Below are 115,343 nucleotides of genomic sequence, written 5' to 3' on the forward strand. Positions count from 1 at the left end.
TCGCGCACCACCGGAGCCATACGTGTCCGCAGCACCCCTCTGGGACGACTTCGTAGTACCCGGACACGCCCGCAACGGCCGCATGGCCCTGAACCTGTACGACGAACTGTCGGCGTTCGTGCCTCAGCGCCCCGGCGCCTATCTGCGAATCTCGTCCGACCGCTTCGGCCTCGAAGCCGGCGTCGACCGGCAGCACGAGGACGCCGAGGACACCCGTGCGCGGCTGGGGTGGCGATCGTTCGCCCAGATTTACAAAGAGAACGACACCTCCGCCTTCAAAAAGCGCAAGGTCATCCGCTCTGACGGCACTGTCGACTGGGTAGTTGTCCGCCCGGAGTTCCGTCGGCTCCTCGCCGACCTGGCAGCCGGCGTGATCGACGGCGTTATCTTCTACGACTCGACCGACTCGTGCGCCAGCCTCGCGACCTCGAAGACCTCATCGACGTCATCGAATACGTACAGCGGCCGGTGATCGGCGCCACCGGCATTCGCATGAACCTCATCAACGACAGCGACCGCCACATGGCCCGCATGCTCTGCGTCATGGCCCTCAAGTCCTCCGAGGACACCGGCCGCCGCGTCGCCCGCATGCACCTCTCGACCGCTCAGGACGGGAAGATCCAGGGCCGCATCGCCTACGGATGGGTCCGCAAAGGGCCGAACAAAGGAAAACGAATCCCGGAGGAGTCAGCCCGCGTCGCCTGGATATACGAGCAGTGTCTCTCAGGAGAAAGCGGCCATGCCATCGCCACCACGCTCAACACCAAAGACGTTCCCTCCCCTGCGGGAACCCGGTGGTCATCGGTGATGGTGAACAAGATGCTACGCAACCCGCGCTACGCCGGAATGGTTTCGTACGGCGGCAAACACCGTGTTGGCTCGGCGCACACGTACGACGGCTGGTCGCTTGTCCTGTTCGACGATGACGGTCATCCACTCCTCGGCAACTGGGAGCAGATCGTCACGCCTAAAGACTGGCCCCAGACCCAGTTCGAACTTCAACTCTGCAGCCAGAAGAGCGGCATGCTGGCTGGGCGCCGCACCGGGCCCATAGTCGTGCGCCACGAACTCTCCGGGATCCTCACCTGTGGCCGCTGCTCGCGGGGTCTAGTAGGGAACACAGTAAAGAAGTCAGGGAACCGGTACTACCGATGCCCCGCTCCCGCTAACGGCGGATGCGGAAAAGTGAACATCTCCGCCGAGATCTGCGAACGGGCAATTGCTAAGGCTATGACTACTTACTTGGAGCGGCTCCTAAGGTCAGCCGTCGAACCGGAAGAAGCCTTGGACCCTAATCAGCTGGCCGAGAATCGGGCCCGCCTGCATGCAGCCGTGTCAAGGAAGAAGGACCTTATGCAGCGTTGGAACACCGGCCGGCTGAAGTCTGCTGGCCTGACCGAGGAAGACTTCTATGAACTGCTGGGGACAACCAATCGAGAGATTGAAAAAAAGCGACGCGCGATGACCATGAGTAGCCAAAAGAGTCCCCCCCCGAAACATACCGAACGACCTCGCACACACATGGCGCTCTGGAAGCATCTCTCAACGACGTGCCGTCATGAAGCGATTCCTCCATGGCGTTGAAGTTCGCCCTGGAAAAGCCTCCTCCGAAAATTTCGAAGAAGAGATACTCGCTCGACTGCATCCCGTATGGAAAGCCCCTGAGGAAGTTTCACCTTCGCCAGCGTCTGCATAGCTGATCGAATGCTTCAATCAATCAATGCAACAACCCGGCGCAGAGCTTGCACTGTTCGAAGGGTCTCCGTTTCCCCCACCTGGGGGGCGCCAGAAATGAACTCTTCAACCCAACGACACAGAAGCAGCTCATTCGACCTGCTCACATCCTCGCCATCGTCCTGTACCGCAAGCTTCCCACTGAACAGATCCGCTCGCACGCCATCTCCAAGTTCGGCGAATTTATCAGCAGGAAGTCTTCCTCGCTTTTTCGACTTGGTCGCGCCGGACACTCGCGCTAAGAGCTGGTAACACGATCATGGTCGGGTCTTTTTGAGGCGTCGGTAGCAGATGAGGCTGCAGGCGAGGGAGACGAAGGCGTCGTGGAGTTCGGTGCGGCGTTCCCAGCGGACGGCGAGTCGTTTGAAGTGGTGGAGGAGAGCGAAGGCCTGCTCGACGACGTATCGGAGCTTGCCGATTCCTTTGATGTTCGGTGATCCCTTGCGGGAGATGACGGGGAGGATTCGTCGGCGGCGGAGCTCGTCGCGGTGGGGGTTGGAGTCGTAGCCTTTGTCGCCGAGCAGTGCGTCTGGTCGTCGGCGGGGCCGGCCGGGTCGGCCCGCGACGGGGGGATGCCGTCGATCAGGGCCAGGGTCTGGGTGACGTCGTTGACGTTGGCCGCGGTCGTGATGACCTTGAGCGGGGTGCCGCGTCCGTCGCAGATCAGGTGGTGTTTGCTGCCCGTCTTCCGCCGGTCGACCGGCGACGGACCGGTGTCGACTCCCCCTTTTTCGCGCGGATGTGGGAACCGTCCACACACGCACGTGACCAGTCGAGTTCGCCGGCCGCGTTCAGCTCTGCGAGCAGGACCCGGTGCAACTGGTCGAAGCCCCCTGCCTTCTGCCACAGGTCCAGCCGGCGCCAGCAGGTCTGTCCCGAGCCGAACCCGAGCTCCAGGGGCAGGAGTTGCCAGGCTATGTCGTTGTAGAGGACGAACAGGATGCCCTGGAGGCAGAGCCGATCCGACACCGGCCTCGGCCCCGGCGACCGCTCCGGCCAGGGCGGCAGCAACGGCTCGACCAGAGCCCACAACTCATCGTCCACGATCCACGGTCGGGTACCCACACCCTCACGAACGGCCGAATCATCACACCGGTAACGGCCTACCAGGACGATTCAGAAAGATCGTGTTACGAGCTCTTAGGCTGGAACATCCGCATCATGGACGACCCTGCAGATACGGAAGCACGAAAGACCGCTATGAGAGGAGACTCCATGTTCAAAGAGACACGGCATCACGAGCTTCGAGGGTCCGAGCAGCGCTCGGAAGTGTGTCCCGCGGCCACGGCCGGCTACTGGCAGTCCAGACGAACCTGGTCGGTGTCCACCCCGAACGGGCGCCTACGGAGGAGTGGGCATGACGGGGAATGACGCGTTCGGGGAGGCATGGACGCGGCTTACGGAGTGGCTGGCCGTGATGGCCCCAGGGAGTCTGGCCGCAGTACGGCCAGCTGTTGCCAGAGAGGATCTCCCACAGGAACTGAGCGAGTTGTACGCACATTGTGACGGCACGCTCCCCACCGAGGCAGGCCGGTTCTTGGTATCCGGGTGCGGTCTCCTCGGCGTAGATGAGGCGCTGGCGCCGCGTGCGCGCTTGGTGTCCCTGGTGGACGGACCGGATGTGGAGGCCGACTGGTGGCGTCTGGACTGGATCCCGTGGGCGGCGAACCACGACGGTGCGAGCTGCCTCTTCGTTGACACCGGGCCAGGCCCGGGCCGGGGCAGCGTCGGCTACTTTTTCAAGGAGACAGGCGGGGAGGCGCAGCTTTGGCCCTCGCTCACCGCGTTCCTTGTGGCCTTGGCCGACGCCCTGGAGGAGGGCACGCCGTTCTTCGGCGAGACGCCGGTCGTGCACGGCGACGCACTCGGCTGGGGTTGAGGGTGGGGTCGGCCCCCGGAGAGTGTCTCCGGGGACCGACCCGCTCACTGCGGCCCTGCTATGGCGTCATGGTGCATCGCACCAGCGGCGCCTTGGCGGTGCATCCGTCGAATCCGGGGATGTCGACCCAGTAGGAGTCGGAGTCGAGCAGGCGGAAGTACGAGGCGAAGCCGGCGAAGCGGTTCATGGAACCGCCGTTCTGCCACTGTGACATCGAGGAGCGGCCGCAGACCTCCTTGAAGGTGGGAAGCGGATACCGGTCATCGTCGTACAACTTCCACGTTCCCTGCTGCACCCGGGTGGCGTACGTCTGCACGCAGGCGTCGCCCGACCCGACCGGGTTACGGCCGTTCATCGCACTGGGCATTCCGGCGGACTGGTAGGTCGAGGCGAACGCATACTCGTCGCAGGACTTGACGTCGTCGCCACCCGATCCGACCAGTTCCGGCAGGAGTGTCGTGTCGTCGTGGTACTGGTACGAGCTGGGACAGATAACGTCCCGACTACAGGAACGCCGGGCACGAATGGCAGCGCGCAGGGCAGCCCGTGAAGGTCAAGACGCACGACTTCCCCGGCCAGGCCGAGAAGGCGATTCCGTACGGAATCTACGACATGACGGCGAACACCGGCTGGGTCAGCATCGGCACCGATCACGACACGGCGGCGTTCGCTGTCGCCTCGATCCGCCGCTGGTGGCAGGCGGTCGGCCGGCACGACTACCCCGGCGCCCGCCGGCTGCTGATCACCGCTGACGGTGGCGGCTCCAACGGTTACCGCACCCGCGGCTGGAAGACCCAGCTCGCCGATCTCGCCGCCGAGACCAGACTTGAGATCACGGTGTGTCACCTGCCGCCCGGCATCTCGAAGTGGAACAAGATCGAGCACCGGCTGTTCTCCCGCATCACCATGAACTGGCGAGGCAGGCCCCTGACCAGCCACGAAGTCATGCTCCAGACCATCGCCGCGACCACCAGCCGCACCGGCCTCACCGTCCAGGCCGAACTCGACAGCGGCGAGTACCCCACCGGCATCCGCGTCAGCGACGACGAGATCGCCGCCCTGCCCATCACCCGCCACCGCTTCCACGGCGACTGGAACTACACCCTCCACCCCCAGCGCCCGACGGACACGGCGACCACTACCAGCACACAGGGCGAGGCCCAGGCGGACGGACCGGCCCGCCTCACGCGGCGTTCGCTACAGGACCCGGAACTGACCGGGATGCCCCGCAGGCAGCTCAACGAACTCATCGACGTGCTGACTCCAGCGATGGAGATTCAACGCGAGCAAGTGCTCCGCACCCGCAGAGGCCACGAACGCCTGGTGGCTCCTGACACAGGAGCCAAACCCAAGCTCACCTCAGCCGACCGGGTCCTGGCCACCGTGCTCCACCTGCGAAAACTCGCGACCAAGGACCTCCTGGGCCAGCTCTTCAATACCACCGCCATGACCATCAGCCGCGCAGCGAAAGACGTCCGCCCGCTCCTGGAAGCCCACGGAGTTCACATCTCTGCCTCGACCGCCCGCTTCCGCACACCGACTGACATCGCGAGATTCCTCGAACTCGACAAAAGCAAGATCAAACCGACGTGTTGATTCCCGGCAAGCCCTTATTTTGCTGCACGCCGATCCGCAGGTCCGGGGCATCTCTTCGCAGCCGTTCTGGCTGCGCCGGCATGACTGCGTCGACGCGACGAGTATCTACACCGTCGGCACCATACTCATCAGCTCACCGTGCGCCGCCCGCTCCGGAACGTGGCGGCGGGGGGCGGGCCGTCCCGGGCCGGACGCAAATGTCATCGCTCGTCCTCTCCGCGTGCGCGGAGAGGATCCGCTGCTGATGCCGGTGCTGGTGTCGGCTGCCGGTTCACCACCGCTCAAGCGGAGGTGAACCGTCCACGATCCTGGTGGTGTGCGCGTCCTGGGGCCGTGTTTCAGAACTGGGGCCCGTGGCCCGCGTCGTGCTGTGATGATCTCGGTGTGGGGCGAGGGGACCTTTCGAATGAACAGTGGGCGGTGCTGGGGCCGTTGTTGCCGTTGATTGACGGGATCCGCTGGCGGGCGCGGACCGGGGCCCCGTGGCGGGAGGCGGGCACGGAGGTGCCGGGTGAGCCGCTCTGCCGCGGCCCACAGCCGGGCCGAGACTTGCTTGTCGGACGCGGTGCGCGCGGCCGGCGGATCAGCCTCCCGTCTCGCCGTCCTACGCCGCTTTCCGCCGTACGAGACGCTCGCGCCGGGGCAGCACGGTGTACCGGGGATTCTCGGCGGAGGCGACTCCGGCCGCGAAGATCCCGAAACGGGTACAGGCGGACCCGGCCAGCAGGGCGCAGCCGCCGAGAGCCGCCAGGGGCTTCGCGGCGCGCCCGGGTCGCGCGGAGGCGAGCGCGCCGACGGCGCCGGCGACCGTGAGCGCCCGGGCCGTCCGGAGCAGCATCCCGGCGCCCTGCCCTCCTGCCAGGTCTCCGCGACCGGGCCGAGGCGGCGTTCGGCGGCGGCGCTCGTCGCCAGGTCGGCGGCTGCGGCGAGCACCGTGGCGGCGCGGGCGGGGCCGGTCTCCCGTGTCGGTCCGAGGACGAGGGCCATGCCGGAGGCGGCTGCCGTGGCGGACGCCGCGAACAGGTAGGGCAGTTCGCGGTGCGCCCCGTGCCAGGCCGGTACGGCGGTGTCGGCGGCGAGGACGGCGGTGTACGTGGCCCCCGCGGGTCCGGTCAGTGCGGCGGCGGCCGTGGCGGCGGCTCCGGTACGCGGGCTTCGTTCCACCGCGACCGTCATGCAACGGCAGATTCTCCGACCCCTGCCACTGCGTACCACCGACGCGCTGGTCGACGGCCTGTACGAGCCACTGCAGGAGGACCGGCTCGTGGGAGGGGACGTGTACGACGCCGTCGAGACAGCCTGGGGGACGCGGCTCCTCATCGGCGACGTACAGGGCAAAGGCCTCTCGGGGGTCGGCACCGCCTTCGCCGTCATCGGTTCGTTCCGGGAGGCCGCACACCGGGAGTCCGATCTGACCGCACTCGTCGTGGCCATGGACTCGTCCGTCGCTCTGCACAACCGGTATGCGCTACAAGCCGGCGAACAGGAGCGGTTCGTCACCGCCCTGATCATCTCCATCGACGGCGGTACAGAGGCCCGGGTGGTGAACTGCGGGCACATTCCCCCGCACCTGCTGAAGGACGGCACCGTCTCCGCCCCGGTGCTCGATACCGGCCTCCCCCTCGGCCTCGCCGCCCTGTCCGACGAGCCGGTGGCCGTCGGAAGTTTCCCGTTCCCCGACGACGCGACACTCTTCCTCACCACGGACGGCGTCACGGAGACCCGGGCGAGCGACGGCTCCTTCTACCCGTTGGAGCACCGACTGGCCGATCCGGCTGTCTCGCCCGCCGAAAACGCACCCCGCGTCCTGTACGAGAACACCCGCGCCTTCGCCGGCTCGACGGGGCCGCACGACGACGTCGCGATCCTCACCGTGCGCCGCGAGCCCCGGTAGGCACATCTTCGGCCGAGGCCGGAGCGAGAGGCACCAGGGGTGCTGAACCTGGCGAAGGCGCGTGGTGGGCGGTCAGCGGTCAGCCCGCTCCCCCGCAGTGACGCAGGCGGCGCAAGCACCCTCCGGAGGTTCTGGGGAGACCCGCGCTCAGACCGCCGGCGCCGAAGGGGATCGAGGACCGCTGAGGCTGAACCCGGCTGAACCCGCCACTCCGCACCGTCACGGACCGCCTGTCCGCGCAGGGCGTCCGCCCGCGCCCGGCGAGAGACGGCCCGGGGCGGTGAGATCCCGGATGTCCCAGCCAGCGCCGGTCATCGCATCCGCGTACTTTTTGCTGCGGTCGCGGTGGGCGGCGAGCACCAGAAGGTGAGTGGGGCGTGTCGCCCCGACGAAGACGAGCTGCACGGCGGCCTGGACACTCTTCAGTTCCCGCAGCGGGTCGCTCCCTTCGCCCCGGCCTCTAGGCACTACACGAATGTGCGTGCTCGGTCACCTCCTTCCGCGTTGCCGGTTCACCTCCGCTCGCGCGGAGAGCACGGCACCGATGTCCGCCTGGCCGACCCCACCTACGGTTCACCTCTGCTCGCGCGGAGAGCACCGGCGCTGCGCCGCGATCTGCTCCTCCGCCGCCGGTTCACCTCCGCTCGCGCGGAGAGCACTTCGCGACCTGCTCTTATCTGATGGCTTTGCAATTTCTTTGCCGAGCTTCGTCGCCCATGCCAATCGCCCCCGTTGTCGTCGCGCAGCGAGTGTAAGGCTCAGCCCTCATATCGGTGACCGGTTGGGCTATTTGGGGTGGTTGTCAGTGCGGGGTGCTATCCCTGTGCTCATGCTTAAGCGCGACGGGGCGGGGGCCTCGGGGGACTGTGTGGTGGATGTCCGGCTGTGGGGGAAGGAGCACGGGCTGTCCCGGCCGTACCCGGTGATGTGTCATCTCCTCGACACCGGAGCGGTGTTCCAGGAGCTGTGGGACGTTGTTCTGGGCGAGGAGACCAAGGCTTCCATCGCGGACGCGCTCGGCCTGCCCGTGGCGGAGGCACGCACCGTGGTGTCGTTCTGGGCCGGGTTGCACGACCTCGGCAAGATCACTCCCCCGTTCCAGGCGCAGGTTCCCGCCTGCTACACGCCAGTGCGTGACGACCCCGCGTACGTCAGCGCGCCGGGCGCCGAGGCCGAGAAGAGCTTCCGCCACGAGGTCGCGTCTCACTGGGCGCTGAACGAGCTCTTCCAGGCGGCGAAGTACCCCAGCGAAGCGCGGGTACTCCGCAGGTCGGTGAGTCATCAGATCGCGCAGTTGCTGGGTGGCCATCATGGCCTGTTCGGCGCGGTACTGAAGGCGAAGGAAGCAGCCCGGGCCGAGGCGTACAACCCCGGCCTGGGCAACCAGGGTTGGTCCGACCAGCGACGTGCCCACTTCGACGAACTGCGGCAGGTAATGGGCGCGTTCGCGGTTCCTCAGGGCGAGTTACCCGCAGGACTGGCTGTGGTGGTGTCCGGGCTGGTCGTGGTGGCGGACTGGCTGGCGAGTCAGACGTCCGTGATCGAGCCGCGGATCCCCGCCGTCGGATGGTCGGGCACGCCGGCGGAGGTCGATGCCCACTGGCAGGGTGCGGTGGCGGTGGCTCCTGGGCTGGTGCGGGCGGCGCGACTGGGCCGGGCGCGGTTCTCCGCCGGGGAGTTCGGTGCGATGTTCCCGTTCGCTCCCAACAGCTTGCAGCGGGATCTTGTGGAGCATCTTCCCGCTCTGGTCGGGGAGCACGGTTCCGGTCTGGTGCTGGTGACGGCTCCGACGGGTGACGGGAAGACGGAGGCGGCGTTGTTCGCGGCCTCGTTGCTGGGGCGGGCAGCGGGCGCTCGGGGCGTGTACTTCGCGCTGCCCACGATGGGTACGGCGGACGCGATGCTGCCCCGCGTGGAGGCCTTCGCCTCCCGGGCCTTGTCCGGGGAGCGGGCGCTGATGTTGCTGCACTCCATGGCGTGGCTGAGTTCCCCGGGCGGCGGGGACGGGACGGCCGTGTTCGACACCACGCCCGGTGAGGGGACGGTGAGTGCCGGGCACCGAACGGCGGTTGAGGCCGACGGGTGGCTGCGGGGGCGGAAGCGCGGGCTGCTCGCCCCGTTGGGCGTGGGGACGATCGATCAGGCTCTGAGTGCGGTGCTGCCGTTGCGGTACAACGCGTTGCGGCTGTTCGGGCTGTCGGACAAGGTGTTCGTGGTCGACGAGGCGCATGCGTACGGCCCGTGGATGCATCAGCTCCTCGTCCGCCTGCTGGAGTGGCTGGGGGCGCTGGGTGCGCCGGTCGTCCTGCTGTCGGCCACGCTGACGGGCCGCTCGGCCGGGTCGCTGGTGGACGCCTACCGGCGGGGTGCCGGATTCCGTGAGCCGTCGCGCATGGTGCCGAGGTATCCGGGCTGGCTTTTCGTGAGCGGCACCTCCGGGGTGGTGTCGCCGGCGCGGGGTACCGCGAGCAACCGGGTCCGGACGCTGAAGGTGTCGCACCGGCCGGTGGTGTGGGACACCGCGGAGTCGGCCGGTGCGCCCGTGCGCGAGGGCGGCCGACGGGCGGTGCTGCGAGAGGTGCTGGCGCCGGTCGCCGCCGAGGGTGGTACGGCGCTGGTGTGCTGCACGACGGTGGCCGAGGCGCAGCAGACGTACCGGGATGTGTGCGCGGCGTTCCCGGAGCTTGCCGGGCAGCCGGGTGGGGTGAGGTTGCTGCATTCACGTTACCCGGCGGATGTGCGGGCGGCGATCACCGCGGCCTGTGAGGCGGCGTACGGGAAGCCGGGCGAGGTGACGGTGTCGGTGCGTCCGGGTTCGGTACTGGTGGCGACGCAGGTGGTGGAGCAGTCCCTGGACTTCGATTTCGACCTCGTGGTGAGTGATCTGGCGCCGCTGGCACAGTTGTTGCAGCGTGCCGGGCGCGCACGAAGGCACCGGCGCGGGCTCCTCGGCCGGCCGGCGTGGGCGGCTGCGGAGGACGAGCCCGAGTTGGTGGTGCTCGATCCGCCGGTCGTGTCCGAGATGGCCCCGCCCCGCTCGTGGGGGTCGGTCTACGACACCGGGTTACTCGTGCGCACGTCACGGATCCTGGAGAAGCGCGCCTCGGCCGGTATTGCGGTACCGGGCGACGTGCAGCGGCTGGTGGACGAGGTGTACGAGGAGGACTTCGTCGACGAGTTCCAGAAGGCGGTTCGTGCGGAGTTGGCGCGTCTGGATGACGATCGGCTTGCGGACGAGGCAGCCGAGCGGCATCTGGCGACGTGGGCGAGTATCTGTGCCCCGGCGGACGTGAAGGGTGATCTCAGCAAGCTGTCGGTGCGGGAGGCGGGGGTGACGGAGGAGTTGCTGACCACACGCCTCGGTGCCGACACCGGCCGGGTGCTCTGCCTGTACGAGCAGGCGGACGGAACAGCCACTCTCGACCCCGAGGGCACGGTGCCGGTCCCCGCCGGCGGCCATTTCGGTCTCGCGGCCGCGGAGTTGGCGGCTGTCGCGCGGCGAGTGGCGCCGGTTCCGGGGCGGTGGCTGCGGGGCGGCGAGCCCGAGGCGACGGTTCCGAAGAAGTGGGGGACGCACCCCTCGCTCCGCGACCTCGCCGTACTGCGTATGAGCCCCACCGGAGACGGGGCGTGGGCATGCCGCCATGGGCGCTTCACCCTCTCGATATCCGAGGTCGGCCTCGAAGCCGAGTGATCTTCACGTTCTGCTCACTCCACTCTCACACCTCCGCTACTTTTCAAGTGCGCCGTCCCCGGGCCGGGTTGGTGACCTCTTGCTGCCGTCGCGCAAGCCGAGGCCCTCCCGCCGGCTCCTCTCTCCAGCGTTGCCCGAATGACGACAGGACATCTCCATGCCGACCGGCACGTTCGACCTGATCGACCAACCCTGCGTCCCCGTACGCTGGAAACCCGAGGCCAGATCCAGCGGCACGGCCGCCCTCCGGGACCTGGTGGGGCTGCGTGAACTCCTGCTGCGCAGCCACGACATCGAGTCCCTTGCCGTCCCGGACGCGCCCGCGCACGCCGCGTTGCTGCGCATCCTCTACGCGCTCACCGCGCGGGTCGCCGGTCTGACCGAGCAGGGTGCCGGGGGCGACTGGGACGAACGCCGCTTGGACGTCCTCGACTGCGGCCGGCTCCCGTCCGGCGGAATCGACGCGTACTTCGAGGAGTTCAAGGACCGGTTCTTCCTGTTCGCGCCGGGCGGGCGTCCCTGGATGCAGGATCCTCGTCTGGCGGAGCAGTGCGACGCCTCGAACACCGCCGGGGTCAACAAGCTGATCGTCACTCGCCCCTCGGGCAACAACCACTCCTGGTTCCGGCACGACACCGATACCGCCCCCGAACCGCCCTCCGCACCCGAGGCCTTCCTCAGCCTGCTGGTGTGGCACTACTACGGGCCGTCCGGGCGCTGTTCGTCCCGCGAGGTGAACGGGTTGAAGACCGCGAGCGCCACCGCCGGTCCGCTGCGGACCGCCCTGTCCTACCACCCCGAAGGCACCTCGCTCTTCGAGACGCTGCTCGCCGGCCTCGTACCGCCGGAGGACACCGTGAACGGCGCGGAGGACCTGTGCCCGTGGGAGCAGGACGACCTGCCGGACCCGGACCACCCGGTGCGGGAATCGCGAGGGCCACGCTCGCGGCACACCGGCCGCTCGCAGCACGCCCTGCTCCTGCTACCGGACGGGGACAGCACCCATGTGCGGGACGCGTTCATCACCTGGGCGTACCGGGGTGAGCGGTTGCCGCGCGAGGACGACTACCTGATCTGGCAGACCAGCCAGCAGGGCAACCGCTACCCGCGCCCGGCCGACGCGGCGCGGGCTCTGTGGCGTGACCTGGACGCGCTGCTGCTCCAGCATCCACCGGCCGGCAGCGCGCACCCGCAGCAGCCCCGGGTCTTCCGTTCGGCGGTCGAAGTCTCCGAGGACCTTCGGGTGCGGGCGCTCGGCTTCGACCAGGAGGGGCAGGCCAAGGACACCCAGTTCGTCGACGCCAGCACCCCGGCCGTCCTCGGATACGCCGAGGACAACGACCCCAGCACCGTCCCCGCCGTCGGCCGCCTGCGCCAGTTCGGCGAGCTGTACGGGCGCCGTCTCGACCGGGCGGTCAAGCGCGCCTGGGCCGCCTACGTCAGGGACGCCAAGGCCGACGGCGGGGCGTGGGGGGCGGAGGCCGCGGCCCGGTACTGGCCGCGCGCCGAGGCGGAGTTCTGGGCGCGCTTCCGCCTCCTGGACCGCACCGGCGAGGTAGCCGACGGCGGTTTCGATCCGGCGGCGACCCGCCGGGCGTTCCTGCGCCTGGCCGAGGACGCCTACGACACCGTGACCCGGCCCGTCACCCGTACCCTGCGCGGCGCGAAGGCCGTCTCGGAGGCCCGCATCGACCTCTACGGCGGCACCCCGAAGAAGGCGGCGGCCGTGCCCGGCCCCCGGACGAACCTCAAGGAGCCCACCCCATGACCACCACTCCCCCGCCCCCCGCACAGGACGCCGTCAGCCCGCCGTCAGCGGCAGGCGGCTTCCCGCAGCAGAAGAGCACGTCGCGGGCGCGTAGCCCGCGTGCGTTCACCGACTGGGTGTCCCAGGTCAGCCGTGACGACCCCGGTGCGCGCAGCGCTCTGCGCAGCGGGCTGCGGAAGGACCTCGACTCTGTGCGGCGCATGCACCGCCTGGTGGCACCGTGGCTGCCGGAGGGACGCTCGGAGGACGTGGAGCGGGCATACTACGCGGTCGCCGCGATGATCGCCTCCCAGTCCCGCAGCGCCCTCGCGGCACCGGACACGGAGAAGAGCACGGACGACGACCCGGCACACACCGACGGCGAGCAGACGCCCGCCACAAGCGTGCGGCGGCGTCGGGTCAGTCTCGGAACGGCGTTCGCGACCGCGGTCACCGAGGGGCCGGGCAGGGAGAAGGAGATGCGAGCGGGGACAGCGGAGAGCCGCCTCAACCTCCTCACCCGCCAAAGCGTCAACGGCCTGCACCGGCACCTGCCCGCCTCCGTCGGATACCTGCGCTCGCTCGATGTCGACGTCGACTGGGCACAGCTCCTCGACGACCTCTCCCACTGGCGCAGGAACTCGGGGCGGAGCTCGCGCACCTGGCTCCAGGACTTCTACCGCCTGCGGGCCAGGGACGCCGCGCAACGGGCCGACGAAGCGGACGAGAAGGAACTCGCAGCGAATGCGGGGCCGGCTACGGCCCCCGCGTCCCTCTGACCTCGAACCAGCACCCATCCCACGCACGTAACCGTACGAAGGAGTCACACCCTCATGGCCATGGCCTCCCGCTTCATCGACATCCACATCGTCCAGAGCGTCCCGTTCGCCAACCTGAACCGGGACGACACGAATTCCGTGAAGACGGTCCAGTACGGGAACGTGCTGCGGACCCGGGTCAGCAGCCAGTCCTGGAAGCGGGCCACCCGGGGTGAGTTCGAGGCCCACGTCGGCCAGGTAGCGCTGCGTACCCGGCGGATCGGCGAGCGCGTCACCCGCCTCCTCGCCGAGGGCCGGGGATGGCCGGAGCCGCTCGCGGAGAAGGCGGGCGCGCACGCGGCGGCAGCCAGCAGCATCAAGTTCGAACTCGCCAAGGACCCGAAGGACCTCAAGCAGACCGTCCCCAACAAGGTCCTCACCAACGCGATGGTGTACGTCCCCGAGACCGCGGTGGCCGAACTCGCCGACCTGGCCGAGGAGTACCGCGAGGTGCTGGAAGCGGCGAAGGACATAAAGAAGCCCGCCGACAAGAGCGCCCTGCCCGCCGACCGGGTCGAGGCCATCCTGCGTTCCCGCAACGGGGTCATCAACCTCTTCGGCCGGATGCTCGCCGAGGTCGACAACGCCGGGGTCGACGGCGCCGTCCAGGTCGCCCACGCGCTGACCACGCACGAGACCGATGTCGAACTCGACTACTTCTCCGCCGTCGACGACGTCACCTCGACCTGGGGCGACCAGACCGGCAGCGGCCACATGGGCCACACCGAGTTCAGCGCCGGCACCTTCTACCGGTACGCCACCATCGACCTGCGCGACCTCGCCCGCAACATCGGCGACGACCCCACCGAACTCCGCGAACTCACCGCCGCGTTCCTCAGCGCGTTCATCCTCTCCCTGCCCCAGGCGAAGAAGAACTCCACCGCGCCCCACACCATCCCCGACCTCGTCCACATCTCCGTACGTACCGACCGGCCACTGTCCTACGCCGCCGCGTTCGAGAGCCCCGTCGCCGCAGCCGGGCAGGGCGGCTTCTCCGCCCCCTCCCGCACCACCCTGTCCGACTACGCCGCAGCCGCGAACCGGCTCATCGGCACCATCGGCATCCTCACCTCCGGCTGGGCCGGCGTCGACGCCAAGGACCTCGACGCTCTCGGCACCCACCACACCGGCTTCGACGCCCTCATCGAAGCCACTCTCGACAGCGCGCTGGCCGCACCCGCCGGAGACGCGGCATGACCACCACCCCGCTCCCCGACGCGGAGCCGGGTTTGCTGCTCCGTCTGACCGGGCCCCTGCAGTCCTGGGGCCTGCACTCCCACTTCAACGAACGCGACACCGCCGCATTTCCCACCCGGTCCGGCGTCCTCGGTATGCTCGCCTCCGCCCTCGGCCGCCACCGCGACCACCCCCTCGACGACCTCACCGCGCTCAACCTGACGGTGCGCACCGACCGGCCCGGGGTGCTGCTGCGCGATCTGCACACCGTCGGCGGCGGCCTGCCCGCGAAGGAGACGGTGACCACCGCCGAGGGCAAGAAGCGCCCCGGGGACACGGGCACGCTCCTCACCCACCGCTCCTACCTGGCCGACGCCGCGTTCACCGTCGCCCTCACCACCCCTCAGGCAACCGCCAAGAACCACGCGCTCCTCGACCGGTGCGCGCAGGCCCTGCGTTCTCCCCGGTGGTCGCTGCACCTCGGCCGCCGCTCCTGCCCACCCGAGGGCCCCGTGCTCGTCGGGCAGAGCGACGACGCCCTGCACCACCTCATCCACCTGCCGCTCGCCGCCCGCCCCAACCGGAACCGGGATGACGAACAGGAGGGCCAGGCAGTGGAGTTCCTCGCCGACCAACCCTTGACCCACCTGCCCTCCCCCACCTACATGGTCAGTACCACTCACGAAGACGGCACCCGCCCCTCCAGCGAGCTCAACGACCAGCCCGTCAGCTACCACCCGAGTCGCCGCTCCTACCGTGCCCGTCCGCTCTACCGGCGCACCCTGCTCCTGCCGCACTCCCAGTTCGCCGGACTCGGAGCACGCCAGCTCGATGCCCTGCGCGACTACCTCGACACCCGGCTCCACACCCCCGAAGGGAGCCGGCGATGACGCTCTGGCTCACCCGCCTCGTCCCCGACACCCGCTCCCCGGAGGCCCGGCGCGACCTCGGCGACCCCGTCGGCATGCACCGCCGCTTCATGAGCCTCTTCCCCTCCGACGCCGGCCCCGACCCCCGCGCCCGGTTCGGCGTCCTCTTCCGCACCGAGGACACCCCCGCCGGGCCGCACCTGCTCCTCCAGTCCACCCACGAGCCCGACACCGACCGTCTCCCCGACGGCTACGGCACCACTCTCAGCCGCCCCCTCGACGCACTGATCGACGCGATCCGCCCCGGACTCACCGTCCGTTACCGGTGCGTCGCCAGTCCTGTCCGCAAACCCGGCGCCACCACCCGAGCCCTCTACAACCTCCCGCCCGTCGTCCCCCTCACCGGTACGGCGGCAGACGAGTGGTGGCTGCGCCAGGCCGACCAGAGCGGCCTCAAACCTCTCACCCACCACGCCCAGCCCCTGGACGCCGTCCGGGGCGAACGCCGCCCCGCCGGGGCTGCCCCGCAGCGCATTCGCCACGCCCGTACCCAGTTCGACGGCACCGCCGCCATCATCGACACCGACCTGCTCCGTGCCGCGATCCTGGGCGGCATCGGGCGCGGCAAGTCGTACGGCTGCGGACTTCTGAGCATCGCCCCCGCGAGGCAGCCCCAGTGACCCCACGCCCCGCTTCCAAGCCGCTCACGGGGGCCAACGCCCGGCGCAAACTCGCCGCGCCCACGGTCGCGATGCTCCCGCGCGTCGCCGACTCGCTGTCCTTCCTCTACCTCGACATCGTCCGCATCCACCAGGACGACACCGGAGTCTGCGCCGAAGTCACCAGCGAACAGCACGGCACCGACACCGTCTACCTCCCCACCGCAGCCCTCTCCTGTGTGCTGCTCGGACCGGGCACCTCCATCACCGCACGCGCCCTGGCCACCTTCGCCCGCAACGGCACCACCGTCGTCACCACCGGATCAGGAGGCGTGCGCTGCTACTCCGCGGCCGTCCCCGAATCCCTCACCACCCTCTGGCTCGAACGCCAGACCCGCGCCTGGACCGACGACACCCGCCGCCTCGCCATCGCCCAGGCCATGTATGAACTCCGCTTCGGCGACGGCACCGCGACCGAAGGCACCAACCTCGACAAACTCCGCGGCATGGAAGGCCAACGCGTCAAGACCCTCTACCAGCTCCTCGCCCGCCAGTACAAGATCGGCCGCTTCCGCCGCTCCTACGACCCCGACTCCTGGGACAGCCAGGACCCCGTCAACCTCGCCCTGTCCTCCGCCAACAGATGCCTCTACGGCATCGTCCACGCAGCCATCACAGCCCTCGGCTGCTCCCCCGCCCTCGGCTTCGTCCACAACGGCAACCAACAGGCCTTCGTCTACGACATCGCCGACCTCTACAAAGCCGAACTCACCATCCCCCTCGCCTTCTCCCTCCACGCCTCCACCAACCCCGAGGCCGAAGCACGCCGCTCCTTCCGCCACGAACTACGCCTCTTCCAGCTCCTCCCCCGCATTGTCACCGACATCCAGCAACTCCTAGACCCCACCCACACCTACGAATGCCCCGACCCCGAAGAACAGCTCGTCGACCTCTGGGACCCCGTCGTCGGCTCCGTCCCCGCCGGTATCAACCACGGGAAAACACCATGACCCGGACCCGCGCCAGCACACCGGAAAGGCGCGGCCGCCGATGTCCTCGATGATCGTCATCACGGCCACCGCAGTCCCCGACCACCTGCGCGGCGCCCTCACCCGCTGGCTCCTCGAAGTCACCCCCGAGCTCTACGTAGGCACCGTCTCCGCCAAGGTCCGCGACGAACTCTGGGCCGCCGTCGCCGCCAGCATCGACGACGGCATCGCCACCCTCGCCCACCCCGCCGACAACGAACAAGGCTTCACACTCAAGACAGCAGGAACCCGCCGCCGCGAACCCGTCGACTTCGACGGACTCACCCTCATCGCCTTCCGCAGAGAAGGTCAAGAAATGGCAAACCCCCTCTAACGCCCCAGGTCAGAAAGGGTCCTCTCCGCGCGAGCGGAGGTGAGCCGTCGTGGGTTCGGGCCTGCTTACTCATGCTGCTGTCCTCTCCGCGCGAGCGGAGGTGAGCCGTGGCAGGAGCGCCTGGAGGACGGAAACTCGGAGTCCTCTCCGCGCGAGCGGAGGTGAGCCGTTCTGCGTCTCCTCCGGGGATGACGCCATCGAGTCCTCTCCGCGCGAGCGGAGGTGAGCCGCCCGGTCGTGTCCTGCCCCTGAAGGGTGAGCAGTCCTCTCCGCGCGAGCGGAGGTGAGCCGTTCGCCTGCCCGTTGGCGCGCGAGCCGGAGGAGTCCTCTCCGCGCGAGCGGAGGTGAGCCAGCAATCCTCGTAGTGGGCGGTGGTGCCGCCCTGTCCTCTCCGCGCGAGCGGAGGTGAGCCGGTGCCCACGGTCATGATGTTCTGCGTCAGCCGGTCCTCTCCGCGCGAGCGGAGGTGAGCCGTGCCCCTCAGGGGCGACGGCCCACCCTTCGACGTCCTCTCCGCGCGAGCGGAGGTGAGCCGTCGGTGGCGTTCGGCTGCGTCCACGCGTCGAGGTCCTCTCCGCGCGAGCGGAGGTGAGCCGTTGTCGGGGGGTTTCGTCATGCCCTGGTACGCGTCCTCTCCGCGCGAGCGGAGGTGAGCCGCTTGCGCCGGCCGCCATCGCCAACGTGATCAAGTCCTCTCCGCGCGAGCGGAGGTGAGCCAGACGAGGCCGCGTGGCTGCGCGCTCAGATGACTGTCCTCTCCGCGCGAGCGGAGGTGAGCCGTTGGGGAGGGGATCACCCTCGCCCAACCCGAGGTCCTCTCCGCGCGAGCGGAGGTGAGCCGTCGTACGCGCACGTACAAATCCCGCCCTCGTAGTCCTCTCCGCGCGAGCGGAGGTGAGCCGTGCTCGTGGCTCACGCACCAGTCGGTCACGGCGTCCTCTCCGCGCGAGCGGAGGTGAGCCGCTTGCGCCGGCCGCCATCGCCAACGTGATCAAGTCCTCTCCGCGCGAGCGGAGGTGAGCCGAAGTACAGGCGCATCAAGGAGTGGCCGCCGCCGTCCTCTCCGCGCGAGCGGAGGTGAGCCGTCCGGCTGAGCCGATCTACCTGTGCGGCATCTGTCCTCTCCGCGCGAGCGGAGGTGAGCCGCAGCCGTAGACGAAGCAGCGAACGGCACGGCTGTCCTCTCCGCGCGAGCGGAGGTGAGCCGCCAGCCATCGCGGCCAGGATGAAGACGGCTCTGTCCTCTCCGCGCGAGCGGAGGTGAGCCGGCCCGCGAGGAGGCCGCGGAGCACGACCGGATGTCCTCTCCGCGCGAGCGGAGGTGAGCCGATGCACGACGCGGGCCCAGCGCTAGCCGCGGTGTCCTCTCCGCGCGAGCGGAGGTGAGCCGGGCGTGGGGCGGCTGCGTCGCCGCCGCCGGCAGTCCTCTCCGCGCGAGCGGAGGTGAGCCGTTGATCCGCGAGGTTGTGGCGCAGCTCCCGAAGTCCTCTCCGCGCGAGCGGAGGTGAGCCGTCGCCCGGCTGGATCTTGGACATGTCGGTGCGGTCCTCTCCGCGCGAGCGGAGGTGAGCCGTGGTCCCTCGGAGCCCGCACTTCGGCCACCGCGTCCTCTCCGCGCGAGCGGAGGTGAGCCGCTCGACATCGTTCGCCGGGTGCGGGCATTCCTGTCCTCTCCGCGCGAGCGGAGGTGAGCCGAAGGCTGAGGCGTCCGGGACGTCTACGGAGAAGTCCTCTCCGCGCGAGCGGAGGTGAGCCGCGGACGTCGTTGATGTCGACGTCACCGCGGACGTCCTCTCCGCGCGAGCGGAGGTGAAGTCGACGCGCATGATCATCAGTATCCCGTGCGGGCGGGGGATTCCGGCCTGGGGTCCCGGCCTCGCCACATCGCTCATTCCGCGGAGGGCGTCCGGTGACGGCAGGATCGCGCACCACCGGAGCCATACGTGTCCGCAGCACCCCTCTGGGACGACTTCGTAGTACCCGGACACGCCCGCAACGGCCGCATGGCCCTGAACCGTGGCGTCACCGCAGAGGGGGTACGGGCGGCGAGCTCCGGCGGCCGGTCCCTCCACGACGCGGCCCCGGCCCGGGCGGCCCGGCGCACCGTGGTGGGCTGCTCGCGCAGCTGCTCCAGGCGCACCGTCAGCAGGTGCTGGGCGACGCGGTTCGGACTGCGGTGGAGACTTCCGTCGCGGCGGTGACGGCGACTTCGGCGGTGGGGTCGCGCTGGAACCAACCGTCGAGATCGAGCACTCCGACCGGCCGACGGGCTTGGGCTTCGACGCGGCCCCGCCCGTGATGGGCACCGGCCGCCGGCTGACGGCACGGGCGCCGTCCCGGTGCGTTCCCCGGCCGATGCGGACCTTCGCTACGAGCGAGGTCCACACTTGGGCGAGGCGCAGGCGGAGTTGCCCCGACGGGGCTTTTCCGCCGTGCCCTTCTTCGCCTTCTTGTCCTTGCCCGGCGGTACGTCCGGGGCGTCGGGTGCCGCGCCCCGCTCCGCCTTGGCGACAGGACCGGTCGAACTCGCCGGCTCCGGCCGCGCACTCCCGGAAGTGTCCGGCTGTGCGCCGGAGGCGATGTCCGGGCGCGGGGAGAGCGCTGCCGGGGATGTTCCCCGCGCCCCCGTCTCAGGGGTGGCGGTGCCCGTCCTGCCCGCGTCGGGGTCACCGGCCCGCTTTTCCCCGGGGGTGTGGGACGCGGTGGAGGCGCTGCGGCCCTCGCCGGGCGGGGTCGAGGCGTCGGTGGTGGCGAAGGCGGTCACCGTTATGGCGGCCAGCGCGACGGACGCCCCGGCGAGCAGGAGCCGTCCCCGCGCGGGCAGCGCCCGGCGCGTGGGCACCGCCCCGGCCGGCGCAGGGCTCCGGTGCGTGTGCTCCGTCGTGCGCGGCGCGCCCTGGCCGGGCGCGACGAGGCTCGTGGCGCTCGCCGCCGGCACGAGAGCCGTGCGGTCCTTGTCGGCCAGCGCGGTCAGGACGAGGGCGCACTCGCCGGCCGTGGGCCGGTCCTGCTCGTCCAGGCTGGTCATGTCCCGTATCAGCGAGGCCAGTCGGTCGGGCAGGCCGGGAGGCAGCACGGGTGACCGGTGCAGCCGCGCGATCGCGGCCTCCAGGGGGATTCCGTCGTACTCCAGCCTGCCGGTGAGGCATTCGAGGAGCACCAGGCCGAGCGCGTACACGTCGGCGGCCCGGCCGACGGGGCGGCCGAGTACCTGCTCCGGGGCGAGATAGGCGGCGGTGCCGATGAGGGTGCCGACGGTGGTGCGGGAGGCGTCGTCCAGCATCCGGGAGATGCCGAAGTCGATGAGGTGCGGGCGGCGGGTGGCGTCCAGGACGATGTTGGACGGCTTGACGTCGCGGTGGACGATGCCGACTTCGTGCGCGTGGTCCAGCGCCCGGGCGACGCCCGCGCCGAGGGCGGCGGTCGCGGCGGGGAGCAGCGGCCCTTCGGCGATGCGCTTGAGCAGGTTGTCGCCCTCGATCAACCGCATGACCAGGAAGGAGCGTCCGTCGTGCTGTCCGGTGTCGTAGGCGGTGACGAGGCCTGGGTGGTCCAGTCGGGCCAGCATGACGGCCTCGTTGTGCAGGCTCTCCTCGAAGTCGACGCCGGCATCCTGCCGGAAGACCTTGACCGCCACCGGCCGCCGGAGCCGCAGGTCGAACCCGCGGTGCACGTGCGCCGCGCCGCCCGAGCCGAGGAGTCCGTCCAGGCGGTACCGGCCGCCCACGACCTCGGCGGTACACAGGGACGCGGCGTTCTGCGCGAAGTCCCGAAGCCTCATTCCCTCTCCCACTGTGTCGAGGGCGGGTGCCCTGGCCCAGCCGTTCCCGGCGCGGCCTCGGGACGCGGGTACCCCCCGTGTGGCGGGTGTACCCCTGCGATGATGATCTGCAGCCCCTGATCGGCCCCGGAGACACCGGATCGGTGGGCGTGGTTGGGCATCACTGTCTGCGTTCCAGCGATCGGTGCTGGGTAAGTGCACGTCTCGGTCGCATGTCCTCGCTGTTCCGGCCGCAAGGAGACTCGCCCGCCCTCCGGCCGCATCCACCAGCGGGTACACCCGTCCCGTGGACCCCGGACGCATCGGCATCTGGAGCCTGGCCTTCACCCACGGGTACTCCGGGTCGTCACGTGGACGGGCGCGGGGTGCCGCGTGATCAGGTTCCCGGCCTGGGGTGCGGGTCAGACAGCCCAGGGCGCGGCAAGTTCGGCGAACGTCGCCAGGCTCTCGGCGGACGCGCGGACGGTCTGTTCCACGCCGGGGATGTGTACGCGTGCCGAGGGGCCTTCACCCTCGCGGCTGAGCCATCGTTCGTCGATCGGGCGGGGGGCGGGCGAGGTGTTGATGTGTTCGAGGACCCGGGTGAAGGCGCCGCAGGCGTCGATGCCGCTCTGGAGGGGCGTTCCGTCGTCCAGGTGGGCGAGGAGGTTCACCAGTGGGGAGGTGCGACCGTACTGTTCGGGCCTGCCGTCCAGCACCAGGAGGTCGCGCGTGTAGTGGAGTTCCGCTCTGCCCCGGCTTCCGTGGACGACGACGACCGGTTCCTCGGGGCTCCCGGCGGCGAGAGTGACCGCGACGGTGATCACGGTGTCGTTCCGGGTTCTCAGCCGGAGGCAGGAGGTGTCGTCGACCTGGATGTCACGGACCCGCAGGAGTTCTGTCTCCAGGGTGGTGATGTCGTTCCAGCCGGTGCTGCCGTCCTGGGCCAGGGCCGTGGCCACGGCATGTGCGAACGGGTTGGTGAGCGCGCCGTCCGCCACCGGCACGCCGTCGAGTTCGCGTCGGCCCGCCCACGCCGCCCGCTGGTAGTAGGAGGTGTCGCGGGACCACGCGCCGTAACAGCCGATGCCCCGGATCTCTCCGAGCCCGCCCGCGGCGATGAGTTCGGCGAGCCGGGTGCAGGCCGCGGAGCCGAGACTCTGGAAGCCGACCTGGCAGCTGACCGCGTTGTCCTGGGCGAGCGTCCTGATCGCCCGCCATTCGGCGGCGCTCGGAGCGGGCGGCTTTTCGAGCAGCAGGTGGCAGCCGGCCTCCAGTACCTGCCGGCTCAGGGGCAGGTGGGTGTGGATGGGCGTGGCGACGACGGCCACGTCGGGCCGGGTCGCGGCGAGGAGGCGGTCGAGACGGGTGTCGAAGGGCCGTCCGGCGAAGCGTGCGTCCGCGTCCAGGGGCCGCAGATCGCAAACCCCCACGAGACGGACGAGCCCTCGTCCTTCGAGTTCCTCGATCTCACGCAGGTACGTGGCACCGTACCCCGACGCGCCTGCGAGCACGACGGTCCAGGTCACCTGGGCCTCCTTCCTTCGACGGAGACTGCGGCCAGGACCAGCAGTCCGGGGAGGACCGGTGCGAAAGCCGGCACCTCGAAAACGACGACGCCCAGTATGACGACGCCGGTATCACCATGGCGCCGGCCGGCATCAGGCTGCCCTTCCAGTCGCGCGGCACCGACCCGGCGGCGCTGTCCGGAGCTGTTCGCCGGAGCGAGGCCGGCCGCCACCGCGCCGCGCCGCGCAGCGGATGCCGACGAGCACGCCGCACACCAGGGCGAGAGGGGGCAGGAAGCCGATGGGCCTGCCCCAGGAACCCCGGTCACCCCGCAACCCCGTGGCGCGAGTCCGCTTGACGGAACGGTCGGCCGGGCCGGGTGGGGGTAGACGGATGGGAAAGACCGAAGAAGGGGGAGCAATGACGAAGGACACCTCGCTGCGCGCGATGGGATGGGCTCAGACGTTTCCGGTGTCGCAAGGCGTGCGGGCCGGCCGTCTATGGACGCGGGAGCGCCTTGGGTCCCTGGAGTGGACCAGGAACGCGCCCGAGACGGTGGACGCGATCCTGCTCAGCGTTTCCGAACTGGTGACCAACGCACACGTGCACGCGCACAGTGACGCCCAGCTCGTCCTGACCTGGGACAGCCACTGCCTCCATGTGAGTGTGCACGACTCCGACCCCCTTCCCCCTACGAAGAAGGCAGAAGATCTCACGAGGGCCGGAGGGCGCGGAATGGTACTGGTCGACGCACTCTCCGACGGCTGGGCCACCCATCCGCAGACGTCCGGCAAGACCGTCACCGCGTGCTTCGTACCTCCTGGCGCTCCAAAGCCTCGTCATGGCGGAGAAGTCAGCTGAACGAGGGGAGAAGTCAGCTGGATTCGAGGCACGAGCGGTCCGCCGCCGAGGCGGACCGGCGCCTGTACTCCTGGGCATCACCTCGGCTCCGGCCTCCCCCGTCTCCCTGGGTGTCGTCGCGTGACCTGGACGCGCGAGAGGGACGCGCATGAGCGGGACGCGCGTGGGTACCCGGTGCAGGTGTTTCCGCAGGTGCCCCGCTCCTGCTGACGCCCTCTTCACCGCCACCCGACGGACAAGGACGCCCACTCGATGAGACACCCCCGCTTCAGAGCCCTGCTCGGTGCATCGATCGTTCTGCTGTTATCCGTGGCAGGCGCGGCCACCCCCGCCTCCGCGACTCCGGGAAGCACTGCGGCTCGGGCCTCGGCCCCGCCGGGGCCGAGCTCCACAGTGCTGCCGATCACGTGGCACGCCGACATGGCCGTGGACGCCGTGCACCACAGGCTCTACATCGCCGACATCGTCACCAGTTCGGTGCTGGTCACCGACTTCGACGGCACGGTCCTCAAGACCCTCACCGACAAGCCCGGCGCGGCGGACCTCGCCCTGTCCCCCGACTCCCGCACGCTGTACGTCGCTTTGAGCGGCGGCGACGCGATATCCGCGGTCGACACCGCCACCTACCGGGAGAGGTCCCGCTACGGCACGGGCGCCGGTACCGCTCCCCGGCGCGTGGCTCTCGTCGGCGACACACTGTGGTTCAGCTACGGAGCCGACTGGGACACGAACATCGGCTCCCTCTCCCTGAGCGGCGCCGCACCGGAGGTGCGTCTCGCACAGGTGCCGGAGAGCACCTGGGGCGGCCCGCCCATGCTGCTCTCCTCGCCGTCCGCGCCCGGCATACTCGTCGCCGCCGAGCAGTACATGTCGTCGTCCACGGTGACGGTGTACGACGTCACCTCGGGCAGGGCCGTCGTGAGGACGACCCAGGACAACCCGGGCGGAATCGGCAGCATATGGGACCTGGCGTTCAGCCCGGACGCGGGCACGCTCTTCGTCGTCGGGGGCGCCCCGTACAACCATCTGGCCTTCCGGCTGCGCGACCTCGCCCTGGTGCACGCGTACCCCACGACCACCTACCCGACGGCGGCTTCGGTCTCGGTCACCGGCGAGATCGCCGCGGGCGTCGACAACGCCTACGGCCAGGACATCTACCTCTTCCGGCCCGGCGCCGACACACCGTCCCGGGTCATCGACCTGGACCCGGGCACCGGGTCGGAACTCCGGCCGCACGGTCTCATCTGGTCCCCGGACGGCTCCCGGCTGTTCGCACTGACCCGCGACGACCCCGCGACCCTGGTACTGCACGTGATCCCCACGTGAGCCCGCCGGCGGGCCGGGGCCCCTGCTCGTGCGACCCCGGCCCGCCGTCAGCTCCGCCCCTCCCGGATCGGGTGCGCCTCCGCTCCCCGCGAGGACCGGGCGCACGAACGTCGGGCCGGCGGAGCCGCGGGGCGACGAGCGCCGCCTGCCGGCCAACCCGCGCGGCGAGCGCACCATGCGCTCGGGGTTCATGTGCACGAGGCCGGGGGGTGGGGACCGCGGGAGGGGCAGCGGCGTCGCCGCCCGTGAGCGGCCCAGGACCGAGGTGGGCACCACCCGGTGGGCGGTGCGCTCCAGGTCCGCGGGGCCCGGACCGGCTGTGCGACTTTCGTCCGGCGCCCCCGGAACCGACCGCCCGCCGATCCGGGCACTGTCCGTACGTCCGCCCGCACCCACCCGGCGAGGCGTCGGCTCGGCGGGATGCCAACTTCTCCGCATCCGGCCGGCATTCGTCTCAGTGCGCGCTCGTGGACTCAGGCGGAAACGAGGGCTCCGGTCGTCCCGCTGCTCGCGAGTCGGACACGGGCCGCATCGAGAGCGGACTCGACGTCACGGGTGCCGGTGGAGACGCACAGCGTGTACTCCACGTCCTCCAGGCGCCGGCGCGCCTGCGCGTCCTCCGTGCCTGCGGACCGGAGCGATTCGTATCGGTCGACAAGACCCTTCAGTACCACCGGGTGAGCCATGAGCACAGCAGTTCTCCTTCCGGGGCCAGGGCCTCCATCCGCCCTCTGGCTGCTTCACCCAGTACCCGCGGATGCCGTCCTCATCCGTCCGCTCGCACACCGTTTTCGCATCACCCGCGCACCCCGGCTCCGTGCGCGGACCACCCGCCCGGCGTCCCTTTCGCTGAGGCCCGCGCGGGCGACGGTCGTCCGGGACGTGCCCGTCCGCGGGCTTCGGGCACCGCCGGGCGGGCGGCGATCCCGCTGGTTCGGAGCACCGTTCGCCCCTGCCGGCTCCCCGCCGTGCCCACCAGGGCGTTCAGGCGTTCCGTGCTGCGTCCAGGGTGGGATACAGGTGGAGGAAGGCGTCGGCTCCGACGATCCGGAGGAGCCGGTCCACCGTGGGGGACGGGTTCGCGATGCGAAGGTCGGCACGGTCGTGGGTGGTGAGAATCAGTCGCAGGAACGAGGAGTCGGCGAATGTGATGTCGCCGGCGTCCAGGATGACCGCTCCGTGTGCGTCGACGGCGGCCTCGATCTGAGCTGTCAGCGGGCCGAGGGAATCGAGGTCCAGGTCACCGCGAGGGGCGAGCACCGATGCCGGTGTGGACGCCGAGTGTCGAAGGTCGGGTTTCTCCATGAAGAAAGTATGCCCGGTGCATGTGTGACGAGAGGTCACAAGGTCCGTCCGGCCTCCCCTCCGGCCGGATGAACCACCGCGAGCGGTGGACGGCGAGGAAGTGACTACAGCGTTCCCCGCCGTACTCCCAGGCCTGGCCCGGGCTCCTCGGTCTTCCAGGTCGCCCGGATTCCGTACCGCTCGGCGGGGATCCTCGGTCGTCATGCCGGGGTGTCGATACCGTGCGCTCCGTCCATGTCCGAGCTGGTACATGAGAACCACGTCAGCGGGCCAGCACGCAGTCGCCGCACAGGGGGCCCTTGCGGTCGGGGGCGGCGCGGTAGATGAGGCAGCAGCTGCGGCGCCTGAAGGCTCCGCCGCCGGCCGTGGTCGCGGTGGAGCGCAGCGGCGGGCTTGCGAGGAGGAGCGAGGTCAGGGTGCGGGTGCGGTCGGCGAGTTCCGGGCAGGAGGCCGCGATCATGGTCGCTGCTCCGTTGAGGGCCGAGGCGGTGTTCCCCCACAGGATGTGCCGGGATACGGAGAACTCCGCCATCAGTTCGGCGAGTTCGCGCAGCGGGCCGTCCAGCAGGCGGGTGCTCAGTTCGCCGGCGAGGCGCTCCGGAGGTCCCGCCGGGCTGTCGCCGACGGCCCTGTCGGGCAGCGAGAGGGGGATCGGTCCGCCGATCACGGGCTGCCAGCGCAGCTCGGTGAGGCCGGGGGCGAGGACTCTGTCGTGCAGCACCGCGGCGGCCAGGGCCGGGGAGATCAGCCGGGCGGCCAGCCCCAGATGCGCGACGGAGGCCGCGACGCGCGGTTCCACCGAGCCGGGTGGCCTGCCGCCCGCCGCGGCCAGCCGGTCTCCGACCGCGGCGACCCGCGCTTCGAGCAGCGGGCGGGACATCGGCTGCCAGGGGCCTTCGGGTTCCGTGCCGCGCGGATGGATCCGCAGAGCGAAGAACGGGCCGAGTCCGGTGACCGACTCGCTCAGGGCGGTCGCCGTGGCCATGCCCGTCATGCGGGTCCGAAGACCTGCCCGTTGCTCGTTCACCGGAGGCCCCGGCGACCGGGAGGTTCGAAGGTGTAGAGGTCGAGGATCTCCGGGCGCGGGGCCACGCCCGGTCCTCCGGCACGTACCCAGGAGGCGATGTCCTCGGTCGCGCCGGGATCGTTGACCAGTCCCAGCCAGACGGGCCTGGCCCCGGCGGCGCGGCCCTCGGTGGAGGGCTGCACGACCACGACGTTGGCCTGGTCGCAGACGTCCAGGCAGTCCGATATTCGCACCGGGGCCTCCTCGCGCAGGCGGTCCGTCTGCGCCGCGTGATCGACTCCGGTCACCTTGCGGCTGCCGCAGCAGCAGTCCCGGCACACGACGACCCGGCAGGGCACCGCTCCGGCCGCCGCGCCCCTGCCGGGCACGGTCCTGGTCTTCTGTACGTGAGCCTCTTCGGCCGGCCTTGCGGGCACGCCGAACCACCCCTCTCCGGGGAGATCCGCCCCGGCGTTCGTTGAGGAGGCGACCGCGTGAGTCTCCTGGCTCTCGGGTCGCCGCTCGTCCCGCCCTTCCCGCCCCTCGTCGGAGGCAGGGGTACGCCGGGATTCGCTCACCGATCACAGTGGCGGGACCGCTCCGGTTTCGCACCGGATTCCTCGGACCGCCGTCGCCCTGTCACCGAGCATCATCCCATCCGGCGTGCCCGGCCGGTACGGGCGGGCACACCCGTGCCCAACCCGCCTCTATGATCATGCGCCTGACACATCGTCGCCCCCGGAGGAGTGCCACCGACCATGCGCCTGACCCGTATCGCCACCACCGTCCTCGCCACCGCGGTCGGCTTCGCCGGAGTGGTCGCCACCGCCCCCGGCGCAGCGGCCCGGGCCGGCTGCCAGTACAAGGTCGTGTGGCCGACCGCCGGGGTGTACGAGAACCCGAATCCGGACAGCGCCGTCGTGAAGACCAAGTACGCGGGTGACATCGTCGGTGCGTCGACCTGCGAGGGCGCTTCGTACAACGAGTACGGCTACGTCCTGGTCACCACCGACGCGGCGGCGGACGGCCGGGGATGGATGCGTGAAGGCGCGGTCGTCGCCGTCTGAGTCGTCCCGCCCGGCATTCCTGAGCCGTCGCGCCCGGCGAACGTCCGGGCCCGACGCGGCTCCCTGGCCGGTACGGCTCCCGGCCGGCGCGGCACTGACCGGTGCGGCTCCGGCCCGGCGCAGCCGTCCCCCGCACCCGGCCGGAAGGCGCGCCCTACCCGCCCGGCTCGCCGGCGTCCGCGGCTCCGAGGAGGAGGCCGGCGAGGGCCTGGCCGACGACGGCGGGGGCGAAGTCCTCGGTGAGCTGGTCGGTGAGGTGGGGCAGGAGCAGCCGGATGTAGCAGGCGCCCCAGATGAGGTCCACCAGGAGTCCGGGGTCGGCGTCCTCACGGATCTGTCCGCGGTCCTTGGCCTTCTCCAGCAGGGCGAACGCCTCGCGCCGGCGTGGGCCGAAGTAGTGGTGCTCGAACTGCCCGGCGAGTTCCGCGTCCGTCTGGGCGGCGCCGATGAGCTGGGCGAAGACGGGTCCGGCGGGCCGCTGGGCGGCGAGTCGGATGAACGCGGTGATGAACCGCGTCAGGTCCGCGCGGACGTCTCCGGTGTCGTCGAGCGCGACCTGGTCCCCGACGGCGTGCCGGAAGCCGTCCAGGGCCAGCGCACCGCGTGAGGGCCAGTGCCGGTAGACCGTCGCCGAGCTGACGCCGGAGGCGGCGACGACCTTCTCGACGGTGAAGCCGGCGACCCCGTGTGCCATCAGCACCTGGGCAGCGGCCTCCAGCACGTCGGCGCGCACCTCGGCCATCGGCCTTCTGCCGCGGCCCCGACGCGGCCCGGCCGGAGGAACTGTCATAGGTCTCACCCTCCACCCGGTCGAACCCGCCCTCCATCGCAAACTACTATATGAAGAGTCTGTTCATATAAGCGGCCCGGCCGCGACCCCTCGAAGGAGCACCGTGTCCTCGGCATCCCCATGGCGACGGGCGGCAGCGGCGACCTGGAATTTCTTCGCCCCCCGGTACACCCCCGGTTCGATCGCCCCGAACCTGGTGTCCGCCGCCATCTCCTCGGTGACCGTCCTGACCGCCTGCCTGGCGTTCGGACCGAAGCTGGGAATGATCTCGCTCATGGGCGCCATGACACCGTTCTGGGAGACCGGCCGCCCCCTGTGGGCACGGGTCCGCAACAGCCTCCTGGTGGCCGCCGCGCTGACCGGCGCCATGTCGGCGGGGGTGCTCGTCGCTCCGTACCGCTGGGCGATCGTCCCGGCGAGCGTCGTGATCATCGTGGTGGTCGCCGTCCTCTACTACGCCTTCATGCTGACCCGTGGCCCGAGCCCGGTGATGATGTTCTACGCCGCCGTCCTGGGTACGTACTTCGGCGCCGACCCGGCGGTGGGCCGGCAGATGGTCGGCGTCACCGCCTTCGCGGCCCTGCTCGCCTCGGTCCTGTTGCTGGTCCCCCTGCTCTTCGCCCCGCGCGGTCCCGAGGAGCGCGCGGTCGCCGCCGCCCGCCGGGCCGTGGCCGAGTACCGCCTGACCGAGGCGGGCAGCCAGGCCGCGCGCCTGAGCCGGAACACCGCCTACCAGGCGGTCAACGGGGCGCGGCTGACTCTGCACTCCGCCTGGCCGGCCACGCGCGGGCAGCGTCATCAGGCGCTCGCCTCCGACCTGATGGAGACCAACCGGGCCCTCGCCGAGACCGTTCTGGACCGCCTCGGCGCCGACGCCCCGGCCGCCTCCGACCCTGGCATCGGCGCCGCGCCCGGCAGGCCGGGATGGCGCTACCTGCTCGGTCACGCCCTGCGCGGCAACTCGGTCGAGTGGTTCACCGCCTGGCGGATGGGACTGGCCGCGGGCATCGCCGGCGCCTTCAGCCTGGCCGTCGGCATCGGGCACCCCTACTGGGCCATCCTGACCGCCACCATCGTGATCAACCAGTGGATGGACCGGGTCGCCGCCACCCGGCGCGCCGCCCACCGCACCGTCGGCACCCTCCTCGGCGTCGGAGTCGTCTGGGGCGTCTTCAGCCTGCACCCCGGACCGTGGTGGACGGTCGTGGCGGTGGTCGTCTGCATGAGCGGCCAGTACCTGCTCTTCCCCCTGAACTACGCCCTGGCCCTGGTCGCCATCACGCCCATGGCTCTGCTCGCCGTCGGCCCGGGCGCCGGAGCCGGGGTCGCCGCCATCACCGCCGACCGTTTCACCGACACCTTCATCGGCGCCGCGACCGCCGTAGTGGTCACGTGGGGCACCAGCTGGACGTTCCCCCGCCGCCTCGTCCGCGCCCAGTCCGCACGCGCCGCCACCGCCATCGCCGAGGTCCGGCGCACCACCGCCGAGGGTGCGTCCTTCGCTCCCGAGGGCCGCCGCGCCCGTGTGGAGCTCCAGTACGAACTGATCCACCACCTCAGCGTCCTGGACCGGGCCGTCGCGGACGATCCGCGCCTCGCCGACCTCGCCCCGGCCGAGCACGAACTCGCCGACCAGGGGTACGCGGTGCTCGGCCAGGCCTGGCGGGGCGGCCTGGCGCGGCAGACGGCCTGAACGGGCGGGGTCACGCTCGAGCGAGTCCGTCGGCACGCTGCCGCGTTGCGTAGGCTCCTGCCGCGGTTGCTCACCGCAGAGGGCGACCACCTGCTTGCCCGTTGCCGCCGCGGCTGAGCCGCGGCGGCCAGATCCTTCCGCGGACCCGGCCCGGCCAGGTCAGCGGGCGGGGGCCGCGACCGCCGGGGTGCTCCCGATTCCGTAGGACGACAGCGCCGGCCGCCGGTGTGCCCAGGGACGCGCCCTCTCGTACGCGGCTGCCGCGCGGAGCACGGTTCCGTCCGCCAGATGGCGTCCGATCAGCTGGAGTCCCACGGGCAGGTCGTCGGGGGTGCGGCCCGCCGGGACGCTGGTCGCGGGGGCGCCGGTGAGGGAGGCCGGGTAATTGAAACCGATCCAGGCGGTGTCGCCGACGGTGCGGCCGGCGATGCGTTCGGGGCCGTGCACGCCGACGGGGAAGGGGGGCACGGCCGCCGTGGGGGTGATCAGGAGGTCGTACTCGGACATCAGCGCGGCCATGCGGTTGGTGAGTGCCTTGCGCGCGATGTTGGCGTCGGTGAGTTCCCGCGCCGTCCAGTCGCGCGTCATCCAGGCCACGAGGTGCGGGGACATGGCGGCACCGTACTGACCGACGAGGCGCCGCATGCCGGTCAGGTCGGTCTCGGCGGTGATGACGGCCTGGAATGCCTCGGCGGGGTCGCTCCAGCCGGGGTCGACCTGCTCCACGGTGCAGCCCAGCCCGCGGAAGACGGACACCGCCTCCTCGGCCACCGCGCGTACCGCCGGGTCGACCGCCAGATAGCCGAGATCCGGGCTGTAGGCGATGCGGAGCCCGGCGCATCCTTCCTCACGGCCGCGGCGGGCGGCAGCCGTCCAGTCGACGTCGTGGCAGGGGATGGAGTGCCGGTCGCGTGGATCGGGACCGGCGAGCACGGAGAGCATGAGCGCGGTGTCGGCGACCGTACGGGTCAGGACGCCCAGATGCTCGATGCTCTCCCAGCCCGAGGCGCCCGGCATGCGTTCGTCACGGCAGCCGGGCCAGACGGGCACCCTGCCCATCGACGGTTTGAAGCCGACCAGTTCGCAGAAGGCCCCGGGCACCCGCAGGGAGCATCCGCCGTCGCTGCCCAGCGCCACCGGTCCGAGGCCGGCGGCCACCGCTGCCGCCGATCCGGCGCTCGATCCGCCGGGAGTGAGGTCGGTTCGCCAGGGGTTGCGGCTGGTTGGGAAGAGCGGGTTGTGGCCCGCCGGGCTGTAGCCGAACTCTGTGGTGTTGGTCTTCCCCAGTACGACGGCTCCGGCCCCGGTGGAGCGCTCGACGACGATGTCGTCCTGGTCGGGGACGTGGTCGCGGTAGGCGGGCGATCCGAAGGTGGTGAGCAGCCCCGAGGTCGCGATCAGGTCCTTCACCCCGAGGGGTACGCCCGCCAGTGGGCCGGGGGTTCCGCCACGGGCCAGGCTGTCCGCCAGCAGGACCGCCCGTGCGCGGGCCTGTTCGGGGGCGGGGGTGCAGAACGCCCCGATCAGCGGGTTGATCTCCGCCATGCGGTCCAGCACGGCATCGACCAGTTCGACGGGCGAGAGCCTGCGGGCGGCCACGGCCGCGACGATCTCGGTGGCCGGGAGGAAGCAGAGGTCGTCGCGCTCTTCGCGGGTCACGGGGAGCCTTTCCGTACAGGGGTGAACGGCAGTGGTGGAAGGAGACGGCGGTGGGGTTCAGACGCGGGCGGGACCGGCAGCCTCGGCAACGGCTCCCCTGTCCCCCGCGTCCTCGTCCTTGGCGGCGGCCGCCACCGGGACACGGGCGGCAGTCCCCGTGGCGCGCCCGGCCAGGCGCAGTCGGGCCCCGTACACGAGTGCCGCCACCGCGAACCCGAGCACGGCGTCCACCGATCCCGGATACACCTGGTGGAGGACCCAGGCGGCGATCGCTCCGGCCGCCCAGGCGATCAGCGCGGGAAGGACGAACCCCGGCCCGTCCGCCGGGCGCGCTGCGTCGGCGGCCGTGCCGTCCGGGGCGGGGGCGGTGGCTCCGTCGGCGCCGCTGCCGCGCCGCGACCGCATCCGGTCCGCCGTCTGCCGCACGACCAGAACGGCGCCGATGGGCGGTACCAGAATGCCGAGGAGCTGGAGCCAGCTGACGATCGAGCTCCACACGCCGGTCAGCGCGACGACCGAACCGAGTACGCCGAGGACGACCACGAGCGGGCGCATCCGCAGGGGTGTCGTCCCGGACCATCCCAGCGCGGCGTTGTAGAGGCAGTGCGCCGCGACCGAGCCGAGGTTGGTGAGGGTGAAGAGCACGGCGAGCGCGGTGATCCACGCGCCGTGTCCGGCGAGCAGCCCGAGGTAGGAGCCGCCGTCGGTCTCCGGGGCGGCGGCGCTCCCGGTCGCGACGACCGCGCCGCCGACCAGGTAGGCGATGGTGTTGGTGAGGGGGAAGGCCGAGGCGGTGGCCCACACGGCCGAGCGGCCGTTCCGGCTCCAGCGGGTGAAGTCGGCGGTCATGGTCCCGGAGTCGACGAATCCGGCGACGACGATGCCCACGGCGGACCAGAAGGTGATGCCGTGGCCGTGGCCCTCGAAGGCGAGTGCCTGGGAGACGCTGGCGCCGTCGTCCGCCGCGTACCAGAAGGCGAGCGCAGCCGTGACGAGGAAGAGCGGCACACCCAGCAGGCCGACGGCGGACAGGGCGCGGATTCCGGCCGCGGTCAGGCCGATGTAGACGGCGGCGCCGAGGAGCGCACCCCACAGCGGAGCCCAGCCGAGGACCTGGTGCAGGGTCGTTCCGGTGAGGCCCACCTGGTAGGAGAACCAGCCGATGACCACGGTGGCGAGGAAGCCGGAGACCAGCGCCCGGCCGCGGGGCCCGAAGACCGCGGCGGCCTGCTGGGCGAAGCTGCGCCCGGTCCGTCCCGCGTGGTGGCTCAGGGCCCCCACGTAGGCGAAGAGGAGGAGGTTCCCGGTGAGGATCGCCCAGAAGCCCTGCTGGAGACCGAGGTTGTAGACGATCAGGCCGCCGAAGACGGCGTTGCCCAGGCACATGGGGAAGCCGGCCCACACCCCGGCCACGGAGAGCAGGCTCTTCCTGGCGTGGGCCGGTACGGCCGTGTGCTCGTACTCCTCGCCTGCGGTGCGGTGTTCACGGTCGGTCGCGGCAGCGGTGGCCATGCGGTGTCCCTTCGGGGGGTACGGACGGGGCGGGGGGCCGGGCCTGGGGCGTGGCGGCGGAGGGTGTCGTGCGCGAGGGCCGCAGCGCTCTCACACGGTCACCGGGCCTCCGCGACGGGGGCGCCCGGTGCGGTGGCGGACCGGGCCGTGGAAGCCGGGGCGGTTGGGCGGGCGAGGGTCGCCCAGTTCGCCACGAACGCGTAGACGGGGCCGAGCGCGTTCATCGCGACGACGCTCACCCATGCCGCCCAGACGTTGCCGTGGTCGTAGCCGAAGCCGCCGAAGTAGGTGGCGAAGAACGAGGCGAACCCGAGGAACATGCCCGGGACGAGCGAGATGGGCCTCAGGCGGCCCGCGTACATCAGCGCGGTGTTCAGCACCAGGATGACCGCGCCGAGCAGGGCGTTCTGGGCCATCCGGCCGCCGCCGACGTGCGGGGCGAGGTGCTGGTCGACCAGGACGATGGCCAGGGCGAAGGCCGAACCGACCGGCATGGCGGCCCACAGGCGGGTGGCGTTGGCGAGGCTGGCTCCGCCCATGAGGTGCAGTCCCGCCCAGGAGATGAAGATCGCCCAGGGCGGCAGGTTCAGCGCGGTACCGCCGACGAAGGCTGTGGTCGCGGCGAGAACGGACGCGGTGATCTCGTGCGGAATGCGTTCACTCATGGCGTGCTCCTGACACGATGGAGGGGGACAGGGTGTGGCGCGCGGGATGCGCCCGGGGACGGGCACCCCCGCCGGGGCGGTGGCCGGGAACGGTACGTACGGCCGGGCGCGAGCGGGCGCTCGGCCGCGGCGAGGGACTCAGGCGGCCCGGACCCGCCGGGCGGCGGCCGTACCGCCGAAGGCGCCGGACACGTCGGACACCTCGGGATCGGGTACGTCGAGGAGTTCGGTCGTACGGACGGTACGGGCGACGACGCGGCCGCGCTTGACGACCAGCCGCCGGTCCGGACGGTCGGTCAGCACGTCCGCGTGCCGGCGGGTGCCGAGGACCACCAGGTCCGCACGGGCGCCGGGGTGGATTCCGTAGCCGTCGTGGACTCCGGTGACGCGGGCGGCCTCCGTGGTCGCCATGGAGAGGATCCGCGCGGTGTCGGACGGACTTCCCATGTGGCAGGTCTGCGCGAGCAGCAGGCCGATGTCGAGCATGTCGGCGTTGCCGAAGGGAGTGAAGGCGTTGCGGACGTTGTTGGAGGAGTACGCGGTGACCACCCCGCCGTCCAGCAGTTCGCGCACCGGGGTCACCCCTCGGCGCACGGCACCGGCGTCACCGCGCCCTCCGATGTGCAGGTCGGTCGCGGGCAGCGCGACGACCGCGACCCCCGCCTCCGCGAGCAGGGCGACGACCTCGGCCCGCTCGGCGGGCGGGCAGGCCGCGAGCGAGGTGACATGGCCGAGCGCCACCCGGCCGCCGAGGCCGTGCCTGCGGGTCGCCTCCGCGATCGCCCCGGCCAGGGCGAAGCGCCCGTCGGTGGTGTCGTCGGCGAAGTCCGCGTGCAGGTCCGCCGGCACCCCGAATTCGACGGCGAGGCCGAGCACGGTGTCGATGTGGCGGCGGGAGGCGTCAAGGTCCGCCTCGTTGTATGCACATCCACCGATGACGTCCGCGCCCCGCCGGAGCGACTCCCTCAGCAGGTCGTAGGTGCCCGGCGCCCGCTCGATGCCCTCCTGCGGAAAGGCGACGACCTGGAGGTCCACCAAGTGCCTCTGCGAGTCCCTGAGTTCGAGCATGACGTCGAGGCCGGTCAGGCCGCCGATCGGATCGACGTCCGGATGCGCGCGGATCAGGGTGGTGCCGTTGGCCACGGCCCACCGGAGCACCCGCAGCGCACGGGCACGGACCGACGCGTGGGTGAACTCGCGCTTGAGCCTGCCGGTGACCTCGATGGCCCCGGCCAGCGTCCCCTCCGGATTGGGGGCCACGCCGTCCAACAGGGCTTTGTCCAGGTGCAGATGGGGCTCGATGAAGCCGGGCACCACCATCAGCCCGTCGCAGTCGAAGGTCTCGCGGGCCACGGCCCCCGGGGCGGTCTCGCCCACCAGGGCGATCGTGCCGCCCGCTACGGCGATGTCCACCGGCGGGCGGCCCTCGGCGATCAGTGCGCGGCGCAGTACGAGGTCGTACACGGTTGTCCCCTTCTGACGGCCCGGAGGTCCGGAGCGGAGCCGACGTCATGGCGACGTCCAGAAGGTGTATACAGAGGGCGGGTTACGGCTTCCGACGCGTCACGTGACGCGGCCGTTTCCGACACCTCGCAGCGTCCCGCCGCCCCCGGCTGCGCGACGGGACGGCCGCGAGGGTGCGCGTCAGCGTCTGCCGCGCAGGCGGTATGCGGCCTGAGCACGTCTGATGTGGTCGGCCACCCGCTCACGGGCGGCGACCGGGTCACGCTCGCGCAGGGCCTCGACGATGGCCTCGTGCTCGGCCCAGGAGTCCGGTGCACGCCTGGGGAGTTCCACTGAATACACCCAGGAGATCTTGTAGCCGAGCTGGGCGACGAGGGCCGCCATGGTCGGGCTGCCCGAGGCCTCGGCCAGGACCTGGTGGAAGCGGGTGTTGAGGGCCGCGAGCCCGGACGACGAGCCGGCCTCCAGGATCTGCCGGGCCTCCGCGAGGAGCAGTTCGAGCGTCGCGAGGTGCACCGCGGTGCGGCGGCCGGCCGCGCGCTCGGCGCCGAACGGTTCGATGAGCAGCCGGATGCCCAGCAGGTCCTCGGCCTCCTCGTCGCTCAACTCGGCTACGAACGTGCCTCCGTAGGGGCGCGAATGCACGAACCCCTCGGATTCCAGGGTGCGCAGTGCCTCGCGTACGGGGATGCGCGAGACCCGGTACCGCGTCGCGAGCCGTTCTTCGGTGAGACGGTCCCCGGGCGTGAACACCCGGTTGATCACGTCGTTCCTGAGCGCGTCGCACACCGCCTGTCCCGTGTCCCGCCTCCGCACCGCGCCGACTTCGGCCATCGCTCCGCCTCTCGGGGTCCGGCCGGTGCGCACAGAGGTTAACCGGCCTGTAACGGGTGTATGCAAAGGTCAGCGCCATGAGCGTACTTCAGCCCCACGACGGCACGACCGAAGGTTCTTTCTACCTCGCCTCGGAACTCGGTACGACCGCCTGGGGGTTGCTCCCCAACGCGGCTTCCCGCCCCGTGCTCACCGTTGAGTCCGGCACCGTCGTGTGCCTCGACACGACGAGCCACGAGGGCATCCTTCCGGACCAGGGACGCGACCCGGTGAAGTTCTTCGCCGAAGCGGGCGTCCACGAGCGGGACGTTCTCCGTGACGCCGTCGAACTCGCCTCGTCCGCCGAGCCGTTCGACGCGGAGGTGCAGGGACCCCATGTGGTCACGGGCCCGGTCGCCGTCCGCGGCGCCCGCCCCGGCGACGTGCTGGAGGTCGAGGTGCTCCGGCTGCGGCGCCGCACCGACTACGGCGTGATCAGCAACCGGCACGGACGGGGGGCGCTTCCCGGCGAGTACCCCGTCCCCGCCCCGGGCCACGAGGAGGGCCTGCCGGTGCCGGCGGTCTCCCTGGTCGCCCACGTCGGCCCGGACGGCCGCGGCCGGCTCCCGGTCGGCGACGGACGGGACGTCCGCTTCCCGCTCGCCCCCTTCCTCGGCATCATGGGAGTGGCCCCCGCGACGGACGCGCCCGTCCACTCCGTCCCGCCCGGCGCGCACGGCGGGAACCTCGACATACGTCTCCTGGGCGAGGGGGCGCGCCTCTTCCTGCCGGTCCAGGTGGCGGGTGCGCTGTTCTACGCGGGCGACCCGCACTTCTCCCAGGGCGACGGGGAGGTCGCGCTCACCGCTTTCGAGGCGCCCCTGCGTGCCACGCTCCGGCTGACCCTGCACAGCGACGCGCCTGCCCGGCGGCTCGCGTCGCGGCTCGCGGGACCGTACGCGGAGACCGCGGACCACTACCTGGTCACCGGCCTGGACGAGGACCTCGACGAAGCCGTCCGCAAGGCCACCAGATCGGCCCTCACCTACCTGTCGGAGCGCTGTTCGCTGCCCGGGGCGGTGGCACTGGCGTACCTCAGCGCGGCGGTCGACCTGCGCATATCGCAGGTCGTCGACCGGGTGAAGGGCGTCCACGTCTGCCTGCCGAAGGCCGACCTCCATCCCCTGCTGACCGGCGCCGCCCCGTCCACGGAGCTGACACGATGACGTCCGTCCGCACCTCGCCCGCCACGGATCCCGCCCCGCTGCCGCTCATCGGGCCGTACGTTCCCTGGCTGCCCGCCCCCGACCTGCCCGGACCCGCGGCGGCCCACAGGCTTTCCGGTGCCCGGATCGCCGTCAAGGACGTCATCGACCTCGCGGGCGCCCCCACCGGCAACGGCCATCCCCTGCTGCTCGCCGACGCCGTACCCGCGGCACGTCACGCCGACTGCCTCGGCCGCCTGGTCGACGCCGGAGCCGTACCGGCGGGCAAGGCCCACACCGACGAGCTGGCCTACAGCCTGGGCGGCACCAACGCCCACTACGGCGCACCCGCCAACCCCGCGGCGCCGGGGCACCTGTGCGGCGGCTCCTCCAGCGGGACGGCCGCGGCCGTCGCCGGAGGGCTCGCCGACATCGGACTGGGCACCGACACCGCCGGTTCCATCCGGGTACCCGCCTCCTACTGCGGCCTGTACGGACTCCGCCCCAGCCACGCCCGCGCCGACCGTACGGGCATCAGCCCGTTGGCCCCCTCGTTCGACACCCCGGGAATCCTCACCCGCTCCCTGCCCCTGCTGCGCGACGCCGCGGCGGTCCTGCTGGCGGGCACGGAGGCCGACGACCGCCCGCCGCTCCGGATCCTGGCACCGGCCGACCTCTGGTCCCTGGCGACCGGTGAGGTCCGCGCGGCCCTGGCGCCCGCACTCGACCGGCTGGTCGGCGGACTCGGCCTGCCGGTCGACCGCGCCCCGCTCTTCGACGATCCGGCCCCGGTCCCGCACGCCGACGCCAGGGACGCCTTCAAGACGGTGCAGGCCGCCGAGGTGTGGCGGGCCCACGGCCCGTGGGTGACGCGGGCCCGCCCGGTCTTCGGCCCTCATGTCACCGAGCGGCTGCGCATCGCCGCAGGTGTGGACGCCGCGCGGGAGAAGGCCGCACGGGCGCGCGTGCTGGCCGTCGCGCAGTGGCTCGGCCGCCGCCTGGACGGTGCCGTGCTGGCGATCCCCGCCACCCCGACCCCGGCACCGGCCCACGCCGCCTCGTCCACGGCGGACCGCGACGCCCTCCTCGCGCTGACGTGCCTGGCGGGGCTGGGCGGACTGCCCGCCCTCACCGTCCCCGGCCCCCGCGTCGGAGGGCTGCCGGTGGGGCTCTGTCTGCTGACCGTCCCGGGCGGGGACGAGCGGCTCATCGCGGCGGGCACGGCGATGGAAGCCGGCCGCGCGTAGGGCACTCCGCGCGGATCAGGCCGGACCCTCGGGCGCGCCTCCGCGCCCGAGGGCCTGGGCGCGGAAGGCCGCCGGGGTGGCCCCCGTCCGCAGGCGGAAGAACTTGCTGAAGTCGCTCGCGTCCACGAAACCCAGCCTCCCGGCGACCTCCTTCGCCGGAAGGCGGCTGTGCTGGAGGAGGCGTTTGGCCTCCAGCAGGACCCGGTCGTCCACGAACTGCTTCGCCCCGGCTCCCGTCACCGCGCGCGTCGCCCGGGTCAGGGTGCGGGGGCTGTAGCCGAGCGCCGCGGCGTAGTCCTCGACCCGCCGGGTCGTCGCGTGGTCGCGCTCCACCGCGTCGTGGAACCGCCGGAACACCTCGCTCACCGGGCCGGGCCGGGGCGCCGCGCCCCGTACCGTCGCGAGCCGCAGGACCAGCACGGACACCAGGTGGCGCAGCACCTCGACGTGCGAGTCGAGCGGCAGGGTGGCCATCGCGCCGTACTCGTACGCGAGGTGGTCCAGCCCCCGGCCCAGCGCCTCCGCGTCCGTACCGGTGGGCAGCAGGGGTTCCTGCTGGTACGGGGGGTCCATGTGGGCGGCGGCGACGGTCGCCGGGGGCAGGAAGCCGCGCTGGAACAGGACGACCACGCCGTCCGCCGTCACCAGGTCCGTGCCGAACCGCTGCACCTGGCCGGGGCGGATCCAGATCCAGGAGCCGGGCGGCAGGTCGTGCTCCACGAAGTCCACCGCCATCCGCAGGGGGCGGGCGCGGACCGCGATCAGCTGGTGGAAGGCCGGGCGCAGGGGGGCGTACGGGTCGTTGCCGTGCCGCCGGGACCGGTCGTACAGCCCGCCGAGCTCGACCACCTCGACGCCGGTGGGCGCACCCACCCCGGCCGTGTAGTCGAGGTCCCGGACCTCAGGTTGTCCGTTTCTTCCCATCGTGAGTCCCGAGGGTACCGCCGCCCTCCGCGAAGTGGCTCCTAGCGTGGTTGTCACCGACCGCGCGGACGTTCGTGCAGGTCACCGACGTGCGAGGAGTGAGCGGTGCGGCTGATCGTGGGCATGACCGGAGCGACGGGGGCCGCGATCGGCGTGCGGCTGCTGGAGAATCTGGCGGAGCTGCCGGACGTGGAGACCCATCTCGTCCTGTCCCGTTGGGCGCGGGCCACGATCGAGCTGGAGACCGGCCGGCCGGTGGCCGAGGTGAACGCGCTCGCGGACGTGGTGCACAGCCCCGACGACCAGGGGGCGACCATCTCCTCCGGTTCGTTCCGTACCGACGGCATGGTGCTCGCGCCCTGCTCCATGAAGACCCTGGCGGGCATCCGGGCCGGCTACGCGGAAGGGCTGGTGGCCCGGGCCGCCGACGTCGTCCTCAAGGAGCGGCGCAGGCTGGTCCTGGTGCCGCGCGAGACCCCGCTGAGCGAGATCCACCTGGAGAACATGCTCGCGCTGGCCCGGATGGGCGTGCGGATCGTGCCGCCGATGCCCGCCTTCTACAACCACCCGCGGTCGGTGGACGACATCGTCGACCACATCACCGCCCGGATCCTCGACCAGTTCGACCTGCCCGCCCCGGCCGCCCGCCGCTGGGAGGGCATGCGCGCCGCACGCGCCGCCGCCGTGCGGACCGCGCCCTGAGGTCCCCGCACCGGTCCCCCGCGCCGCATTCCCCTATCCCAACCTCTTTTGGAGCCCCCCCATGGCCTACGACGATCTGCGCAGCTTCCTCGCCACGCTGGAGAAGGAGGGACAACTCCTGCGCATCACCGAGGAGGTGCTGCCGGAGCCGGATCTGGCGGCGGCGGCGAACGCCACGGGGCGCATCGGCGAGAACGCCCCGGCCCTGTACTTCGACAACGTCACCGGCTTCACCGACGCCCGGATCGCGATGAACGTGCACGGTTCCTGGGCCAACCACGCCCTCGCGCTGGGCCTGCCGAAGAACACCCCGGTCAAGGAGCAGGTGGAGACCTTCGCAGCCCGCTGGGACGCCTTCCCGGTCGCCCCGGAACGCCGCGAGGACGCGCCCTGGCGAGACAACACGCAGGAGGGCGCGGACGTCGACCTCTTCTCCGTGCTTCCGCTGTTCCGTCTGAACGACGGCGACGGCGGGTTCTACCTCGACAAGGCGGCCGTGGTCTCCCGCGACCCGGAGGACCCGGACGACTTCGGCAAGCAGAACGTCGGTACGTACCGCATCCAGGTCATCGGCGCCGACCGGCTTGCCTTCCAGCCCGTCCCGATGCACGACATCGCCCAGCACCTGCGCAAGGCGGAGGAGAAGGGTGAGGATCTGCCGATCGCGATCACCCTGGGCAACGACCCGGTGATCACCGTGGTGGCCGGTATGCCGATGGCGTACGACCGGAGCGAGTACGAGATGGCGGGCGCCCTGCGCGGCGCTCCGGCCCCCATCGCCACCGCGCCGCTGACCGGCTTCGACGTGCCCTGGGGCAGCGAGGTCGTCATCGAGGGCGTCATCGAGTCCCGCAAGCGACAGATCGAGGGCCCCTTCGGCGAGTTCACCGGTCATTACTCGGGCGGGCGCCGCATGCCGGTCATCCGCGTGGACCGCGTTTCATACCGCACCGACCCCGTCTTCGAGTCCCTCTACCTGGGCATGCCGTGGACCGAGGTCGACTACCTGGTGGGGCCCAACACCTGCGTCCCGCTGCTGAAGCAGCTGCGTGCCGAGTTCCCCGAGGTGCAGGCCGTCAACGCCATGTACACGCACGGCCTGATGGTCATCATCTCCACGGCCAAGCGGTACGGAGGCTTCGCCAAGGCCGTCGGCATGCGGGCGATGACGACACCGCACGGCCTGGGATACGTGGCCCAGGTGATCCTGGTGGACGAGGATGTCGACCCGTTCAACCTGCCGCAGGTCCTGTGGTCGATGTCGGCGAAGGTCAACCCCAGGGACGATGTGGTCGTCATCCCCAACCTGTCCGTCCTGGAGCTGGCACCCGCCGCCCAGCCGGCCGGCATCACCAGCAAGATGATCATCGACGCGACGACGCCGGTCTCCCCCGACGTACGCGGCAACTTCTCCACCCCGGCCAAGGACCTGCCGGAGACCAAGGAGTGGGCGGCGAAGCTCCAGAAGCTGATCGCGTCCCGCGGCTGACCCGCGCGGCCCCGCCGACCACCGTTCCCCTCCCCCGGAAGGACCTGTCGTGAACTCCCCCGCCATCTGCCCCCGTTGTGCCTTCGAGACGGTCGGCAGGCTCGCCACCTCGCCCGTGCCCGGTGTCTGGGACGTACTCCAGTGCGGCCGGTGCCTCTACACCTGGCGCACCACCGAACCGGCCCGCCGCACTCAACGCGACGCCTACCCGGCGCAGTTCAGGATGACCCTCGCGGACATCGAGAACGCCATCGAGGTCCCGGCGGTCCCGCCGCTGCGCACCACAGGCTGACGCCCCGTCCGGCCACGCGGGACTCGTCGTCCCGGCCGCGCGCGTCGCGCGCCCCGGGGCGCGTCCTGCGGGCGGCACCCCTCAGGCCTGCTCCAGCGCCTCCAGCACCACGCGTTCGCACAGTTCGTGGGTGGCCAGCGCGTCGCGTGCGCTGAGCGTCACGCCGTCGCGCACGGCGTCGAGGAACGAGGTGACGCAGCTCTCGATGCCGCGCTGGCGGGCGACGGACACCCAGTCGCCCCGCCTGCGGAGGCTGGGCCGGCCCTCGTGGTCGATGACGTCCGCGAGGTTGAGGACCTGGCGTTTGCTGTCCTGGCCGGAGACTTCGAGGATCTCCTCGGTGGAACCGCCCCGGCGGTTCATCATGCCCAGGGCGGTGAAGCCGTCGCCGGAGAGCTCGAGGACGACGTGGTGCATCAGCCCGTCGGCGATCCTGGCGCGCACGGAGACCCGGTCGACGGGGCCAGGCACCAGGAAGCGCAGGGTGTCCACGACGTGGATGAAGTCGTCGAGCACCATCGTCCGGGGGTCCTCGGGCAGCCCCACCCGGTTCTTCTGCAGCAGGATCAGCTCACGCGGGTGGTCGGCGCACTGCGCGTACCCGGGGGCGAGGCGGCGGTTGAAGCCCACCGCGAGACTCGTACCGCGTTCCTCGGCGAGCTCCACCAGCCGGGTGGAGTCGGCGAGTTCGTACGCGAGCGGCTTGTCGACGTAGGTGGGGACGCCCGCTTCCAGCAGCCGGGTGGTGATCTCCGGGTGGACGGACGTCGGGGCGTGGACGAACGCGGCGTCGAGATCCTGCTCCAGCAGCGCGTCCAGCGTGGCGTGGCACCGCGCCGCGGGAATCCGGTACGCGGCGGCGACTCCGTCCAGCGTGGCGGGAGTCCGGGTCTGGAGGTGCAGTTCGATCCCCGGCAGAGCGGTGAGCACGGGCAGATAGGCCTTCTGCGCGATGTCGCCGAGTCCGATGCAGCCGACCTTCACGAAAAACTCCCTCACTGTGCGGTGCGCCCGTCCTTGATCCCGGCAGCATACGGGCGCGGCCGGGGCGGCAGTCACGGCGAGGGCCGACCGAGCGCACCGCGGGCTCCGCCGTAGCGCGATGATCGTTCCGCCGTACGAACGGGCGCCGGTCCGCACCGCGCTGACCGGGTCACTCGTGCGGGGCATTTGGCGCGTACGGACTCCCGCTGCGCGCCGACCGCCCGCAGAGTTACCGGGTGCAACGAACCAGAATGACCGTGGCCGCTCTCGTGGGGGTGGCTGTCGCCACCGTGTCCGGCTGTGTGACGGTCAACCCCGGTGGTCCGGGGACGCCGCCGCCACCGCCCCCGTCGAGCGGCTCCGTGCGGGGGGTGGAGCCCCAGATCGGCCAGCCTCCCGCCCGCGAGGCGCTGGACGCCGTGCCCGACGCCTCCCCGTCCGCGCCCGCCCCGGCGGACGCGGCGCCGGCTCCTGTGTCCCGGCCGCACGTGCCACCGCCGGGCGGGGCCCCTCCGGCCGCCCACCCCCCGCCGCGCCCGCCCGTCCGGCTCCCCACCCTGACGGTGTCCGGCCTGCCCCGGGTACCGGCCTCCGGCAAGGGCGTCTGCGCACTCGGTCGCGGCTACGGGGGGTGGTCCGCCGGGAGCCCGCAGTCCCGGATCTGCGACCAGACGTACGGCCACTGAGACGGCCGGTCCGCTCCGCACCGCGCCCACCCACGACGGGCCCGGTGCGTACGGCTCAGCGTGGTCGGCCGAGCCGTGTCTCCAGCCGGTCGATGGCGGTCCGGACGCCGTTGCCCCGGCCCCCGTCGGGGAGCGCGTCCGCCGCCTGCCTGGCGCGGTCCAGGTGGTGGCGGGCGACCTCGGGGCGGCGCAGCTTGAGGTAGTCCGCGGCGAGGCCGAGGTGCAGCGCCGGAGAGAACGCGTGCAGCGCGAGGACGTCCCGGTGCGGGGCCGGCCGCTCGCCGGTCAGCCCTTCGGCCGCCGCGTTCATCGCGCGCAGGTCCCAGGCAAGCTCGTCGGCGGGGTCGTCCTGGGTGTCGGCCATGTAGTGCGCGAGGGTGCAGCGGTGCAGCGCGTCGCCGTCCTCGCCCAGCTCGGACCAGAGAGCGGCGAAGCGGTTGCGGGCCTCTTCACGGTCCCCGCCGTGCAGGAGCATGACCGCCTGGCCGATCCGGGTGCCGACGGCGTCCGTCGACGACTGCTGCTGCTCGGCCACGGCGGCCTCCCTCGTGCGGGTGTGCGGCAACGGGGGCCGCGGTGCGGGAGCGGGCCCTGCACGGGTGCGGGACGGGGCGGGCGCGGACCCGGAGCCTTCCGGCGGGGCGTGCCGGACCGGGCTCCGGTGACGGGACAGACCCTAGCGGCACTGGTGCGCGATCGCGCTCAGGCGCGGCAGGACGGTCCGCCGGGCCTGCCTGCCGTACCCGTGTCCGTACGGGCGGAGGCACGGGTACGGACCCGGGTGCGGGATCAGCCGAGGTCGGGGATGCGCCAGTCGATGGGGTCGTGGCCCTGGGCGGCGACGGCCTCATTGATCTGGCTGAAGGGCCGGGACCCGAAGAACCTCTTCGCGGAGAGCGGCGAGGGGTGCGCGCCCTTCACGACCACGTGGCGCGACTCGTCGATGAGCGGGAGCTTCTTCTGCGCGTAGTTTCCCCAGAGGACGAACACGGCGGGCTCGGGGCGCTCGGCCACCGCGCGGATCACCGCGTCGGTGATCTTCTCCCAGCCCTTGCCCTTGTGCGAGTTGGCCTCGCCGGCCCGCACGGTCAGGACGGCGTTGAGCAGCAGGACGCCCTGTTCGGCCCAGGGCATGAGGTAGCCGTTGTCCGGGACGGGGAGGCCCAGCTCTTCCTGCATCTCCTTGTAGATGTTGCGCAGCGAGGGCGGCGTCCTGACGCCGGGCCGCACGGAGAAGCAGAGCCCGTGGCCCTGGCCCTCGCCGTGGTAGGGGTCCTGGCCGAGGACGAGCACCTTCACCCGGTCGTAGGGCGTGGCATCCAGAGCGGCGAAGACCTGGTCACGCGGCGGGTACACCGGTCCCTTGGCGCGCTCCTCCTCGACGAAGTCCGCAAGCTCCTTCACGTACGGCTTCTGCATCTCGTCGCCGAGGACGCCGCGCCAGGATTCGGGCAGCAGCAGGTCGGTGTCGGTCACGTCCACAACCTCCGGAAAGCAATCGGTTCTTGGGAAAGAACCTACCCGGCCCCTCTGACAGCGGGCCGGGGTGCCCCGTTCGCCCGTCTACCAGCTGGCCTTGCGGTACAGCTCCCACATCTGCATGACCGTCTGCGGGTCGAGCGCGCGCTCGCCGCCGCCTATGTCCTCGCCGGCCGCGATGTAGAGCTTGCCCTGCCAGAGCGGCAGCAACGGGATGTCCTTGACCATGAGCTGCTGGGCCTCGGCGAACTGCTTGCTGACCGCGCCGCGGTCGCTCTCCTTGCGCGAGGAGGGCAGGAGCTGGTCGGTGATCTTCTTGTTGACGTACATGCCGCCGGTGGCGCTCTCCTTGCCGACGAAGGGCGCGATGAAATTGTCGGGGTCCGGGAAGTCGGGGAACCAGCCGCGCCCGAAGACCGGGTACTCGCCCTTGTTGAAGCCCTCCTGGAACTTGGTCCAGGGCGCGCTGCGCAGAGTGATCTTGAAGAGGCCGGACTTCTCCAGCTGCCGCTTGATCTCCTCGAACTCGGGTCCGGTCGAGGAACCGTAGCGGTCCGTGGTGTACCAGAACGTCATCTCGACCGGCTCCGTGATCCCGGCGTCGGTGAGCACCTCCCTGGCCTTCTTCGCGTCGGGGTCCCCGAAGGTGTCGAAGAAGCTGGTGGTGTGGGCGGCGATGCCCTTCGGCACGATGGAGTAGAGGGGCTCGGCGGTGCCCTGGTAGACCTTGGCGACGAGCGCGTCCCGGTCCACGAGACGGGCGATGGCCTCGCGCACGGCCGGCTTGCCGGCGACCGGGTCCTTCGGGTTGAAGACGAGGAAGCGGATGTCGGCGCCCACGGACTCGACGAGCTGGAGGCCCTTGTCCTTCTCCTCCTTGCCGCTCTGCAGGCCGATCACCTCGTCGGCGGTGAGGCCGCGGTAGGTGGCGTCGATCTTGTCGTCCCTCAGCGCCGCGACCATCTCGTCGGACTTCGCGTAGTACCGGATGGTGACGGAGTCGTTCTTGCGGTTCGCGAAGCCCTTGTAACTGTCGTTCTTCTTCAGTTCCGCGACGGTGTGGGGCTCGTAGTGGTCGAGGACGTACGGCCCCGAGCCGGTGACCCCGTTGCCGGTGCGGAGTTTGTCCTTGGGGTACTGCTTCGGCGCGACGATCGACATGGCCGGGGTGGCGAGGACGAAGGGGAAGGTGGCGTCGGACTTCTTCAGGTGGAAGATGACCAGGTCGTCGCCCTTGGTCTCCACCCGGTCGAGCGAGCCCAGCAGGCCGAGCGGGCCGCCCTTGGCCTTGATCGCCACGATCCGGTCGATGGAGTACTTGACCGCCTCGGCGTCGAGCGTCTCGCCGTCCGAGAACTTCAGGCCGCTGTGGAGTGTGCAGCGGTAGGCCATGCTCGTGGAGTCGGTGAAGACGCAGTCGGCCGCGTCGGGCTGGGGCTTCGTGCTTCCGGTGGGGAAGGACACCAGCGTCTGGAAGACGTTGCGCATCAGCTCCCAGGAGTTGTCCCAGGCCGCGGCAGGGTCCAGGGTCGAGGGCGAGCTGGTCGTCCCGACCGAGATGTGCTGGTCGACGTCGGATCCGCCGCTGGAGAACGCGCTGCAGCCGGCGACGAGTGACAGGGATGCTAGGGCTGCAGCAGCCTGCAGACTGGCCCGGTAGAACACGTGCACGCTCCTCGATCAGCCATGGGTCGGCAGACCATACCGCAGTGCCCCACCGGGCCAATCACCAGGCCCGGCGGGGCACTTGCGTCAATCGGGGCGAACCGTGGCAGGCTGTTCAGCCCACTCCGGCATTCAGGAAGATTCCCCCGTCGATCACGAGCGTCTGCCCGGTGATCCAGCCCGCCTGCTCCGAGGTCAGGAAGGCGGCGGCCCCGCCGATGTCCTCCGGAACTCCCAGTCGGGCCATGGGATATGCGGCGATCACCTCGGCCTCGCGGCCCTCGTACAGCGCCTCGGCGAACTTGGTCTTGACGACGGCCGGGGCGATCGCGTTGACCCGGACGACCGGCGCGAACTCGTGGGCCAGCTGGAGCGTCAGGTTGACCATGGCGGCCTTGCTCATCCCGTACGCACCGATGAAGGGCGACGCGGAAATCCCGGCCACCGAAGCGATGTTGACGATCGATCCGCCGTTCTGCGCCTGCCACGCCTTCCAGGTCTGCTGGGCGAACCCGAGCGCCGAGATCACGTTGGTCTCGAAGACCTTGCGCGCGACGTTGAGGTCGAGCTCGGCCATGGGACCGAACACCGGGTTCGTTCCGGCGTTGTTGACGAGGTGGTCGACCCGGCCGAAGGCCTCCATGGTGCGCTCGACGGCCTCCGCCTGGTGCGCCTCGTCGTGCGCCTTGCCGGCGACACCGATCACGCGGTCGGAGCCGAGGCGCTCGACGGCGGCCTTGAGCGCCTCCTCGCCGCGGCCCGTGATGCAGACCCGGTCGCCGCGGGCCACGAGCGCCTCGGCGACGCCGTACCCGATGCCCCGGCTCGCGCCGGTGACGAGCGCGACCTTTCCGCTGTCCTGCACAGTCATGATGTCCCTCGTCCTTCGGGTCAGTTGAGCGGGCCGCCGGCGACGTACAGCACCTGGCCGGAGACGAAGCCCGCGTCGTCGCCGGTGAAGAAGGAGATGGCGTTGGCGATGTCGTCGGGGCGCCCGACGCGCTGCACGGGGATCTGCGTGGCGGCGGCGGCCTGGAACTCCTCGAAGCCCATCCCGACGCGGGCCGCGGTCTGGGCGGTCATCTCCGTCACGATGAAGCCGGGCGCGACGGCGTTGGCGGTGATGCCGAACTTGCCGAGCTCGATGGCGAGGGTCTTGGTGAAGCCCTGGAGACCGGCCTTGACGGCCGAGTAGTTGGCCTGGCCGCGGTTGCCGAGCGCCGAGGAGGAGGAGAGCGAGACGATACGCCCGAACTTGGCGTCCACCATGTGCTTCTGGACGGCCTTGGCCATCAGGAACGCACCCTTGAGGTGGACGTTCATCACGATGTCCCAGTCGGACTCGCTCATCTTGAAGAGCAGGTTGTCGCGGAGCACGCCCGCGTTGTTGACCAGGATCGTCGGCGCACCGAGCTCGGCGACGACGCGCGCGACGGCGGCCTCCACCTGCGCGGCGTCCGACACGTCGCAGCCGACGGCGAGCGCCCGGCCACCGGCGGCGGTGATCTTCCCGACGGTCTCCTTGCAGGCGGCCTCGTCGAGGTCGAGTACGGCCACGGCGCGGCCCTCGGCCGCCAGGCGCACGGCGGTCGCGGCCCCAATGCCTCGCGCCGCTCCCGTCACGATGGCGACACGCTGCTCGGTGGTGGACATGCTGGGTTCTCCTCGCCGTTGGATCGCGGCCCAGCCGACACCGGCAATGCCACCGCACCGGACACTCCGAGTACGGCCCCGTTGACTGAGCAAGCGCTTAGTACTGTTGTGGTTGCGACGCTAGAAGCCCTGGCACTCGGTGTCAACGGCCACGACAGGCAGGGGTGCATGTCACACCCGAAGGAGATGCGGGAGGGGCTGTCCACGAAGGTTCGTGGACAGCCCCTCCCGCACGCGCGGGCGCGGATCGCTCAGCGGACGAGCAGGCCGAGCAGGCGCTCGACCTCGGCCTCCGGGTCCAGCGTCAGGCCGGTGTGCACGGGGCCCGGCTGTACGACGGTGGAGCGGGGGGCGATCAGCCAGCGGAACCGCCGTCCGGCGTCGTCCCCGGCCGCCTGACCGGCCGCGTCGCCGCCGCCGCAGACGTTCTCCACCGCCCGCAGCGCGGCCCGTACGCCGATGATGTCGGCGGCGGGGTCGAGCGCCCTCAGCTTGCTCTCGTCGAGGTGGGTACGGGCGGCGACGAAGGAGTGCGCCCGGCTGTAGACGAGCACCCCGGCGTTGAAGCACTCCCCTCGCTCGACGCGCGGGACGACGCGCAGCAGCGCGTACTCGAAGACCTCGCGCGTGCTCATCGGGTCTCGTCCTTCTCCGTGGGGTGGAGGCTCGTCGCCTGGGTCCTCGGGGCGAGGCGGTCGGCGAGCCAGCCGGGGGCCTTGGACGGGCCGGTCGGCGCCGGGGCGTCCATGACGATGCGCTCGTGGATGGTGGCGGCACGGGCCAGCAGGGGCGCCATGTACGCGCGCCGCAGTTCGTCCGTCGAGTCGAACCCGGGCTCGCCGAGGAGCCACTCGTCGGGCACCTGGGCCGTCACCTCGGTGAGCAGCTCCTCGGTGACCAGCGGGGCGAGCGCGGTGGCGGCCGCCGCGACGTCCGGACCGGTGGGCGCCAGTACGTGGTCGGAGGCGTTGTACGGCTTGGCCGCGGAAGCCTGGGCGCCCGGCCAGTTGTGGTGCCAGATCATCGTGGCACCGTGGTCGATCAGCCAGACGTCACCGTGCCAGACCAGCATGTTGGGGTTGCGCCAGGACCGGTCGACGTTGTTGATCAGCGCGTCGAACCAGACGATCCGCCCGGCTTCCGCCGGGTCGACGTGGTACGCGAGCGGGTCGAAGCCCAGGGAACCGGGAAGGTAGTCCATCCCGAGGTTCAGCCCGCCGCTCGCCTTGAGCAGCTCCTGTACCTCCTGGTCGGGCTCGCCGAGCCCGATGACCGGGTCGAGCTGCATGGTCACGAGCTCCGGCACCCGCAGCCCGAGGCGTCGGCCGAGCTCCCCGCAGATGACCTCCGCGACCAGGGTCTTCCGCCCCTGGCCCGCCCCGGTGAACTTCATGACGTACGTACCGAGGTCGTCGGCCTCGACGATCCCGGGGAGCGATCCGCCCTCACGCAGGGGCGTGACGTAGCGGGTCGCTACTACCTCTTCCAGCACTTTCCCAGGCCACCCATCTTTTCGACCTTGCAATCCCCGGAATCTCTCCGGGGGTGCAGCGGGGAGACCAGCCGACCGACGACGCCGGGGAGGATCTCGGGAGTTTCGGCCGGCACGCCGTCCTCCCCCGCTTCCCGGGCAGTCCGCGGATGGCACCGCGCCCGTTGCTGCCGGCCTCCGGCAATGAAGTGAGCATAGTAACTCAGGGTGATCGATGGGGGTGGGTGTCCAGGCCCTGGCCCGGATCGACCGGAACAGTCTTCCTTCCGGCCGGCGGCGGGCGGCAGGGGCGCGGCGGACGACGCCGGCCGCCGGGATGCTGTCGCACATCCGGCGGCCGGCGGATCGGGCGGGTTACTTCAGCGCGTGCGCGGCGGCCTGGGCAAGGGTGCTCGCCGCTTCGGAACGCTCCGCCTTGGTCGACTTCTTGTCCGCCAGCACCTTGGCGGCCCCGGTGAGGACCTTCTTGCCGGGCCTGCGCGACGACTTGGCCGGAGTCTGGGCCAGGGCACTGCCAGCGGCGCTCTTCTCGGACTTCGTCCGCTTCTTGGCGCCCACGGTCTTGCCCGCGGCGGAGGCCGGTCCGGGTTTGGTCGCCTTCGCTCCTGCCGCGCCCGCCTTGCCGGAGGTCTGCGACAGCGCGCTGGCGGCGGCCGTCCTGCCGCTCTTCGACTTGCCGCCCTTGGCCGCCCGGCCTGCCGCGGAGGCCGCCTTGGGGTGCGTGGTACCGGATGCCTTCGTCTTCGCCATGGGGCTCTCCATGCTCGTCCGTCGGTTTCTGTCCTTCCCGTCGGCTACCCGAACTTCCCCGCATGGAACGGCCGAAGGCGGAACTCCCCGGTCGCGGTCGGGCACCGCCCTCCCGTCGGCGGCCCCGGCAGTCCCGGCGTCCGTACGTACGACTGTCCATCCGTACGACCGTCCGTACGACCGTCCGTCCGTCCGTCCGTACGACCGTCCACGGCGGTTCGCCCCGAAGACGCACCGCGGTGCGCCCGTCCGCATCCTGTACGGTCGCTCGCGGTTCTCCTGGCGAAGGGGGCAACTCTCCGCTGGTCCTCTCCTCCGGGCGAGAGCCGGTCGGCTCCCGGGGCCCTGCTGCCCGGGGCGCGCTCTCGGGGGCCGGACACGTGGCCCGCTCCACGCGTCCGCCCCTCCCGGGCAGCTTGCCGACGCTGACACGGTCCTGCCGCCCGCCACGGGGCCGGTGGTTCAGACGCGGGTCGCGTCGAATGCGAGGAAGTCGTCGATGTCGAGCTTGCGCATGACGAAGCCGACCGACGGGGCCAGGTCGGCTCGGGCCTCCGGGCCGCGCCTGCGGGGCCGGCTGATCGTGTAGCGGTGCCCGCCCCGGCTGATCACTCCTCCCTGTGCGGCAAGGATGTTCAGTGCCCAGTCCGCGTTCGGCGTGTAGGCGAGACCGACGATGAACCCCGTACCGCTCCGGAACGCCTGAACCGGCGTGTCGAAGGGGGTGCCGCTGCGGCGGCCGCGGTGGTGCAGGACGGCGAGCGGCGGGACCCGGCGCGCGAGCGGCCTCAGGACGGGGTTGAAGTACTTCGGGAACCTGGAGAACCGGGTGAGGACGGGCATGTTCTTCCTTCCCTCCCGTGTGGGGAGCACCGACACCCCCGCGCGTCCCGGGCAGGATCAGCGGCACACCGCGCCCGCTTCCACGCTATCGCCGACGCGTCCCGCGCGCTCCGCCGACCGGCGTGCCCCGTACGGCCGGCGCTGCCCCCGGCCGCCGCTCCCGCGACCGGATGCGGTACGAAGTCAGGTGTGAACGAAGAGACCCGACCCGCGACCGTTCGCGTGTTCATCGCCCTCGCCCCGCCCGACCACGCCAAGGAGGAGCTCGCCCGGGAGCTGCGCCCCGCCTACGGCACGTACCCGCGGATGCGGTGGAACCGGGTCGAGGACTGGCACATCACCCTGGCGTTTCTCGGCGAGCTCCCGGCGGAGACGGTTCCGGGGCTGCGCCCGCTCCTCGCGGGCCTCGCGGCGGTCCACCGGGCGCCCCGGCTGGCGCTGCGGGGCAGCGGGAGCTTCGACGACCGGGTGCTGTGGAGCGGGATCGGCGGGGACCTCGACGAGCTGCACGGGCTCGCCGCCGCTGTGCGGACCGCCGTCCGGGAGCACGGTGTCGACTTCGTGGAGCGGACCTTCCGGCCCCATCTGACCCTGGCCCGGGCCCGTCGGGGCGATCTGACCTCTGCGGCTGAGATCGCGGCGGGGCTCGCCGGGTTCAGCGGCGGCGCGTGGCCTGCGGCCCGTCTGCATCTGGTCGGCAGCAACGCGGGCCGCAGCAGCGGGCCGATCCACTACCGCGACATCGAGGCGTGGCCCCTGGGCGGCCGGCGGGCGACGGCGCCGGACACGGGGACCGTCTGACGCACACCTCCGACGCACACCTCCGACGCACACCTCCGACGCACGCCCCGGCCCCGGCGCCCCCGTGCGCCGGGGTCACCTTCGCCACTTCGAAAGCGGCGCCCGGGCCGGTCCCGTAGACTTCGAACGCTCGCCGGTGGGCTGGTCAAAGCCACCTGTGACAAGGATTGTTGATGATGCGTCAGGAGTGGGGAACGGGACGGGCGAGGCCGTTGTGAACGGTGTGGACGGCGGCCACGGCGTGCGGGACACGCCGGACCACCGGGCCCGTCAGTACGGGGGAACGGGACCGCTCGCGGGCCGGATCGGCGGCGCGGGACGGCCCGTTGGAGATGCGCGTCGTTCACAAGGAGTGTGCAATGCCATCAGTCATCGTGGGCCGGACGGGCCCCTTCGCCGGTCAGAGCGTGGTCCTGGGCACCGCTCCCCTGACGTTCGGGCGCAAGGGTGACAACGGGGTCGTGATCGTCAGCCCCAGCGCCTCCCGTCTGCACGCCGAGATCGTCAAGGAGGACGGCGCCTACGTCCTCCACGACCGCGACAGCAGGAACGGCACGTTCGTCAACGACCAGCGCGTCACCCGTCACGTGCTGCGCCCGAACGACTGCGTGCGCATCGGTGACGAAACCTTCCTCTTCGAGGCGCAGGACGTCATGGAGACGGTCATCGACCTCTCCCAGCTGCATCTCCCCCGGCTGAACGCGGCGGCGAACCCCGGCACTCTGCGGGTCACGGTCACCGGCGGCGGTCCGGTGGGGCTCGCCTTCGCGCTGGCCCTGGAGGAGGCGCTGAGCGGGCGGGTGGCGATCACCGTCTACGACGGGCGGTGGACCCGCAAGGGTTCCGAGGTCGTCTGGAAGGACGAGTCCCAGGGCAACATCCGCCGCCAGCAGGTCGTCACGGTCCAGAGCCGGCAGTACCTCGCACTCTCCGAGGAGGTACGCGCGGCACTGTTCGGCGACGACAGCGCGTACTCGGAGATGTGGCCGGTGGGACCGGACTCCGTCGACGGCCGCCCGCCCCGCAACATCAGGATCGCCTACATCGAGGACCGGCTCCTCGCCCTGGCGAACACGCGGCCGGCGATCCAGCTCGTCCCGCACCGCTTCGACCCGGTGGAGCGGCGGAGCCGGCTCGCCCAGGAGCATGTCCTGGTGATCGGGGAAGGCGGGCGCTCCCGCACCCGCGACCACTTCGCGGACCGTTTCGGAACGGCCGACTCGTCCATCTACTCCCTCGACGGCGAGCACCTCCAGGACGTGGTGCTGGGGCTGCGGGTCAAGTCGCGCCTGTCGGACCCGATGAGTGTGCTGCTGACCGTGTCGCAGAACCGATTCCTGCTCAACTCGCTGAGAGGCGAGGGTTTCCTGAACATGCGGCTCACCCGCGAGGAGGCCAAGGGCGTGATCGGGATCGACCCGGTCCGCCAGGTCTTCGAGCAGTGCATCGCGGCGCGCCCCTGCCTGATGAGCCGCGAGGAGGACAACGAGTTCCGCTGCTCGACGCACGGAACGCTCTTCCTGCCCGCCCTGCTGCGCAGTTCGCCCCTGTGGAAGGAGATCCGGCAGGGCCTGAACCTGTTCGGCGTGGCCGAGGACGATCTCTCCGCGATCACGTCCTTCCGGCTGGACATGGTGCAGCGCCCCCGGTTCACGGCGCAGCTCAGCCGCCCGACCGCGACGACCCCGGGCACGTACGGCTTCCTGCTGGGCGACGCCGCCAACGCCATCCACTTCTGGCCCGGCCGCGGCCTCAACAGCGGCCTCGCGTCGGCCACTTCCCTCGCCCGGACGCTCAGCCGCGCCTGGCGGGGAAGGCCGTTGCGCGACGCGGACTTCATCCGGCACGAGGCGGCGATGTCCATGCTCCAGTACCGGCACAAGAGCCGGGCCTGGAACGCCATGGTGACCACCGACGAGCAGGGGGTCACCCGCGCCATCAAGGACATCATCGCCCGCAGCGCGGAAGCCGGGAGGGAAGCAGGAGGGGGTACCGGGCCGGACACCGGACGGGAGGCGGACAAGGCGTCGGGGAGGAACGATCTCGACGAGCTGCTGGACCGCATGGCGGCGATCCGCGACCGTCTCGCCCCCCGGCTGCCCGGCATGCCCACCATGGAGCAGCTCCGCTCCCATCTGGCCTCGGTCGCCCCGGCCACCCTGCGCACCCTCCAGGAGAGCGGGGCCTGGGACACCCTGATCGTCGGTGGCGAGGAGGCCGACATCGACCTCTTCTACCAGTCGGACTCGCCGGTCTACGTTCCCCGGCCCGACGGTCCGCAGCCGGCGGGCGCGTATCAGGCGGGTCCGCCTCCGGCCGGCCCCCTTCCCGCCGTTGCCCGCGCCGCCGATCCCCGGGGTCTGCCGTCGGCCGGCGTCCAGTAGCGGGCGCCGCCCACGCGCGCGCCGCCGGTGCCCGTACACACGGGCGCCGGCGGGGCGGGGCGGCGCCCGGGTCAGGCGGTGCGTCCGCGCAGCCGGTGCCCGTGCGAGGGATAGACCCCGAGGACCCGCACCTCGGACGAGAAGAACCGCAGTTCGTGCAGGGCGAGCGCGACGTGCGGCTCGTCCGGGTGGCCCTCGATCTCCACGTAGAAGCGGCTGGGGCTGAGTCCGGCGCTCATCTGGTAGCTCTCGATCTTGGTGAGGTTCACGCCGCTGGTGGCGAATCCGCCGAGCGCCTTGAAGAGCGCGCTGGGAATGTTGCGTACACAGAAGAAGAGGCTGGTCATCGTGGTGCCGTCCGGGTCCGGCCAGGAACCGGAGTCACGGGAGAGCACCACGAAGCGGGTGGTGTTCTCGGGGTCGTCCTCGACCTCCGGGCGCAGCACGTCCAGCCCGTACAGCTTTGCCGCGGCGGGCGGGGCGAGGGCGGCGTGCCGGGGGTCGCCCAGTTCCGCGACCTCGCGGGCCGAGCCGGCGGTGTCATCGCTGACGTGGGTGCGCCAGCCGCCCTCGCGCAGAAGCTTCCGGCACTGGCCGAGCGCGTGCACGTGGCTGCGTACGCACTCCACCTGATCGAGCGAGGCGCCCGGGACACCCATCAGGTCGAAGCGGATCGCGAGGAAGTACTCCGCGACGATGAACAGGCCCGACTCGGGCAGCAGGTGGTGCACGTCGGCGACGCGTCCCGCGGCGGAGTTGTCCACCGGGATCACCGCGACGTCGGCGTTGCCGAGCGTCACCGCGTCCAGGGCCTGCTCGAAGCCCGTGCAGGGCAGTTCACCGCAGCCCGGGAACAACGCGTGGGCGGCGGTCGCCGAGTTGGAGCCCGGTTCCCCCTGATATGCGACGATCGTCACCTTGTTTTGCCTTCCACCGTGGAGCCTTCTGTCGCGGGTGGCGGAGTTCCCTCCGCGTGACCGCATGCAAGCAGTATCAAAGGACGGGACCGGTCCGCGCACACGGGGTGCGGTGAGCCGGACCGGGGCCGCGTGGAGTGGCACGGCGCCCGGAGAGGCCCGGCAGCCGCCGCGTGCCCGGCACGGGAGGCCATGATCAGGATCCGTGCGGCGTTCCCCATCCCGCTCACGCACGATTCACGGGTACGGATCAATGGGGGACACATGAACATGTGGGGCGCGGCCGGAAGAAGCATCGGGGCCCTGGCGGCCCTCGTGCTGACCGGTTCGCTACCGCTCCGGCCGCGACGGACGCGGAGCCGAAGAACTTCCAGGTCATGTCCTGGAACATGTGCGGCTCCCAGCGGGCCAGTTGGCACTGCGAGGGAACGGGCCGGGCCCTCAGACTCCGGGCCCTCGCGCGCCCTCCGCCTTGCGCGCCCGGCGCGCCGCGAGGACTCCGGGCTCGGCCCGCATGTGCGGCGGTACGGCGAACTTCGGGACGTTGAAGAGGATCACGCCCACCTCGCAGAGCGCAGCCGCCAGAATGATCAGTACGTCCATGCCGGCGACCCACAGGGAGACCGGGCCGTCGGCCCCTGTAAGCAGCAGCAGTACCACCACGCCCCACAACGTGACCACGGTGATGCCGACGGACCGCACCATCCCTCTGCGCGCGTCAGGACCGAACGGCAGAGAGGTGAACGCCCCCTCGAAGAAGCCGACCAGGTCCGGGTCGCGCCGGAGCTGAACGGTTTTCCAGGTCATGAAGGCGTTCGCCACCACGAGGAAACCGAGAACGATCACCATCAGGAGCATCGTGCGTCATCCCTTCGTCGGCTCCGTGGTGTCCCACGGGCGTGGGGCGGGTCCCGGACGCGCCGTACGTCCGGAGCCCGCCCCCTGTCAGCTGTCCGGCCGACCGGTCAGAACCAGCTCTTCACGCCCTTCCACCCCTTCGAGAGGGCGTTGTTGACCGGCCCCGAGGCGAGGATGCCGGTCACCGCTCCGGCACCGGCGCCGATCGCCCCGCCGACGACGGTGCCCACGCCGGGCGCGATGGCGGTGCCGATGGCCGCGCCCAGGGTCGCGCCGACCTTGGTGGTGCCCATGACGATCGCCGTGTCGACGGCCGTCTCCGTCGCGGTCAGCCCGACGTCACCGCCGGTGGACTGGTAGTTGGAGTACGCCGTGAAGGCGATGCCGCCCACCAGCAGCCCCTTGCTCGCCATCTGCATCGGCTTGCCGGCCCCGATGGCACCGAGGCGCGCGATGCCCGGTTTGTTCTTCACCGCCTTCAGGACGCGGTCGGACCGCACGTTGGAGCGCATGTCCTTCTTGGCCTTGGTGATGATGTCGTCGGCCGCGCCGAATCCCTCCTGGGCGTACGCCCCTGAGGTCATCAGGCCGTTGCCGGCGTTGCAGAGGTAGTTCCAGTCCGTCTCGATGCCGCAGTTGGCCGAGAAGGAGAGGAGCGGCACCGGGTCGGGTCCCATCAGCAGCGGGGGCTGGGAGGGAGGTCCGTAGACCGGACCGGGGCACGCCGGGCGCGGGGGCATGCCGCAGCCGTTCGGGTAGGAGACGTAGCTGCCGTTCCCGACGCCGACGCCGCCGCCCCCTCCGCCGGTGCTGCCGCTGCCGCCGCCGCCACCGCCGGAGCTCTTCTTGTGACCGCCGCCCTGGTACTCGGGGCACTTCGGGTTGGTCAGGCTCGGGCAGTAGCCGCCGCCACCGCCACCGGTGGACACCGGAACGCCGCCCACGCACTTGATCGTGCCCTCACGGCACTCGGGGACGATCTCGCCGGTGGGGTCGGAGAAGGTGACGGGGTTGTTGTTGGCGTAGGAGTAGCCGTTCAGGGACTGACCCTGGTCGGTGGTGAACTGGGGGTCGGCGCTGAGGAACTGGCCGATGGACGGGTCGTACTCCCGGGAATCGGTGTGGGTCAGACCGGTGTTCGTGTCGTTGGTCTTGCCCAGGAATCCCTTGTCGTCGGGCCAGGCCGAGCCGGTGTCGGTACCGCGTTCGTCGCCGAACGGGGTCAGCCGGCGCTTGCTGACCGCCTGGGCGCCGTCCGCCGAGACGGCGACGGTCTGGGTGCCCTGGTGGTCCCCCGCGAGGTAGGTCAGCTTGTTGGTGCCCGATTCGTTGCTGCGGACCGCGATGCTCAGACTGCCGGAGGAGTACGTGCGCTGCGCCCAGGTGGTGCCGTCGGCACGCAGGTGCAGTTCGGTGTTGCCCGTGTAGAGGATCCGCTCGCCGTTCTCCGCGGTCTTGATCAGGAGCGATCCGTCGGCGTCGTAGACGTAGTCGGTGTCCTTGCCGTCCTCGGTGAGCTGGGAGAGCCGGCCCTCGGACGTCCACTTCAGGTCCTGCTGCGCGGTGGGCCCGGGACGGCTCGTGGTGTTGCCGGAGGCGTCGTAGGCGTAGGTCTTCGCGGGGTCGTCGCAGTCGGCGGTGGTGCTGGTGCCCGAGAGGAGGTGCGGGCGGCCCTCCTCGTAGCAGTAGGTGGTCCGGGTGTCGCCCTTGGCGGTGTGCTGCGTCTCGGAGGTGCGCTGGCCCGCCTCGTCGTAGGTGTAGCCGGTCCAGTAGGGCGCGGGGCCGGAGAGGCTGCCCGCGTCCGGTGCGTCGGCGCACTTCTGCGACGCCGGGGTCCAGGCCTCCTTGAGGCGGCGCTGCCCGTCGTAGGTGAAGCACTGGGTCTCGGCCGCGGAGGTGCCGCCGAGGGTGGTCGGGTCGGCGATCGCCGTGACGTTGCCGGCGTCGTCGAAGGTGTAGTTCAGGTCCGACAGCATGTAACCGTGGGTCTGGTCGGTGACGTAGCTGCGGGTGAGGCGGTTGGTGCCCTCCTCGTAGGAGTTGGAGACGAAGACCTTCTTGAACGCCTCGGTGTTCGCCCCGCCCAGCGTGTACCGCTCGGCGAGACCGAGGCTGGAGTAGTCGGCGTCGAGGAGGTAGCCGGTGCTGCCGGTGATCGAGGTGACCTGTCCGAGCGGGGTGTAGCCGTACTCGATCTTCTCGGACGGCAGGCCGCCGAGGGCCGGTTCGTCGTTGCTCTCCAGGGTGCCGTCGAGGCCGTAGGAGCTGGAGAACGCGATGGTGGCGGGAGCGCCGGCGGTGACCAGGGGGTCACCGGAGGGCAGGGTGAGTGCGGTGCCGGTGGGGCGGTCGAGCGTGTCGTACGCGGTGACCGTCTTGGTGTACGCCTGGCCGGACTTTCCGCCGACGTAGCGGGTGGTCGCGCCGGCCAGGCCCTTGAGCACGGTGTCGTAGGTCTGGGCGGTCGCCAGGTGGGCGTCGTCCTTGACCCCGTCCCAGGTCGCCGTGGTCCGGCCGAGCTCGTCGTACTCCGTCAGGACGGACCGGCCGCGCGAGTCGGTGGTCCTGACGACCTGGTCGACGTCGTCGTACTCCATCGTCGTCTTCCCCTTGTCGGGGTCGGTGACGCTGGTCTGCCGTCCGAGGAGGTCGAAGCCGTAGGTCCAGACGGCTCCGTCCGCGGCGGTGACGACGGACTCCTTGTCGTCCAGCGTGTGCTGGAAGGAGGTGGTGCTGTAGGCGGCGCCCAGACCGCCTCCGAAGTCCGCGTCGGCCGGGCTGGTGCCCGCGTACTCGCGGCTCTCGGTCTCCCGGCCCCGCGCGTCGGTGAGGGTACGGGTCGCGCTGCCGCCGTCCTGGGCGCTGACCGCCGTCGAGTCACCGGTGTAGCCGGTGGTGGTGGTCCACTTGGGGACGCCGTAGACGACGAGCGAGCTGGAGACGGGGCGCTCGGCGCCGTCGTAGACGGTCTCCGTCTGTGTGGGGGCCTCGCCGAACTCGGCGCGTGTGTACGTGGTGTCCGGCCCGGAGGTGCTGTCGAAGATCCCCTCGAACTGCTCGTAGGCGAGGCCGCGGGAGTCGTAGCGGGTGTCGGAGAGGATCCGGCCGCCCTTGGGGCTCGGCGCCTGGACCTGGAGGGTGCGCAGCAGCGAGTCGTACAGGGTGTAGGTGGTGTTGTAGGTCTCGCCGTCGGCCTTGAGCGTGGCGGACGACATCGCGGACTGCTTGGTGGCGCTGAGGTCGTAGGTGAACTTCTGGGTGGGGCTGTATCCGGCCGCGTGGCTGCGGTTGGGCCGCCACACCTCCGTCAGCCGGCCGAGGGCGTCGTAGGCGAGCTCGGTCTTCTTCTGGTTGGCGTCGTAGGTGCGCAGGTCGAGGCCGCGGCGCGGGTCGATGAAGCTGGTCGCCGTGAACCCCTTCGGGTCGGTGACGACCTTCTTCGTCAGCGGTCCGGCCGAGACCGGGGTGTAGGCGGTGGTCGTGGTCCGTCCGGCGCCGTCGGTCGCCGAGGTGGCGCGGCCGAGGGTGTCGTAGCCGGTGCCGGCGGTCTTCTGCCAGCTGGGGACGGTGGCGGTGTAGCCCTTGGCGCGGCCGGTCCAGGTCTTGAGGCCCTTCGTCGGCTTCATCGACGTCGACCAGGTGGAGTTGTCGTAGGCGGTGGCGGTGTCCGAGAGGACGTCGCCGCGCCCGGTGGCGTCGGAGGGCAGGTCCAGCGCGGTGTCGGCGACGGTGCACGGCTTGCCCACCACGCGCTCTCGCGAGACGAGGTCGGTCAGGCCGGCGGCCGCGTCCCGCGCGTACCAGGTGCGGGTGCAGGTCTCGTCGCCGGACTTGGCGTCGTCGCCGCGGTCCTCGGCCTGCTCGATCATGCCGTAGTCGTCGTAGCTTTTGGTGAGGGTGCGCGAGCGCCAGGTCTTCGGCACCGTCAGGTAGGTGAAGGTGGTCTCCTTCGTGGGCCGTACGAAGCGGGAGACCTGGTCGCCCGCGCCGGGCACGGTCTGCCGGCCGGTCTCGGCCGACCAGGGCTCGCTGGACGTGGCGCTGACGGGGGTGGAACCGTCGTAGGTGACCTCCTCGCGCAGGTGTCCGGCGTACTGGTCGCTGTCCTTGAGCGTGGCGAGGCCGAGGTCGGGGGTGCTGAGGGGGGCGACGCCCACCGAGCGGGTGCCGTTCTTCAGCTTGTCGCCGTCCATGCCCTGCATGTAGAGCGAGACCTTCTTCGAACGGGTGGTGTCCGAGGCGCCCTTGTACTCGGTGACCTGCTGGTAGCCGCGCCAGTCCGACCAGGTCCGCTCGTCCTCGGGGACGAAGGGGTCGTCGGCGTAGTTCCAGGCGGCGCCGCTGTAGCTGTACTCGTTCTCGACGACGTCGTTCTGCCCCGCGGGGTCGGCGACGGTGACGGCGAGCACCCGGTACTTCTGGAACCAGTCCACGGACGCGTCCTCGGCGCCGTTGATGTGCCAGTAGAGCGGGTAGCAGGAGCGGGTGTTGGTGTCCTCGGCGGCGCCCATCACGTCGGAGCGCTTGCACTCCGGGGACGAGAGCGTGACGGTGGTGACCGCTCCGGTCTCCGAGGTGACGGTCGAGATGCGCGGACGGGTGAGCGGCAGGATGTCGTCGGTGCCGTCGACCCGGTTGGGGCGCATGTCGTAGGTGAAGGAGACCGGGTCCGTCTCGATGGCGGTGCCGGTCTTTCCGGTCCGCCGCAGGGACTTCAGGGTGAGGACCTGGTCCGAGGTGTCACCGATGTCGCCGCCGTCCAGGTACTCCTGGGTGAAGGACCAGGAGTCCACCGCGTCGTAGCTGCTGGTGGTGGCGTTCCAGGAGGAGGTGGCGATCGAGGTCAGCCGCTTCCGGGAGAAGAACGACGGGCCGACGGCCAGGCAGTCGTCGTCGCCGCTGGAGCAGAGCGAGTCGAAGGGAACGTCCGGCCACTTGCTCGCGGTGTCCTTGGTCAGCGAGTCGCAGTCGGAGGCGGTGCACCGCTCCGCGTAGCCGAAGGAGACCTTGGCGTCGGCGTCGTCGGTGAACAACGCGCCCTTGCGCAGCCCGTACTTGATGTCCGTCAGGTAACCGCCCCGGATGTAGGCGGCGTTGGCCTTCTCGGACTTGTTCTTCCGGTAGTGGTTCTCCTCCTTGGCGTACCAGTAGGTGGCCGCGTTGCCTGAGGTGTCCTCGACGTAGTCGAGGTTCCAGCGCCACGCCTGGGTGAGGGCGCGGTCGGCGAACTCGGAGCCGGCGGAGTAGCCGGGCTCACCTTCGTCGTCGCCGAACACCGGCACGGTCCACGTGGAGTTGGTGCGCTGGCTGGTCGCGCCGTCGAGCTTGTCGAGGCCGAAGACGTACTTGGTGCCGTCCCCGGTGGTCACGGTCCAGTACTCGCCGTCGTCGTCGCCGTTGTCGGCACCGGTGGAGCGGGTCACCGTGGAGGCGTCGTCGTTCTCCAGACGCCAGGCGCCGGTGGTCTTGTCCTTGACGAGCAGCGAGGAGGAACCGTTGAGGACCAGGCGCGCGTTGTCGTACTTCCAGCACTGGTCGTGGACGCCGTCGTGGCCGTCGTCGTCGCATCCCGCGTAGGTGCGCTCGATGTAGGACTCGCTCATCGCGAATCCCTCACCGACCGAGGTGCCCTGGTTGTTGGAGAGGGCGGTGTGGCCGTCGACGCTCCCGGAGCTGTAGGCGAGGGAGAGCGGCGGGGTCGGCCCGGCCGCCGCGGGCGGCATGGTGAAGTCGTAGTTCCAGTCGAACGAGCCGGAACTGCCGCCCGCCTCCCAGGTGGAGGAGTTCGAGAGGTCGGTGGCCGAGTAGTCGCCGCTGCCGTTCGGCGACTGCCCGGTGCCGCTGTCCGCTGCGGTGAGGGCGAACACGGCCGCGCCGTACGTGGTGATGCCGGCGGTCGTGGCCCGCGCGGTAGCCGTGGCCGCGGTCGTCGTGGCGGCCTGCTTCGCCACGGCCGTCGTGGCCTTCGCCGTCCCCGCGGCCTTCGCCCCGGCAGGGACGGAGATCGTGGCGGTGACCTGCTGCGCGGAGACGTCGTTGGTCGACTTCAGCCCGGTCTGCTCACGACAGGCCGCCTTGCCCGGGGTCGTCAGCGCACAGGCGGGAAGCTGTACGAGGTGCAGGCGCTGCGCCCAGCCGCCGCCGATCGCCCCGGCCAGGTCGCCGTAGCCGATGCTGACTTCGGCGCCTCCGGACGTCGTCGCGTCGGCGGTCAGCAGCACACCGGTGATGCCCGCCGCGTCGGCGGCGGAGGGGTCGAGCACGGTGAACCGGGTCTCGGCGCCCGCGGGCACCTTCTTGGCCCCGCCGGCCTGCCGTACGGTGAGGGGGAGGCCGCCGGGCGACGCCGACGCGGCCTTCCCGGCGCGGACCTCGACGGTCGCCGAGCCCTTCGTGGGCCAGGCGGCATCCTGCTCCGCGCGGGCGCGGGCGGCCTGTTCGGCGTTGGCCTTCCTGTCGCGGGCGACCCGGTCCCGGGCCTCCTTCGCGCCCAGGCCCTTCACCTCGTGGACCTTGCTGACGCGGGTGGCCGGCAGCTCGGGCCGGCCGAGGCCGCCGTCGGCCGCGAAGGCGGACGGGGCGGCCAGTCCCGCGGGTACGGCGATGGCCAGCGAGACCACGGCGACGAGTGAACGGCTGCCGTGGCGCCGCACGCCCTCGCGCACGCTCCTCGCGACGCGGTTGGTTCCTGCTCTGACTTGGGGCCAGGACATGCCTGTCCTTTCGTGCGTACGGATGGGGGGTCCGGCCCCGTCGGGCCGGCCCGTGACGGCGGGAGCGCCGTGAGTGATGTGCGATGGGCATGCCAATAGCCACTCGGGGCGGGTGCCCGGAGCTCGTCCGCGCCGCCCCGCGCGGACCCACGCGTACGGGGTGCGGCGCCGCCGGAGCCGCGCCGCACCCCTCTGGGGGTCAGTCCCCCACGCGCTCGCTGATCTGGTCCGAACCGGCCATGGCGCCCGCCCAGAGACGGATCTCGGAAATGCGCTCGGGCAGGTAGTGGCCCCACGCGGACGAGGTGAATCCCTTGCCCGCGGCGAACTCGCCGGAGCCCGCCTTCGCGGTGAACGCGCGCGGCTCGGCGTTGCGGTTGTATCCGACGTACAGGCTGATCGTCCCGTCCTGGGCGTCGAAGACCCCGGTGAGACGGACCGGCGAGTCCGTCAGGGCGACCTCGTCGGACACGACCGAGCTGTAGGTCCCGTCGTCCGCCAGACGGCCGAAGTGCCAGACGCCCGTGGCGACCGTGGACTCCTCCAGCGTCTCCTCGTCGAGGACGGTCTCACTGCCCCGGACCTCGTACCAGAGCCCCCAGGAGGAGCCGGTGGCCGTCCGCTGGCCGAGTACCTGGCCGGAGTAACCGACCGGCTCGGCACCGAGCTTGGCCCCGTCGACCTCCACCGAGGTGGTCACCGTGAACGAACCGGTGTCGTCCACCACCGGACCGGAGGACGTGATGGCGTCGTCGACGCCGTCCAGTACGACCGCCTCGCCGTCCAGCGCCGCACCCCCGGTGAGGTTCAGGCTGGTGCCGTAGCCGGACGTGGTGTCCGCGAGCGCGGTGCCCGAGCTCGTCGCGGCGGACCAGTCGGCGACCAGCTCGACACCGGCGTTGCCCTGCGAGATGAGCAGACGGGCTTCGTCGGTGATCTCCTCGGGGGTCAGCGTCCTCTGCCACAGGGCGACTTCGTCGATCGAGCCGTTGAAGTACATGCCCGGTCCGGTGCTGTACTCGTGCCGGCCGACCTCCAGGTTGCCGGTGGAGGGCCAGGAACCCGTGACGTGGGCGGTGCTGATCTGCGCCTTGCCGTTGATGTAGAGCTGGACCACACCCGTACCCGGGTCGAAGGTGGCGGCCACGTGGGTCCACACCCCCACCACCGCGGGGGTGTCCGAGGCGACCCCCCAGTAGTAGTCGTTCTGGGCGGGGTCGCGGACGCCGAAGTACCAGCCCTTGGCGGACGTCAGGTAACCGAACAGGAAGGGACTGCTCACGCTGTCCCGGCCGGACAGGATCGAGGCGTTGGCCGTCGTCGAGACGAGCTTGACCCAGGCGGCGACCGAGTAGGGCGAGCGCGTCTCCAGGACGGGGCTGCTCGCCGTCGCGTAGCCGGCGGTCCCGTCGAAGGCGAGTCCCTTGTCGGTCACCGGGGTGTCGAGCGGGACGCCCTGGGAGTCCTGGGTGATGACCCCGCGCCGGCCGCGGTCGTCACGCTTCACCGTGCCCTGGAGCGTCAGGTCGTTCGCGCCGTCGGCGGTCTCGGAGTCGACGGCCGTACCGCTGTCCTCGTCGAAGTGCCAGCGCGCCACCGGGCCTTCGCCCGCGGCGACGAGGAAGTCCACCGCACCCTGGGCTCCCCACCGGCCCACCACGTCCTTCGCCCGCACGTACAGGGTGTACGTACCCGAGCGCTCGGGCGTGATGACCTGGCTCACCTTGGCCCCGGTGGTCTCGGCCGACCAGGCCGCCGCCCCGGAGAGCTTGTACTGGTACGCCGTGTTGTTCGCGTCCCCGCTCGCCGCGGCGAAGGTGAAGGTCGCCTTCTGCCCCGGACCGCCCTTGGCCTGGCAGTCGTTGCTGGTGCACGGCAGGTACGGCGCGCCGATGGTGATCACCGGCGCCTTCGGGGCGGTGGGGTCGACCTTGAAGAAACACCATCCGGTCGTCGAGCCGTTGGACGGTCCGGCCAGCGCGCTCGCGCCGCCGTCGTAGTAGGAGCGCGTCCAGCTCCGGTAGCGGTAGAGCGTGCCCTCGGTCAGCGTCGGCGCGGAGGCCGTGACCTTGACGTTGTCCCCGATGTAGCCGCTGGTGGGGCGCTCCATGTTGTCCATCGCGTTCGACCAGGTGCCGTCGGCGGCCTTCTTGTCGATGTCCATCGCGACCCGGAGCTGCGCACCGGACTCACCGCCGGAGGCGGTCTGCGGCGTGGAGGTCAGCGAGGGGGTCGGGTCGGAGACGACGGCCGGGTCGGATTCGGTGGTCTCGCAGACCGTGCCCGTGCCCGTCACCAGGCCGATGCCCGAGGGCTTCGCCGGTATGCCGACGTAGTCCACCGACAGCACCGCGTCGTCCTTGAACCGCTTCCAGGCGCTGGTGTCCGTCTCGTCGTGCGCCTTGACCATCAGGGTGAGGCGGGAGAACTTGCCCGCGGCGAAGTTGCGGACGGTCGGCGTGAGGTTCTCGTTCGTCTCCTCCGCGTTGTCCTTGAACTCGATCGGGGCGTCCGGGGAGTCCGCGTCGCAGAGCGAACCGCGGCCCGCCGAGACGTAGCGGTCGACCATCGTGTCCCAGCCGCCCTGCGGGCGGGACGCCCAGGTGGTCGAGGACGAGATGTTGTCGGGGGTGCGCACCAGGTCGACCCAGCGCGGGTCGCACTGGAACGCCCACGGTTCGGTCACCCGGAAGGTGGCGCCCAGCACCTGCTTGCCCTTGAGGCTGGCCGGCGAGAACTCGAAGTACAGACGCTGCACGTAGCCCGGGCCGCAGTAGTAGCCGCTCCAGGTACCGCACTTGCCGACGCCCTTGCCGAGCCCGTCGTCGCCGTTGCCCCAGCCGTAGGACTCGTAGCCGTCCGAACGGAGCAGCGTCCGCTCGGACTCGCTCCAGGTGACGGTCGGGTCGATGTACAGCGGGAAGGCCGACTCGTCGGTGCCGCTGAGCATGTCCGCGTCCGGGACCACCGTCAGGGCGTCGTCCGAGACCTTGACCGCGACGTCGGAGACGGTGTCACCGGCGGCGGGCTCGGTCCCGACGACCGGAGAGTCGACGGCGGGAGTGGCGGTGTCGTCCGCCGCCTCCGTGTCCACCGCCGCGCGGGAGACGGCGGACGACACCGCCGCCGGAGCGGGCCGGGAACCGGCCGAGTCCCACATCTGCGCGGGCGGGGCCCGGAAGACCCGCTTGCCGTCGCCGTCCACGGCCTCGAGACTGCCCGACTGCCCGGTGCGGATGTCCAGCCCCGAGGCCTTCATCGAGTACGAGATCCGCTGGAGTTCATCCGAGGCCGCCGCCTGAGGGGTCTTCACCACCAGAACGTGCTGGAAGCCCTCGACGGACGCGGTGACCTTCAGGTCGACTCCGGGGAAGACCTCGGGGTACAGGGCGCTCGCCCCGTCCAGTTCCGGCTCGGGAAGCTTCCCGGGCCAGCCCAGCTGCAGCGACTTTCCGGCGTCCTCGATCTTCACGAGCGGTGACTTGTCGCCACCGCCGGAGAACGCCATGTCCACCGCGGCGGCCTTCGGCGCGACCGAGCCGTCCGCCTTGACCTCCAGCGTCGGGTCCGGGGCCTGCCAGCCGCCGCCCGCCTTCCTGACGCGGACCGGAACGGCCGACTCCTCCAGGGTGAAGGTGTAGCCGTCGGGGTTCGCGAAGACCGTGCTCCGCTCCGCGCGCTCGCCGGCTACCTCGACCCGTTGGCCGGACTCCTTCGCCGCGGCCAGATCCTTCTGGCCCTCTGTCAGCTCTGCCGACGCGGTGCCGGCGGCGACCGCCTGCGCGGCGGGCCGAGGCCCGGCCACCGGAAGTGCCGCCAGCAGCAGGGCAGATCCCGCCAGCGCGGACACCGCCCTCATACGTCTGCCCACCGGACCGCCGAATCGGCGTCTCACCATGCCCACTGCTTCCCCACCCCTGACGGTACGTGTACAGGACAACCGCCCGATGAGAACACCACCGTCCCGTCACCGCAAGGCCTTGATCATGGGGAAGGTACGGAGATTGACGGTCCGTCACATGCGTTCTGGTCACACGGCCTTCATGTGCAAGACATGATTCGGCCATCCTCCGGCGGGCGCCGGCCGCTCGGCCATCACCCGGACGTGGAGCCCTACGGGCACCTCGGCGTCGGTTTTCAGCCAGTCGCACCGATCCGGCACCCCCGCGCGCACAACGTCGCCCCGGTGAAGGTTTTTTACGGAACCCATACACCCGGGGCAGGTCGCGAACCGCCCGCGGAGCTGCGGACCGACTCCCTCCACACGCCTCCCGCCAGCACAAACACCCCAGCAGACAGGGGTCGCACGCCCGGCGCGACCCACGCAGGCCCACTCATCCCGGGTCCACACGCGCCAACTCACGACACCACCGGGCGTCTCCGTACCACCCGGATCAACCTCCAGGAAATCTGGCTCTTTCGAGCCACTCCGGTCAACTCGTCCTCATCCAGGCCGACTCCGTACCGCTCCCACCAACTCCGCCCGACCTGACAGAAATACCGACACCGCGCACCGGGACTCCGAAGGCGCACACAGAGGTCGCGCCCACCTCATTGACAGGGGCACGCCCCCGCGACACTCTCGGGAGAGCGCTCTCCAAGGCCGGCTACGGGAAGCCGGCCTCCTCTCAGCACCCGCCAGGAGCCCACGTGTTCAGACCACCTCACGCTGTTCTCGGCCGCCCACGGGCCCGTCGCCGACTCGTCTCCCTCACCGCCCTCGGCGCCCTCGTCGCGTCCTCGCTCACCCTCCTCGCGGCGCCGGGCGCCACGGCCGCCGACACCCTGCTCTCCCAGGGCCGGACCGCCACCGCCTCCTCGCAGGAGGGCGACGGCTACTCCGCCGCGGCGGCCGTCGACGGCAACCTCACCGGCACCCGGTGGGCGAGCCAGTGGAGCGATCCGCAGTGGATCCAGATCGACCTCGGCGCCACCGCCAGCCTCAGCCGGGCCGTCCTGACCTGGGAGGGCGCCTACGGCAAGTCGTACGAGATCCAGGCGTCCGACAACGGCACCGACTGGCGGAGCCTGCGTACGGTCACCCAGGGCGACGGCGGCACGGACGACCTCACCCTCTCCGGCTCCGGCCGGTACGTCCGGATGCTCGGCACCCAGCGGTCCGGCGGATACGGCTACTCCCTCTGGGAGTTCCAGGTCTACGGCAGCACCGGCACCACTCCCCCGCCGGCCACCGGCGGCGCCGTGAAGGTGACCGGTTCGCAGGGCGACTGGCAGCTTCAGGTGGGCGGCCAGCCCTACACCGTGAAGGGCCTGACCTGGGGCCCTTCCGTCGCCGACTCCCCCAAGTACCTGCCGGACGTGAAGTCCATGGGCGTCAACACCATCCGCACCTGGGGCACGGACGGCTCGACCAAGCCGCTGCTCGACGCGGCGGCGGCCAACGGCATCCGCATCATCAACGGCTTCTGGCTCCAGCCCGGCGGCGGCCCCGGCAGCGGCGGCTGCGTCAACTACGTCACGGACACCACGTACAAGAACAACTCGCTGGCGGAGTTCGCCAAGTGGGTGGACGCCTACAAGTCGCACCCCGCGACCCTGATGTGGAACGTCGGCAACGAATCGGTCCTCGGACTCCAGAACTGCTACAGCGGTACGGAGTTGGAGAACCAGCGCAACGCGTACACCAGCTTCGTCAACGACGTGGCCAAGAAGATCCACTCGATCGACCCGGACCACCCGGTGACCTCCACCGACGCGTGGACCGGCGCCTGGCCGTACTACAAGCGCAACGCGCCCGACCTCGACCTGTACGCGATGAACTCGTACGGCGACGTCTGCAACGTGCAGCGGGACTGGGTGGCGGGCGGCTACACCAAGCCCTACATCATCACCGAGACGGGCCCGGCCGGTGAGTGGGAGGTGGCGAACGACGCCAACGGCATCCCCGAGCAGAAGACCGACGTGCAGACCGCCGCGGGGTACACCAACGCGTGGAACTGCGTCACCGCCCACCGGGGTGTGGCGCTCGGCGCGACGATGTTCCACTACGGCACCGAGCACGACTTCGGCGGGATCTGGTTCAACCTGCTGCCCGGCGGGTTCAAGCGGCTCTCCTACTACGCGGTGAAGCAGGCTTACGCCGGTTCGACCGCCGGGGACAACACGCCGCCGGTGATCAGCAACATGACCGTCTCGCCGGCCTCGGCGGCCCCGGCCGGCAAGGAGTTCACCGTCCACGCCGACGTCCGCGACCCGGACAACGACCCGGTGACGTACAAGATCTTCCTCAGCGGCAACTACGCCAACGGTGACAAGGGGCTGGTGGAGGCCGCGTGGCGGTCCACCGGCAACGGCACCTTCGCCGTGACGGCGCCCGAGAAGCTGGGCGTCTGGAAGGTGTACATCCGCGCCGAGGACGGCCACGGGAACGCGGGCTTCGAGACGAAGTCGGTGAAGGTGGTCGCGCCGCCTGTCACCGGCACCAACGTGGCGCTGAACAAGCCGACCACGGCCTCCTCCTTCCAGGCCTCGTACGGCGACTGCCCCTGCACCCCCGCCCGCGCGACCGACGGCAACCCGGACACCCGGTGGGCCAGCGACTGGAGCGACCCGCAGTCCATCCAGGTCGACCTGGGCGCCGCAACCGCTCTGCGGACGCTCCAGCTCCAGTGGGACCCGGCCTTCGCCTCCTCGTACGAGGTGCAGCTCTCCGACGACGGGACCACCTGGCGCACCGTCTACACGACCACCACCGGCAACGGTGACATCGACACCATCACCCTCGGGCAGACCGCCCGCCACGTCCGGCTCGCCCTGAAGGCCCGGGGCACCGGCTGGGGCTACTCGCTCCACGAGATCGGCGTGTACGCCTGACGGACGGCACTGCCCGCCCCCTCCTCCGTGCCGCCGGTGCCGGACCGGTACCGGCGGCATCCCACCCCCCTCCAGCGGAGAGGCACTCCATGAAAGGCACGAAGAGCAAGAAGGGCGCCGCGAGACGGCTCTCGGCGATCCTGGTCGGCACGGCCCTGGCCGCCACCGTCCTCGGCGTCGGCTCGACCCTGAGCGCGCTCCCGTCCGGCGCGGCGTCCACCAGCGCCGTGGCGGACGCGGGTACGGCGGTCTCGCCCCACATGGGGCACGTCGCCGCCGCGGCCTCGGCCGCTTCGGCCGACGACGTGGACGGCGACGGCTACATCCCCGCCGTCCCGCCCGTCACCGGCGTGACCCCGTCGTGGGCCACACCGACACCGCGCTACTTCCACGAGTTCCAGGCCAACTGTTCGGTCACCCACACCGCGCCGGACGACCCGATCGTCTTCCCCGGCCAGGCCGGCGCGTCCCACGACCACACCTTCATGGGCAACACGACGACCAACGCCCAGTCCGTGACCGCCTCGCTGTACGGCGGCAACACCACCTGCAAGGTGCCCGGCGACTCCTCGGCGTACTGGATGCCGTCCCTCTTCAAGGGCGACACCAAGATCCTCCCGATCGGCCAGCAGGTCATCTACTACAAGGCGGGCGTCACCGACTACACCAGCGTCCGCCCCTTCCCCAAGGGACTGCGCTACGTCGTCGGCAGCCCGCTGCAGAGCGCGGAGCAATTCCGCGCGCTCAAGGGCTGGGTGGAGGGCTGGGAGTGCGGGGAGAGCTTCGGGAACATCGACTTCCCGGCTACCTGCCCGGCCGGTAGTCAGCTCAACATCCGTATGCAGGCGCCCAGTTGCTGGGACGGGCTGCACCTGGACACGCCGAACCACCAGGCGCACATGGCGTATCCGGTCGTGAAGCCCGGCACCAACGACAACGTCTGCCCGGCCGACCACCCGGTGGCCCTGCCGATGGTCGAGTTCAAGATGGCGTTCCCCGTGAGCGGGGACATGTCGCAGGTCAGGCTGGCGAGCGGGCGCGGCTACTCGTTCCACTACGACTTCTTCAACGCGTGGAACGAGCCGACGCTCAAGGCGATGGTCGACCACTGCATCGTCGGTGGCCTGCAGTGCGACGCCCGCGGCTGGGACCAGAACCACCCGGAGGCCGGCGCCGCGCTGAACGCGGACTACCGCCTGCCCTAGGGGGCGGGCCGTCGCCACCCCGTAAGCCACCCTGTCCGTCCCGCTTCCGCCCCGCTGCGGGACGGACAGGGCCGGAGCGGGCCCACGCCCGCACGCCGTGAGGGCCGCCCCGGCTGCTGCCGGGACGGCCCTCACTTTCCGCACCTCACCGGCGGGGTTCCCGAACGGGCCCCCGCCGGTGCTCATCGCGGGCGGACCGTCAGGTGACCGGTCCGGACGAGACCGGGATGCGGTACCGCGGGATCTCCGAGTACTTCACCGGGGTCCACTTCGTGACCTGGAAGTACGACCACGTCTTCGTGGAGGTGCTTCCGTCCCAGTGGCGGTAGACGGTCCGGAAGCTGCTGATCACGCCCGTGGGCGAGATGCCGTACGTCTCTCCCTTCTTGATCTTGAGAACGTCCGACACCGCGTACTGCTGGCTGTTGGACCTGGACTTCGAATCGCTCCAGGTGAGGTCCCCGTTGACCTGCACCGACACCTTCGTACTTCCCTCGGCGACAAAGGGGATGCCCCCCTTCAGGCCTGCCTCCACCGTGATGCTGCCGCCGACCTTCTTGGTGAACTGCTCGGTCGCCTGGGTGATCTGCTGGAACGTGGCGGCGACGGTGGCCGTCTTCTCCTCCCCCGCGGGGTCGTAGAAGACGGAGGTCGTGTAGTCGGTGTAGTCGTCCTCGTTCACGAGTGCGGTGGTCGACCACGCCACGTCATAGCCTCCCGCGGGGACGAAGATGCCCGACGGGATGTCGGGGAGCGTGGTGCATCCGTCGCACAGGTGCGGGGCGGGCGTCGAGCCTCCGGTGCCGGTGCCGCTGTGGTGGCCGCTGCCGGTGCCGTCGTGGGAGGACCCGTCGTACTGCGGCGCCGCCGGGTCGTTCTCCGGCTTGTAGTCCCCGTAGGTGCCGTTGCTGCCCGAGCAGAAGTGCGGGTAACAGCTCTCGAAGCCGGTCGGGTCCGAAAAGGAGACGGGGTTGTTCCCGGAGTAGCTGTACGCGTTGACGGTCTGCGGAACGTACGGGGTGTTGAGCGGGTCGCTCGCCAGGAACCTTCCCAGGACCGGGTCGTACAGGCGCGGACCGAGGAGGTCGAGCCCGGTCGAGTCGTCCTCCGCCTTTCCGAGGAACCCCCGGTCGCTCGCCGCGGCCAGCGCGTCCCCGGTGGAACGGGCCGCTCCGAACGGGGTGGTCCGGCGACGGGTCACCGCTCCGTCCGCCGCCCCGACGGAGAGCTGGGTGGAGGCCTGCCCGTCGGACAGCAGCCAGGTGAGCACCCCGTTGCCGCCCGTGCTCTGCGCGGTGCGCATCGCCAGGGACGTGCCCTTGGCGGTGTAGTAGCGGGTGGCGAGGGTGACGCCGCCGGTGGCGCGGTGCAGTTCGTGGCCCTCGAGGTAGAGGACGTTCTCGGACTTGGTCCTGCGCATCAGGACGCTGCCGCCGCCGTCGTAGACGTAGGTGCTGGTCTCGTCACCCGTGCTCTTCTTCTGGGTGATGGAACCCACGCGGCCCTGCGGGTCCCAGGCCAGGGTGGACGAGACCCCGCCCACGGTGCGGGAGGTCAAGCGGCCCGCGCCGTCGTACCCGTAACTGTCGGTGGACCCGCCGGTGGACACGACCCCGGTGACCGCGTGCGGCCGGGGCTGGCCGGCGGTGTAGGTGGCCTCGTCGGCACTGTATCCGGGGTACTTGTAGTCCCGGACCACAGCCGTCGCGGAGGCCGATGCCTTGCCCGTGACCGACTGGAGGTTGCCCAGCTGGTCGTAGCCGAAGCCCGTCTGGTAAGGCGAGGGGCCCGCGAAGTCGGACTGGGGCGTGGTGGCACAGGTCGTGCCCGCCGTGGTCCACGCGCCGGTGAGACGCTGGAGGTCGTCGTACTGGAAGCACTGCTGCTGGCCGGCCGCGTTCTCGCGGAGCGCGGTGGGCGTGCCCAGGTCGTTCCGGGTGTAGGTGTCGTCCTGGATCTTGGTGGTCGCCCCTCCGGTCAGCTTTTCCGTGGTGACGTTCGTCAGCCAGCCGGTCCCGTTCGTGTCGTCGTAGGAGAAGCTCCGGGTGAGGCTGGTGGCCGTGCCCGCGGTTCCCAGCGAACGGGTCTGCGCGCGGCCCTGGCCGTCGAAGGACGTGGACGTCAGGTAGGACTGGAGCGGGCTCGCGACCTTGGTCAGCCGCTCGTCGGTGTAGGTGGCGGTCACGGTCTCGGCCGGAAGGCCGCCGACCGCCGGATAGCCGACCGAGGTCGCGTGGTCCGCCAGGTCGTAGCCGTAGGTGAGGGTGTACGAGCCGTTCAGCCCGGATCCGTCGGCCGGCACGGTGACCGTCCTGGAGGTCGCCCGCATCCGGGCGTCGTACGCGTCGACCTTGTTGACGTAGGCGTAGCCGCCGGAGTAGCCGGTGACCACGGCCGGCTGGCCCTTGCCGCCGGTGGCCGTGTCGTCGCTGGTGGCGCTCAGCAGGGTGGTCCCCTGCTTGACCGTCGTGGCGCGGCCCATCCCGTCGTACGCGTAGGTCAGGGTCCCGGCCGGGTCGGTGACCGTGGCGGGCCGGCCGAGGTCGTTGTAGACGGTGGTGGCGGTCCCGGTGTCGGGGTCCTCGGTGGTCAGCCTTTCACCGGCCCAGTTGTAGGTGTAGTGGGTGGTGTTGCCCCGTGAGTCGTGGAGGTACTTGAGCTTGCCCGTCCGGGTGTACTCGTAGGTGGTGGCGTACTGCGCCGCACCGAGGTTCTCCACGATCTTGACGGTCCGGCCGAAGACGTCGGTGACGGTCTTCGTCGGCGAGGCCGCGGCCGGGAAGACGGTCTTCTCGTCAGCGCCCTGGTACTGGGTCGTCGTCCGGTTCGCCGTCTGCACGGCTCCCTTCATCCGGAGCTGGGACAGGGTGGTGCGTCCGGCCCAGTCGCTCTTGGTATCGGTGTAGGAGGGGATGTTGGCGACCGTGGGGTTCACCAGGCCGGAGCCGGGTGCGGCGCTGTTGTAGAACGACCCCGAGGTGCCCGCGGGGTTGCCCGAGGAGTCGTACCGGGTGACCGTGACGGTGCGGCCGGTGCCGTCGGGAGCCAGGACCTGGGACTCCCGGGGCCTGCCGAGCCCGTCGGCGTAGGCGTAGGCCTCCGCGTAGACGGTGCCGGTCTGGAGGGTCCGTGACTTGACCCGGATCGGATCGCCGGTGGCGACCCGGGGCACGCCCGTGGCGGAGGTCGCGACGGGCACGGTGTACTCGTAGGCGATGGAGGGATTGCCGTCCGGGTAGGCGGCTGCCTCCGTCGGCTTGAACACCTTGGACACCCGGCCCACCGCGTCGTAGACGATCTGCGTGGCGTTGCCGTTCGGGTCGACGCTCCTCCACGCGTCGCCGAAGTAGCGCGAGTAGTACGTCGTCGTCGTCAGGGGCGTCGCCGCTCCCGCCCCGTCGGGGTCGGGGGCGGTGATCTTCACTCCGTCGACCGGCCAGGAGGTGGCGGGCTGGTACGCCGTGGTGACGAGGTTGTTCGCGGCGTCCCAGGACGAGGTCTCGCGCCCCGCGTCGTCGAACACCTTGCGGGTGGTGCGGTAGGCGGTCTCGGCGGTGTAGGTCCGCGTCTGGGTGGGGTTTCCGTCGACCAGGGCGGTGTTGTTGCCGTCGAAGGTGGTCGCGCCGTCGTAGAAGGTGACGGTCCGCCGGTCCATGTGGGCGGCGGGTGTGCCGGCCGTCTCGTCGTCGGCGACGGTGGTGCAGGAGGCGCTGTAGTGCCGCTCGTCGTCCTGGTAGACCATCCAGCGCGTGGTGCCGGTGGAGTCCAGTTCGTCGGTGTTGTAGGCGCGGCCGAACTCGGTGCAGTGGTTGTCGGACACCGCGGTCTCGCCCCAGTCGTCGGTGCGCATCGGCAGCCCGAACACGGTGGACGCCTTCTCGGCGTTGTCGTACTCGTTCTCGACGACGTGCTCGCGCCAGCCGGTGCCGTCGGCGGAGCCGACGGCCTTCTCCAGGGTGCGGGTCTTGTTCTCCCGGACCATCCGGGCGTCCGGAAGGCCGGTGTACTGGGCCGTGTCGTACGCCCAGTACTCGCGCCACTCGCGTCTCTGCGAGTCACCGTTGGAATCCCGGTCCGAGGTCTCCAGCGTCTGGCCGTTCAGCCAGGCGTGGTCGGTCCACTCCTTGTCGTCGGAGTCCTTCACCGTGACCGTGCGGGTGGCGGAGGGGTCCGTCTTGGAGGTGCGGTCGCCGGAGAGGCCCCGGTAGAACCAGTGGTAGGTGGAGTGCCGGTTCTCGTTCGCGCCGGTGGTGACGAGGACCTTTCCGTAACCCCGCCAGACGTTCCAGGACTCGTCCTCGTCGTCGGCGAGCGGATCGTCCCCGAACTTCCAGCCGGGCGCCCCGTCGTACTCGTAGTCGGTGATCATCGACGGCGAGCCGTCGTCGGCCTTGCCGGGGTCCACCTGGACCCGGGTGGTGACGAACTTCTTGAACCAGCCGGACTTCTCGTCCGTCGATCCTTCGGGCACCCATTTCTGCCAGAAGCACTCGTAGGTGTTGTTCGGCTGGGAGGGCGCGCCGGCCTCGGGGCACTGGCGGTCGACGGCGCCGGCCTCGTCGGTTGCGTGCCCGTAGGTGGCGGTGATCGTCGATCCGGTGTCGGTGAAGATCTTGTTCACCCGGCGGAAGTTGAGCTCGCCGGCACCGACCTTGTTGTCCTGCCACTCGCCGTTGAAGTTGATGGTCGGCAGGTCGATGTCCGTACCGGAGTATCCGCGGCGCTGCACGTAGTCCAGCCACAGCTGGTCGCCGACCGCGCCGGACGGGTTCATCAGGGCGTACTTGAACTGGTACTGACGCACCAGCCCGTCGGCCCAGGCGTCGGTGTTCTTGTCGCGGACGTAGACGTTGATGTCCCACAGCAGGCCGCGCTGGAAGAACGTCGGGTAGTAGGTCTTGCCGCGGCAGGCGTTGTCGTCGGAGCTGCCGTCGCAGATCAGGTCCACGGGCACGTCAGGATACGACTCGGGCTCGGCGTCGATGGCCGGACAGTCGGCCGTGGTGTTGTTCAGCGGGTCCTTCTCCTCCGTCCGCTCCACGCACCGGTTGACGTGCTGGAAGTCGATCATGGCGGGCAGCTGCGCGCCGGCGATCTGGGACGACCAGCCGTAGTCGATGCGCTCCAGATAGGCGGCGGAGTCGTAGCGGCGTGCCTTGTCCGCGGCGGCCACCGAGCGGTAGTAGTTCCGCTCCTTGGTGTAGAAGTAGGAGTTCTCCACCTCGTTGGCGGTGACGACGCGGTCCAGGCCCCAGCGCCACGCCTGGGTGCAGGGCTCCGGGTACTGCGCGTGGCAGGGTTCGCCGGCGTCGTCGCCGACCACGGGGACGGTGAGGACGGAGTCGGTCGCCTCGCGCACGCCGTCGTTGTTCAGGCGCTCGGTACGCCCCCAGCCGAAGTAGTAGCGGGTGCCGTCCTGCTTCGTCAGGACCCAGAACTCCTTGGTGCCGTCGGAGCCGTAGCCGCCGTTCAGCTTCTGCACCCGCCAGCCCGGGTCGTCCTTGATGCGGTAGGCGCCCGTACCGGTGTTGTCCTGGATCAGGTCCGAGGTGATGCCGTCGATGGTGATGGTGTAGACGGCGCCGTTGGGGTCGGCCGAGGAGTTCGGCGAGTCCCAGCACAGGTCACCGAAGGCCTCGTGTCCGTCCTGGGCGCAGTTCTTGTAACGTCGCTCGATGGAACCGACGTTGAGGTCCCAGCCCATGCCGACCCAGGATGCCTGGTTGTTGGAGGCCGACGTACGACCGTCCACCAGCTGCGAGTTGTAGGTCAGCGCGAGGTCGGGGGCGATGCCGACCGGGGGCTTCGGCACCGGGATGGGGAGCTCGTAGGTGAAGGCGCCCGACCCGAGGGAGACGTCCCACTTCCCGGCCGGGTTGGCCGGCGAGGCGCGGTAGTCGCCCGCGTCCGAGGACGAGCCGGCGACGAGCGCGTACACGGAGGCGGCCTGCGCGGTCGCGACCATGCCCGGCTGGACCGGTGCGATCAGGCCGGACGCCGACGATGTCGCGGGGGCGGCTTCGACGACGGCGGTGACCGTGCCGTTCGCCGTGTCGTTGGTCTGCCCCTCGACCGTCCGGCCGTCCGAGCAGCCGGGCACGTCGGGGGTGGTCAGGGCGCAGGGAGGCAGCTCGACCAGCCGCAGCCGGGAGGCGAAGGCCCCTCCGTAGGCGCGCGCGAAGCCGGAGTAGTCGAGGGACGCCTCCACCGGCCCGGCGGTCCTGCCGCCGTCCGTGCGGGAGACGGTGAGCCCGAGGCCCACCCCGCCGAACCGCTTCACCTGCTTGTCGTCCAGGACCCGGACCCGCGCCTCGGCCGGTGTGGGTGCGGACGTGGTGGTGCGGGCCGCCGCGGCGGCGGCAGTGGCTGAGCGGGCCGCGGCGGCAGGCGCGGCCACCCCGCGGAGGGAGACCTCCGGACCGGCCGCCGCGGGCTCGGCGCCCGCCGCGGGTATCCGCACGGTGGCCTGGCTCTCCTCGGGCCAGACCACCTTCGGTGCCGCCTTCATGGCGGGCTCGGCCGGGGAGCCGACGGGGCTCCCCGGGACCCGCGCCGGAACGCTCTGCTCCCGGACGGGCGACGGGGTGTCCGCCGCCGACGCCGCCGGCGCGAGCATCACTGCGGACAGCACCCCTGCCACCAGTGCTTTGACCGTCGTCACGGCGACGGCTCTGCCTATCGGTTTCATGATCGGGATCCCCCCGTATCGGCGAAAAGCCCGTGCTCCGCCTGTCGGGAGCATCCGGGCCACGTAGCCGGCCCCAGGGCCAACAGCGCGAGAACGTAGTGGCTCATCGAGGCCAACGGCACCTCAACGCCCTTAATTTGAGGTCCACTTGAGGCTTGATCAAAACCGTTCCACTGAGCCGTCCGGTCTGCGAGGATCCTCGGGCCGCGCCGCCGTTCACCGGAACGAACGGCTCGTCGACGTGTGCGCGGCCACCGATCGGGAGGGGAACCACATGCCGCGCGCACCATGGGTCAGACGGAGCGGAGCCGCCGCGTCCGCGTTGACCCTGGCCCTGCTCACGACCGGCGTTCCCGGCGCGCACGCCGCGCCGGCCGGTGCCGCCACCGGGGCCACGGCGACCGAACCGTCCAGGGCCGTCTTCAACAACCCGCTGGGCACCACGGCCGAGCAACAGGCCATCAGGACGCAGTTGCTGAGCTACATCGGGAGCAGCCCCGCGGGATCCTCGATCAAGGTCGCGCTCTATCACTTCTGGGACGAAGGGGTGGCACAGGCCCTCGCCGACGCGCACAGCCTGCGCGGCGTGGACGTGCAGATCATGCTGGACGAGAGTTCCGTCAGTTCCCGTCCCAGCGATCCGAGTTACGGGATCCTCAGTGCCGCACTGGGGACCGACACGTCCGGTACGTCGTTCGTCGGCACCTGCCCGGCCGGCAGGTCCTGCCTGGGCAGGCCCGAGTTCGGGAAGTCGATCAACCACCAGAAGTTCTGGCTCTTCTCCCAGGTGGACGGGGCCTCCGACGTGGTCGTGCAGACCTCGTCCAACCTCTCGCCGTCCGCGTACAGCGCGTTCTGGAACGACGCGTACGTGCTGACCTACAACACCGGTATCTACCAGGCGTACGCGAAGTACTTCGGCAAGCTCGCCGGCAAGGACTGGTCCGCGTGGACCTACACCAGCGAGACCTTCTCCCCGTACAAGGTCTACTTCTTCCCCTACTACCCGGGCACGGGGAACAGCACGGACACCATCTGGAACACGCTCGACAACATCACCTGCAACTACACCGCTTCGGACGGAACGGCCAAGCACACGAAGATCCGTGTAGGGATGTTCAAGTTCACCCGGCAGGGCGTCGCGGACAAGCTCGTCGCGATGAAGAAGGCGGGCTGTACGGTCGAGCTCGTCTACACGGAGACGGACAGCGCGGCCAGTTCGGCCGACGGAGCCACCCCCGGCACCTGGGAGACGCTGCACTCGGTCAGCGGCTTCGCCCCGGTCTGCTACAACGACGACCACGACGGCGACTCCGCGACCAGCCGTCGGATCATCCACTCCAAGTACCTGCTGGTGGACGGCAAGTACGACGGCACGGTCAAGCGCGTCATGTGGACCGGCAGCCACAACTACACGGGGCCGGCACTGCGGGAGAACGACGAGGCACTGCTCAAGATCGACATCGCCGCGGTGCACGACGCCTACCTGGCCGAGTTCAACACCGTCAAGGCGGCGGCCCAGCCGGGCACCAGCGATGCCACACCCGAGTGCAAGGGCGTGGTCAGCCAGCCCGAGTGACCGGGCCGTCCCGTCCGGGCCACCCCTCCGGACCTCCTCAGCGCCTCAACTCTTCCCAAGGAATAGGATCATGCGACTCACCCACCTGCTCCGCACCGGAGCGGTCCTCGCCGCCACCGCGGTCGCCACGCTCTCGACGGGAGCGGCGAACGCCGCCGTGGCGATCACCTCGTGGAACGCCACCGGCACCTCGGCCGATGTCGTCGGAGCCCACGCATGGGGCACGTTCACCCCGGGGCCGGCCGTGGGGACCTACGTAGTGCACGCGAACATCAAGGACACCAAGGCCGACAGCCACGGCGCACGGCTCAACCTGCGGGGCTCCTGCGACGGCAGCTGCGTCTCCCTGGTCAGCGTCAGCGCCTCCGGCGTCGATGTGGAGAACGCGGACGACTTCACCCTGAAGGCGCCCATCACCGTTCAGGAGTGTCTGACCGAGGCGGGCGTGGACTACATCTGCGGGGAGCCGTACGAGATCACTCCCTGACGCCCCGTCACCTGCACCGGCGGACCCGGCCCGCACACCAGGTCCGCCGGGACGCGGGGCCCGCACACCAGGTCCGCCGGGACGCCTCCGACCTGCCCTGATCGCCCTCGCCTCGACCGTCCCTGATCGCCCCCGCCCGCTCAGGCGGAGGCGCGCACCACGAGTTCGGGGTCGAAGATGACGGCGGTGGGCTCGGTCCGCGTGCCCTCGATCTCCTCCTGGAGCAGGCTCGCCATGCGGGCCGCCATCTCCTCCATCGGCTGGCGGACCGTGGTGAGCTGCGGTTCGGCGGCGAGCGCGGCGCTGGAGTCGTCGAACCCCACGACCGCGACGTCCTCGGGGACACGGCGGCCGAGCTCCCGCAGGGCCTCGCAGACTCCTCGGGCCATCACGTCGTTCGCGGCGAACACCCCGTCGATCGCCGGGTGTTCGCGCAGCAGCCGGCGGAGTGCGGACGCCCCGCTGTCGGCGGTGAACCCGCCTTCGGCGACGGGTACGTACGGATGGCCGTGGCGCTCCATCGTCTCGCGGAACCCGGCCAGCCGGTCCTGGGCGGCCGGCAGGTCCAGCGGTCCGGTGATGGTGGCGACGCGTCGGCAGCCCCTGGCCAGCAGGTGTTCGGCGGCCAGCCGGGCGCCGTCCCGGTGCGCCAGGTCCACGTAGGTCACGGGGGCGGGAGCCCCGGGGCGGGCGAAGAGCACGCAGGGCAGCCGCTCGGCCGCCAGCAGGGCGGGCAGCGGGTCCTCGGCGTGCGTGGAGAAGATCAGCGCGCCGTCCGCCCGGCCCTGCCGGAGGTACTCGACCACTTCGCGCCGGGCGGCGTCCGTCTCCGCGAACATGAGCACCGGGTACATCGACCGGGGGCGCAGGAAGCCGACGACCCCGCTGACGACCCGCCCGAAGAACGGGTCGGCCAGCGCCTGGGAGGCGAAGAGGTTCTGCCCGTCCTCGGAGTCGTCCCCCGCCCCGGAGACCACGAGGGCGAGGGTACGGGCCCGCCGGGTCACCAGGGCCCGGGCGGCGCCGTTGGGTGCGTAGCCGGTCCGCGCGATGGCGTCGCGTACCGCGTCCTGGATGGCCGGGTCGACGTTGCGTATGCCGTTGACCACGCGGGACACGGTGGCGCGGGAGACGCCCGCCTCCCGCGCGACGTCTTCGAGCCTGGGGGCGCGTCTGCTCATGCCGGTACCCTACCGGCGGCCCGCGAACGTCCGTCAGCGGTACGGGAAGCGCTCTCCGACCACACCTTCGTGCGCCGCTCGCCCGACGTCCACGGTGGTGGCCAGGGGCAGCCGCCCGGCGGACGACCCCGCGTACACCTCGTACGTGCCCGGCTCGGTGAGCCACCCCTGCTCCTGCGGGGACCAGTGGTGCAGGGCACGGTGCGGTACGCGTACGGCGGCGGTGACGGTCTCGCCCGGGCCGGCTTCGACCGAGGCGTATCCGGCCAGCCACCGCACGGGGCGCTCCACCGCCGAGCCGGGCCGGGCGAGGTACACCTGCACGACCTCCCGGCCCCGCCGGCCGCCGGTGTTGCGGAGCCGTACGGAGACGGTGAAGGCCGTCTCCTCGTCGGCCGCCTCCGGCGCCGGGGGTACGGACACGCTCTCGTACTCCCAGGCCGTGTACCCGAGTCCGTGGCCGAACCAGTAGGCGGGCGTGCGGTGTGCGCGCAGCCAGGCCCGGTGGCCGATGTGCGGGCCCTCGGCGTACCGCAGCACGCCGTCCACCGGCAGGACCGCGCGGACCGGGGCGTCGGCGAGAGTGGCGGGCCAGGTGGTCGGCAGCCGGCCGCCCGGCTCGGCGGCGCCGAACAGGACGTCGGCCAGCCCGGTCCCCGCCTCCTGCCCCGGGAACCAGGTCAGCAGGACGGCGGGGGCCGCGTCCCGCCACGGCATCTCCACCGGGCCGCCGGAGTTGACGACGACGACGGTACGCGGCTGGGCGGCGACCACCGCGCGGACGAGCTCGTCCTGGTCGCCCGGGAGGGCGAGGGTCGTCCGGTCGTGGCCCTCGGACTCGCTGTCCTGCGTGGTGCCCACGAACACCACGGCCGCGTCGGCCGCGCGGGCCGCGTCCACCGCCTCCGCCAGGGCGGTCGCACGGTCGGGCAGCGGGGGCGCGGCCGTCACCAGGGTGGCGCGGCCGGTCCCGTCGGCGAGTTCGCGGCGGGCCACGACCAGCACGGGCCGTCCGGCGGTGAGTTCGGTCTTCCCGTACTGGCTGGGCGGGTTGACGTGCACCACGGCCGGGTCGTCGGTCTCGCGCGGGAACACCCCGTCGACCAGCGGTGTCCCGTCGACGGTGAGGCTCATCCGGCCGAATCCCCCGACGCCGAAGGTCCAGGCGCCGCCCGTGCCGGGGAGCAGCCGGGCGCTGATCTCCACGGTGTGCGCACCGGGCGGCAGGGGGGGCTCGATCTGACGGCCGGACTCCCGGTGGCCGGCGTACAGTTCGGCGCCGTCCGCGCCGAGCACTCGCAGCAGGGCGCCGGGCCGGCTGTCGCGCGGGTCGTGGCATCCGGGGCCGCCGAGGAAGGGGGGCGCGCCCAGGGCGGGGCCGGGTGCGTGCACGACCCGGGCGGTGGGGGCGAGCGCGTCGCGGAGTGCGTCGAGCGGGGTGGAGACGTGCCGGGGGTGGACGCCCGCGCTCCCGCCGCCCTGCACCCGGGGGTCCGCCGCCTGCGCCCCGATCACCGCGAGGGAGGCGAGCGAGGCCGGGTCCAGGGGCAGCACGTCCCGGTTGCCGAGGAGTACGCATCCGGCCGCGACGGCACGCCGCAGCAGGGTGCCCGGGTCCGCCGAGCCCGACAGGAGCGGCGTCGGCGCCGCCGGGGCCGCCGGGTCGAGGGCGCCGACCCGGTCGGCGAGCCGCAGCAGCCGGCCCACCTTGTCGTCGATCGCGGCCATGGGGACGTGTCCGTCCTCGATCGCCCGGAGGAGTCCGTCGGCCCAGGGGCTCTCGGGACCGGGCATCGCCAGGTCCAGTGCCGCGCGGGCGGCGGGCACGGTGGAGCGCACCGCACCCCAGTCGGAGACGAGGACGCCGTCGAAGCCCCACTCCTCCTTGAGCGGCCGTGCCAGCAGCGGGCTCTCGGCCAGGGTGGTGCCGTCGACCGCGTTGTAGCCGCACATCACCACCCGTACCCCGGCGGCCCGCACGGCGGCTTCGAAGGGGACGAGGTAGACCTCGCGCAGGGTGCGCTCGTCGAGGTCGACGGAGACGGTGAGGCGGTCCGTCTCGGAGTCGTTGGCGACGTAGTGCTTGGCGGTCGCGGCGACGCCCTGCGCCTGGATGCCCCGGATCAGGGCGGCGCCGGTACGGGCGGTCAGCTCGGGGTCCTCGGAGTAGCACTCGAAGTGGCGGCCGCTCAGCGGGGACCGGTGCAGGTTGAGGGTGGGCGCCAGCACGACGTCCACGCCCTTGCGCCTCGCCTCGGCGGCGAGCAGCCCGCCCAGGCGTTCGGCCAGCTCCTCGTCCCACATCGCGCCGACGGCCGAGGCGGACGGCAGCAGCGCGGAGGTGTTCCGCTCGTCCCAGCTCTCCCCGCGCACTCCGGCCGGCCCGTCGGACATCGTCATCGCGCGCAGCCCCACGGCGGGCTCGTCGGCGGTACGCCAGGTGGTGGCGCCGGTGAGCAGCCGAACCTTCTGGCGCGGGTCCAGCGTGTCGAGCAGCCGGTCGATCTCTTCCTGCTTCACCGAGTTCCCCCTCGTGAGGCGTTCCCCGCAGGGCGTGGAGAGCGCTCTCCGAGAGCATCGCCAAAAGCCCCGCGCGTGTCAACGCACGGCGGGGGTGAGGACGGGGCCTCCCGGGAGGCGAGGGCGAGGGCCCAGCCGCACACAGGCGCGACGGAGGCGGGGATCAGCCGTGCACGGACGCACCGACAGGCGCGGGCCCAGCCGTGTGCCGACGCGACGAGCACGGCAGGCCCGCACTCCCCGCCGGCCACCACAACCAACCTGATTCCACCTCGATAAGGGACATTCCCCCGCACCAAGGTTGCCCTCTACACGAAAGTGTCCGGGATGCGGACAACGGCCTTGCTTGTTGACTGTATGCGAAATACGGTCTGCGATATTCCTTGATGACCCCCAGGTGGGAGGTAGGCCCCCGTGCGCCGAAAAGCGGTTGCCTTCGTGGCAGTTGCGCTGGTGTCACTCGTCTCGGGCTGCACGTCGTTGCAGTCCTCGGCAACCGAGGTCGGAGGCGTACGGAAAACCGATGAGCGGCCCGTACGCGACGGCGGGACGCTCACCGTCGCGCTCAACTCCGACCCGGACAAACTCGACCCCAGCCTTGCCCAGACCCTCGTGGGCCGCACTGTCTTCGCGGGCATGTGCGAGAAGCTCTACGACATCGACGCGAACGGCACCCTGGTACCGCAGCTCGCCACGTCGCTCCCCGGGATCTCGGCGGACGGACTGACCGTCACCCTGCCCATCCGCAAGGGCGCGAAGTTCAGCGACGGCACCCCGCTCGACGCGAAGGCCGTCGTCACCTCCCTGCTGCGCCACCGCGACCTGCCCGGTTCCGCGCGCGCCACGGAGCTCGGCCCGGTCAAGGAGGCCGTGGCCGTCGGTTCGTCCACGGTACGGATCACGCTCGACCACCCGTACACGCCGCTCACCGGTGTCCTCGCCGACCGGGCCGGCATGGTGATGTCCCCGACCGCACTGAAGAAGTACGGCAAGGACTTCACCAACCACCCGTCCTGTGTCGGCGCGTTCCGCTTCGTGGAGCGGGTCGGCGGCGACCGGATCGTGCTGGAGAAGGACCCGAACTACTACGCGGCGGACAAGGTCCACCTCGACAAGGTCGTCTACAAGCCGATATCCGACGGCAACGTCCGTCTCGCCAACCTGCGTTCGGGCGACGTCCAGATCGGCGACCAGATGGGCCCGGTCGACGTGCAGAGCGCGCTCACCGAGCCGAACCTCCAGCTCTTCAACTCTCCTTCGCTGGGGTTCCAGGGCATCGGCGTCAACGTGGGCAACGTGAACGGTCTCGGCGAGAAGCCGGGGAAGATCGACACTCCGCTCGCCTCCGACGTGCGCGTCCGCGAGGCCTTCGATCTCGCCATCGACCGCGACCTCCTCAATACCGTGGTCTTCCAGGGCATGTACGAACCCGCCTGCGGCCCCATCTCCCCGCAGTCCGGCATCGCCCCCGGGGTCAAGCCCGAGAACTGCCCCAAGCGCGATGTCGCCAAGGCGAAGAGGCTGCTGAAGGACGCCGGGGTGAAGCTCCCGGTCAAGGTCGAGCTGAAGACCTCCACCACCCCCGAGCAGGGCCGGGTGGGCCAGGTGCTCCAGGCCATGGTCAAGGAGGCGGGCTTCGAACTCTCCCTGCGTCCCACCGAGTACACGACCATGATCTCGGAGACCGACGAGGGTGACTACGACATCTTCACCAGCGGCTGGTCCGGCCGGCTCGACCCGGACGGCAACGTCTCCAACTTCCTGAGGACCGCGGGCGCCATGAACGCCTACGGCATCGGCGACCCGGACCTCGACAAGCTGATCGACGAGGGCCGTTCCATCTCCGATCCGGCCCGGCGCACCGAGATCTACGACGAGATCACCAAGCGCGTCCAGGACGACCACTCCATGATCTACCTCTACCGGCAGAAGAACTACGTCGTCGCCTCCAAGGACGTCGCGGGCGTCCGCGTCTTCGGCGACGGACTGGTCCGGGTCACGAACGCGGGGTACATCCGTTGACGAAATTCCTGCTGACGCGCCTGCGCCAGTCGCTCATCACCCTGATCCTCGTGAGCATCGTGGTGTTCGCCGGAATCCGGGCACTCCCCGGCGACCCGGCGCTCGCCCTCGCCGGCGAGGAGCGCAGCCCCGAAGCGCTCGCCGCGATCCGTGAGGCGTACGGCCTCAACGACAACATCGTGGTCCAGTACGGCCGGTTCGTCGGGCACGCCCTCACCGGGGACCTCGGCACCTCGTCGCGCACCGGCCTTCCGGTCTCCCAGGCAATCGGCCAGGCCCTCCCGGTCACCCTCGAACTTGCCGCGCTCTCACTGCTCCTGGCGATCGTCATCGGTATCGGCGCGGGCGTGATCGCCGCCGTCCGGCGCGGCAAGCCGGAGGAGTGGCTGGCCAACGCCATCGCCCTGGTGGGCCTATCGATCCCGACCTTCTGGCTCGGCATCGTGCTGGTGCTCGGATTCGCCATCGCCATACCGGTGTTCTCCGCCTCCGGCTACGTACCCTTCGGCACGGATCCGCTCGACAACCTGCGCCGGATGGTGCTCCCCTCGATCGTCCTCGGCTCCGGCCTCGCCGCCGTGGTGATGCGCCAGACCCGGGGTGCGATGCTCGACTCGCTCTCCGCGGACTACGTCCGCACCGCCCGCGCCAAGGGGCTCTCCCGCCGTGCGGTCGTCGGTGGGCACGCCCTGCGCAACTCGCTGGTCACCGTCGTCACCGTGCTCGGCCTCCAGCTGGGCCATCTGATCTCCGGGGCCGTGGTCACCGAGCAGATCTTCGTGCTGCCGGGCTTCGGCAAGCTCACCATCGACGCCGTCTTCACCCGCGACTACGCCACGCTCCAGGCCGTGGTGCTCTGCACCTCCGCCGCGTACATCCTCATCAACCTGCTGGTCGACGTGGTCTATTCGGTCATCGACCCGCGTATCCGGCTCGGAGGTGCCAGGTGACCACCGCACTCGCCACCCCGGCGCAGGCCACCGTGCGGAAGGCGGGCGGCGGCAAGCTGCGCGCCCTGCGCAAGAACCGCCTCGCGCTGATCGGCGGCATCATCGCCGCCGTGTTCGTCCTCACGGCGCTCTTCGCGCCGCTGATCGCCCCGTACGACCCCGCGCAGCCGGACTTCACCAATGTCCTGGACGCACCGAGCTGGTCGCACTGGCTGGGCACCGACGACCTCGGGCGCGACCAGCTCTCCCGGATCATCCACGGGACCCGGGCGTCCATGCAGGTCGGGCTGCTCGCCGTGGTACTCGCCTTCCTGATCGGCGTGCCGCTGGGCCTCGCGGCGGGCTACTACGGGCGGCTCACGGACAGCGTCGTCTCCCGGATCACCGACACGATGCTCGCCTTCCCGTTCCTGGTACTGGCCGTCGGGCTCGCCGCGATCCTCGGCCCGTCGCTGACCAACGCCACGATCGCCATCGGCATCTCGCAGATCCCCGCGGTCATCCGCATCACCCGGGCGGAGACGCTGCGGCTGAAGCACGTCGACTATGTCGCGGCGGCGGTGGCCAACGGCGGCGGCGACGGCACGGTCCTGTTCCGGCACATCCTGCCGAACGCCACCTCGGCGCTCATCGTGCAGGCCACGGTCGGCATCCCCGCCGCGATCATCAGCGAGGCGCTGCTCAGCTTCCTCGGCCTCGGTGTGCAGCCGCCGGCGCCCTCGCTCGGCGTGATGCTCTCCGGCGCCCAGTCCTTCCTCGCGCTCGCACCGTGGCTGGCCGTCTTCCCGGGCCTGGCCATCGTCGCCGCGACGCTGGCGTTCAACCTGCTCGGCGACGGACTGCGTGACGTCCTCGACCCCCGCGGAGGCACCCGATGACCGAGACCCTCACCGCTCCCGCGCGGGAGACCGGCGCCGACGGCGAACCCGTGCTGAGCGTCCGCGATCTCACCGTCGCCTTCCCCTCGGAGTACCGCACGGTGCACGCCGTCGACGGGGTCTCCTTCGACCTCGCCCGCGGTGAAGTCCTCGCGCTGGTCGGCGAGTCGGGCTGCGGCAAGTCCGTGACGTCGATGGCGACCATGGGCCTCCTGCCGCCCACCGCGCGGATCGGCGGATCGATCCGGCTGAACGGCCGCGAGCTGGTCGGCGCACCCGAGAAGGAACTCCAGAAGATCCGGGGCAAGGACCTCGCCATGATCTTCCAGGAGCCGATGACCTCGCTGAACCCGGTCCTCACCATCGGCCGGCAGATCGGTGAGGTGATCCGCAGGCACCAGGGCCTCGGGCGCAAGGAAGCCAAGGCGCGCGCGGTCGAACTGCTGGCCCTGGTCGGCATTCCCGCCCCGCACCGCAGGGTCGACGAGTACCCGCACCAGCTCTCCGGCGGCATGCGCCAGCGCGTGATGATCGCGATCGCCGTCGCCTGCGACCCGTCGGTGCTGATCGCCGACGAGCCGACGACCGCGCTCGACGTCACCGTGCAGGCGGGCATCCTGGACGTGCTCCAGTCGCTGCGCGAACGCCTCGGCACCGCGATCGTCCTGGTCACCCACGACCTGGGCGTGGTGGCCGACGCCGCCGACCGCGTGCTGGTGATGTACGCCGGCCGGCCGGCCGAACAGGCGCCCGTGCACGACCTGTTCGCCGGTGCCCGGCACCCGTACTCCCGGGGCCTGCTGGGCGCGGTGCTCCGGCCCGGCGGCGAGGGCAAGCGCAGGCTGCCCGAGATCCCCGGCATGGTGCCGAACCTCGACACCCGGCCCGACGCCTGCACATTCGCACCCCGGTGCGCCCGTGCCGACGACACCTGCACCGGCAAGCGGCCCGGCTTCGACTCCGTCGCTCCCCCGGTCGACCTCTCAGCCGGCACGGCCGCCTCCCACCGGGCGGCCTGCTGGCACCCCTTCACCGCGGACGAGACTTCCACCCCCGTGCCGGCCGGCGCCGCGCGCCCCGACCAGGAGACCGGACAGTGACCACTGCGCAGACCGTCCCCGCACCCCGCGCGAGCGGCCGGGCCCCCTCGGACCCACAGCAACCGGTGCTGGAAATAACCTCCCTGGAAAGGCACTTCGGCGCATCCGGCGGCGGCACCGTCCGGGCCGTGGACGGTGTCTCGATCACCATCGGGCACGGCGAGGTCGTCGGTCTCGTCGGCGAGTCCGGCAGCGGCAAGTCGACGGTCGGCCGCTGCGCGGTACGCCTCGACGAGCCGACCGGCGGCACGGTCGAGATCAACGGCACCGACGTGACCCACATGTCCCGCCGCGCCCTGCGCCCCCTGCGCAAGGATTTCCACCTGGTGTTCCAGGACCCGTCGTCCTCGTTGGACCCGCGCATGACGATCGGTCAGATCATCGGCGAGCCGCTGCGGTTGCACGGAATCGCGCGCGGCGAAGCGATACGCACCCGGGTCGAGCAGCTCCTCGCCCAGGTGGGGCTGCGCCCGGAGCACGCCGACCGGCACCCGCACGAGCTCTCCGGCGGTCAGCGCCAGCGCATCTCCATCGCCCGCGCGCTCTCCTGCGATCCCGACCTGGTGGTGGCGGACGAGCCGACCTCGGCGCTCGACGTGTCCGTGCAGGCCTCGGTGCTCAACCTGCTGGCCGACCTCCAGCGCGACCGCGGCTTCGGGTGCCTCTTCATCACGCACGACCTGGCGGCCGTGGAGTTCCTCGCGGACCGCATCGCCGTCATGTATCTGGGGAAGATCGTCGAACAGGCCCCGACGGCCGAGCTGTTCGCCTCGCCGAAGCACCCGTACACCCAGGCACTGCTGTCCGCGGCGCCCGTACCGGACCCGGTCGACCAGCGTTCGCGCAAGCGGATCGTGCTGAACGGCGAGCTCCCCAGCCCGCTCGACCCGCCGTCCGGCTGCCACTTCCACACCCGGTGCCCGCTGGCCACCGACCGGTGCCGCACGGAGGTGCCCGCACTGCGCGAGCTTCCCGGCGGCCGGCAAGTCTCCTGCCACCTGGTCGCGGACGACGGCACGGCCCCGGACGCGACCGCGGACGTACCAGCCCCGGACACAGCCGCGGACACGACCCCGGGAGCTGCCGCGGAGACCCCGTAGCCGTCCCCGTATCCTCCGCGCACCACCACTCGAACACCGCATCCGCACGCGCACCCGCACGCAGCAGCAAGGAGCCGCATCCATGTTCACCACCCGCCCGACCCTCCAGGGCACCTTCGGCATGGCGTCCTCCACCCACTGGCTCGCCTCGCAGTCCGCGATGGCGGTCCTGGAGAGCGGCGGCAACGCCTTCGACGGCGCCGTCGCCGCGGGCTTCGTCCTGCACGTGGTCGAACCCCACCTCAACGGTCCCGCAGGCGAGGTACCGATCATCCTGGCGCCGAAGGACGGCGACGTGCGGGTGCTGTGCGGTCAGGGGCCCGCCCCCGCCGGGGCGAGCGCCGCCCACTACCGCTCGCTGGGCCTGGAGCTGGTGCCCGGCACCGGCCCGCTGGCCGCCGCCGTCCCCGGTGCGTTCGACGCCTGGATGGTGCTGCTGCGCGACCACGGCACCCGGACCCTCGCCGAGGTGCTGCGGTACGCGATCGGGTACGCCGAGGACGGCCACGCGCCCGTCGAGCGCGTCGGCCAGACCGTCGAGACGGTCCGGGAACTCTTCGAGAACGAGTGGAAGTCCTCCGCCGAGGTCTACCTCGCCGACGGCACCTCCCCGCAGCCCGGCAAGCTGTTCCGCAACCCCGCGCTCGCCGCCACCTGGCGCCGGCTCGTCGACGAGGCCGAGAAGGCCGGCGGCGAGGACCGTGTCGCGCAGATCGAGGCCGCCCGGACCATCTGGCGCGAGGGCTTCATCGCGGAGGCGATGGTCCGGCAGGCCGCCCGGCCCACCATGGACACCACCGGCACCCGGCACACCGGCACGCTGACCGCCGCCGACCTGGCCGGCTGGTCCGCCACGTACGAGGCCCCCGCCACGTACGAATGGAACGGCTGGACCCTCGCCAAGGCCTCCGGCTGGAGCCAGGGCCCCGCCTTCCTCCAGCAGCTCGCCCTGCTCCCCGAGGAGTTGCCCGCTTACGGCTCCGCCGAGTACGTGCACCTGCTCATCGAGGGCTGCAAGCTCGCCATGGCCGACCGTGAGGCCTGGTACGGGGACGCCGCCGAGGTGCCCCTGGAAGCCCTCCTCTCTCCCGAGTACAACGCCGAGCGCCGTGCCCTGATCACCGACCGCGCCTCGCGGGAGCTGCGTCCGGGCAGCCCCGACGGCCGCACCCCCCTCCTCAGCACGCACGCCTCCGCGGTCGCCGCCGGCGAGCCGGGCTTCGACGCCATGGGCCTCGCCGCCGCGGGCGTCGGGGAGCCGACCGTCGCCAAGGACGGCGCCACCCGGGGCGACACCTGCCACGTCGACGTCGTCGACCGGTGGGGCAACATGATCTCGGCGACCCCCAGTGGCGGCTGGCTCCAGTCCAACCCCGTCATACCGGAGCTGGGCTTCCCGCTCGGAACCCGGCTGCAGATGGCCTGGCTGGACGAGGGCCTGCCGAACACCCTCACCCCCGGCCGCCGCCCCCGCACCACCCTCACTCCGTCCCTCGCCCTGCGCGACGGCGTCCCGGTGCTGGCCTTCGGTACCCCCGGCGGCGACCAGCAGGACCAGTGGCAGGTCCACTTCTTCCTGGCGGCCGTGCTGCGCGACCGGGTACGCGGCGGTCTCGACCTGCAGGGCGCGGTCGACGCCCACAACTGGCACAACGACAGCTTCCCGGGCTCGTTCTACCCGCGCGGCATGCGCCCCGGCAGCGTCACCGTCGAGGAGGGCATGGACCCGGAGGTCGTGGAGGAGCTGCGCCGCCGGGGCCACGAGGTCACGGTCGGCAACGCCTGGTCGGAGGGCCGGCTCTGCGCGGTCGCCCGCGATCCCGAGACGGGCGTCCTGTCCGCCGCCGCCAATCCGCGCGGCATGCAGGGATACGCGGTCGGCCGCTGATCGCGCACACCTGCGGCACACCGACCGACGGCCCGTCCGGGAACTCCCCGGCCGGGCCGTCGGCGTGTCCGGGGCTTCGGCGTGTCCGGGGCTTCGGAGGCATCCGGGGTGTCGGGGGCTGGGCTCACCGCTCAGCGAAGACCACGCCTCCCGCGTCCGGCTTCGGCCAGCTCCTCCATGAGCTTCTCCGGGTCCCCCCACTCCGTCTCGTCGAGGACGTCGTACTCCGGAATGCTCAACGGCAGTCCGCGACAGGCGAGTTCGGCGGTGAGTCGGGTGAACGCCATGCGCTCGTCGGGCTCGCCCCGGTAGCTCGCCCGCTCGGCGGCGACCCCTTCGGTCAGGTTACGGCCGGCCATGGTCCGCGGCGCGCCGCTCGGCCTTCCGTACGAGAACGCCCCTCAGTGTGACGCGAGGCGCTCCACCAGCCCGATTCCGCGCGCCAGCAACTCCCGCTCCTCCTGGGTCAGTTCGGCCTCAATGGCCCGCGCGAGCCAGTCGGCCCTGCGCTCCCGCTCCTCCTCCAGCAGGGCACGTCCCGCGTCCGAGAGATCGATCAGGCTCTTGCGGCCGTCGGTCGGGTGCGCGCGGCGAGTGATCAGCCCCTGCTCCATGAGCAGCCCGACGGCTCGCGCCATGGACTGCGGACGCACCCGCTGACCGGTCGCGAGCTCGCTGGTCGTCGTGGCGCCGTTGCGGTCCAGCTCGCCCAGCACGGCCACCTGGCCGAGCGGCATCTGATCTTCGAGCTTCACGCGCCTGGTGAGCTTCCCCATCGCTGTGCGCAGTTCGGCGGCGACGGCGGCGGATTCCGGTAGGGGCATACCGCATTTTATCGCAGGGCACGAAGGCCGATCCGCACAGCGCACCTGACCGACAGGCCCACTCGGCCCGCCCACGCGGCGCCACCCGCTCAAGCCTCCAGCGCATCCGCACAGCACAGCTGCACAGCAAAACTATTCAGCACAGCTGTTCAGCAGAACTGTTCAGCAAAACTGCACAGCATTGCTGTAGAGTCTTGCTCGCCGGGTTCAGCGCCACCGTCGTCGCAGCGGGGCCCGGCGTGGACCAACGGGAAGGACTCCATCCCATGACCGCCATCACCTCCGTCACCGGCCGGCGCGTACTCGACAGCAGGGGCAACCCCACCGTCGAGGTGGACGTACTCCTGGCAGACGGCTCCCTCGGCCGGGCCGCGGTGCCCTCCGGCGCCTCCACCGGGGCCCGCGAGGCTGTCGAACTCCGCGACGGCGACCCGGCCCGCTGGCACGGCAAGGGCGTCGACCGTGCGGTGCACCACGTCAACACGGAACTCGCCGCAGCCGTCATCGGCCGCGACGCCGAGGACCAGGCCGGCCTCGACGCCGCCCTCGTCGCCACGGACGGCACCGCCGCCAAGGCCCGGCTCGGGGCGAACGCCATCCTCGGCCTCTCCCTGGCGAACGCCAAGGCCGCGGCGGCCGCCCACCGCCTGCCGCTGTACCGGTACCTCGGCGGGTCCGACGCCCGGCTGCTGCCCGTACCGATGATGAACATCGTCAACGGGGGCGCACACGCGGACAATCCCCTGGACTTCCAGGAGTTCATGATCGTGCCGGTCGGCGCCGCCACGTTCGCCGAGGCCGTCCGGATGGGCTCGGAGGTTTTCCACACCCTCCGCCGCGACCTGCTCGCCGCCGGGCACTCCACGGGCGTCGGCGACGAGGGCGGTTTCGCACCGTCCCTGCGTACGGCCGAGGAGGCTCTGGACTTCGTGGCGGCCGCCGTCGAGCGCACCGGGTACCGCGCGGGTACGGACATCGCCCTGGCCATGGACCCGGCGTCGTCGGAGTTCTTCCGCGACGGCGTCTACGACTGCACCGGGGAAGGGGTACGGCGCACACCGGCCGAACACGCCGACTACCTGGCCGGGTTGATCGACGCCTACCCCATCGTGTCGATCGAGGACCCGATGGCCGAGGACGACCTGGAGGGCTGGCGTGACCTCACCGCGCGGGTCGGGGCGCGCTGCCAGCTCACGGGGGACGACGTTTTCTGCACCAACGAGACCTTGCTGCGCGAGGGCATCGCCTCCGGCGTCGCCAACTCGGTTCTGGTGAAGGTCAATCAGGTCGGCACCCTGACGGAGACGCTTGCCACGGTCAATACCGCGCACCATGCGGGCTACACCGTCGTCATGTCGCACCGGTCGGGCGAGACGGAGGACACCACGATCGCCGACCTGGCGGTGGCCACGGGCTGCGGGCAGATCAAGACGGGGTCGCTGTCGCGCTCCGACCGCACCGCCAAGTACAACCAACTCATCCGCATCGAAGAGGAGTTGGGCGACAACGCACGGTACGCGGGCGCGGAGGCGCTCCGCCGCTGAATGCCGTCCCGGCCGGGTTCACCTGCTTGCCGGTCAGAGCGACCCACTCCTGTCGGAGCGCCCCACCCCTGCCGGCTCATCCATCAGTCGTCGCAGCCCCAGGGGCACGCGGGCCGCCCCGGCCTCACGTGCGCAGCACCCGGGAGAGGTAGGCGGACAACTCCGGTACGGCGTCCGGACCGAGGCGCAGCGCGAGGTACCCGTCCGGGCGGACGAGGAAGCCGGTGGGCCCTTCGGCGCGGTAGACGCGGCGGAACTCCGACCGGCTGTCGTTCCATACGGGGACCCGGGTGTTCCCGTCCGCCCGCCCGCCGGAGCCGAGTACCGCGACGATGGGCGCCCGGCGGTGCGTGCGCCGGGCGACCTCGGCGACGGCTCCGCCGAGCCGGTCCAGCGCCTCGGCGTCGGGCCCGTACAGCACCAGGGTGTGGTCCGGTCCGCGCCGCAACAGGTCGAACAGCCGCACCGGGTACGCCGCGAGAGGGCCGACGAGCCCTCCGCAGTCCGGTGCGCGGTCGCCGGAATCGGGGGCGTCGCTCACCCCCGAGAGCGCTCCGGTGAGTGGGCCGTCCCGGTAGCCGACGAGGAGCTGGGCCTCGCGCATCATGACGTGGGCCGGGTCGTCGGAACCGGCCTGCACGCCCCCGCCGGTGGCGTGCCGTACGGTGCGTCCGACGACCTCCTCCCCCACCGGTCTGCGCTCGGCGTCGTAACTCTCCAGCAGCGCGGGCGCGGTGAGGCCCGCCGTCGCCAGGGCCAGTTTCCAGGCGAGGTTGACCGCGTCCTGGATGCCGGTGTTCATGCCCTGGGCGCCGGTCGGCGGGTGGATGTGCGCGGCGTCGCCGGCGACGAACACCCGGCCCTCGCCGTAGCGGTCCACGATGCGGTGGCTGATGCGGAACACGGACGACCAGCGCATCTCCGAGACGGCGGCGGGTTCGGGCGCGAGCCGGTCCACGACCGCCTGGATGTGGGCCAGTCCGGGGTGCGGGCCCTCCTGCGCTCCGTGGGCGACGCGGCCCGGCGGCCCGGCCGCCGTGGAGAGTTCGGGCGGAACCAGCATCGACATCCGGTAGCGCGAGCGGCCCGGCAGCGGGATGCAGACGAGCAGGTCGTCGGGGATGCCGTCGTCGCCGAGGTGCGTCGAGCGGACGCTGTACCCCGGGGGCAGACTCCAGTCGGTCTCCACGTCCGCCAGCATGTACTCCTCGGCGAGCGCACCGCCCTCGAAGGTGAGCCCGAGCCCTTTGCGGACCGCGCTGTGGGCCCCGTCGCACCCGACGAGGTAGCGGGACCTGATGTCCCGGGTCGTGCCGGAAGCGGTCAGGACGGTGCTCCACACACCGCCGCCGTCCTGGACGAAGGTGACCAGTTCGGTGCCGCGTTCGACGTGGGTGCCGTGCCGTTCCAGGTGTTCGGTGAGGATCCGCTCGGTCTCGTACTGGGGCAGTGAGGCAAACGTGTACGGCACGTCCGGTGGCAGTTCCAGGTCGATGCGGCCCCGCTCCTCGCCGTTGACGTAGGCGAGCTGGCCGCGCATGGGGACGGCGGCGTCCAGGGCGTCGTCGATCACTCCCGCGCGGTCCCACAGCTCGAAGGTCCGTGGCTGGATTCCCACCGCCTTCGCGTGGGGAATCGGGGCCTGCAGCTTGTCGATCACCCGGCATGCCACGCCCCGGCGGCGCAGCTCCAGAGCGGCGGTCAGCCCGACCGGTCCCGCGCCCACGATCAGTACATCGGTGCGCATCACGGCCTCTCCCGTCCCACGAAGGCCCCCGGGGTCCGTTCCATCGTCGCCCCGGCATCGCACCCGGGCGACTCGTGGACCGTTGCGGCGCACCGGACCGGTTGCGGTTGTACGGGCGGGGGGCGCGGCGCCGTACGGGCGCGGGCGGGCCGGACCACGGCCGGACCTGTGAGTATCGGCCGCGCAGGAACGCGGGTCCGGGCCGGTACGTTCCCGTGGTCCAGCCCTGCAGTACGGCGAAGGGAACCCCCGGCATGAGCACGACGCAGGAACACGCATCGCAGGAGCGCGCGACGCAGGACCATGGACCACGCGAACACGCGGCTCCGGATCGCGGACCGCAGGGGCACGGGCTCCGGCCCGGGAGACGTGCCGTGGTGGTCGCGGTGGGCGCCGCCGGGGCCGTGGCGGCCCTCGGCGCGTGCGGCGCTTCCGGCACGTCGGACGGCTCCGGCGGCTCCGGCGGCTCCGGCGGCTCCGATGCGAAGAGCGGCACGGTCCTCGGCAGTACCGGTGACGTCCCCGAGGGCGGCGGCAAGGTGTTCGCGGAGCAGGGGGTCGTGGTGACCCAGCCGACGGCGGGGCAGTTCAAGGCCTTCTCCGCCACCTGCACCCACCAGGGCTGCGCGGTGAGCGGGGTGACCGACGGCGCGATCACCTGCCCGTGCCACCGGTCCACCTTCGATCCGGCGACGGGCGAGCCGACGGGTGGCCCGGCGACCGTCGCCCTGCCCTCGAAGCGGATCACGGTCGCGGACGGATCGATCACGCTGGCCTGAGAGGAGCCCGTAGGGCCGGGAAGGCCCGGGAAAGCAGGGAGGAGCCCGGAGGAACCGGGATCTCCTGAGAAGGTCCGGTCCCCGGCATTGCGCGACGGTGCCGGGGACCCGATGATCCTGGGATCGGACGATCCCGCTGGGACGACGGAAGGTGAGGGTGCACCATGGCCGCCGCTCAACGACGAGGCCGCCGGATCATGATGACCGACGAGGAGCGCGACGCCTATCTGAGCGCGCAGCGCACCTGCCGGGTGGCCACCGTCGGTGCGAATGGCCAACCCCACGTCGGGGCACTGTGGTTCGTGTGGGACGGCACCTCGGTCTGGCTCCACTCACTGACCCGCAGCCTGCGCTGGGAGCACCTGCTCCGAAATCCCCGGGTGGCTGTGGTCGTCGACGACGGTGAGGAGTACGGGGAGTTGCGCGGCGTCGAGCTGCGGGGCGAGGCCGTCCTGGTGGGCGAGGCACCGCGCACGGGCGAGCCGTGCGCCGAACTCGCGCACGTGGAGCGCCTGTTCCCGGTGAAGTACTTCGGGATCGACACCATGCCGTACGACGGCCGGCACGCCTGGCTGCGGCTCACTCCGAAGACCGTCGTGTCCTGGGACTTCCGCAAGCTGGCGGGCCTCGGCTGACCGCCGCCGGACCGGGGGCCGGTCCCGCCGGGCCGCTCAGCCGTAGCTGATCGGCCGGGCGGGGGCGGCCGCCGCGGCGACCGCGTCGGCGAGCGGGCCGACATCGGCCAAGGTCAGCGGCGACACGGTGATGCGCACCCCCTGGGGGGCGTCCATCCGGAACCTCGCCCCGGGCGCCACCGCCCAGCCGGCGTGCAGCAGCCGGGTCACGGCGCCGGTCTCGTCGCTGACCGGCACCCAGATGTTCATCCCGCTGCGTCCGTATGCGACGACGCCCCGTTCCGCGAGCGCCGTGACGAGCGCCGAGCGGCGTTCCCCGTACGACCGCGCGACCGAAGGCGTGTCGACGGCGCCCGTGCTCCAGAGATGGACCACGACGCGCTGGAGCAGTCTGCTCACCCACCCGGGTCCCAGCCGCTGCCGCCCCGCCACCCGGTCCGTGGTGACCGGGTCGCCGGTGAGCGCCGCGACCCGCAGGTCCGGCCCGTAGGCCTTGGACACCGACCGGACGACCGCCCAGGTGCGGGTCGTTCCTGCGAGAGGGTGGAGTGGCACGTCGACGAAGGCGTGTCCGTGGTCGTCCTCCAGAAGCAGGACGTCGGGGTGGGCGGCGAGCAGGTCGCGCAGCTCCCGCGCCCGCCGCTCGCCGATCGCGGCGCCGGTCGGGTTCTGTGCGCGGGCGGTGACGACGAGGGCGCGGATGCCCGCGCGCAGGGCCCGCTCCACGGCGGCGGGTACGGGCCCGTCCTCGTCGACCTCGACCGGCACGGCGCGCAGTCCGATCGCGGGAACCAGGTCCAGCAGGCTTCCCCAGCCCGGGTCTTCGAGGCCGACCGCGTCCCCGGTCTTGAGGTGGGCCGCCAGTACCCGCTCGATCGCGTCCAGCGAGCCGGAGGTGACGACGATCCGGCCCTCGGGGACGCCGTCGGCGGTGAAGGCCGCGCGGGCGAGGGCGCCGAACTCGGGCAGCACCGGCAACTCGCCGTACATGCCGGGGTTTTCACCGTACGTCCGGACCGCCTCCGCGAAGGCGTCGGCCAGTTCGGGCAGCAGCGCGGGGTCCGGGTTCCCCTTGCCCACGTCCCGCACCCCCGGGGGCGCCTCGACGCGCAGCGAGCCGCGCGCGGTGGTGGCGGGGCGCGGGCGCACCCTGCTGCCCCGGCGGCCGTCCGTCTCGATGACCCCGCGTTCGCGCAGGGTGCGGTAGGCGGCGGCGATCGTATTGGGATTCACCTCCAGTCGCGCCGCCAACTCCCGCATGGGAGGCAGAAGTTGTCCGGGCGCGAGCTCACCCGAGCCCACCCCCTGCTCCACGCTCGCAGCGATATCCGCCGCACGCCCGCCCGTGATCATGTACTCTCCTAGCACAAACAGCATTATGCACTAGTGCAATGGAGGACGCAATGTCGGAGACCGTCGCGCCCGTCGGACCCCAGCCCGCCGAGGCCGGGGACCACTCCCCCTACGCGGCGACCGGGCGCACCATCCCCACCCGGTCCAAGGAGCGCGCCTCCTACGACCCCGAGGTCGTGCACCCGATACTCGACGGCTCGTACCTCTGCCACCTCGGCTTCGTCCGCGACGGCGCCCCGGTGGTGCTGCCGACGCTGTACGCCCGGGTCGGCCGGCGGCTGTACATCCACGGCTCGACCGGCTCCCGGCCGCTGCGGATGACGAACACCACGGACCCCGGTCTGCCGGTCTGCCTGACCGTCACCCAGGTCGACGGACTGGTCCTGGCGCGCTCCGCCTTCCACCACTCGATCAACTACCGCTCGGTGGTGGCGCACGGCATCGCCCACACCGTGACGGACCCCGACGAGCGGCGGATGGCGCTCGACGCGATCGTGGACCAGGTCGTCGCGGGCCGGTCCCAGGACTCGCGTCGGGCCGACGCCAAGGAGCTCGCCGCCACCGCGGTGATCCGGCTGGACCTGGAGGAGGTCTCCGCGAAGCTCCGCACCGGCGGACCCAACGACGCCCCCGAGGACCTCGCGCTGCCTTACTGGGCGGGCGTGGTGCCGGTCGCCCGGACGTACGGCGAGCCGATCCCGTCCGACGACCTCGACCCGTCGATCCCCCTCCCGCAGTACCTCGTGGCACACTGAGCCGCCCGCAGGGCCGTACGCGCGGAGCGAAACCCGGATCCGACCCCCGGAGCGGCTCCGCGCGTACACCCCGCCGCGAGCGACAACGGCACGGGCGGCAGCGCCCGTTCGCCCCTACTCCTCGCGCGCGGCGGACCGCTGGGCGATCTCGGCCTTCACCGTCTCGTACAGCTCTTCCGGCGTGAAGCCCAGGTCGTGCAGGATCCGTGCGGCCGGGCTCCCCTCGACGCGGATCAGGCCCAGCAGCGTGTGTTCCGTACCGACCCAGTCGTTGCCGAGGTCGGCCGACGCGCGGATCGCCTGCTCGATGGCCTCCTTGCCCTCCTGCTGGAAGGCGATGTGCCCCCGCTGCGTCTTCTGCCCGACCGGCTGGATCACCGCGTCGATCGCGGCGCGGACCCGCTGCTCCGACCCGGCTTTCGCCGTCAGCACCTCGTACGCGAGGCCCCGCGGCTCACCGAGCAGCCCGAGCAGGATGTGCTCCGTACCGATGAACTCGTGCTTGTGCGTACGGGCGGCCTCCTGCGCCAGCACGATGCTGTGCCGGTTCAGATTGGTGTACCGCTCGAACGGGTTGGGGGTGTGGCGCTGCTGGGCGGCCTGCTTGGTCACCCCGATGGCGGTACCGATCTCGGTCCACGACGCGCCGCCCTGCTTGGCCTTGCCCACGTAGTGGTCGATGAGCTGCTCACCGAGGTCGGACAAGGTCTGCGCACGGAGGTGCGCCTCGCTGATGCGGGCCAGAGGGTCGACGTCGGGGAGTTCCTGGTCGAGACGGGCGATCAGGTCGGCGAGGCTGATGTTGAGTGGCGTCATTCGTCAAGCGTAGATTGACGCCCCTGGGTCGTCAATCCGCAATTGACGCTCATTCGGGTACGTCGAGGCGAGCCGCGCGACGAGAGCGCGGCCGGTGACGGTGAGCAGCCCGACGGCCGCCGGACGACAGGCGCGGCCGGCGACGGTGAACGGCCCGGCGACCGTCAGGCGGACGCCGCCCCGCCGCCGGTACGCATGCGGCCGTCCCCCTCCTCCGCCGCGCCCCCCACCCCGGGACCGACCGGGCCCGACACCACCGGCCCCGAAGGGGCTCCCGGGGCCTTCGGAGCTTCCGGGGCTTCCGGGGCTTCCGGGGCTTCCGGGGCTTCCGGGGCTTCCGGGGCGGAGGACTGCGCGATGTAGGCACCGGCCAGTACGACGAGTCCGCCGACCAGCTGGGGTCCGGACAGGTGCTCGCCGAGCAGCACCCACGCGAGCACGGTCGCCACCACCGCTTCCAGGCACGCGACGACTCCGGCGACCTGCGGGGAGAGCAGCCGTACCGAGACCACGCCGGTCAGGTAGGCGAACACGGTCGCCAGCAGAACGATCCAGGCCAGCAGGAGAAAGCCCGGAACCCCGTGGCCGTTCATCCGGGTGGTGGAGCCGAGTACCGACCAGTCCATCCCCCAGGGGCGGGCGACCAGCGTGAGCAGTACCGCACCGACCAGCAGACCGTACGCGATGACCCCCACCGGATGCGGCGGCTCGCGACGCGCCCCGCCGCCTTCCTGCCCGGCGACGGGCGCACCCGGGTCCGACAGGACGAAGTAGCCGACCTGACAGCAGGCCGCCCCGAGGGCGAGCAGCAGGCCGAGGGGGTCGAAGCGCAGCCCGGACCAGACCTCGACGACGCAGGCGAGCCCGGCCGCCGCGAGCAGCACCCCGAGGGCGGCGGCACGGGTGACCGGCCGGCGCCGGACGAACCGGACCCAGCCCAGCACGAGGGCGGGCGCGAGGTACTCGACGAGCAGTGCCACGCCCACCGGGATACGGGAGAGGGCGGCGAAGTAGCAGGCCTGGACACCCGCGACGGCGAACAGCCCGAAGCCGGCCAGCAGCGCGGGCCTTTCCCGCAGCAGGTTCCGGTGCCGCCAGGCGGTGGGGGACAACACGAGCGCCGCGCCCGCCACCCTGAGCCACACCACGTGCAGCGGGTCGAGGCCCGCCTCGATGAGCGGCTTCGCCGCCACCCCCGAGCCACCGAACGCGAACGCCGAGGCCAGGGCGAGTCCCAGACCGGCACTTCTCCCCCGAGACGCCTGCATCGGCACATCATGTCAGGTGCGACCGGCCCGGTCACCCCTGTCGCGCCTTCTCCCGCGCGCCCCACCGAGCGTCCGTCGCCGCCGGAGCGGCCACGGACGACGGGAGCGGGCCGCGGACGTGCGCGGCGGGCCACGGGCGCTGTCCTGCGCCAGTGAGCCCTGACCGATTGCCACCGAAGTCCGACCCGCCCGGAGGCGGCGCCTACCGGCGGACCGCCGAGATCAGTCCTCCGCTGCGCTCCTCGCGCTGCGGAGGGGTGCCGATCGGGCGGCCGTAGGCGGCAGCGCGCTCGCGCAGGGTGTAGCTGTCGGCCTCCCAGCCGTGGCCGGCCAGCCAGCCCACCGGGTCGTCGGGCATCTCCGAGACCCACATGGACGCCGCCGATCCCGGCACGGCGTCCGCCCCGAAGCGCTCGATCACGCCGCGCGAGCCCAAGGTCAGCCCCATCCGGCTGCCTGCCGCCGACTGCGCGCCGATCCGGGCCAGCAGCAGCTCCACCGCGTCCTCGGGCAGATAGATCAGCAGCCCTTCGGCGATCCACGCGGTCGGCACCGCCGGGTCGTACCCTGCGGCAGCCAGCGCGGCCGGCCAGTCCTCACGCAGATCCACCGCGACGGTGGTCCGCTCGCAGCGTGCGACGGCATGCTCCTGGCGCAGCACCGAGGCCTTGAATGCCAGTGGCGCGGCAGTGTCGACCTCGAACAGCCGGGTGCCCTCCGGCCAGTCGATCCGGAAGGCGCGGCTGTCCATGCCGGCGCCGAGCAGCACGACCTGCCGGATCCCGGACGCGGAGGCCTGCCGCAACAGGTCGTCGAGGAACTTCGTCCTGATCACGATGGAGAGCGACACGGCCAGTCGGCGACGACGTGCGGCCTCGTCGTCGGACAGCCTCGGCGAGGAGGGCCACAGGCCGCCGGCGGTGGCGAAGACCTGTGCCAGTGGGTCGCGGAACAGCGCGTCCTCCCGCTCTGTCTCCAGCGCACGCACCCGGGCCACCCCCACCGCCGTGGCCCACACGCCCGACGGCCGCAACGGCTTCTGCTCATAAGTCACCGCGCCAGCCTAGGGCGCACCTTCGAACTGCCGTCGTTCGGCCGGAGACCGGGGCCCGGCGGCGTCCGGTGCGTGCGATTCCGCGGACCGGACATCGGCCATCCCGCCCCGCCCGTCGGCAAGGCGTACGAAGCAGTCGGGCGCACGGCGGCGCCGTACCGGACCGTCCTGCTCGAAACCGTCCTGCTCGAACCGCGTACCCCACCAGTGGCCCAACGGCCTGCGACAACGCTCACCGGACTGAAGAAGATCCAGCTCAAAGGCGGACCGTTCCGGATCTCCGTATGCCGGATCTCCGTATGCCGGATCTCCGTATGCCTGAGCCGGTTCCCCCCACCGCGCCTCCGACCACGACGGCCGGAGTTCAGCGGCAGGACCGCACCGGTGGTCGGACTTCAGCGGCAGCCGAACAGGATCCGCTGTCGCAGGACAGGCGCCGATCCCCGCACATCCTTGCCGAGCGATAGTTTCCGATATATCGTTGAGCCATCGGTACGAACGTACCGGTCATCCGGACAACGGAAGGAGCGCGTCATGCGTTCACATGGATTCGACAACGAGCGCGGCCGAGGCGGCCGCGGACAGGGCGGACCCGGACGGCCGGGCCGCGGAGACTTCGACGGCCGGCGTTCCGCCTTCGGTCCCTTCGGACCGCAGTTCGGCAGCGGCCCCTTCGGCGGAGGACCGTTCGGCGGGGGACCCTTCGGCGGCGGAGGCCGCGGACGGGGTGGCGGCCGGGGGCGGGCGCGGCGCGGCGACGTACGCGCCTCGATCCTGGCGCTGCTCAAGGACCGCCCGATGCACGGCTACGAAATGATCCAGGAGATCGGCGAGCGCAGCGGTGGGGCCTGGCGGCCCAGCCCCGGTTCGGTCTACCCGACGCTCCAGTTGCTGGAGGACGAAGGCCTGATCGTCAGCGCGAGCGAGGGCGGCAAGAAGCTGTTCACGCTCACCGAGGCCGGGAGCACCGAGGCCGAGTCCGGTCCCGACGCACCGTGGGAGGACGCCGGTCGCGGTGTCGACTGGGAGAGCGTGAACGAGATCCGGCAGGCCGGGTTCGGTCTCATGGAGGCGTTCGGCCAGGTCTGGAAGACCGGCTCCGCCGACCAGCGCCAGAAGGCGCTCGCCGTCATCAACGACGCCAAGAAGAAGCTCTACCTCATCCTGGCCGACGAGAACTGAGGCCGTGGGTACGGGAGCGGGCGGGAAAAGGGGTCTCGCGATGGGCTCACCTGGTGTGAGCAGTGGTCGCGGGGCCCTTTTCCGTCGTTCCGCCCGCATGGCCGGTCACGATCCGCCGCGGCGGCGCGAGGCCCCACGGGAAGACGTCGGCCGACCCCGGTACCGGTCTCCCGGGTCCGTGCCGGTCGCCAGGTCCGTGCCGATCCCCGGGGCCGCACCCCGGTAGTCGTCCGCGACAGTGACGCTCGCTCGCGCCAGGTTCCGCCCTCGTCGGCCCCCTGCTCGAACACTGGCCGGTGCCCCGTCCGGGCCCCGGGGGGCGAACAGTCGTCCGTTCACTTCCACCTGTACACCGAGGCACTTGGACGCCCACGTCCAGGGGGTTGAGGAACATCGGAACGAAAACCGGCGCTAAGCCTTGATTGGCCCTGGTGGGCGGCTGACGGAACGTCGGCGGCCGGACCCGTCTCAAGTCTTCCCGCAGATGACGCCCCATTATCTGCGGCATCGCTGATCACGACCTGCGGCGACATTCTCGGGGCCGTGCGTGAAGCGGCCCCGTTATCTATGGCAAGGGCGACGCTGTGCCCGCCGTCGTACGACTGCCCGTCGGGGAGGCGTTGACTGTCCGCGCAGCGGCCGACGTGTTCCCCGACTCGCTCGACAACGCGAACACGCTCCGGTCGTACGGAATTGGCGTCGGCAAGACCGCCGAACACCTCGGCGAGGCCCGCCGGCTCGCCACCGTCGCGGACGACGAGATCGGCGGCACCCTCGAACAGCTGTGGGGCACCGCGGCGATCAACACGTGGAACGCTCGGCGGGCGTCGGTGCTGTCATGGCTGGGCTGGTGCGCCGAGCGCGGGTACGACGACCCGGCTGTCCCGGCCTGGGTGAAGCGGATGCCCCCGCCGGACTCGGAGACCCCGGCCCGCTCGAAGATGGCCGTCGACCGGCTGATCGCCCGACGCGACGTCCATCTCCGGGAGAAGACGCTGTGGCGGATGCTCTACGAGACCGTCGCGCGCGCGGAGGAGATCCTCGGCGTCAACATCGAGGAGCTGGACCTCGCCGCCCGCAGGGCCCCGGTGAAGGCCAAGGGCGCGAAGCCGCGCACCCGACGCCGCGGCGCCCCGCACAAGGACTACGTCATGGAGCCCGTGTACTGGGACGCCGGCACCGCCCGCCTGTTGCCCCGACTGATCAAGGGCCGTATCCGCGGGCCGGTGTTCGTCACCCACCGTAAGCCGGGCCCCGGGAAGGTCGTCAGCCTGCGCGACGTGTGTCCGGAGACCTGGCTGGTCCGGCTGTCGTACGGGCAGGCCCGCACCCTCCTGGACGCGCACACGGCTGTCGGGGGTGTGGCGGGAACGGGCTGGGACCTGCACGAGTACCGGCACTCCGGCCTCACCCACCTCGGTGAGGCCGGCGCCGGCCTGCCGATGCTCATGACGAAGTCGCGGCACAAGAAACCGGAGAACGTGCGGCGTTACTTCCACCCCTCGGCTGAGGCGATCGCCGAGGTCACCAGTCTTCTCGCGCCCGGAGACAGCAGGCCCTGACCTCGTCAGCGCCAGTCGAGTCGAGCTGAGTTGGCTGTCTCCAGTCCCCTGCGCACAGAGCCGGCCGCTCGGCCAACCAACTCTGAAGCAGTTATTGCGAAGTTTTCACTTCATACCTACGGTAAGCGCATGCGACCGAAGCACGAGCCTGAGCAGATCACCGACCTGTCACGGTTGAGGGCGTTCATGAACCCACTGCGGATGCAGCTGTACCGGCTGCTGTACGCCGCGGGCACCGCGACCGCCTCTCAGCTCGCCGAGCATGTCGACGAAACGCCCTCGCTGGTCAGCTACCACTTGCGCAAGCTGGCTGAGCACGGCTTCGTGACCCAGGCGAGTGGCCAGGGCACCGACGGCCGCGAGCGCTGGTGGCAGGTGGCATCTGAAGAGGGCTGGGGCTTCCGTGACTCGGACTTCGCGGACACGCCCGAGGGAGCCGCCGCCGTCGGCGCGGTGACCCGAGGGATCTTCGACACCCGCGTCGCCCAGTACCGCACGTATCTCGACCAGAAGTCCGCCTGGGGGAAGGCGTGGACCGACGCATCCTTCAGCTCAGAGTGGCTGCTCGACCTCACCCCGGCCGAACTCGCCGAGATGAGCGACGAGCTTGAGGCGCTGGCCCGGCGCTGGCGGGAGCGCGGCAAGGCCGCCGAGGCGGCCGACGACACCGAGGACCGCGAGCACGTGTCTGTGCACCTCTACGGCTTTCCCTTCCGGCCCTGACTCAGCCGAATTCCCAACGTACTTGGAGCCCACCATGGCCACCCCAGAGACAGCCCTGCCCGAACACGCCACCTCACCGGCCCACCGCGACGGCAACGTGTTGCGCTGGCTCACCGCCTACACCGTCTCCCTCATTGGCGACAGCGTGTACTTCGTCGCCCTGGCCTGGTCCGCCCAGAAGGCCGCCGGTCCTACCGAAGTCGGCCTAGTCATGGCTGCCGGGGCAGTACCACGAGCGTTACTCATGCTCGGTGGGGGCGTGGTGGCCGACCGGTTCGACCCCCGCCGGGTGATTCTCGGCAGTGACACGCTGCGCTGCCTCCTCATCCTGGCGGTGGCCGCCGGTATCGCGCTGACGGCTCCGGCCTTGTGGATCCTGGTCACGGTGGCGCTCGTCTTCGGCGCCGTCGACGCACTGTTCGTACCCGCTGTCGGTGCTCTTCCGCCCCGGATCACCGCCCCCGACCAGTTGGCCCGGGTCACCGGCATGCGCTCGCTGTCCACGCGCCTCAGCCAGATCGCGGGCCCGCCGATCGGCGGCCTGGCCATGGGACTCGGTGGACCCGCAGCCGCCTTCACCGTCGCCGGACTGCTCATAGCCCTGTCCCTTCCGCTCCTGCTGACGATACGGATACGGCCCCTCGGGGCGCCCGACGCGGAACGGCCGGAGCCCGGCACCGCGCGGCAGGACCTGCTCGACGGCCTGCGCTACATCCGCCGCCACCGACTCATCGGCCCGCTCGTCGCCGCCGGCGCCGTCTGCGAACTGGGCCTCACCGGCACCCTCAACGTCGGCATGGTGCTCCTCAACGCCGAACGCGGCTGGGGCCCTTCCGGCTACGGCTGGATCGTCAGCAGCTTCAGCGCAGGGGCTGCGGCCAGCGCCGCGTTGCTCGCGATCGCCGGTTGGCTGCCGCGCGCCGGCCTGATGATGGCCGGGACGCTGCTCGTGGGCTGCGCGGGTGCGGCCACGATCGCTTTGGTGCCGACCCTGTGGCTCGCCTCGGTGCTGGCTGCGGTCATCGGACTGTGTGCGGGCGTCTTCGGCAGCCTGGACAACGCCCTCATACAGACTGCGGCGGACCCGGCTTATCTTGGCCGGGTCACCTCCGTGGTCATGCTCACCATGGTCGGTCTCGCCCCCCTAAGCTATCCGCTGGTCGGTGCCGCCATTGGAGCCTGGGGCGCCGCCCCGGTGTTCGTCGCCTGCGGCACCTTCGCCAGCCTGGGCGTGGGCATCGCCCTGGCCTCCGACGCGGTGCGGCACGCCGAACTGCCCCGGCAGCGGCCAGGCGTGACCGTCTAAGAGCGTCCGCCGGTAGGGAAAAGGTGTTGCCCCCGGCAGTGGGCGGGACGATCATGACGAAAATGTCGGATCTGCTTGAGCGCGTAACCGCCTTCCGCGCCGCCTTCGCCCGCCGCCAGGCCACTGAGACCGTCGAGCTGCCCGGAGCCTTCGCCATCCGCCACTCGGACTTCCCCCAATCCCAGGAGCACAACCAACTGATCGTCCACGCCTCGGGCGTCGACCCGGCCGCACTGCCCGAACTGGCTGCACACGGCCTCGGACCGCGCCAGCAGTACCGGATCACGGTGCTGGACGAGGCACTCGGGGAGCGGGCCACCCCGGTGCTGGCGGCGGCCGGCTACGATCGGGACACCGAGCTGGTACTGGCCCGGGAGACAGCTGGCTGCGCGCTGCCCGAACCTGTCGCGCACCCGGTCGAACTTGCCGAGCTGCGAGCGGCGGTGTTCCGCCAGCAGCTGGACTGGGGCCTGGACGAGGATCTCGCTCGACAGCTCACCGAGCGCCGTACCGCCCGCCTGCGCGGCGCCGAGAAGGTGTCTTTTCTGGCCGCCCGGGCCCCGGGCGGGGAGATCGCGGCCTGGGCCGACCTCTACCTAGACCGAACCGCCGGGCTGGCTCAGCTGGAGGACCTCGTCACCGCTGTGCTGCACCGTAAGCAGGGCCACGGAGACACCTTGCTCGCCACAGGGCTGGCGTTGGCCGCCTCTGCCGGGATCCCGCAGCTCTTCCTGGTCGCGGACGCGACCGACTGGCCGCGCGAGTGGTACTCCTGCCGCGGCTTCACCGAGCTCGGCCGCAGCTACTCCTTCCTCAACCGCTGAGGGCGGGGATGAACCGGTGTGTACTGCTGCCGAGCACCCTGAACCCGGGTTCGGCTGCAAACCAGCGGCAGCGCGCCAACGTCTCCAAGATGTATGCGAGTAGGCGATAGCAGGGCAGACACGGTTCGCCCGATTATGGAGCTCTCTATGCTTCATGATCACCGGGGGATCCGTGCCTGCTGTCCCATCACGCATTCTCGCCCCGATCCGCGACCAGTTCCTCGCGCTGCTGCCCGTGCACGAGGACCGGCACCCGCTGGGCTGTCACAACCCGAGGATCAGCGATGCGCTCGTCTTCGACCGCCTGGTACAGGTCCTGGTCTTCGGCTGCGGATACGAACGTGCCGCCGACGCGCACTGCTCGGCTACCACCTTGCGCCGACGCCGCGACGAGTGGATCGCCGCTGGCGTGATGGAGACCTTGCGGCTGATCGCGCTCTCCGCCTACGACCGCATGATCGGCCTCGAACTCGACCGCCTGAGCGCCGATGGCTGCATCACCAAGGCGCCCTCTGGTGGCTAGTGCGCCGGCAGGAGCCCGGTCGACCGAGCCAAACTCGGCATGAAACGCTCGCAGTTGACCGACGGTAGCGGTATTCCGCTGGTCACCGAGCCCACACCAGCAAACGCCCGCGACCACACCCTGCTGCCCGCTACCCTCGACCGCTTCACCGCCCTGGAGCCGACCCTCGGGCCGCTACCCAAACACCCGCACCTTGCCCTGGATGCCGGATACGACTACCAGATGGTCCACGACGACCTGGCCGCCCGCGGGATCGATGCGCGCATCGCCGCGCGCGGCGCGAAGACCCCGATCCAGACCGGCGGCCGTTGGGTGGTAGAGCGCACGAACTCCTGGATGAACAACTTCGGCAAACTCCGACGCTGCACCGAACGTCGGAGAGCGGCCATCGAGTTCTTCCTCGCCCTGGCCGCCGCCATCATCACCGTTCGCTGCCTGATCCGACGCTCCTGGCTCCTCTACCGCTGGCACACCCGACCCCGAAACCCACGCATCCGATGACCTACTGGCGGAGGCTCTAAGCAACCCAACCGCAGCCCCGCCGACCAGCCCGCAGCTGGGGCTGGTCGGCGTCTCCCGATGATTGGCGGTCACTCGCCGTCTACGGCATCCGGATCGCGCAGTGGCCGCAAGCCTCCGGGCAGGTCGGGGAGCTGGAAGGAGTAGCGGCCGAGCATGTTGATGTGGTGCCGCACGAATGGTGAGAGGCGGGCCACGTCCTCGTCGCGGACATCGAAGCCGTCCACCCGCAGCTGGTTCACCGCGGCGTCCATATACCCGGTGTTGAAGAGGACGACGGCGTAGAGGACGAGGCCGAGGGCGCCGATCTGGTCCTCCATGCCGTCTTGGTAGCGCTGGTAGAGCTGCCCTGAGCGGCCGTGGAAGATCTTCCGGGCGAGTGCGTGGCGGCCCTCCTGGAGGTTGGCCTGGGCCTTGATCTGCCGGCGGTAGCCGGGCTCGTCGGCCAGGCGCAGGATGTGCAGGGACTTGGCGATCCGCCCGTAGTGCGCAATCGCGTCCCCCAGCGGGGTCGACCCCCCGCCTCGGGACAGCACGCGGATGACGTCGTAGGCGCGCACGGCGCCGGTGTGGATGGAGCCGATGATCCGCAGGATGTCCTCCCACTGCCGCTCGATCCGGGCGAGGTCCACCCGACCACGGGCGGCGTCAGTGAATGCGCCGTAGTCGGCGGTGCGGTCGATGCGCCACATCTTCTGGTCGGGCAGGTCCGCCAGTTGCGGCGCGTACGCGAACCCCAGCGAGCGTGAGCAGCCCGAACACGATGTCGCTGTGCGAAGCGGTGTCGGTGACGATCATCTCCGGGCGCTTGCCACCGTCGCGGTCGTAGAGGACATCGAGCACGTACAGGGAGTCTCGCGGGGTGTCGGCCACCACCTTCCCTCCGAGCCCCGCTGCCTGGTCGTTGATCATGTTCAGCCACGTCGCGCAGCCCAGGCGCCCGAAATGGCGGGTTTTGGGACGGGCGTACACGGGCGGAGCGGGGACGACGAACCGCATCCCGTCGACCGAAGCGACCAGCCCGCCGCCCCACGGCTGCGCGAGAGGGATCACGGCTTGGTGGTCAATGAGCGTGGCGTTCGCGGCCCGGTAGGTGGCCAGCTGCAGATAGGTCTGGTCGACGTGGGACAGCGTGCCGTACTTCAGCGCGTCGGCGGAGCCGATGACCGGGGTATGGCCGGCGTTGCAGCTGTGCGCGACCAGCAGCGCGGCGATCGTGACGTGCAGTTCCTTGAGCCGGGCCTCGCCGCCGGTGATGGAGGTGAACGCCTGGTCGGCGCCGGTCCACGAGAACACCTCCGGCAGCACCTCCGGCAGGTCGACGCGGGGCATCATCGCCTCCACCGCCTTCCGCAGGTCCAGGAGGGAAGCGGGTTCGGGCTCCGGCTCCAGCGCGGCGAAGTGCAGACGGCCGTCGTCGTCGAACACGATCTGGGAGTTCGCCGGCATCCGCCCCGCGACCTCCTGGTATGTGCCGTGAAGCAGCGCGGCCCGCGCCGCCAGGTCCTCACCCGGCTCACCAGGCAGGTTCAGGGAGGCCAGCACTGTCGGGCGGACCTGCTCCCATACCTCTCCGTCCAGCAGCTTCGCCCGCGGGTCGGGAGTTCTTCGCGAACACCTCCCGCCGGCGCAGCATCCGGTGGAAGGACTCCAGCACGCAGAAAATGTACGCCTTCCAGTCCATCGTGCCCGGCTCCAAGTGCGGCGCAGTCAGCACGAGGCGCCGCCACGAGCCCACCAGCAGGGACGTGTCGATCTCGTCGGGGCCCACCTTCTTGCGCCCCATCGGGTCGGGCAGGGTCTCCAGGGCCTTGAGGACCGGCAGGCCCTCCGGGGTGGCGACCGGGGCCACCCCCTTCACCGTCCCCGGTCTCCTGGTGCTCCACGTCCGCGACGGACTGATCACGCGCGTCCGCGACTACATGGACAGCTCAGGAGTCACCGCCGCCCGAGGCTGAAGGGCCAAAGCCGTGCGGCAGAAGTCGACTTGCGGCCGAAGCGGGCGGGTTCAGGACGGATCCGAGTGCGGTCCGCGTCCCGGCGGAGCCGGTGCCGCCGCGTATCCTCCGACCCGTGCCACGCAAATCGGGAAGCCCTCGCCGCCTGGTCGCCGACGGGTGCGCGTACCTCTGGCGGCAGAGCCACAGCCACCGCAAGGACGAGCGGGGCCGGCCGGTCGACTGCCGTCAGGTCCTCACTCTGTCCCCGCAGCCCTCCGGCACGGGCGGACCGCTGCGCATCGTCTTCGCGAGTGGGCCCGACCGGTACGTCCCGGGCGGAGCGCCCTTGGGCTCCGGGGACGTGGGCCGGCTCCGGGGCAGCTCGCTGAATCTGCACGAGCCGGGCGCTGTCCGTGCGCTGCTCGACGCGGCGAGGGCGCACGGATGGCGGCCGGAGGAGCGCGGGCCGGTGGAGATCGACGGCTGGCTCCTGCTGGACGCCGCGGCTGCCGCGCAGACGGAGCGCGCCGCGCAGACGGAGCACGCCGAGGAAGCGGGCCCGGAGACCACCTGAGGACCGCCCCCGTTACGGTCGCCCCATGAGAATTCGTATCGTCGACGCGTTCACCGATCAGCCCTTCGCCGGCAATCCCGCCGGTGTCGTCCTGCTGGACTCCGAGGCCTTCCCCGAAGCGGGCACGCTTCAGCGGATCGCCACCGAGGTCAACCTCTCGGAGACGGCTTTCGCCCATCCGTTGCCGCCGGGCGGAGACGCGGACTGGGCGCTGCGCTGGTTCACCCCGACGACGGAGGTCGACATGTGCGGGCACGCCACACTCGCCACCGCGCACGTGCTGCACTCGACGGGGACGGCCACGGGCGCCGTACGGTTCGCCACCCGGTCCGGGGTGCTCACCACCGCCGCCCGTCCCGGCTCCGCGTACACGATGGACTTCCCCACCTCCTCCCTGACGCCCGAGCCGGTCCCGGAGGGCCTGGCCCGGGCGCTGGGCGCCGAGCCCCTCGTGGTCCTGGCCACCGCCGAGCACATCGGCGATCTGCTGGTCGAGCTCGACGACGAGGCGACCGTACGCGGGCTGACGCCCGACTTCGCGGCCCTCGTGCGGTGTTCGCGGCGCGGTGTGATCGTCACCGCCGCCGCCGAGGATCCCACCCTGGGGTACGACTTCGTCTCCCGGGGCTTCTTCCCCCGGGTCGGCATCGACGAGGACCCGGTGACGGGCAGCGCGCACACCGCGCTCGCCCCGTTCTGGTCGGCCCGGTTCGGCCGTGAAGCGCTGACCGGCCTTCAGGGCTCCGCCCGTACCGGCCTGGTCCGCACCGAACTGCGCGGGGACCGGACGCTGCTCACCGGCCATGCCGTGACCGTCATCGACGGGGAACTCCTCGGCGCGCTCTGAGCGGACGGCGTGAGCCGTACGCGGCGGCGCGCGCCGGGACGCCCGACGGCGGAACCCCGGCCCGGAACAGCACGGAGGGCTCCCACGGCATCACCCGCAGGAGCCCCCACCGTCCCGGGGTGCAATTCTCCGGGTTCCCACGACTCCCGCCCGCACCACCCGTTGCGCTCGCGACCGACGCACGGCGGCGGCGCGATGCCTCAGGGCGTCGGCAGCCAGTCCACCTTCCCGGCGAGCAGCGCGTATCCGACGAAGGCGCCGATGTCGAGGAGCGCGTGCGCGGCCACCAGCGGGCCGACCCGGCCCCAGCGCCGGTAGAGCAGGACGAAGACGACGCCCATCACCATGTTGCCGAGGAAACCGCCGATCCCCTGGTAGAGGTGGTAGGAACCGCGCAGCACCGAACTGCCCAGCAGCGCGGCCCGGGGTGTCCATCCCAGCTGGTCGAGCCTGCGCAGCAGGTAGCCGACCACGATGACCTCCTCCAGCACGGCGTTCTGCAGCGCGGAGAGGATCAGTACGGGGAACTTCCACCAGACCTCGGGGAGCGACTCGGGCACCACCGTGAGGTTGAAGCCGGTGGCCCGTGCCACGAGGTAGAAGGCGAGTCCGGCGCTGCCGATGCAGGCCGCCACCGCGACGCCGCGCCGCAGATCGGAGCCGGGCCGGGTGCGGTCGAACCCGATGGCCCGCAGGCTCGCGCCCTCCCGGATCAGCAGGTGCGCCACCAGAGCGACGGGCACCAGAGCCGTTGCGATCCCAAACGTTTGCCATGCCAGATCAAGCCATGGACGACCTGGCGCGTACGAGCCGTTGAGCGTGGCCGCCTGATCCTTCAAACCCCCCGGTTTCGTCAGTGATCCGACAAAACTGATGAGTGCGGAGACCCCGCTCGCGCCCAACGACAGCGCGAGGACCAACAGCGTCTCGGACCGCAAAGTCCTTCGGGAAAGCGACTCTTGGGGACAAGAATCAGCCACACGCCCCACCTCCACCGGTACACCGCCTTTAGTTCTGCAATCGCGTCCCATGCCACCCGCCGCACCGCTAGGGTCTCGAAAGCGAGTACGAAGATCATGCGCGACAGGCCGGGGGACGAGCACCATCACCGATGGTGTGGTCCCCCTTTCCTTGTTTCATTCTCAAGGAGGGCACCACCGACATGGGACGTCACAGCTTGCCCGACCGCTCCGCGGCGGACAGACCCGGGGCGGCGTCGACGCCGCCCCGCCGCCGCGCGGTCGCCGTCGCCGGCGCACTCGTCGTCGCGGTGGCGGCCGGGACGGCGGTGGTCGCGCGCGGCGGCCTGCTCTCGTTCTCCGAGCCGTGCGGGAGCGACGCGGTCCGGCTCACCGTGGCCGCTTCGCCCGACATCGCGCCCGCCGTACGCGCCGTCGCCGACCGGGCGCGCGAGGACGAGGTGCGTACGGACGGGCGCTGCATGGACGTCCGGGTGGTGGCCGCCGACTCGTACAAGGTCGCCAACACCGTGGCGGCCGGCGGCAAGGCCCCGTACCAGGTCTGGCTGCCGGACTCGGACCTCTGGCTGGACCGGGCGAAGGGGGCCGGGGACGGTATCCCGCTCACGCCCGGCGATTCGGTGGCCACCTCCCCGGTGGGGTTCGCGGTGGTGCCGTCCGCGGCGAAGGCCCTGGGCTGGCCGGACAAGCGCCTGGGCTGGGCCGAACTGGTCGCCGCCGCCCTGGGGCCGGACGGTGCCCTACGGCTCGGGGCGGCCGATCCGGCCCGCAGCGCCACTGGTCTGCTGGCACTCGCGGCCATCGGGGCGGCCTCCGCGGACCAGGGCGGCGACAGCGACACCCGGGCCGCGCAGACCGCGAAGCTCCTCTCCGAGCGGATGTCGCAGAGCGATCCGCAGGCGGCCGGGACACTCGCGCACGACGATGTGGCGGCCGAGCGGGACGACGGGAAGCGGAACCAGGCGCTGATCCTGTCGGAGCAGGCCGCCTTCGCGCACAACGCGAAGGCGGGCGCGGGCGGCAAGGTCGACCTCTTCTACCCGAAGGACGGTGCTCCGCAGCTCAACTACCCGTACACGCTGGTGGACGAGACGGCGATGAGCGTGGAGCAGAGCCGGACCGCGCTGCGCCTGATGACGCTGCTCCGCGAGAGCAGCGCGGGCGGTCCCGGCGCCGTCCTGCCCGCCCAGGGCTTCCGCTCGCCGGACGGCGAC

Annotated in this window: 84 protein-coding genes, 7 pseudogenes, 1 CRISPR repeat array and 1 riboswitch (1 of these 93 running past the window's edge); of the genes and pseudogenes, 49 read left to right on the forward strand and 42 right to left on the reverse strand. The window is 71.3% G+C overall.

The features are described from left to right. On the forward strand, positions 1-472 hold a 472-nt coding region (locus ACWCSV_RS20250; RefSeq protein ID WP_451144067.1), incomplete at its 5' end, for a recombinase family protein. Next, positions 469-1,584 (forward strand): recombinase family protein, encoded by a 1,116-nt coding sequence (locus ACWCSV_RS20255; RefSeq protein ID WP_451144069.1) that lies wholly within the window; start codon positions 469-471, stop codon positions 1,582-1,584. The genes ACWCSV_RS20250 and ACWCSV_RS20255, both read left to right, overlap by 4 nt. Positions 1,585-1,991: 407 nt before the next feature. Here ACWCSV_RS20255 and ACWCSV_RS20260 read toward each other — a convergent pair. After that, positions 1,992-2,781 (reverse strand): annotated as a pseudogene (locus ACWCSV_RS20260) (IS5 family transposase). Positions 2,782-3,091: 310 nt separating this feature from the next. On the opposite strand from ACWCSV_RS20260, the gene ACWCSV_RS20265 reads away from it, so the two are divergent. Continuing rightward, positions 3,092-3,613: an SMI1/KNR4 family protein gene (locus ACWCSV_RS20265; RefSeq protein WP_451144071.1), complete on the forward strand. Its 522-nt coding sequence runs from the start codon at positions 3,092-3,094 to the stop codon at positions 3,611-3,613. Positions 3,614-3,671: 58 nt separating this feature from the next. Here ACWCSV_RS20265 and ACWCSV_RS20270 read toward each other — a convergent pair whose 3' ends face one another. Beyond that, entirely contained in the window at positions 3,672-3,980 is a 309-nt protein-coding gene (locus ACWCSV_RS20270; protein ID WP_451144073.1) for a hypothetical protein, read from the reverse strand. A 137-nt stretch (positions 3,981-4,117) separates the two neighbouring features. Between ACWCSV_RS20270 and ACWCSV_RS20275 the strand changes: the two are divergent. Further along, positions 4,118-5,209: pseudogene (locus ACWCSV_RS20275) on the forward strand (ISAzo13 family transposase); the annotation flags it as partial. A 384-nt stretch (positions 5,210-5,593) separates the two neighbouring features. Then, positions 5,594-5,701, forward strand: a pseudogene (locus ACWCSV_RS20280) (IS5 family transposase); the annotation flags it as partial. Between the two features lie 112 nt (positions 5,702-5,813). On the opposite strand, the pseudogene ACWCSV_RS20285 reads toward ACWCSV_RS20280, so the two are convergent. Further along, a pseudogene (locus tag ACWCSV_RS20285) lies at positions 5,814-6,367 on the reverse strand (NrfD/PsrC family molybdoenzyme membrane anchor subunit); the annotation flags it as partial. Between ACWCSV_RS20285 and ACWCSV_RS20290 the strand changes: the two are divergent. From ACWCSV_RS20290 to cas2e, 9 genes and pseudogenes are all read left to right on the forward strand, one after another. Further along, positions 6,363-7,103, forward strand: a pseudogene (locus tag ACWCSV_RS20290) (PP2C family protein-serine/threonine phosphatase); the annotation flags it as partial. The pseudogenes ACWCSV_RS20285 and ACWCSV_RS20290 overlap by 5 nt on opposite strands. 805 nt (positions 7,104-7,908) lie before the next feature. Beyond that, a complete protein-coding gene (cas3, locus tag ACWCSV_RS20295; protein ID WP_451144075.1) occupies positions 7,909-10,797 on the forward strand; it encodes a CRISPR-associated helicase Cas3' in 2,889 nt (962 codons plus the stop codon). A gap of 157 nt (positions 10,798-10,954) precedes the next feature. Further along, positions 10,955-12,565, forward strand: coding sequence for a type I-E CRISPR-associated protein Cse1/CasA (casA, locus tag ACWCSV_RS20300; RefSeq protein ID WP_451144077.1), 1,611 nt, complete (start codon positions 10,955-10,957; stop codon positions 12,563-12,565). Beyond that, on the forward strand, positions 12,562-13,323 hold the full coding sequence (gene casB / locus ACWCSV_RS20305) for a type I-E CRISPR-associated protein Cse2/CasB (protein ID WP_451144079.1): 762 nt from the start codon (positions 12,562-12,564) through the stop codon (positions 13,321-13,323). Before casA ends, casB begins: the two co-directional genes overlap by 4 nt. 54 nt (positions 13,324-13,377) lie before the next feature. Continuing rightward, complete coding sequence (gene cas7e / locus ACWCSV_RS20310; protein WP_451144081.1) at positions 13,378-14,559, forward strand: type I-E CRISPR-associated protein Cas7/Cse4/CasC; 1,182 nt, start codon at positions 13,378-13,380, stop codon at positions 14,557-14,559. Continuing rightward, positions 14,556-15,428 (forward strand): type I-E CRISPR-associated protein Cas5/CasD, encoded by an 873-nt coding sequence (cas5e, locus tag ACWCSV_RS20315; RefSeq protein ID WP_451144083.1) that lies wholly within the window; start codon positions 14,556-14,558, stop codon positions 15,426-15,428. Before cas7e ends, cas5e begins: the two co-directional genes overlap by 4 nt. Further along, positions 15,425-16,087, forward strand: a complete 663-nt coding sequence (gene cas6e, locus ACWCSV_RS20320) for a type I-E CRISPR-associated protein Cas6/Cse3/CasE (protein ID WP_451144085.1) — start codon at positions 15,425-15,427, stop codon at positions 16,085-16,087. Before cas5e ends, cas6e begins: the two co-directional genes overlap by 4 nt. Before the next feature lie 71 nt (positions 16,088-16,158). Then, positions 16,159-17,076 carry a type I-E CRISPR-associated endonuclease Cas1e gene (cas1e, locus tag ACWCSV_RS20325; protein ID WP_451144249.1) on the forward strand — a complete coding sequence of 306 codons (918 nt, stop codon included), beginning with the start codon at positions 16,159-16,161 and terminating at the stop codon, positions 17,074-17,076. Positions 17,077-17,116: 40 nt separating this feature from the next. Then, positions 17,117-17,428, forward strand: a complete 312-nt coding sequence (gene cas2e, locus ACWCSV_RS20330; RefSeq protein ID WP_451144087.1) for a type I-E CRISPR-associated endoribonuclease Cas2e — start codon at positions 17,117-17,119, stop codon at positions 17,426-17,428. A gap of 18 nt (positions 17,429-17,446) precedes the next feature. Next, positions 17,447-19,245: a CRISPR direct-repeat array (repeat unit 29 nt; unit sequence GTCCTCTCCGCGCGAGCGGAGGTGAGCCG). 551 nt (positions 19,246-19,796) lie between these two features. On the opposite strand, the gene ACWCSV_RS20335 is transcribed toward cas2e, so the two are convergent. Together ACWCSV_RS20335 and ACWCSV_RS20340 are read right to left on the reverse strand one after the other, a co-directional pair. Continuing rightward, positions 19,797-21,209 (reverse strand): protein kinase domain-containing protein, encoded by a 1,413-nt coding sequence (locus ACWCSV_RS20335; RefSeq protein WP_451144089.1) that lies wholly within the window; start codon positions 21,207-21,209, stop codon positions 19,797-19,799. 401 nt (positions 21,210-21,610) lie between these two features. Beyond that, entirely contained in the window at positions 21,611-22,717 is a 1,107-nt protein-coding gene (locus tag ACWCSV_RS20340; RefSeq protein WP_451144091.1) for a Gfo/Idh/MocA family protein, read from the reverse strand. Between the two features lie 400 nt (positions 22,718-23,117). Here ACWCSV_RS20340 and ACWCSV_RS20345 point away from each other — a divergent pair, with 400 nt between their 5' ends. Together ACWCSV_RS20345 and ACWCSV_RS20350 are read left to right on the forward strand one after the other, a co-directional pair. Then, positions 23,118-23,558, forward strand: coding sequence for an ATP-binding protein (locus ACWCSV_RS20345; RefSeq protein ID WP_451144093.1), 441 nt, complete (start codon positions 23,118-23,120; stop codon positions 23,556-23,558). Positions 23,559-23,951: 393 nt separating this feature from the next. Further along, positions 23,952-24,884 carry a hypothetical protein gene (locus tag ACWCSV_RS20350; RefSeq protein WP_451144095.1) on the forward strand — a complete coding sequence of 311 codons (933 nt, stop codon included), beginning with the start codon at positions 23,952-23,954 and terminating at the stop codon, positions 24,882-24,884. A 473-nt stretch (positions 24,885-25,357) separates the two neighbouring features. Here ACWCSV_RS20350 and ACWCSV_RS20355 read toward each other — a convergent pair whose 3' ends face one another. The 4 genes from ACWCSV_RS20355 to ACWCSV_RS20370 all read right to left on the reverse strand — a co-directional run bounded on the left by ACWCSV_RS20355 (position 25,358) and on the right by ACWCSV_RS20370 (position 27,584). After that, positions 25,358-25,576 (reverse strand): DUF5133 domain-containing protein, encoded by a 219-nt coding sequence (locus ACWCSV_RS20355; RefSeq protein ID WP_451144097.1) that lies wholly within the window; start codon positions 25,574-25,576, stop codon positions 25,358-25,360. Positions 25,577-25,868: 292 nt separating this feature from the next. After that, complete coding sequence (locus ACWCSV_RS20360; protein WP_451144099.1) at positions 25,869-26,189, reverse strand: STAS domain-containing protein; 321 nt, start codon at positions 26,187-26,189, stop codon at positions 25,869-25,871. A 262-nt stretch (positions 26,190-26,451) separates the two neighbouring features. Next, positions 26,452-27,174 (reverse strand): (2Fe-2S)-binding protein, encoded by a 723-nt coding sequence (locus ACWCSV_RS20365; protein WP_451144101.1) that lies wholly within the window; start codon positions 27,172-27,174, stop codon positions 26,452-26,454. A gap of 38 nt (positions 27,175-27,212) precedes the next feature. Continuing rightward, positions 27,213-27,584, reverse strand: coding sequence for a (2Fe-2S) ferredoxin domain-containing protein (locus ACWCSV_RS20370; RefSeq protein WP_451144251.1), 372 nt, complete (start codon positions 27,582-27,584; stop codon positions 27,213-27,215). 107 nt (positions 27,585-27,691) lie between these two features. Further along, a riboswitch (cobalamin riboswitch) is annotated at positions 27,692-27,817 on the reverse strand. Positions 27,818-27,953: 136 nt separating this feature from the next. Between ACWCSV_RS20370 and ACWCSV_RS20375 the strand changes: the two genes are divergently transcribed. Then, positions 27,954-28,262 (forward strand): glycosyltransferase, encoded by a 309-nt coding sequence (locus tag ACWCSV_RS20375; RefSeq protein ID WP_451144103.1) that lies wholly within the window; start codon positions 27,954-27,956, stop codon positions 28,260-28,262. Positions 28,263-28,416: 154 nt separating this feature from the next. On the opposite strand, the gene ACWCSV_RS20380 is transcribed toward ACWCSV_RS20375, so the two are convergent. Beyond that, positions 28,417-29,004, reverse strand: coding sequence for a TetR/AcrR family transcriptional regulator (locus ACWCSV_RS20380; protein WP_451144105.1), 588 nt, complete (start codon positions 29,002-29,004; stop codon positions 28,417-28,419). A 151-nt stretch (positions 29,005-29,155) separates the two neighbouring features. Between ACWCSV_RS20380 and ACWCSV_RS20385 the strand changes: the two genes are divergently transcribed. Next, positions 29,156-30,745 (forward strand): FUSC family protein, encoded by a 1,590-nt coding sequence (locus tag ACWCSV_RS20385; RefSeq protein ID WP_451144107.1) that lies wholly within the window; start codon positions 29,156-29,158, stop codon positions 30,743-30,745. Positions 30,746-30,904: 159 nt separating this feature from the next. On the opposite strand, the gene ACWCSV_RS20390 is transcribed toward ACWCSV_RS20385, so the two are convergent. The 5 genes from ACWCSV_RS20390 to ACWCSV_RS20410 all read right to left on the reverse strand — a co-directional run bounded on the left by ACWCSV_RS20390 (position 30,905) and on the right by ACWCSV_RS20410 (position 36,879). Then, positions 30,905-32,404 (reverse strand): amidase, encoded by a 1,500-nt coding sequence (locus ACWCSV_RS20390; protein WP_451144109.1) that lies wholly within the window; start codon positions 32,402-32,404, stop codon positions 30,905-30,907. 57 nt (positions 32,405-32,461) lie between these two features. Continuing rightward, the gene (locus tag ACWCSV_RS20395; protein WP_451144111.1) at positions 32,462-33,916 is read right to left on the reverse strand and encodes a purine-cytosine permease family protein; all 1,455 of its coding nucleotides are present in this window, start codon (positions 33,914-33,916) and stop codon (positions 32,462-32,464) included. Positions 33,917-34,014: 98 nt separating this feature from the next. After that, positions 34,015-34,581, reverse strand: coding sequence for a DUF1097 domain-containing protein (locus tag ACWCSV_RS20400; RefSeq protein ID WP_451144113.1), 567 nt, complete (start codon positions 34,579-34,581; stop codon positions 34,015-34,017). A 138-nt stretch (positions 34,582-34,719) separates the two neighbouring features. Beyond that, positions 34,720-36,045 (reverse strand): amidohydrolase family protein, encoded by a 1,326-nt coding sequence (locus tag ACWCSV_RS20405; protein ID WP_451144115.1) that lies wholly within the window; start codon positions 36,043-36,045, stop codon positions 34,720-34,722. Between the two features lie 180 nt (positions 36,046-36,225). Beyond that, entirely contained in the window at positions 36,226-36,879 is a 654-nt protein-coding gene (locus ACWCSV_RS20410) for a GntR family transcriptional regulator (protein WP_451144117.1), read from the reverse strand. A gap of 77 nt (positions 36,880-36,956) precedes the next feature. Here ACWCSV_RS20410 and ACWCSV_RS20415 point away from each other — a divergent pair, with 77 nt between their 5' ends. Both ACWCSV_RS20415 and ACWCSV_RS20420 read left to right on the forward strand, forming a co-directional pair. Then, a complete protein-coding gene (locus ACWCSV_RS20415; protein WP_451144119.1) occupies positions 36,957-38,084 on the forward strand; it encodes an acetamidase/formamidase family protein in 1,128 nt (375 codons plus the stop codon). After that, entirely contained in the window at positions 38,081-39,310 is a 1,230-nt protein-coding gene (locus tag ACWCSV_RS20420) for an amidase family protein (protein WP_451144121.1), read from the forward strand. The genes ACWCSV_RS20415 and ACWCSV_RS20420 overlap by 4 nt, the downstream gene beginning before the upstream one ends. A 15-nt stretch (positions 39,311-39,325) precedes the next feature. Here the strand turns inward: ACWCSV_RS20420 and ACWCSV_RS20425 are convergent, their stop codons facing one another. Next, entirely contained in the window at positions 39,326-40,234 is a 909-nt protein-coding gene (locus ACWCSV_RS20425; protein WP_451144123.1) for a helix-turn-helix domain-containing protein, read from the reverse strand. Positions 40,235-40,339: 105 nt separating this feature from the next. On the opposite strand from ACWCSV_RS20425, the gene ACWCSV_RS20430 reads away from it, so the two are divergent. The 3 genes from ACWCSV_RS20430 to ACWCSV_RS20440 all read left to right on the forward strand — a co-directional run bounded on the left by ACWCSV_RS20430 (position 40,340) and on the right by ACWCSV_RS20440 (position 42,717). Then, the gene (locus tag ACWCSV_RS20430; RefSeq protein ID WP_451144125.1) at positions 40,340-40,936 is read left to right on the forward strand and encodes a non-oxidative hydroxyarylic acid decarboxylases subunit B; all 597 of its coding nucleotides are present in this window, start codon (positions 40,340-40,342) and stop codon (positions 40,934-40,936) included. A 61-nt stretch (positions 40,937-40,997) separates the two neighbouring features. After that, entirely contained in the window at positions 40,998-42,425 is a 1,428-nt protein-coding gene (locus ACWCSV_RS20435) for a non-oxidative hydroxyarylic acid decarboxylases subunit C (RefSeq protein ID WP_451144127.1), read from the forward strand. A gap of 49 nt (positions 42,426-42,474) precedes the next feature. After that, positions 42,475-42,717, forward strand: a complete 243-nt coding sequence (locus ACWCSV_RS20440; protein WP_451144129.1) for a non-oxidative hydroxyarylic acid decarboxylases subunit D — start codon at positions 42,475-42,477, stop codon at positions 42,715-42,717. 81 nt (positions 42,718-42,798) lie between these two features. Here the strand turns inward: ACWCSV_RS20440 and ACWCSV_RS20445 are convergent, their stop codons facing one another. Beyond that, the gene (locus tag ACWCSV_RS20445) at positions 42,799-43,701 is read right to left on the reverse strand and encodes a Gfo/Idh/MocA family protein (protein WP_451144131.1); all 903 of its coding nucleotides are present in this window, start codon (positions 43,699-43,701) and stop codon (positions 42,799-42,801) included. 236 nt (positions 43,702-43,937) lie between these two features. Here ACWCSV_RS20445 and ACWCSV_RS20450 point away from each other — a divergent pair, with 236 nt between their 5' ends. Beyond that, on the forward strand, positions 43,938-44,387 hold the full coding sequence (locus ACWCSV_RS20450) for a hypothetical protein (RefSeq protein ID WP_451144133.1): 450 nt from the start codon (positions 43,938-43,940) through the stop codon (positions 44,385-44,387). Between the two features lie 55 nt (positions 44,388-44,442). Here the strand turns inward: ACWCSV_RS20450 and ACWCSV_RS20455 are convergent, their stop codons facing one another. From ACWCSV_RS20455 to ACWCSV_RS20495, 9 genes are all read right to left on the reverse strand, one after another. Continuing rightward, positions 44,443-44,922, reverse strand: a complete 480-nt coding sequence (locus ACWCSV_RS20455; RefSeq protein WP_451144135.1) for a hypothetical protein — start codon at positions 44,920-44,922, stop codon at positions 44,443-44,445. A 254-nt stretch (positions 44,923-45,176) separates the two neighbouring features. After that, on the reverse strand, positions 45,177-45,863 hold the full coding sequence (locus ACWCSV_RS20460; protein WP_451144137.1) for a uracil-DNA glycosylase: 687 nt from the start codon (positions 45,861-45,863) through the stop codon (positions 45,177-45,179). Between the two features lie 87 nt (positions 45,864-45,950). Then, positions 45,951-47,531 (reverse strand): ABC transporter substrate-binding protein, encoded by a 1,581-nt coding sequence (locus ACWCSV_RS20465; RefSeq protein ID WP_451144139.1) that lies wholly within the window; start codon positions 47,529-47,531, stop codon positions 45,951-45,953. A 115-nt stretch (positions 47,532-47,646) separates the two neighbouring features. Beyond that, positions 47,647-48,402, reverse strand: a complete 756-nt coding sequence (locus tag ACWCSV_RS20470; protein WP_451144141.1) for an SDR family oxidoreductase — start codon at positions 48,400-48,402, stop codon at positions 47,647-47,649. Between the two features lie 20 nt (positions 48,403-48,422). Further along, entirely contained in the window at positions 48,423-49,184 is a 762-nt protein-coding gene (fabG, locus tag ACWCSV_RS20475) for a 3-oxoacyl-ACP reductase FabG (RefSeq protein ID WP_451144143.1), read from the reverse strand. 251 nt (positions 49,185-49,435) lie between these two features. Continuing rightward, positions 49,436-49,819 (reverse strand): DUF3037 domain-containing protein, encoded by a 384-nt coding sequence (locus tag ACWCSV_RS20480; RefSeq protein ID WP_451144145.1) that lies wholly within the window; start codon positions 49,817-49,819, stop codon positions 49,436-49,438. After that, positions 49,816-50,676, reverse strand: a complete 861-nt coding sequence (locus tag ACWCSV_RS20485; protein ID WP_451144147.1) for a HipA family kinase — start codon at positions 50,674-50,676, stop codon at positions 49,816-49,818. Before ACWCSV_RS20485 ends, ACWCSV_RS20480 begins: the two co-directional genes overlap by 4 nt. A gap of 354 nt (positions 50,677-51,030) precedes the next feature. Next, on the reverse strand, positions 51,031-51,426 hold the full coding sequence (locus ACWCSV_RS20490) for a hypothetical protein (RefSeq protein WP_451144149.1): 396 nt from the start codon (positions 51,424-51,426) through the stop codon (positions 51,031-51,033). Between the two features lie 462 nt (positions 51,427-51,888). Next, positions 51,889-52,269 (reverse strand): nitroreductase family deazaflavin-dependent oxidoreductase, encoded by a 381-nt coding sequence (locus ACWCSV_RS20495; protein WP_451144151.1) that lies wholly within the window; start codon positions 52,267-52,269, stop codon positions 51,889-51,891. 189 nt (positions 52,270-52,458) lie between these two features. On the opposite strand from ACWCSV_RS20495, the gene thpR reads away from it, so the two are divergent. Both thpR and ACWCSV_RS20505 read left to right on the forward strand, forming a co-directional pair. Then, entirely contained in the window at positions 52,459-53,070 is a 612-nt protein-coding gene (gene thpR, locus ACWCSV_RS20500; RefSeq protein ID WP_451144153.1) for an RNA 2',3'-cyclic phosphodiesterase, read from the forward strand. 359 nt (positions 53,071-53,429) lie between these two features. Further along, entirely contained in the window at positions 53,430-55,454 is a 2,025-nt protein-coding gene (locus tag ACWCSV_RS20505; protein ID WP_451144155.1) for an FHA domain-containing protein, read from the forward strand. Positions 55,455-55,525: 71 nt separating this feature from the next. Here ACWCSV_RS20505 and ACWCSV_RS20510 read toward each other — a convergent pair whose 3' ends face one another. The 4 genes from ACWCSV_RS20510 to ACWCSV_RS20525 form a co-directional block, all read right to left on the reverse strand. Continuing rightward, positions 55,526-56,371: a prephenate dehydratase gene (locus tag ACWCSV_RS20510; protein ID WP_451144157.1), complete on the reverse strand. Its 846-nt coding sequence runs from the start codon at positions 56,369-56,371 to the stop codon at positions 55,526-55,528. Positions 56,372-56,812: 441 nt separating this feature from the next. Then, a complete protein-coding gene (locus tag ACWCSV_RS20515) occupies positions 56,813-57,220 on the reverse strand; it encodes a hypothetical protein (protein WP_451144159.1) in 408 nt (135 codons plus the stop codon). Positions 57,221-57,336: 116 nt separating this feature from the next. Beyond that, positions 57,337-63,942 (reverse strand): RHS repeat-associated core domain-containing protein, encoded by a 6,606-nt coding sequence (locus ACWCSV_RS20520; protein WP_451144161.1) that lies wholly within the window; start codon positions 63,940-63,942, stop codon positions 57,337-57,339. 199 nt (positions 63,943-64,141) lie between these two features. After that, positions 64,142-67,840 carry a LamG-like jellyroll fold domain-containing protein gene (locus tag ACWCSV_RS20525; protein WP_451144163.1) on the reverse strand — a complete coding sequence of 1,233 codons (3,699 nt, stop codon included), beginning with the start codon at positions 67,838-67,840 and terminating at the stop codon, positions 64,142-64,144. Between the two features lie 752 nt (positions 67,841-68,592). On the opposite strand from ACWCSV_RS20525, the gene ACWCSV_RS20530 reads away from it, so the two are divergent. Beyond that, a complete protein-coding gene (locus ACWCSV_RS20530) occupies positions 68,593-70,776 on the forward strand; it encodes a discoidin domain-containing protein (protein ID WP_451144165.1) in 2,184 nt (727 codons plus the stop codon). Positions 70,777-70,865: 89 nt separating this feature from the next. After that, positions 70,866-71,981, forward strand: a complete 1,116-nt coding sequence (locus ACWCSV_RS20535; RefSeq protein WP_451144167.1) for a DUF1996 domain-containing protein — start codon at positions 70,866-70,868, stop codon at positions 71,979-71,981. 199 nt (positions 71,982-72,180) lie between these two features. Here the strand turns inward: ACWCSV_RS20535 and ACWCSV_RS20540 are convergent, their stop codons facing one another. After that, a complete protein-coding gene (locus tag ACWCSV_RS20540) occupies positions 72,181-78,669 on the reverse strand; it encodes an RHS repeat-associated core domain-containing protein (RefSeq protein WP_451144169.1) in 6,489 nt (2,162 codons plus the stop codon). A gap of 274 nt (positions 78,670-78,943) precedes the next feature. Here ACWCSV_RS20540 and ACWCSV_RS20545 point away from each other — a divergent pair, with 274 nt between their 5' ends. Together ACWCSV_RS20545 and ACWCSV_RS20550 are read left to right on the forward strand one after the other, a co-directional pair. Beyond that, positions 78,944-80,248 (forward strand): phospholipase D-like domain-containing protein, encoded by a 1,305-nt coding sequence (locus tag ACWCSV_RS20545; RefSeq protein WP_451144171.1) that lies wholly within the window; start codon positions 78,944-78,946, stop codon positions 80,246-80,248. A gap of 70 nt (positions 80,249-80,318) precedes the next feature. Then, positions 80,319-80,735 (forward strand): hypothetical protein, encoded by a 417-nt coding sequence (locus ACWCSV_RS20550; RefSeq protein ID WP_451144173.1) that lies wholly within the window; start codon positions 80,319-80,321, stop codon positions 80,733-80,735. A 140-nt stretch (positions 80,736-80,875) separates the two neighbouring features. Here the strand turns inward: ACWCSV_RS20550 and ACWCSV_RS20555 are convergent, their stop codons facing one another. Together ACWCSV_RS20555 and ACWCSV_RS20560 are read right to left on the reverse strand one after the other, a co-directional pair. Continuing rightward, on the reverse strand, positions 80,876-81,916 hold the full coding sequence (locus tag ACWCSV_RS20555; protein WP_451144175.1) for a LacI family DNA-binding transcriptional regulator: 1,041 nt from the start codon (positions 81,914-81,916) through the stop codon (positions 80,876-80,878). A 33-nt stretch (positions 81,917-81,949) separates the two neighbouring features. Then, complete coding sequence (locus tag ACWCSV_RS20560) at positions 81,950-84,436, reverse strand: glycoside hydrolase family 3 C-terminal domain-containing protein (RefSeq protein ID WP_451144177.1); 2,487 nt, start codon at positions 84,434-84,436, stop codon at positions 81,950-81,952. 438 nt (positions 84,437-84,874) lie between these two features. Here ACWCSV_RS20560 and ACWCSV_RS20565 point away from each other — a divergent pair, with 438 nt between their 5' ends. From ACWCSV_RS20565 to ACWCSV_RS20590, 6 genes are all read left to right on the forward strand, one after another. Next, the gene (locus ACWCSV_RS20565; RefSeq protein WP_451144179.1) at positions 84,875-86,458 is read left to right on the forward strand and encodes an ABC transporter substrate-binding protein; all 1,584 of its coding nucleotides are present in this window, start codon (positions 84,875-84,877) and stop codon (positions 86,456-86,458) included. Further along, the gene (locus ACWCSV_RS20570; protein WP_451144181.1) at positions 86,455-87,408 is read left to right on the forward strand and encodes an ABC transporter permease; all 954 of its coding nucleotides are present in this window, start codon (positions 86,455-86,457) and stop codon (positions 87,406-87,408) included. Before ACWCSV_RS20565 ends, ACWCSV_RS20570 begins: the two co-directional genes overlap by 4 nt. Then, positions 87,405-88,286, forward strand: coding sequence for an ABC transporter permease subunit (locus ACWCSV_RS20575; RefSeq protein WP_442809375.1), 882 nt, complete (start codon positions 87,405-87,407; stop codon positions 88,284-88,286). The genes ACWCSV_RS20570 and ACWCSV_RS20575 overlap by 4 nt, the downstream gene beginning before the upstream one ends. Then, positions 88,283-89,386: an ABC transporter ATP-binding protein gene (locus ACWCSV_RS20580; RefSeq protein WP_451144183.1), complete on the forward strand. Its 1,104-nt coding sequence runs from the start codon at positions 88,283-88,285 to the stop codon at positions 89,384-89,386. The genes ACWCSV_RS20575 and ACWCSV_RS20580 overlap by 4 nt, the downstream gene beginning before the upstream one ends. Positions 89,387-89,451: 65 nt before the next feature. Further along, positions 89,452-90,486, forward strand: coding sequence for an ABC transporter ATP-binding protein (locus ACWCSV_RS20585; RefSeq protein WP_451144253.1), 1,035 nt, complete (start codon positions 89,452-89,454; stop codon positions 90,484-90,486). An 82-nt stretch (positions 90,487-90,568) separates the two neighbouring features. Next, positions 90,569-92,374, forward strand: coding sequence for a gamma-glutamyltransferase family protein (locus tag ACWCSV_RS20590; protein WP_451144185.1), 1,806 nt, complete (start codon positions 90,569-90,571; stop codon positions 92,372-92,374). Between the two features lie 131 nt (positions 92,375-92,505). Here the strand turns inward: ACWCSV_RS20590 and ACWCSV_RS20595 are convergent, their stop codons facing one another. Then, positions 92,506-92,733 carry a hypothetical protein gene (locus ACWCSV_RS20595; RefSeq protein ID WP_451144187.1) on the reverse strand — a complete coding sequence of 76 codons (228 nt, stop codon included), beginning with the start codon at positions 92,731-92,733 and terminating at the stop codon, positions 92,506-92,508. A 42-nt stretch (positions 92,734-92,775) separates the two neighbouring features. Next, on the reverse strand, positions 92,776-93,198 hold the full coding sequence (locus tag ACWCSV_RS20600) for a MarR family winged helix-turn-helix transcriptional regulator (protein ID WP_451144189.1): 423 nt from the start codon (positions 93,196-93,198) through the stop codon (positions 92,776-92,778). 266 nt (positions 93,199-93,464) lie between these two features. Between ACWCSV_RS20600 and eno the strand changes: the two genes are divergently transcribed. Beyond that, the gene (gene eno, locus ACWCSV_RS20605; RefSeq protein ID WP_451144191.1) at positions 93,465-94,742 is read left to right on the forward strand and encodes a phosphopyruvate hydratase; all 1,278 of its coding nucleotides are present in this window, start codon (positions 93,465-93,467) and stop codon (positions 94,740-94,742) included. A 124-nt stretch (positions 94,743-94,866) separates the two neighbouring features. Here eno and ACWCSV_RS20610 read toward each other — a convergent pair whose 3' ends face one another. Then, positions 94,867-96,489, reverse strand: a complete 1,623-nt coding sequence (locus ACWCSV_RS20610; RefSeq protein WP_451144193.1) for an FAD-dependent monooxygenase — start codon at positions 96,487-96,489, stop codon at positions 94,867-94,869. Positions 96,490-96,863: 374 nt separating this feature from the next. On the opposite strand from ACWCSV_RS20610, the gene ACWCSV_RS20615 reads away from it, so the two are divergent. Together ACWCSV_RS20615 and ACWCSV_RS20620 are read left to right on the forward strand one after the other, a co-directional pair. Next, entirely contained in the window at positions 96,864-97,268 is a 405-nt protein-coding gene (locus ACWCSV_RS20615) for a Rieske (2Fe-2S) protein (RefSeq protein WP_451144195.1), read from the forward strand. Positions 97,269-97,432: 164 nt separating this feature from the next. Then, positions 97,433-97,903, forward strand: coding sequence for a pyridoxamine 5'-phosphate oxidase family protein (locus tag ACWCSV_RS20620; protein WP_451144197.1), 471 nt, complete (start codon positions 97,433-97,435; stop codon positions 97,901-97,903). A gap of 36 nt (positions 97,904-97,939) precedes the next feature. Here the strand turns inward: ACWCSV_RS20620 and ACWCSV_RS20625 are convergent, their stop codons facing one another. Then, on the reverse strand, positions 97,940-99,271 hold the full coding sequence (locus tag ACWCSV_RS20625; RefSeq protein WP_451144199.1) for an aminotransferase class I/II-fold pyridoxal phosphate-dependent enzyme: 1,332 nt from the start codon (positions 99,269-99,271) through the stop codon (positions 97,940-97,942). Positions 99,272-99,306: 35 nt separating this feature from the next. Between ACWCSV_RS20625 and ACWCSV_RS20630 the strand changes: the two genes are divergently transcribed. Next, the gene (locus ACWCSV_RS20630) at positions 99,307-100,011 is read left to right on the forward strand and encodes a pyridoxamine 5'-phosphate oxidase family protein (protein WP_451144201.1); all 705 of its coding nucleotides are present in this window, start codon (positions 99,307-99,309) and stop codon (positions 100,009-100,011) included. 114 nt (positions 100,012-100,125) lie between these two features. Here ACWCSV_RS20630 and ACWCSV_RS20635 read toward each other — a convergent pair whose 3' ends face one another. The 3 genes from ACWCSV_RS20635 to ACWCSV_RS20645 all read right to left on the reverse strand — a co-directional run bounded on the left by ACWCSV_RS20635 (position 100,126) and on the right by ACWCSV_RS20645 (position 103,113). After that, on the reverse strand, positions 100,126-100,827 hold the full coding sequence (locus ACWCSV_RS20635) for a Clp protease N-terminal domain-containing protein (protein WP_451144203.1): 702 nt from the start codon (positions 100,825-100,827) through the stop codon (positions 100,126-100,128). A gap of 164 nt (positions 100,828-100,991) precedes the next feature. Next, positions 100,992-102,095: an EamA family transporter gene (locus tag ACWCSV_RS20640; RefSeq protein ID WP_451144205.1), complete on the reverse strand. Its 1,104-nt coding sequence runs from the start codon at positions 102,093-102,095 to the stop codon at positions 100,992-100,994. 202 nt (positions 102,096-102,297) lie between these two features. After that, positions 102,298-103,113 carry a class I SAM-dependent methyltransferase gene (locus ACWCSV_RS20645; RefSeq protein ID WP_451144255.1) on the reverse strand — a complete coding sequence of 272 codons (816 nt, stop codon included), beginning with the start codon at positions 103,111-103,113 and terminating at the stop codon, positions 102,298-102,300. Positions 103,114-103,683: 570 nt separating this feature from the next. Between ACWCSV_RS20645 and ACWCSV_RS20650 the strand changes: the two genes are divergently transcribed. The 6 genes and pseudogenes from ACWCSV_RS20650 (at position 103,684) to ACWCSV_RS20675 (ending at position 109,770) form a co-directional block, all read left to right on the forward strand. Next, entirely contained in the window at positions 103,684-104,331 is a 648-nt protein-coding gene (locus ACWCSV_RS20650) for a PadR family transcriptional regulator (protein ID WP_451144207.1), read from the forward strand. A gap of 584 nt (positions 104,332-104,915) precedes the next feature. Then, positions 104,916-105,893 (forward strand): site-specific integrase, encoded by a 978-nt coding sequence (locus ACWCSV_RS20655; protein ID WP_451144209.1) that lies wholly within the window; start codon positions 104,916-104,918, stop codon positions 105,891-105,893. A 129-nt stretch (positions 105,894-106,022) separates the two neighbouring features. Beyond that, positions 106,023-106,616 (forward strand): ArsR/SmtB family transcription factor, encoded by a 594-nt coding sequence (locus ACWCSV_RS20660; RefSeq protein ID WP_451144211.1) that lies wholly within the window; start codon positions 106,023-106,025, stop codon positions 106,614-106,616. A 34-nt stretch (positions 106,617-106,650) separates the two neighbouring features. Then, the gene (locus tag ACWCSV_RS20665; protein WP_451144213.1) at positions 106,651-107,922 is read left to right on the forward strand and encodes an MFS transporter; all 1,272 of its coding nucleotides are present in this window, start codon (positions 106,651-106,653) and stop codon (positions 107,920-107,922) included. A 62-nt stretch (positions 107,923-107,984) separates the two neighbouring features. Next, positions 107,985-108,746, forward strand: a complete 762-nt coding sequence (locus ACWCSV_RS20670) for a GNAT family N-acetyltransferase (RefSeq protein WP_451144215.1) — start codon at positions 107,985-107,987, stop codon at positions 108,744-108,746. Positions 108,747-108,918: 172 nt separating this feature from the next. Then, positions 108,919-109,770, forward strand: a pseudogene (locus ACWCSV_RS20675) (IS5 family transposase). An 89-nt stretch (positions 109,771-109,859) separates the two neighbouring features. Here ACWCSV_RS20675 and ACWCSV_RS20680 read toward each other — a convergent pair. Beyond that, positions 109,860-111,628 (reverse strand): annotated as a pseudogene (locus ACWCSV_RS20680) (Tn3 family transposase); the annotation flags it as partial. 233 nt (positions 111,629-111,861) lie between these two features. Between ACWCSV_RS20680 and ACWCSV_RS20685 the strand changes: the two are divergent. Together ACWCSV_RS20685 and ACWCSV_RS20690 are read left to right on the forward strand one after the other, a co-directional pair. Continuing rightward, the gene (locus ACWCSV_RS20685; protein ID WP_451144217.1) at positions 111,862-112,302 is read left to right on the forward strand and encodes a hypothetical protein; all 441 of its coding nucleotides are present in this window, start codon (positions 111,862-111,864) and stop codon (positions 112,300-112,302) included. Positions 112,303-112,327: 25 nt separating this feature from the next. Continuing rightward, a complete protein-coding gene (locus tag ACWCSV_RS20690; protein ID WP_451144219.1) occupies positions 112,328-113,149 on the forward strand; it encodes a PhzF family phenazine biosynthesis protein in 822 nt (273 codons plus the stop codon). Between the two features lie 200 nt (positions 113,150-113,349). Here ACWCSV_RS20690 and ACWCSV_RS20695 read toward each other — a convergent pair whose 3' ends face one another. After that, the gene (locus ACWCSV_RS20695; protein ID WP_451144221.1) at positions 113,350-114,180 is read right to left on the reverse strand and encodes a CPBP family intramembrane glutamic endopeptidase; all 831 of its coding nucleotides are present in this window, start codon (positions 114,178-114,180) and stop codon (positions 113,350-113,352) included. 131 nt (positions 114,181-114,311) lie between these two features. Between ACWCSV_RS20695 and ACWCSV_RS20700 the strand changes: the two genes are divergently transcribed. Further along, positions 114,312-115,343: the 5' portion of a VWA domain-containing protein gene (locus ACWCSV_RS20700; RefSeq protein ID WP_451144223.1), read on the forward strand. Its footprint extends 762 nt past the window's final position; the window shows 1,032 of its 1,794 coding nt (coding positions 1-1,032); the start codon lies at positions 114,312-114,314; the stop codon falls past the right edge of the window.

The organism is Streptomyces sp. NPDC001770 (genome assembly GCF_053596135.1).

Excerpts from the sequence above, each read along its gene's own strand:
- ACWCSV_RS20490 (WP_451144149.1), bottom strand. The coding sequence starts at position 51,426 with ATGGCGAAGACGAAGGCATCCGGTACCACGCACCCCAAGGCGGCCTCC.
- ACWCSV_RS20620 (WP_451144197.1), top strand. The coding sequence starts at position 97,433 with ATGGCCGCCGCTCAACGACGAGGCCGCCGGATCATGATGACCGACGAG.
- ACWCSV_RS20520 (WP_451144161.1), bottom strand. The coding sequence starts at position 63,942 with ATGTCCTGGCCCCAAGTCAGAGCAGGAACCAACCGCGTCGCGAGGAGC.
- ACWCSV_RS20365 (WP_451144101.1), bottom strand. The coding sequence starts at position 27,174 with ATGGCCACGGCGACCGCCCTGAGCGAGTCGGTCACCGGACTCGGCCCG.
- ACWCSV_RS20345 (WP_451144093.1), top strand. The coding sequence starts at position 23,118 with ATGACGAAGGACACCTCGCTGCGCGCGATGGGATGGGCTCAGACGTTT.
- ACWCSV_RS20630 (WP_451144201.1), top strand. The coding sequence starts at position 99,307 with ATGTCGGAGACCGTCGCGCCCGTCGGACCCCAGCCCGCCGAGGCCGGG.
- cas7e (WP_451144081.1), top strand. The coding sequence starts at position 13,378 with ATGGCCATGGCCTCCCGCTTCATCGACATCCACATCGTCCAGAGCGTC.
- ACWCSV_RS20480 (WP_451144145.1), bottom strand. The coding sequence starts at position 49,819 with ATGAGCACGCGCGAGGTCTTCGAGTACGCGCTGCTGCGCGTCGTCCCG.
- ACWCSV_RS20610 (WP_451144193.1), bottom strand. The coding sequence starts at position 96,489 with ATGCGCACCGATGTACTGATCGTGGGCGCGGGACCGGTCGGGCTGACC.
- ACWCSV_RS20660 (WP_451144211.1), top strand. The coding sequence starts at position 106,023 with ATGCGACCGAAGCACGAGCCTGAGCAGATCACCGACCTGTCACGGTTG.
- ACWCSV_RS20550 (WP_451144173.1), top strand. The coding sequence starts at position 80,319 with ATGCGACTCACCCACCTGCTCCGCACCGGAGCGGTCCTCGCCGCCACC.
- cas2e (WP_451144087.1), top strand. The coding sequence starts at position 17,117 with ATGTCCTCGATGATCGTCATCACGGCCACCGCAGTCCCCGACCACCTG.
- ACWCSV_RS20595 (WP_451144187.1), bottom strand. The coding sequence starts at position 92,733 with ATGGCCGGCCGTAACCTGACCGAAGGGGTCGCCGCCGAGCGGGCGAGC.
- casA (WP_451144077.1), top strand. The coding sequence starts at position 10,955 with ATGCCGACCGGCACGTTCGACCTGATCGACCAACCCTGCGTCCCCGTA.
- ACWCSV_RS20335 (WP_451144089.1), bottom strand. The coding sequence starts at position 21,209 with ATGAGGCTTCGGGACTTCGCGCAGAACGCCGCGTCCCTGTGTACCGCC.
- ACWCSV_RS20580 (WP_451144183.1), top strand. The coding sequence starts at position 88,283 with ATGACCGAGACCCTCACCGCTCCCGCGCGGGAGACCGGCGCCGACGGC.
- ACWCSV_RS20395 (WP_451144111.1), bottom strand. The coding sequence starts at position 33,916 with ATGGCCACCGCTGCCGCGACCGACCGTGAACACCGCACCGCAGGCGAG.
- ACWCSV_RS20515 (WP_451144159.1), bottom strand. The coding sequence starts at position 57,220 with ATGGTGATCGTTCTCGGTTTCCTCGTGGTGGCGAACGCCTTCATGACC.
- casB (WP_451144079.1), top strand. The coding sequence starts at position 12,562 with ATGACCACCACTCCCCCGCCCCCCGCACAGGACGCCGTCAGCCCGCCG.
- ACWCSV_RS20360 (WP_451144099.1), bottom strand. The coding sequence starts at position 26,189 with ATGGAGAAACCCGACCTTCGACACTCGGCGTCCACACCGGCATCGGTG.
- ACWCSV_RS20505 (WP_451144155.1), top strand. The coding sequence starts at position 53,430 with ATGCCATCAGTCATCGTGGGCCGGACGGGCCCCTTCGCCGGTCAGAGC.
- cas5e (WP_451144083.1), top strand. The coding sequence starts at position 14,556 with ATGACCACCACCCCGCTCCCCGACGCGGAGCCGGGTTTGCTGCTCCGT.
- ACWCSV_RS20265 (WP_451144071.1), top strand. The coding sequence starts at position 3,092 with ATGACGGGGAATGACGCGTTCGGGGAGGCATGGACGCGGCTTACGGAG.
- ACWCSV_RS20380 (WP_451144105.1), bottom strand. The coding sequence starts at position 29,004 with ATGGCCGAGGTGCGCGCCGACGTGCTGGAGGCCGCTGCCCAGGTGCTG.
- ACWCSV_RS20665 (WP_451144213.1), top strand. The coding sequence starts at position 106,651 with ATGGCCACCCCAGAGACAGCCCTGCCCGAACACGCCACCTCACCGGCC.
- cas1e (WP_451144249.1), top strand. The coding sequence starts at position 16,159 with ATGCTCCCGCGCGTCGCCGACTCGCTGTCCTTCCTCTACCTCGACATC.
- eno (WP_451144191.1), top strand. The coding sequence starts at position 93,465 with ATGACCGCCATCACCTCCGTCACCGGCCGGCGCGTACTCGACAGCAGG.
- ACWCSV_RS20590 (WP_451144185.1), top strand. The coding sequence starts at position 90,569 with ATGTTCACCACCCGCCCGACCCTCCAGGGCACCTTCGGCATGGCGTCC.
- ACWCSV_RS20535 (WP_451144167.1), top strand. The coding sequence starts at position 70,866 with ATGAAAGGCACGAAGAGCAAGAAGGGCGCCGCGAGACGGCTCTCGGCG.
- ACWCSV_RS20540 (WP_451144169.1), bottom strand. The coding sequence starts at position 78,669 with ATGAAACCGATAGGCAGAGCCGTCGCCGTGACGACGGTCAAAGCACTG.
- ACWCSV_RS20270 (WP_451144073.1), bottom strand. The coding sequence starts at position 3,980 with ATGCCCAGTGCGATGAACGGCCGTAACCCGGTCGGGTCGGGCGACGCC.
- ACWCSV_RS20600 (WP_451144189.1), bottom strand. The coding sequence starts at position 93,198 with ATGCCCCTACCGGAATCCGCCGCCGTCGCCGCCGAACTGCGCACAGCG.
- ACWCSV_RS20410 (WP_451144117.1), bottom strand. The coding sequence starts at position 36,879 with ATGGCCGAAGTCGGCGCGGTGCGGAGGCGGGACACGGGACAGGCGGTG.
- ACWCSV_RS20470 (WP_451144141.1), bottom strand. The coding sequence starts at position 48,402 with ATGACTGTGCAGGACAGCGGAAAGGTCGCGCTCGTCACCGGCGCGAGC.
- ACWCSV_RS20640 (WP_451144205.1), bottom strand. The coding sequence starts at position 102,095 with ATGCAGGCGTCTCGGGGGAGAAGTGCCGGTCTGGGACTCGCCCTGGCC.
- ACWCSV_RS20420 (WP_451144121.1), top strand. The coding sequence starts at position 38,081 with ATGACGTCCGTCCGCACCTCGCCCGCCACGGATCCCGCCCCGCTGCCG.
- ACWCSV_RS20400 (WP_451144113.1), bottom strand. The coding sequence starts at position 34,581 with ATGAGTGAACGCATTCCGCACGAGATCACCGCGTCCGTTCTCGCCGCG.
- ACWCSV_RS20545 (WP_451144171.1), top strand. The coding sequence starts at position 78,944 with ATGCCGCGCGCACCATGGGTCAGACGGAGCGGAGCCGCCGCGTCCGCG.
- ACWCSV_RS20670 (WP_451144215.1), top strand. The coding sequence starts at position 107,985 with ATGTCGGATCTGCTTGAGCGCGTAACCGCCTTCCGCGCCGCCTTCGCC.
- ACWCSV_RS20695 (WP_451144221.1), bottom strand. The coding sequence starts at position 114,180 with ATGGGACGCGATTGCAGAACTAAAGGCGGTGTACCGGTGGAGGTGGGG.
- cas6e (WP_451144085.1), top strand. The coding sequence starts at position 15,425 with ATGACGCTCTGGCTCACCCGCCTCGTCCCCGACACCCGCTCCCCGGAG.
- ACWCSV_RS20555 (WP_451144175.1), bottom strand. The coding sequence starts at position 81,916 with ATGAGCAGACGCGCCCCCAGGCTCGAAGACGTCGCGCGGGAGGCGGGC.
- ACWCSV_RS20650 (WP_451144207.1), top strand. The coding sequence starts at position 103,684 with ATGCGTTCACATGGATTCGACAACGAGCGCGGCCGAGGCGGCCGCGGA.
- ACWCSV_RS20415 (WP_451144119.1), top strand. The coding sequence starts at position 36,957 with ATGAGCGTACTTCAGCCCCACGACGGCACGACCGAAGGTTCTTTCTAC.
- ACWCSV_RS20375 (WP_451144103.1), top strand. The coding sequence starts at position 27,954 with ATGCGCCTGACCCGTATCGCCACCACCGTCCTCGCCACCGCGGTCGGC.
- ACWCSV_RS20435 (WP_451144127.1), top strand. The coding sequence starts at position 40,998 with ATGGCCTACGACGATCTGCGCAGCTTCCTCGCCACGCTGGAGAAGGAG.
- ACWCSV_RS20495 (WP_451144151.1), bottom strand. The coding sequence starts at position 52,269 with ATGCCCGTCCTCACCCGGTTCTCCAGGTTCCCGAAGTACTTCAACCCC.
- ACWCSV_RS20690 (WP_451144219.1), top strand. The coding sequence starts at position 112,328 with ATGAGAATTCGTATCGTCGACGCGTTCACCGATCAGCCCTTCGCCGGC.
- ACWCSV_RS20525 (WP_451144163.1), bottom strand. The coding sequence starts at position 67,840 with ATGGTGAGACGCCGATTCGGCGGTCCGGTGGGCAGACGTATGAGGGCG.
- ACWCSV_RS20425 (WP_451144123.1), bottom strand. The coding sequence starts at position 40,234 with ATGGGAAGAAACGGACAACCTGAGGTCCGGGACCTCGACTACACGGCC.
- fabG (WP_451144143.1), bottom strand. The coding sequence starts at position 49,184 with ATGTCCACCACCGAGCAGCGTGTCGCCATCGTGACGGGAGCGGCGCGA.
- ACWCSV_RS20635 (WP_451144203.1), bottom strand. The coding sequence starts at position 100,827 with ATGACGCCACTCAACATCAGCCTCGCCGACCTGATCGCCCGTCTCGAC.